An 88,785-nucleotide genomic window follows, 5' to 3' on the forward strand; every position below is an offset into this window, starting at 1 on the left:
CTACGACACCGACACCACCAACCCCGGGCTTTGGAACGGCCCCTACCGCGTCACTGCCGTGCAGCCCGGCGCTGGCGTCACGCTGGAGCGCAACGAGGCCTGGGCTGGCCCCGCCCCCACCTTCCGCCGGATCAATATCCGCGTGGTCGAGAACTCGGCGGCGCTGGAAGCGCAACTCCTCGCCGGCCAGATCGACATGGTCGCGGGCGAGCTCGGCTTCTCCCTCGACCAGGCTATCGCGCTGGAGCGCCGCGCCCGAAATCGCTTCCGCTTCAGCTACCGCCCCGGCCTTGTCTGGGAGCACCTGGACCTTCGCCTCGACAACCCCGTCCTTGCCGACATCCGGGTCCGCCAGGCCCTCATGCTCGCGATCGACCGTCCGAAGATCACCGCCAGCCTCTTCGACAACCGCCAGCCCGTCGCCGCCACCGCCATCCACCCCGACGACCCCATGCTGGACCGCTCGCTCGCCCCCTGGCCTTTCGACCCCGCCCGTGCTTCCGCCCTGCTGGAGGAAGCCGGCTGGCGCCCGGGTCCGGACGGGATCCGCCGCAATGCGGAGGGCGCCCGCCTCGCCATCGATCTCCAGACCACCGCCGGCAACCGCTCCCGCGAGACCGTGCTGCAGGTCATCCAGGGCATGTGGCGCGCGGCGGGGGTGGAGGCGCGCATCGCCAACCAGCCGCCCCGCGTCCTCTTCGGCGAAACCCTCTCCCAGCGCCGCTTCCAGGGGGCCGTCCTCTATGCCTGGATCAGCAGCCCCGAGAACGTGCCTCGCACCACCCTGCACTCCGACGAGATCCCGACCGCCGAGCGCAACTGGTCCGGCCAGAACTACCCGGGCTACCGCAACCCCGAGATGGACGCGCTCCTCGAAGCCCTGCCGCAGGAGCTGGACGCCGCGAAGCGCCGCCCCCTCTGGGCGCGCCTGCAAGCCATGACCCACCGCGATCTGCCCGCGATCCCCCTCTGGCACCGGGCGGAGCCGCATGTCCGGCCGCAATGGCTCGATGGCGTGCGCCCGACCGGCAACATGTCGCCCTCCTCGCTCTGGGTCACGGACTGGCGGGTGCGCTGAGATGCTGCGGATGATCGCGGGCAGGCTGCCGCAGATCGCCATTACCCTCGCGCTGCTCTCGCTCGTCGCCTATCTCGCGATCGGCGCCATGCCCGGCGACCCGATCTCGCTCGCCATGATGGCCGACCCGCGCCTCGGCCCGGCCGATGTCGCGCGGATGCGCGCGCTGCACGGCCTCGACCAACCCCTCCTTGCCCGCTGGTGGGCATGGGCCACGGGCGTGCTGCGCGGCGAGTTCGGCTATTCCCGCCTCTTCGCCCGCCCCGCCGCCGAGGTGCTGTGGCCCGCCCTCCGCGGCAGCCTCGTCCTGCTCGGCGCCGCCCTCGCGCTGGCCGCCTCGCTCGGCGTCGCCGCCGGGATGCTCGCGGCCCTGCGCCCCCGCTGGCGCGGCGCGGTGAATGCCGTGGCCCTTCTCTCCCAGGCGCTGCCGGCCTTCTGGCTCGGCATCCTTCTCATCATCCTCTTCGCCGTTACCCTCGGCTGGCTCCCGGCCGGCGGCTCGCCGGAAGGGGGCGGCTTCGCGGAAGCCGCGCGCTTCCTCATCCTCCCCGTCGCCACCCTCGCCATCGCCCACCTCGCCGCCTATGCCCGCCACACGGCGGCGAGCATGGCGGAGGTGCTGCAATCCCCCTGGATCACCGCCGCCCGCGCCCGCGGCAACCCGGAGTCCCGCATCGCGATCCGCCACGCGCTGCCCAACGCCGCGGTGCCGCTCCTCTCGATCCTGGCGCTGGATGCCGGCTCCCTCGTCTCCGGCGCCCTCATCACGGAAACCGTCTTCGCCCGCCCCGGCATGGGCAAGCTGTTGACGGACGCGGTCATGGGCAACGACAACAACCTCGCGCTCCTTGCCCTCATGCTCGTCGCCGCCACCACGCTGCTGGCGACGCTCGCGGCGGATCTCGCCCAGCGCGCGCTGGACCCCAGGCTGGCCGGTCGCGACTGATGCCAAATGCCCTGACGAATATGCGCCTTCGGCAGCGGGCAGACCTCGCTAGCGAATGCTTCGGCCGCGCCGCGCCCCCGGCGGTCATCAGCTCCCCGCTGATGACGTGCCGGCAGCTACGCAGACCGACCCCGCACCATCACCATGACGGTGCAGGTCGGCACGATCGACCTTAGGAAATGATCTTCCCCGCGCGGAGGGAAGCAAAGAAGGTGCGAAACATCTCCTCGGTTTCGACGCACTCGGCCAAGCCCGCCTTCCGCGCCTTGATCGTGCTCGACACGTTGTCGTACCCGCTGTTGAAGCTGAAATCGGCGAAGTTCCACGAGACCACCCTCTCATAGGGGGTGTTGAGCAGGCCATGTTTCGCGACGATCCCGCTCCACAGCTCGGCCCTCTCCGTCATGAGGGACGAGAGTGGCATCAGCACCGGATCGGCGGTTTCCATGTCGAACATGCGAGCGATGCGCGGCCACCTATGCTGCCAACGGAACTGGTCGCCGTTCGTGATGTTGAAGATGTCGTCGCGCGCGGCCAGGGTGACACTTGCCCAGACGCTCGCCTCCGGCCGCAGGTCTGCGGAAGTGACCTGGGAATGGGCGCGATAAGCCTTGAGCGGGCCCGAAAAGCCCAGTGGGAGGCGGAGTTCCCCGGAGATGGCTGCGTAGACGGCGATCACCACGCCAAAATTCATCGGACTGCCGGTGGCGTAGCCGATGGTCGCCTCCGGGCGCAGCGCCGTGTGGCTCAGAGCCGGCGACGAGAACCACGTTCTTCCGGCTCACTCGGGTCCCCTTTCCTTCAGTGCTCCCGGCGCGATGCTCATCGACCCGCCGGCTTTGCCCAGGCGTGTGATCATCGGTGCGCGTGAGGTAGTGAGAACCGGCGGCAGCGTCTCAGGTTCTTCCCGCCGGGGCGGACGTTCCGCTATGAGCCAGTCCCGGCCGCCCGGGAGCGGTCAGCCAACGTGGCGACTGGTATGAGAACCTCATGACCCGCCTGCGCCTCGGCCTCGCCATCCTGGCCCTGCTTGCCGCCGCCGCCCTTGCCGCCCCCTGGGTGGCGGACCTGCTCGGCCTGGACCCGGAGGTGCCGGACCTCCTCGCCCGCCAGGCCGGCCCCTCGGCCGCCCACCCGCTGGGCACGGACGAGCTCGGCCGGGACATCCTTGTCCGCCTCCTCATCGGCGCCCGCGTCTCCCTCGCGGTGGGGCTCGCCGCGGCCCTCGCCTCCACCGCCATCGGCCTCGCCGCCGGGCTCCTCGCGGCCTGGCGCGGCGGCTGGGTGGACGCCGCTCTCATGCGGCTGGCCGACGGGCTGCTGGCACTCCCCGCCCTGCCGCTTCTCGTGCTGCTGGCGGCGATGGACCCCGCGACGGTCGGCCTGCCGCGCGGCGGGGCGCTGGCCGATATCCTGCGCATCGTCCTTATCCTCGCGGTCTTCGGCTGGGTGGGCGTCGCCCGCCTCTCCCGCGCGGCCGCCCTCTCCGTCCTGTCGCGCGACCATGTCCGCGCCGCCCGTGCGCTGGGCGTCGGCGAGGCCCGCCTTCTCCGCCGCCACGTCGCCCCGGCCCTGGCCGCCCCCCTCACCGTCGCGGGCTCGCTCGCCGTCGCCGGAGCCATCCTGGCGGAGAGCACGCTCTCCTTCCTCGGCCTCGGCATCCAGCCGCCCGCCGCCTCCTGGGGAAACATGCTGGCCAACGCCCAGGACCTCGTCTTCAGCGCACCGATGGCCGCGCTCTGGCCCGGCCTCGCGATCGCCCTCGCGGTGGCCAGCGCCATGCTCGTCGCGGATGGCCTCCGCGAAGGGCGCCGCTGATGGGGCCGCCTCAGCCCTCGTGCCGCGGCCCCTCGTGCTCGCGCGGCTTCTGCACCGGCTGCTCGCCGGCAGAGCGGCGGTTGAGCGCCGCCCGCACCCGGTCCGCGAGGTCCGCGCGGCGATAAGGCTTGCCCAGCACGTCCATGGAGGGCGCGCGCGGCCCCTCCAGCACCAGGTCCTCGTTGTAGCCGGTGGTCAGCAGCACCCCGATACCGGGCCGCTGCTCGCGCGCCCTTTCCGCCAGGACAATCCCGTTCATGCCGCCGGGCATGAGGATGTCCGAGAACAGGAGGTCCACCGAGGCGCCCTCCGCCCCGTCCAGGATCTCCAACGCCTCCTCGGGCCCGCGGGCGACGAGCACGCGGTAACCGAGCATCAGCAGGTGCTCCCGCGCGAGCGCCAGCACGTCGTCGTTGTCCTCGACCACGAGGATCGTCTCGGCCGAGCCGCGCTGCTTCTCCTTCGGCGCCGGCTCCGCCACGGCATCCGGGTGCGGCCCCACCGGCTCGGCCGCCATCTCACTCGCCGGGAACAGCATGCGGATCGTCGTGCCCTGCCCGGGCTCGCTCTCGATCTCCAGCCGCCCCAGGGACTGCTGCACGAAGCCCTGCACCATTGCGAGGCCCAGCCCCGTGCCCTTGCTCGGCCCCTTGGTGGTGAAGAAGGGCTCCGTCGCCCGCTCCACGACATAGGCGGGCATGCCCGTGCCCTCGTCCCTGATGGAGAGTGCAACGTAGCGCCCGCCGCCGACGCCATCCGTCTCCCGCGTTACAGCGGAGGTCTCCACCGTCACGGTCCCGCCCTCGGGCATCGCGTCGCGCGCGTTGATGACGACGTTGAGCAGCGCCATCTCGAGATGCACAGGATCGATCATCACTGAGGGAAGACGGCGGCGGAGGCTGAAATGCAGATCCGCGCGGCTGCCGACTGTCGTCTCCAGCATCTCGCCGAAGTCGTTGATCAGGGACGAGAGGTCGATCGGCCTGGGTTCCAGCCGCGTCTTGCGCGCGAAGGCGAGGAGCTGGCGCGTCAGCTTCGCCCCGCGCTCCGTCGCGTCGCTCGCACGGTCCACATAGCGCAGCAGCGCCTTGTCGGCGATCTTGCCGCGCAGGAACTCGAGATTGCCCGAGACGATCAGGAGAAGGTTGTTGAAGTCGTGCGCGAGGCCGGCGGTCAGCTGCCCGATCGCCTCCATCTTCTGCGCCTGGCGATAGGCCTGCTCCGAGGTTCGCCGCCGCGTCACGTCGAGCTGCGAGGCGAAGAAGTAGAGCAGCCGACCGTCTTTCTCGAAGACGGGCGCAATGAAGACCCCGTTCCAGAAAGGCGTGCCGTCCCGCTTGTAATTGAGCAGCTCCACCGAGGCCGCACGGTGCTCGTGGATCGCCGTCCTCAGCTCCGCGACCTTCTCGCGATCGGTCTGCGCGCCCTGCAGGAAGCGGCAGTTGCGCCCGACGATCTCCTCCTGCCGATAGCCCGTCAGGTCCTGGAAGGCGCGGTTAGCGAAGACGATGGGATTGTCCGGCAGGTTCGGGTCCGTGAGGATCATCGGCATGCGCGTCATCTCGACGGCCGCGAAGAAGACGTCGCCGCGGTCGTCGAGCCCCGGCTCGGTAACCGTCGCCTCCTGCCAGTGATGGATGGCGACGTTGCCGGTGGGCGAGTAGGAGCCGGGGTCGTGCTCGCCCGCCGCGGGAACGCCCCGGCTCTGCTGGTCACCCTGCCCCTGCACGTCCGTCGCGTCCGGCCTTCCAGTCTCGTCCGCGCCGCTCAAGTCGTCCTCTCTCACGCGCATCCCCGGATCCATTGACGCGGCGTTTCTGGCCGACGGGCGAGAGATTGGGAACATCCAGAAATGCACCAGGGGTCCACTAGCGGCTTTGTGGGCGGCCGGGCGTTCCGATCCCGTTGAACTGCTCTGCCCTGCGCAACGCCGATCTGTTCCGGTCGCTCCGTTAAGCAGCCGGCAAGATTTCGAGCACAAGTTCCGTCTCAAAATTAATACTCGCTGGACGGAATCACCTCCTGATGAGACATGCCGCGCTGCCGGCCGCACCAGCCCTGAAGCGAGGAAGCCGGCTCCGATGAGCGCCGCCCCCAAACCGAAGGGCCCGGCCCAGGGGCACCGAGACTCGCCGCGGCGCCTCGCACGGAGCGGCCCTAGCGGCTATCCTCATTGGGGCCCGAGTTATGCCTATCGCGGCGCGGTCATCCACACGGACCGGCGCGAGACCTACTACCTCTTCGAGTTGGAGGGTTTTCCTCATGGCGGCTGGACCGGCCTCGGCAGCCTCTGGGCCGTCACGCGCCTGGTCGATTGCTGGCTCGACGAGGGCCGCCTGCCGCCGCATTACCGGCAGCGCGGCCCCGGCCCGGCTCAGCTTCCGACCGTGCCGCCGTCCTTGCGGATGATCGCGATGATCGAGGGGCGCGGCGGCATCCCCTCGGCGTAATCCGGCCAGCGGGTGGAGGGCTTGTCGTAAGTGCTCCCCCGTTCCTCCCCAGGATGCTGGATCGCCAGGAACACCGTGCGGTCCCCAGGACCGATCAGGGGCCCGCAGACCTCCGCCCCGGTTGGCGCCGCGTAGAACCGCCGCGTCAGCGCCCGCCCCTCGCCCTCGGTGTCGGCGGCGTAGAGCCCGTCCGCCACGTCCGCGGCCGCGGGCGCGCCATCGGTCGCGATCCAGATCCGCCCCTTGCTGTCGAAGGCGCAGTTGTCCGGGCAGGAGAGCCAGCCCGAATCCGCCCCCACCGCCCGATGGTAGGAGGCGCCGGGATCGGAGCCTGGCCGCCCCGCCATCAGGAAGGTCTCCCAGCGCGCGGTCGGCGCCGCATGGTCCACCCCGCCCCGCGCCCGCGGCGGCACGATCTCGATGACGTGGCCGTGGATGTTGTTCGCGCGCGGGTTCGCCTTGTCGGTCCGCGTGGCCGTGCGGCTGCCGTTATTCGTCAGCATGACATAGACGCGCCCGTTCACCGGGTTCGCCTGCACGTCCTCCGGCCGGTCCATTGGCGTCGCGCCCAGCAGGTCGGCGGCGCGCCGCGCCTCGATCACCACGTCGCCCTGGCTGTGGAAGCCGTTCGCCTCGGTCAGCGGCCCCTCGCCATGCACCAGCGGCAGCCAGGTCACCGTGCCGTCGTCCCCGAAGCGCGCGACGGAGAGCGTGCCCTCGTCCAGCAGGTCGCGGTTGCGGGCGGGGTCCTCGCGGTCGAAGGGCCTGGCCGTGACGAAGCGGTAGACGTAGTCGAAGCGCTCGTCGTCACCCATGTAGATCACGACGCGCCCGTCGGCCGAGACGGCGTGGGTGCAGCCCTCGTGTTTGAAGCGGCCGAGCGCGGTGCGCTTCACCGGGATGCTCTCGGGGTCGTAGGGGTCGAACTCAACCACCCAGCCGAAGCGGTTGGGCTCGTTCGGCTCGCTCGCCACGTCGAAGCGCGGCACGTGGCGGCCCCAGGGGAACTGCGCATCCCGCACCAGCCCGTATCGCTTGTAGGAAGCGGCCTGCGCGCCCGTCTCAACGCCGGGCCCGCCGAAGTAGTAGTTGAAGTTCTCCTCGGCGATCAGCACCGTGCCCCAGGGCGTGTTGCCGCCGGCGCAGTTGTTCAGCGTGCCCCGCACCAGCGCCCCCGTCGGATCGGCGGAGGTGCGAAGCCGCTCGTGCCCTGCCGCCGGGCCGCTCACCCGGATCGGCGTCTCCGCCGTGATCCGGCGGTTCAGCGCACTGCCAGCGACCGGCGCCCAACGCTCACCCTCGCGCCGGATCTCCACGACGCTCGCGCCATGCGCCATCATCTCGGTAGCAACCTGCGCGGCCGAGGTGCCCAGCCGCGCCGCGCGGGCATCGCCCAGCCCCGCGAACATCAGCTCCGGGTTCGTGTACTCGTGGTTGACGACGAGCAGCCCGTGCTCGCCCTCACCACCCTTCGGCAGGGGGAAGAAGTCGAGATAGTCGTTGTTGTAGCCGAACTGCATCGCCTGGGCCGCGGCCGTCTGGTTGGCGGGGTCGAAGGCCGGCGCGCCGGGCAGCACCGGATCGCCCCAGCGGATCACCACCTGCACCTCGTGCCCCTCGGCCACGGCCTCCCCCGGGCCGGTGCCGTGCGGCAGCCCGCGAAAGCCAAGCGTGGAGGCCCCCGCCCCCCGCACCCCGGCATTCACGCCCTGGGCCCAGCTCTGTGCCGCAACCCCCGCGAAGGTCGCGCCGATCAACCCGCGCAGGGCCGCGCGCCGCGCCAGCCGCCGGCCGAGCACCTGCCGGATCGGGTCCACCGGTACCGGATTGCTCCCGATATCCTCGATGTCCCGCGGCATCGCCGCGTCGCACGGCATCGCCGCGCCGACCGCCGACCGCCCGTCCGAACCCTGCATCGCACCGCCCCCGTCTCGATGGCGGCCGCTTAGTCCCCGCGGGGCACCACCGAGTGTCGGTTCGGTGAAGCTTTCATGACGGCACAGCGCATCTCGGTGCCCCGTCAATCCCCCACCCTGCCCGGCCGCAGCCGGCTGAGGGTGATCAGGGTGGTGCGCGGCGGCGTGTTCCCGTCGAAGGCGGGCCAAGTGGTGCCCGGCCGGTCCCAGGAGGCACCAGGCTCCGCGCCAGGGGTGCGCACAATGGCGAAAATCGCCGTTCCGCCCGGAGCGGGCGTGGCCCCGCCGATCGCGGCCCCGCGCGGCGCGGCGTAGAGCACGCCCGGCAGGCCGCGCTCAGGCCCCGCGGCCTCCACCCCCACCAGCAGGTCCGGCGTCGGCCCAAGCCGCCCGCCGCGGTCTGTCCCGATCCAGACCCGCCCGGCGCCGTCGGTCGCCACGGTGTCCGGGTGCTCCAGTGCCGGGCGGCGCGGCACCCGCGCAGGACCTCCGCGCAGCAAAACCGAGACCTGGGCGCTCTCCGCCCCGTGGTCGCGCCCGTCCGGCACGATCTGCACCACCCGGCCCGGAGCGGGAGGCGAAACGCCGGGCTGGCCGCGGCAGGCGAGGAACAGCGAGCCGTCGCCCCGGTCCAGGTCGAGGCCGGAGGGATAATCGAGCCCTGTCGCCCCCAGCCGTGCCGCAATCGCCACCGTGTCGGTCAACGCCACCGGCCCACGCGGCAGGGCGATCCAATGCAGCCGCTCACCCTCCACCCGCGCCGCCGCTAGGGTGCCGTTGTCGAGCGCGTCCTGTGCCCGCGCGGAACCGATGGAGGTGAAGCGGAAGAGGAAGCCGTCCGCCCGCCGGTCCGTCATGTAGACCACCGCGCGGCCGTCCGCGGTCATGGCGCTCGCCACGTCGCCATGCGCGAAGCGGCCGAGAGCCGTGCGCTTCACCGGCACGGCGGCCGGCTCCGTCCCGTCGAGTTCAGCCACCCAGCCGAAGCCGCGGGCATCGGTGAAGCGCGCATCGACGCCGCGCAGCCGCGTGGACCAGCCGGTCGGGTCGCCCTCCGCCAGGAGAAGGCTGCCCCAGGGTGTCCAGCACCCGCCGGAGACGTTGAGCAGCCCTCGCACCGTTTCGCCGATGCTCTCGGCCGCGGGGCCCGACACGCGGCAGAGGGTGTTGGCCGTAAGCCGGCGGGACTGGTAACCCCCATCCGAGACGATCCAGCGCTCGCCCTGCCGCTCGACATTGAGCAGCGAGGCACCCTGCATCGCGGCCGCCACCTTCGGCTGGTCCACCCCGCCGGGGAAGGCCATGGCCGGGTCCACCGTCGGGTGCGCGACGGCCAGGATGCCCCGCGGCACGCCATCCCCGCCCACGGGCGGTACGAAAAGGCCAAGGACAAGCCCATCCCAGCCGAACTGGGTCTCCGCCGCCTCCGCCGTCGGGGTACGTGGATGCCAGGGCTTGGCATCGAAGGTCACGCGGTCGCCCCAGCGGACGAGGACATCGCGGGCGTAGCCGGGCACCACCGTATCGGCCGGAAGGGTGGGAGGCGCGGCGAGCGGCAGGTTCACCGCCTCCGCCCGGCCCGGCCCGAGCGCGCTCAGCGAGAGCACTGCGCCCGCCCGCAAGAGGCCGCGCCGAGCCGGATATTTCGCTCTGCAAGTCATGTCGGCACAAATCGTTGAGTCGGTTGCCCTCCACCAAGCAGCGCCACCACCTGTGGCGGCCGGTGCACGGACACCTCCGGGAGGGAGCCCTGCCAGGCCTCCACCTGCACGAGGCAGGACTGCGCGGCGCAACCCTGCCCGAGCGAGGAGGTGCCGGTATCCTGGGTCAGCACGTTCGGGTTGCCGTGCGCGCAGATGGCCCCCGCCTCTGTCTCCACCGGATCCCACCAGGCCCCTGTGGACATGGTCACCACCCCCGGCCGCAGGCCCTCCTCCAGCACGAGGCCGGCAAGCGCCGCGCCGCGGTCGTTGAACACGCGTACCACCTGCCCCGCCGCGAGCCCGCGCGCGGCGGCGTCCGCGGGGTGCATCCGGATCGGTTCCCGCCCCCGTAGCTTGCCCGCCCGCGCGGCACGGGCGGGATCGAGCTGCCCGTGCAGCCGTGTCGCCGGCTGGCTGGAGAGAAGGTGCAGCGGAAAGCGGGAGAGGTCGCCGCCCAGCCATTCCCGCGGCGCCTTCCAAACGGCATGGCCCGGCACCTCCGGATCGCCGAAGCCCGCGATGGTCTCCGAGTAGAGCTCCACCTTTCCGGAGGGCGTGGCCAACGGCGCCGCCGCCGGGTCGGCGGCGAAATCGGCGAAGCCGACAAAGTCCCGCTCGGGCGGGCTGAACTCGATATGCCCCTCCGCCCAGAAGCGGTCGAACTCCGGCACTGCCGCCCCCATGGCCGCACAGGCCCGGCGGAAGCGGTCGTAGAGGTGCCGCAGCCAGGCGCCCTCGTCCCGCCCCTCCGTGAAGGCGGCGCGATAGCCCAGCGCCTCCGCGATATCGGCGAAGGCGTCGTGGTCGTTCCGCGCCTCTCCCTGCGGCGGCACCGCCCGGTGCATCGCCCGCAGGAAGCGGTCGCGCGACGAACTCGCGATATCGTTCCGCTCCAGCGTCGTCGTCGCCGGCAGCACGATATCCGCGTGGCGCGCGATCGAGGTCCACCAGGGCTCCGAGACCACGATTGTCTCGGGACGGGAGAAGGCGCGGGCCAACCGGTTGAGGTCCTGGTGGTGATGGAAGGGATTGCCCCCCGACCAGAACACCGCGCGGATATCCGGCAGGAGAATATCGCGCCCGTTGTAGCGCAGCACCTCCCCCGGCCGCTCCAGCAGCTCCGTCACCCGTGCCACGGGGATCGAGACGCCCACGGGGTTGCGCGCGGCGGGTAGGTTCACTGTCGGCAGTTCCCGCCGCGACGTGCCCATGCCGTTGATGCTGCCATAGCCGAAGGCGATCCCCTGGCCGGGCTTGCCGATCCCGCCGAGCACGCTTGCCAGCCCCACCAGCGCCCACCAGGGCTGCTCGCCGTGCTCGGCGCGCTGGATGGACCAGGTGGCGGTCAGCATCGTCGGCACCCGCGCCGCCTCCAGTGCCAGGGCACGGATCATCGTCGCCGGCACGTCGCAGAGGGCCTCGGCCCATTCCGGCGTCTTCGGAACCCCGTCCGCTTCGCCCATCACATAGGCCCGCAGCCGGTTCCAGCCGGTGGTGCAGCGGGAGAGGAAGTCCCGGTCCTCCATCCCGGCCTCGACGATGGCATGGATCATCGCCAGCACCATCGCCGTGTCGCCACCCGGACGGATCGGCACCCAATCGGCCTTCAGGAAGTCTGCGGTGTCACCACGCAGCGGGCTGATGTTGACGAAGCGCAGCCCCGCCTCCGCCGCCCGGCGCATCTGCGGCACGTATTCGTGCGCCCCGCCGCCGCCCGCGGTCACCAGCCCGTTTTTCAGCGGCAGGCCGCCGAAGCACAGCATCAGCCGCGCGTTGCCGATGATGCTGCGCCAGTCGGTCGCCGGGCCCGTGACGGGGTCGTTGGTGCCCAACACATGCGGCATCAGCGTCATGCCCGCACCATAGGAGTAGTTCGTCACCTGGGACGTGAAGCCGCCGCCCAGCCCCAGGAAGCGGTGCAGCTGGCTGCGCGCGTGGTGAAATCGCCCCGCCGAGGCCCAGCCATAGGAGCCGCCGAGGATCGAGGCGTCCCCGTGCTCGGCCCGCACCCGCGCCACCTCCTCCGCCACCAGCCGCGTTGCCCGGTCCCAGGAAACGGGCACGAAGCGGTCCCGACCGCGCGGGGAGCCCCGCCGTGCCCCGCGCAGCCAGCCCTCCCGCACATAGGGCCGGTCGATCCGGCACTCGGCATGAACCAGGTCCGGCATCCCCTCGACAAGGGGATTCGGCCAGGGATCGCGGGCGAAAGGGCGCGCGCCGGTGACGCGGCCCTCCTCCACCACGGCGTCGAAATAGCCCCAGTGGGCGGCGTGCGGGACAGTAACTGACATGGCCGGGAAGCATCGACCTTAGAACCGCGGCAATCAACCGCACCCGCCCGGCAGCCCGAAACCGTGCCCTGCTGGGGGGCGTTCTGTTCCGCGACGCATAATGGCCGCCCGGCCGCGGACCAACGACCCGTACAGCGCCCCCTTCCCTCCTCCGCCTCGTTCCCGCGCCCGCCGCGCGCATCGCCGCGCCCCCACCCCAGGAGATCCGACGGATGGACCAGACAAACGACAGCGCGCCCTCGCGCCGCCAGATGATGGGCGGCGTGACCGCCGGCGCCGCCATGGCAGTCGCCTCCAACGCCCTTGCCCAAGGGACCACACAGGGCGCCCAGCCCACCTCGCCCCTGCCGCTCGCGGTGCCGCGCGACCCGCGCGACGAGTACCCCCGTCCGCCCTTCGCGCGGCAGACCCAGGCGGCGCCGGGACTTGCCGGACAGATGAACCCCCGCCCCGACCACGGGGAGACGAGCTACCGCGGCACCGGCCGCCTCGCCGGCCGCAAGGCCCTCATCACCGGCGGCGATTCCGGCATCGGCCGCGCCGCCGCGATTGCCTATGCCCGGGAGGGCGCGGACGTCGCCATCGGCTACCTGCCCCAGGAGCAGTCCGACGCGGACGAGGTACTGGAGATCATCCGCCAGGCCGGCCGCAAGGCCGTCGCCCTTCCCGGCGACATCCGTGACGAGGCCTTCTGCAACCAGATGGTCGAGACCGCGGTGCGCGAGATGGGCGGCCTCGACATCCTCGTGAACAATGCCGGCAAGCAGCAGGCGCAGAAGTCGATCACCGACATCACGACCGAGCAGTTCGACGCGACCTTCAAGACGAATGTTTACGCGCCCTTCTGGATCACCCGCGCCGCGGTGCCGCACCTCAAGCCCGGCGCCGCTATCATCATCACCGCCTCCGAGCAGGCCTACGATCCCTCGGCGATCCTCTTCGACTACGCCCAGACGAAGGCCTGCGGCGTCAGCTTCGCCAAGTCGCTGTCAAAGCAGCTTGCCGAGAAGGGCATCCGCGTGAACGCCGTGGCGCCTGGCCCCTACTGGACCGCACTCCAGCCCTCCGGCGGCGCCCTACCCGAGGCGCTGGAGCAGTTCGGCGCCAAGACCTCTCTCGGCCGCCCGGGCCAGCCGGTTGAAATAGCGCCGGTCTACGTCCTGCTCGCCAGCCAGGAGTCGAGCTTTACCACCGGGCAGGTCTTCGGCGCGTCGGGCGGCGGCGGGTTTCCCTGATTTCGTCTTGCTGCCCTGGAGAGGGCCCCGCCCTCTCCAGACCTCTCCCGCCAAGGGCCTGAGGCCCTTGGATCCCCATCTGACTGAAGTAGATGCGGTGATCAGGAGTCGGTTCTTTCGTCATTTCCTTCCCGCACATGCAGTCGCTTCAGTTCCATGATCCGAGGCGCACCGGTCGTTAGATCGTTCGCATCGGAAGAAAAAAGATGATGGCGAGGGCTTCGGGGAAGGAAGAATTCTCTCTTTCTCTCCCCGGAGTCACCGACGCTGCTGGATCAGACCCATTGCCCAGCCCCAGGCTTGGGCCCTGCTCTTCCGGGCGCTAGAACCCGCCGGACCGCCTGAACCCAGGCGTGACCAACCACCGGGCGAGAAGTCGCATGGCGTCGCGTGACGAAACCGGGGCTTTCGGGCCCGTCCCTCAGCGCCCAGTCCTTTCGGCCCATCCGCGCCTGCGGCCTGGCGATAGGGATCAGGTGCCCCCCGTCGTGCCGCCGCTTCCGCCGGGGATCCTGCCCGAGAACCGGATCAGCGAGTACGACGACGCCCCCGGCTTGGGCGCCCTGAACCGCGGGCCGCCGCGGGCTTGGTGGTGGAACGCCTCCTTACCACTGGCGGTCGCCGCCGCTATTGCGCCCGCCGTCACCGTGCTGCAGTTCCGTGCCATGGCGCCGCTGGCGGTGATCGCCATGCTGCTGGCGGTTCTCGCGCATCGGCGGGAGCGCGGACGGTGGCCCTGGCCGCGCGCGTTCGCGGTGCCGGTGCTCATCCTGCTCGCGGCCTTCGGGGCCGTTTCCGTCCTCTGGTCGCCCGAGCCGCGCTGGGCGCTCGCCGCCGCCGGCAGTCTTGCGGGCCTGGCACTGCTGGGCGGCGCCTCGGCCGTGGTGGTGGAGGACGAGACGCTGTCCGGCCGTCGCGCCCTCGGCTGGTGCATCCTCGGGGGCCTCGCCTTCGGCCTTTTGCTCGGTGCCTACGACAATGCCACCGGCCAGTCCGTTCGTGCGGCCGTCCGGGGCCTTTCCGAGACGCGGCCCGGGCTTGAATTCGGCCTCAAGCCCGCAGCCTCCTTCATGGCGCTGCTGCTGCCGCTCGTCCTGAAGGCGCGCTTGCCGGAGGCGCTGCGCTGGGTGCTTCTCGCGCTCGGCGCCATCCTCGTCTTCCTCATGCCGGGCGAGACCGCGAAGATCGCGGGCCTCGCCGGGCTCGCCGCGGCGGCGCTCGTGCGCGTCGGCGGGCGAGGGGCGTCGAACCTGATCGCGCTCGTCCTCGCGGGCAGCCTGCTTGCCACGCCCGTCCTCCTGCCGCTCACGCTGCGGCCGGACATCGCGGCGGAGATGCCGCGCTCCGCCCTGCACCGCATGCTGATCTGGGATTTTGGCCTTGAGCGCGCGGCCGAGCACCCGTTTCTCGGCTGGGGCATGGAGGCGAGCCGCAACCTGCCGGGCGGGCGCGACAATCCCTCGGACGCCTCGATCGCGCGGCTGGGCGTGAGCCCGACCGGCGCCAATTCCTGGCTGCGCGAGCCGGGCATCGAGCGCATGTCGCTCCACCCACACAATGGTGGCCTTCAACTTTGGTTGGAGCTTGGCGCGGTAGGGTTGGTACTGGGTTCGCTCGCGACCCTTGCCCTGGGCTGGGGCGCTACGCCGATGGCGGCAGGCGTGCTCGCCTCGGCAGCAGTAAGCTTCCTTGCGTCCTTTGGGGTCTGGCAGGGCTGGTGGCTCGCGAGCCTTGCCTTCGCCGGCGCCCTCGCGGCGGGGCTCTCGGTGCGGCGGGGCCAGGAACGCTGAAAGGCGTATTCTTGTAGAGAGGGTTCAAGGAGAGGAAGAAGGGGTTCTTCCTCTCCCTGGGGCTGCCGGTGACGCCAGCGCGGGAAGAAGCCCGTGGCTAAACCCCGCGCCCACGCCCCATGAAGTTCATCAGCAGCATGATCACGAACAGAACGATGAAGACGTAGAACAGGATCTTCGCAATCCCGACCGCAGCGCCGGCGATGCCGCCGAAGCCGAGCACGCCCGCAATCAACGCGACGACGAGAGCGATGATCGCCCAGCGCAGCAAACCACCTTCAGCCATGTTACCCTCGCTCATGATTGTGACGAGGATCAAACAAGGCCGAGGCTTGTAAGTTTCGGCGGTGCCCCATCACGCCGCTGTTTCGTGAATTGGTCAGTCCTGCAGGATGCGCCGCGCGCCCTCGGCCAGCACGCGCATTCCCAGCGCCAGGTCCTCCTCTGAGGTGTCCTCCGTCCAGTGATGGCTGATGCCGTTGATGGAGGGCACAAAGAGCATCGCTGCCGGCATCACGCGCGCGAGGTACTGCGCGTCATGCCCCGCGCCCGACGGCATTCGCTGCCATCGCTTCGGCGCCAGGGCTTCGGCCGCGCCCGCCAGCGCGTCCTGCAGCGCCGGGTCGCAGACGGCGGGGGTGGAGAGCGACATCGCCTCCAGCACCGCGGGGCAGCGCTCCCGCCGGTTGCTCTCGGCCACGCAGCGGCGCAGCACCACCTCCAGTCGCCGCAGCACCTCGATGTCCACGTCGCGGTACTGGAACAGGATCTCCGCGCCGCCGGGGATAATCGAGGGCGCGCCGGGCGAGAGAGCGATGCGGCCCGCCGTCCAGACCGTGCGCTCGGCGCAGTGGCGCGGGAACTCCTCGTCGATCATCGCGAGCAGCCGGACGGCCGTGAGACCGGCGTCGCGCCGCTCCGCCATCGTCGTCGTGCCCGCGTGGTTCTGCTGCCCCGCGATGGTGATCCGCCACTGCCAGATGGCGACGATCCCCGTCACGACCCCGACGCCGAGCCCCTGCGTCTCGAGCTGCCGCCCCTGCTCGATATGCATCTCGAGGAAGGCCTTATAGCGGTCCCGCTCCACCTGCAGGCGCGGTCGTCCTTCCAGCCCCACCTCGCGCAGCGCCTCGCGCAGGGGTTTGTCGTGGTAGCGGTTGGCCAGGCGGTCGATCTCCGCCTCCTCCAGGAGGCCGGTGAAGGAACGGCTGCCGATGAAGCTGCCGTAATGCCCCTCCTCGTCCGCGAAAACCGCGACGTCGACGGGCAGCCCGGCGCGAGCCAGGTGCAGCGCGGCCACGCAGCCGAGCGCGCCGTCCAGCCAGCCCGCCTCGTTCTGGCTCTCCAGGTGGCTGCCGGCCAGCAGATGCGGCCCGGGCTTCGGGCTGCGGCCGAGGATATTGCCGATCCCGTCGATCTCGGCCTCCAGTCCCTCCTCCCGCAGGCGGGAGACGAACCAGTGACGCGCCTCCATGTCCTGGGGGGAGAAGGTCGGGCGGTGCACGCCGGTCTTGAACGCGCCGAAGCGCCGCAGCGCGTGCAGGTCCGCCAGGAACCGGTCCGTATCCACCACCATGCGCCGAATCCCCGCTCTTGCCGCGGGTGGCACATTAGGCCGGTTCGGCCGCCCGTGAAATTGCCTGGAGGCGCCCTGCTTCAGGCCAGCGAGCCGCCGGGCGAGCGCCGCCGCGGCCTCGCGCACCTCTGGGTTCTCCCAGTAGCCCGCATCGATGGCCAGCCGCAGCGTATCGTGCCCCGCGCCGCCGATGAGGATGTCCGGCGTCGTCTCGCGGTCTGCGAAGGCGTGGATCAGGAGGTCGTCCGCGTCCCCATCGAGGATGATGCCCGCCCCCGCTCCGCCGTTCAGCGTGTTGTTCCCCTCCCCGCCGGCCAACTCGTCGGCACCAACGCCGCCGACCAGATTGAGCCCCACCGGCCCTGCGTGGTCCGGACCAGCCGGCGCGCCCTTTCCCGGATCGGAGGGAGCCGCGGGATCGCTCTTGCCCGGACCGGAAGGCGTGGCCGGATCGCTTTTGTGGGAATTGGGAGGTGTCGCGGGGTCGGGCGGCACGACGGTGCTCCTGGGCGTGGCCGCCTCCGTCGTGCCCGGCACGACTACGCCGCCGCCCAGCTTGTGCCCTCCACGAAATTCCGCATAGCCGCCAGCGCCACTCCACCATCCGGCACGCTGGTCCCCCAAGGCAGAATCGCCTGGAGCGCCGCCTTGTGGAGGCTGCTCACCGCATCGGCGGCAGTATCAGCGGAGCAGGTGACCTCGGGCCGCTCCACAGACCGTTTAGCGTTCGCAAAGGATCCTTTCTTGAGACCCCGGACCGAGGGTTACAAGGAGAGACTCCATTAACTATTTTGACCGCCCGTGATCCGCTGCGCCAGCCCGCACCCCATTGCTTGTCCTGGGCGGAAGGGCTAACCGCCCCCGCCCCCTGAACGGCCCTCTCCCCTGTCCCTGAACACGCCCCCCGCCCCGCCGCGCCCGCTGGCCACCGCCGACTTCGCCTTCGACCTGCCGGAGGCGCTGATCGCCCAGTCCCCGGCCCGCCCGCGCGACTCCGCCCGCCTGCTCCGTGTGGGCGACCACGCAGAGGATCGGGCCGTGCGCGACCTGCCAGGCCTGCTGAACCCCGGCGACCTCATGGTCGTGAACGACACCCGCGTGATTCCGGCACGCCTTCGCGCCAGGCGCGGCGAGGCCCGCCTTGAGATCATGCTCAACCGCGCGGAGGCCGACGGCACCTGGCACGCCCTGGTCCGCAACGCGCGCAAGCTGCGGCCGGGTGACGTGCTGGCCATCGAGGGTGCGCCCGAGTTGGCGCCGCGCGTGGTCGAGCCGCCCGAAGGTGGTGCCGTCCGCCTCGATTTCGGGCCCGACCAGGCGGCGCTGGCCGCCGCACTAGAGCGCGCGGGCGAAATCCCCCTGCCCCCCTACATCGCCCGCCCCGAGGGCCCCCGCCCGGAGGACCGCGAGGACTACCAGCCGATCTTCGCCCGCACCCCCGGCGCCGTCGCCGCCCCCACTGCCAGCCTGCACTTCACGCCCGAACTCCTCGCGGCGCTGGAGGCGCGTGGCGTCGCCCGCACCACCCTCACCCTGCATGTCGGCGCCGGGACCTTCCTGCCGCTGCGGGGCGATAACCCGCGTGCCCAGCACCTGCACGCCGAATGGGGCGAGGTGACGGAGGACGCCGCCCGGGCCATCAACGAGACCCGCGCCCGCGGCGGCCGCGTGGTCGCCATCGGCACCACCGCGCTCCGCCTGCTGGAGACCGCGGCGCGGGAGGACGGTACTGTCGCCCCTTTCCGCGGCCTCACCGACATCTTTCTCCTCCCCGGACACCGTTTCCGCGGCGCCGACCTCCTCCTCACCAACTTCCACCTGCCGCGGAGCACGCTTTTCATGCTCGTTTGCGCCTTCGGCGGAACCGAGCGGATGAAGCGGGCCTATGCCCACGCCATCGCCGCCGGCTACCGCTTCTACTCCTACGGCGATGCCTGCCTCATTGCCCACGACGAGGTGGAGGCAGCGGCGTGAACGGTCCCCTGAACTTCACGCTGCAGGGCCGCGACGGCGGCGCCCGCGCCGGCACCCTGCACACCGCGCACGGCGACGTTCCCACTCCCGTCTTCATGCCCGTCGGCACCGCCGGCACGGTGAAGGCGATGACGGCGGATGCGGTGCGCTCGACCGGCGCGCGCATGGTGCTCGGCAACACCTACCACCTCATGCTCCGCCCCGGCGCCGAGCGCGTCGGCCGTCTCGGCGGGCTGCACAGGCTGATGGACTGGCACGGTCCGATCCTGACGGATTCCGGCGGCTTCCAGGTCATGTCGCTCGCCGGCCTCCGGAAGATGGATGCCGACGGCGTCACCTTCCAATCCCACATCGACGGCAGCAAGCACCGCCTGACGCCGGAGCGCAGCATTGAGATCCAGCACCTGCTGGATGCCGACGTCACCATGTGCTTCGACGAATGCACCCCCTTCCCCGCCACGCATGAGCAGGCGGCGAAGAGCATGCGCCTCTCGATGAAATGGGCCGCCCGCTCCCGCGAGGCCTTCCGCCCGCGCGACGGCTACGGCCTGTTTGGCATCCAGCAGGGAAGCACCTTCGAGGACCTGCGCGCCGAGAGCGCGAAGGCCCTGACCAGTATCGGCTTCGAGGGCTACGCCATCGGCGGCCTCGCGGTCGGCGAGGGGCAGGCGGAGATGTTCCGCACCCTCGATTTCTCCGTGCCCATGCTGCCGCAGGAGAAGCCGCGCTACCTCATGGGCGTCGGCACGCCCGCCGACATCATCGGCGCCGTCGCCCGCGGCGTGGACATGTTCGACTGCGTGATCCCCACGCGCTCCGGCCGCACGGGGCGCGCCTATACCAGCCGCGGCGTGCTCAACATGCGCAACGCCCGCCACGCCGACGATGCATCCACGCTGGACCCGGAATGCGATTGCGTGGCCTGCACGCGGCATTCCCGCGCCTATATCCAGCACCTCATCAGGGCCGAGGAGATGCTCGGCCCGATGCTGCTGACCTGGCACAACATCCGCTACTACCAGACCCTCACCGCGCGGCTTCGCGCCGCCATCCTCGAGGGCCGCTTCAAGGCCGAGGCCGCCGCCATTGCGGCGAAATGGGAAACCCCCGCTCCGGCCGAGCCGCCGTCGAAGGAGGAGACGACCTCATGAACAGCGACGTTTCCGGTCTGACGCAGCTCGGCCAGTTCACCGCCCAGCCGAACAGCCCTGAGGAAGCGGTGCTGGAGCGCGTGCCCAACCCGCACAAGGGCACGCACTACGTCGCCCGCTTCACCGCGCCCGAATTCACCTCCCTCTGCCCCATCACGGCGCAGCCCGACTTCGCGCACCTGGTCATCGACTACATCCCCGGCGATTGGCTGGTGGAGAGCAAGAGCCTCAAGCTCTATCTCACATCCTTCCGCAACCACGGCGCCTTCCACGAGGCCTGCACGGTCGATATCGCCAAACGCCTCGTCGATCTGCTGGGGCCGGTATGGCTCCGCATCGGCGGCTACTGGTACCCGCGCGGCGGCATCCCGATCGACGTCTTCTGGCAGACCGGCAGCCCGCCCGCCGGCGCCTGGATCCCCGACCAGGGCGTGCCGCCCTATCGCGGCCGCGGATGAGTGCGGACGCGCGCAGCCTGATCCGCGACGAGGCCCTCCGCCTGGGCTTCGACGCGGTGGGCTTCGCGCGTGCCGAGCTCGGCCCCGAGGTGCGCGACCGCCTCGCGGACTTCCTCGCCGCCGGCATGCACGGCGAGATGGGCTGGATGGAGGGCCGCGCCGAGCAACGCGCCCACCCACAGGCCCTCTGGCCCGAAGCCCTCTCGGTCGTCTCCCTCGGCCTCTCCTACGCCCCCGCCGACGACCCGCTCGCCGCGCTCTCCATGCCCGGCCGCGGCGCGATCAGCGTCTATGCCCGCCACCGCGACTACCATGACCTCGTGAAATCCCGCCTGAAGGCGCTGGCCCGCTGGATGGTCGCGCGCTTCGACGCGCCCGGCGTCAAGGTCTTCGTCGATACCGCCCCCGTTTCCGAGAAGCCCCTCGCCCAGCAGGCCGGCCTTGGCTGGCAAGGCAAGCACACGAATCTCGTCTCCCGCGCGCACGGCTCCTGGCTTTTCCTCGGCGAGGTCTACACGACGCTCACCCTCGAGCCCGACGCGCCGCACGCCGACCGCTGCGGCAGCTGCACCCGCTGCCAGACCGCCTGCCCGACCGACGCCTTTCCCGCGCCCTACCGCCTCGATGCGCGCCGCTGCGTCTCCTACCTCACCATCGAGCACCGCGGCCCGATCCCCGAGGACCTCCGCCCCCGTCTCGGCAACCGCATCTACGGCTGCGACGACTGCTTGGCCGTCTGCCCCTGGAACCGCTTCGCAAGGCCGACCACCATCCCCGGCCTCATCGCGCGCGAGGACCTCACCGCCCCGCGTCTCGCGGAACTCGCGGCGCTGGACGATGCCGCCTTCCGCGCGCGCTTCTCCGGCTCGCCTATCAAGCGCGTCGGCCGCGGGCGCTTCGTGCGGAACGTGCTGAACGCGATCGGCAACTCGGCCGACCCGTCGCTCCTGCCCCTCGTGCAATCTCTGGTAGGGGACGAGGATCCCGTCGTCGCCGACAGCGCCCGCTGGGCGGCCGCCCGCCTCGGCTCAGCGGCGCCGAAGGGGACTCAGGTCAGCTCCACCGCGTAGCGGTGCGCGCGGGTGTCGAGCCGCGTCACCCGCATCTCCACCGGCCGCCGCGCGGCGTCGAAGGTCACGCGGTCGATCACCAGCAGCGGCGCGCCCACGGGAAGGCCGAGCACCGCCGCGTCCTCCTCCGTCGCGGCCGCCGCAGAGAGCACCTCCTCGGAGCGGACCACGGTGATGCCGTGCGCGCTCTGGTAGTGCACGTAGATCTCCGTCCCCAGCTGCTCCGGCGCCAGCGGCAGGCTGAGGCCCATGAACAGCGCGGCCGGCAGGGTGATCCGCTCGACGATCCGCGGGGTTCCGTCCAGCCGCCGGCTGCGGTCCACCCGGTGCACCTCGGCGCCCGGCTCCAGCTGCAGCCGCGCCGCTTCCTCCGGGGTCGCCGGCCCGGTGGTCACCCGCGTGATGAGCGACTCAGGCTCTGCCGCCCGTCCATCGAGCGTGCGCACACGGAAGAACTGCCCGAGCGCTGCCCGGCTCGTGTGCCGCGCCACATAGGTGCCGCGCCCCTGCCGACGCTCGATCAGGTGCCGCCGCTCCAGCCCCGCCAGTGCCCGCCGCAGCGTGCCCGGGGAGACGCCCAGTTCATGCGCCAGCTCCGGCTCGGCCGGCAGCGCCTGGCCCGAGGTCCAGGTGCCGGAGACGATCCGCTCGTTCAGGATGGCTTCGACCTGGGCATAGAGGGGGCGCGCGTCCGGCCGGCGCAGGTCGCTCACGTGACGTTTCCACAATTCATGGCTGGCTCCATCCTATCACCCCCACCCGCGCGCAGGCGAGGGCGCGGCCGGAGGGGCGAAAACCCGCGCCAGAATGGGCGGTAACGGCCGTGGTGCGGGGGCATCTCCCAACCGAATCGGTCCTTCATTGGTCTTGTGTCTTATAGAGGACCGTGGCACACGTCTCTCGCCGCCGTCGAAGACGGGCCGGGTTTAGGGTAGGAAACAAACGGGGACGACGCGGAGTCCGCCAGTTTGGCACCGGTCAGGCGACTGCCTCCGGACGCCCGGCGACCCGCGTCGTCACCCACAAGTCCCCTTCCACATCTCCCATCCGCTGACACCCCGTGCCGCTCGCACGCCCTTCTGCGCGACCAGACGCTTTTAGTGTATTTGCAAGAGGAAGTCGGCTCCTTGGCGTCCTCATCCAAGTAATCGTGGGCGCACGAATACTGTCGCCTGACAAGAAGGCAAGATGTTCCGTGCCGATGCTGGCGGCCCCGGAACGATGACCTCCGCTGGACTGGGGCCGCGCGACCGCCCAACTCGGCACGAAATCGAAACCGCTTGCACGCTTACTCGCTTTTCTGTTACCGCGTTCGCCATGACGTCCGCGCCCCCTCCGTCGGCTTCCCCCGGCCGGCAGGTCAACGCGGCGTTCCCGTGCGCGATGCCGCGGAGCGCCCCTCCGACCCAAGCCGAAAGCCCGAGCCGACGACGCCAGGAGGGCGCCCGGTTCGCGCTCGCCTCGCTCCTCGTCCTCGGCTTTGGCACTCTTGCGGCCAGCTGCGCCTCGGCGGAGGACACGGCTGACCGGACGGCCGAGGCCGCCGCGCCCGCCCTTGCGGCCCAGGCGGGTTCTTCCCCCGCCGTTCCCGGCAGCCAGCCCGGCGCCCGTCCCAAGGCCCCCTCTCGCCGCCTCCCGCCCGGTATCACCCTCGCCTCGATGGCGCCCCCGGCCGCCGGCCGCGAGTTCAACAGCCCCCGCGCCGCCTGTCTCAATGCCGCCCGGCAGTCGGAAGCCGCGCACAACATCCCCCCGGGCCTCATGGTCGCGGTCGCCCTGGCTGAATCCGGCCTGCACGCCTTCGCCATGAACATCGGCGGCCGCAGCCACTTCCCCTCCAGCACCGAGGAGGCCCGGCGCCTCTACAACGCGGCCGGGGCGGGGCAGCAGCTCATGGCCGGCTGCGTGCAGGTGAATGCCCGCGTCCACGCCGCCGGCTCCGACTGGCCCCTCGACCCTTGGCGCGCCGCCGACTGGGGCGCTGCCTATCTCCGCTCCCACTATGAGAAGTCCGGCAGCTGGGCCGAGGCGCTGCGGCGCTGGAACGGCGGGGGCGCCGCCGGCAACCGCCTCGCCTGCCGCGTGCAGGCGAAGCTCGCCGTCACGAACCCCGGCAGCACCCTTCTCTCCGGCATCTCCTGCGGCTCCGACCAGCGGGAGCGGCGCAACGGCCAAGCGCTGCTGGAGATCGCCGAGTCCGCGGACTAGCCGGGCGGTCCCGTTGGACACCACGGGGGCGGCCGCCTTGCCGCCACCTCCAACCGCGGCCATCTGCTCATCCATGCCCCACCCGGAAAGCTGGATGACGGTCACCCCGCTCGGCCTCTACTGCGAGCCCGGGGATTTCTTCATCGACCCCTCCCGGCCCGTCGAGCGCGCCGTGATCAGCCACGGCCATGCCGACCACGCCCGCCCCGGCCACAAGGCCGTGCTCGCCACGCCGGACACCCTCGCCATCATGCGCGCCCGCTTCGGAGAGGACCGGGCCGGCGATGTGCAGGAACCGCTGCGCTACGGGGAAAGCGTCACCCGCAACGGGGTCCGCATCACCCTCCTTCCCGCCGGCCACGTCCTCGGCTCGGCGCAGATCGTCCTTGAGTGGAAGGGCAGCCGGATCGTCGTCTCCGGCGACTACAAGCGCGCGCGCGACCCCACCTGCGCGCCCTTCGAGCCGATGGAGTGCGACGTCTTCGTCACCGAGGCCACCTTCGCCCTCCCCGTTTTCCATCACCCGCCCGCCGAGCACGAGATCCGCCGGCTGCTGGACAGCGTCGCCCTCTTCCCCGAGCGGGCCCATGTCGTCGGCGCCTATGCGCTGGGCAAGACGCAGCGGATCATCGCCCTGCTGCGGGAGGCTGGCTGGGACCGGCCCGTCTATCTTCACGGCGCGGTAGAGAAGCTCTGCACCCTCTACGAATCGCTTGGCGTTCCGCTTGGCGACCTGCGCCCGGTGCCCAAGGGCCTCAAGCGCGGCCATCCGCCGATCCTGGCGGGCGAGATCGTCATCGCGCCACCTTCGGCTGAATCCACGCCCTGGGCGCGACGCCTGGCCGACCCCGTCACCGCCGCCGCCTCGGGCTGGATGACGGTGCGGCAGCGCGCGAAGCTCCGCGGGGTCGAGCTTCCCCTCATCGTCTCCGACCACGCCGACTGGGACGAGCTGCTGGCCACGATCGAGGAGGTCCGCGCCCCCGAGGTCTGGGTCACCCATGGCCGCGACGACGCCCTCATCCACGCCCTGTCGCTCCGCGGCGTCCGCGGCCGTGCCCTGCACCTTGTCGGCCGCGAGGACGAGGAGGACGAGGGCGCCCCGGAGGCGCCCGCCGGCACCGAGGAACCGGCCGGAGCCGCCCATTGAGCGTCCAGGCCTTCGCCGACCTTCTCGAACGGCTCGTCTTCACCCCTGGTCGCAACGCGAAGATCGCCCTCATGCGCCGCTGGTTCGCCGAGCAGCCCGACCCCGACCGCGGCGTCGGGCTCGCGGCGCTGACGGGCGAACTGGCCTTCACCGCTGCCAAGCCCATGGTGATCCGGGAACTCGTGGAGAGCCGGGTGGACAAGGTCCTCCTTGCCCTCTCCCATGACTATGTCGGCGACCTCGCCGAGACGGTTGCCCTCATCTGGCCTCAGCGGGAGGGGGTGAACGCCCCTCCGCCCAGTCTTTCCGAGGTGGTCGAGGGCCTCGAGCTCGCCTCCCGCGCCGAGGTCCCGGCGCTGATGGAGGGATGGCTCGACACGCTCGATGCCGGCGGCCGCCTGGCGCTGATCAAGCTCGTCACCGGCGGGCTTCGCGTCGGCGCCTCCGCCCGGCTGGCTAAAACGGCGCTCGCCGAATGGTCCGGGCAGGAGATCGGCGAGATCGAGGAGGTCTGGCACGGCGTCGCGCCCCCCTACATCCCCCTGTTCCGCTGGCTGGAGGGACAGGGGCCCCGCCCCGATGCCGCCGGCGCGCCCGTCTTCCGCCCGCTCATGCTCGCCCACCCGCTGGAGGCACCCGCCGACATCGCGGCCGTGGAGGCCAACCCCGGCGACTGGCGCGCCGAGTGGAAGTGGGACGGCATCCGCGTTCAGCTCACCGCCGGCCCCGGCGGCCGTCGCATGTGGTCCCGCACCGGCGAGGACATCTCCGGCGCCTTCCCCGAAATCGCCGAGGCCATGGAGTTCCACGCCGTCCTTGATGGCGAGCTGCTGGTGATCAGAGATGGAACGGTCGCGCCCTTCTCCGACCTCCAGCAGCGGCTGAACCGCAAGGTGATCGGCCCGAAGCTCATGCGCGACCACCCCGTGGCCGTCCGCCTCTACGACCTGCTGCTGGACGGCGAGGAGGACCTGCGCGCCCTGCCCTTCGACGCCCGTCGCGCACGCCTTGAAGCCTGGTACGCCCGTCACGCCCCCGCCCGGATGGACGTGTCCGAGATGATCTCCTTCACCGGCCTCGACCATCTCTCCGGCCTGCGCGACACCGCCCGCGCCGCCTCCATCGAAGGGCTGATGCTCAAGCGCGCGGACAGCCCCTACCTCCCCGGCCGGGTGAAGGGCCTCTGGTGGAAGTGGAAGCGCGCGCCGCTCACCGTGGACGCGGTGCTGATGTATGCCCAGCGCGGCCACGGCAAGCGCAGCAGCTACTATTCCGACTATACCTTCGGCCTCTGGCGGAGGAACGAGGACGGCACGCGGGAGCTGGTGCCCGTCGGCAAGGCCTATTCCGGCTTCACCGATCAGGAGCTGGTGATGCTCGACCGCTGGGTCCGTAACCACACCACCGGCCGCTTCGGCCCGGTGCGGGAAGTGGAGAAGGCCTTCGTGCTGGAGGTGATCTTCGACGCCGCCCAGCTCTCCACTCGCCACCGCTCGGGCGTCGCCATGCGCTTCCCCCGCATTGCCCGCCTGCGCCCCGACAAGCCGGCGGAGGAGGCGGACGCGCTGGAGACGCTGATGGAGATGGTGGAGAACCGCCCGACCTGCGCTTGAGGACTGGCCAAGCCTTGCGTGGGTCGAACTCGAACCGTGACAGTTTCAGCCCGCCTCGGTAAACAATTGATCAGCGCGTCACGACGCGCCGAACTGTCCCACGCGGATAGGTGGGCAACGCATGCCGGAAAGGGAGAGGCCGGAGCCGTGACGCACCAGATCCTCCCGCTCCCCGAGATGGGGTCTGAGACTTCCGCCGGCCCGGTCCTGGCCCGCCGGCGCCGCGCTTTCCGCTGGGCGAGCTTTGCCGGGCTCAGCGTCCAGGCAAGGCTCCTGCTAATTATCGCGGCCTGCCTCCTGCCCACCTTGGCCCTTCAGGCGGTGGTCGGCTGGAAGCAACTCGCCGAGCGCCGCGCGCAGCTCGGCAACCTCGCCCGGCACCAGGCGGAACTGCTGGCTGGCACCGTGGACAACGTTGCCAACGGCGCGCGCATCCTCCTTGGCGCCGCCGCAGAGCTGGACCAGGTCCGGAGCGCGGGCCCGGATTGCGGTCCGCGTCTGGCGAGCCTGCGCCGGCACGCGCCGGGTTTCGCCTTTATCGCCCTGGCCGATCACTCAGGTGGCGTCATCTGCGCCTCCGACCCCACCCTCTACGGCGAGCGGGCCCCGGGTTGGGTCCCGGAATGGGGCCAGGGTGCCGCGCCGCCGCAGCGCTTCACCGCCGGGCGCTTCACCCGCACCCCCCTGCGCCCGGGCGGTGTGCTGCCCTTCCACTTCCCCCTCCCCGCCTCCGCCGGGCAGGAGGCCCGCACCCTCGTTGCGGCGCTCGACCTCAACTGGCTCTCGGACCAGCTCCGCGCCCTGAAGCGGGACGGCTCACCCTTCCTCGCCGGTGGGGTCCTCACGGTGGCCGACGCGCAGGGAGTCATCCTCGCCCGCGACATCCGCCATGCCGAGTTCGTCGGCCGCAGCTTCCCGCCCGAGGCATTGACCCTCACGCAGGCGACCGAGCCGGGAATCCTGCGGATTCGAAGCATCGACGGGGTCTTGCGTCTCATCGGCTACACGCCGCCCATCCCTGCGAACCACAATCTCTCCGCCGTCGTCGGCTTCTCGGAGCAGGAGTTGATGGCAGACCTCGAGCGCGCGTTGCTGCGCGGGGCGCTGCTGATGGTCGGCCTCAGCGCCGTCGTCTTTATTCTTACCCTTCTCGCCGCCCGCCGCTTCATTGCCCGCCCCGCGCGCGCCCTTCTCGCGACGGCTGAGGAGTGGCGGGGCGGCAACCTCGCGGCCCGGGCCCCCGATTGTGGCCCGGGCTCCGAGTTCGGCCATCTTGCGGCCGCCTGGAACGGCATGGCCGCGGCCCTGCGCCAGCGCGAGGACGAGCTGCGCGAGCATGCGGAGGCGCTGGAGCGCCGGGTCGCCGACCGCACGCGGGAACTGGTGGAGGCCAACGACCGCCTCTCGGCCGAGGTGGCCGAGCGCCAGCAGACCCAGGCCGCCCTGCTCCAGGCGCAGAAGGTGCAGGCCGTGGGGCAGCTCGCGGGCGGCATCGCGCACGACTTCAACAACGTGCTCCAGGCCGTGCTCGGCGGCATCTGCCTCGTCCGCCGCCGCGCGGGCGACCCCGAGGCAGTGGGGCGCCTCGCCGCTATGGTGGAGGAGGCGGCGCGGCGCGGCGAATCCGTCACCCGCCGCCTGCTCGCCTTCTCCCGCCGTGAGGAGCTACGTGCCGATGCGCTGGAGGTCGGCGCGCTGCTCGAGGGGCTGCACGAGGTGCTGGCGGCCACGCTCGGCGCGCGCATCCGCGTGTGGGTGGATGTGGCGCCCAACCTGCCACCCGTCTTCGCCGATCGCGGGCAGCTCGAGACCGTGCTCGTCAACCTCGCCACCAATGCCCGCGATGCGATGCCCCGTGGCGGCACCCTCACCCTCTCGGCCCGGCCTTCCGACACGGTGGCGCCGGAGGAGGACCTGCCCGCCTGCCTTCCCGCGGGGGACTATGTGCGCCTGACCGTCGCCGATACGGGCGAGGGCATGGCGCCAGAGGTGCTCGCCCGTGCCTCGGAGCCCTTCTTCACCACCAAGCCGCTCGGCCAGGGCACCGGGCTCGGCCTCGCCATGGCCCGCAGCTTCGCCAAGGGCTCGGCCGGTGCGCTGGCCATCAAGAGCGCGCCCCGGCAGGGCACGCGCATCTCGCTCTGGCTGCCGGTGGCGCGCCCCGCTCGGGCGAAGGAAGCGGCAGGTCCGCTCGCGGCGCCCCTGGCCACGGGCGGCGAGACCCAGCCGCGCCCCTGGGCCGATGCGCCCGCGCCTGACGCCGCAGCGCGGGCCGGCTCCGCCGGGAAGCCCCGCGTGCTCCTGGCCGACGACGAGCCGATCGTGCGCAACGTGCTGGTGACGCAGCTGGAGGACGCCGGCTACGCCGTGACCGCGGCGCCGGACGGCAGGCTCGCCCTCGCCCAGCTCACCGCGGCTGGCCCCTTCGACATCCTCGTCACCGATCTCGCCATGCCGGGCCTGGACGGCGTCGCCGTCATCCGCGAGGCCCAGCGGCGCCAGCCGGGCCTGCCCGCCATCCTGCTGACCGGCTACGCGGGCGATGCCGCCTCCCTGGCCCTCGGCACCGGCTTCACCCTGATGCGCAAGCCCATCGCCGGCATCGCGCTGGCGGACCAGATCGCGGCGCTGCTGGGAAGGGCGGGCGGCGGGGTCAGCCCGGCGCGGTGAAGCCCAGCTAAAGGCAGGAACACGTCCGGGCGAGCGCGAGTGGCGGAGCAACCCTCCGTCAAGTTTTGTCATGGAGAATCCGCGCTTTCGGAATGGAACAGGGACGACTGCCCTCCATGACACGCCGCGCCACCCACGGGTCCATCAGGACCAGACTGCATCTCTGCACCCTCGTCGCCGCGCTCGGCCTGATGGGCCTGGCCGCGTACGAGGTGGCCAGCCGGACGGCGGAGCTGGAGGAGAACCGCATCGCCATGCTGCACGCCGTGGTCGACACGGCTGTCGCGAGCGCCGGCCGGTTCGAGGCGGAGGAGCGCGCCGGGCGTCTGGACCGCGCTGCCGCCCAGGCCGCCGCCGCCGCCGCCATCCGCGCCATGCGCTACGAGGGGCAGGAATACCTCTGGATCAACGACACCCAGGTCCGCACGCGGGTCGTCATGCACCCCTTCCGCCCGGACCTGGAGGGACAGGACGTCTCGGAGGTACGGGATCCGAATGGCCTGCCGCTCTTCGTTGCCTTTGCCGAGAAGGTGCGCGCGGCCGGCGCGGGAACGGTCGGCTACCTCTGGCCACGCCCCGGCGCGGATAAGCCGGTCGAGAAGCTCTCCTATGTCGCGGGCTTCGCGCCCTGGGGCTGGGTGATCGGCACCGGGGTCTATGTGGACGACCTTCGCGCGGCACAGGCAAGCGTGGTGCTGCACGGTGCGCTGGTGGCCGGCGTCTCGGCATTGCTGGTCGTGCTGATGATCAGCCTTGTCGGGCGCAGCATCACCCGTCCGCTGGCCAGGATCGCGGCGGCCACCACGGCCATGTCGGGCGGTGACCTCGGCACACCCGTGGGCGATACCGACCGACGGGACGAGTTTGGCCATCTTGCCCGCGCTCTCGAGACCTTCCGCGAGGGCGGGCTGCGGACGCGGCGCCTGGAGGATGAGGCGCGGGCCGAGCGCGCGGTGCGCGACCGCCGCCAGGTGGCGATCGAGCGACAGACGCAAGACTTCGGCGCCTCGGTCTCCGGCGTGCTGGCGAGCCTCGCGCGCTCGGCCGACGAGATGCGCGGAGCGGCTTCGGAAATGTCAGGGGTGGTGCTGCGCACGCGCGAGGGCGCGGCCGGCACCGCGGCGGAGGCGGAGGAATCCTCGCGCAACCTCTCGGCCGTCGCCACCGCGACGGAGGAGCTGAGCGCGAGCGTGTCGGAGATCGCGCGGCAGATGGCCCGCAGCACGCAGTCCGCGCAGGCGGCGGTGCAACGCGCGGGGGAGACGGACTCCGCCGTACGCGGCTTGAGCGAGGCGGCCGCGCAAATCGGCGAGGTCCTGCACCTCATCGCGGATATCGCCGGGCAGACGAACCTGCTGGCGTTGAACGCCACCATCGAGGCGGCGCGGGCGGGCGAGGCCGGCCGGGGCTTCGCCGTCGTCGCCTCGGAGGTGAAGCAGTTGGCTGCCCAGACCGCCGAGGCGACGGGGCGGATCGGTGAACAGGTGCGCGGCATCCAGTCCGCGACCGAGGAGGCGGTGGTCGCGGTGCGTGACGTGGGCGCGGCGATCGGGGAGGTCGAAGCCATCGCGACCGCCATCGCGGCCGCCGTGGAGGAGCAGGGCGCGGCCACGCGCGAGATCGCGGCGAACGTGCAGACCGTGGCTCAAGCGACCGCTTCCGCCACCTCCTCCTTGCGAGGGGTGGCCGATGTGGCCGAAGGGGCCCAGGGAACCAGCAGCACGGTTCTTTCCGCCGCGGACAACCTCGCCCAGGTGGCCACCGACTTGCGCGGCGAGGTGGACAGCTTCCTGCGTGCGATGGTGGCGGAGAGCGAGGGGACGGACCGCCGCCGTTACGAGCGGGTGCCCGGCGGGGACGTGCCCCTTCGCCTCCTCGCCCTCGGCCTTCCTGGCGGCGAGACGCGGGTGGCGCTGAGGGATATTGGCCAGGGCGGCGCTGCCGTCGCCTGCGCGTGGGAAGCATTGCCCGGCACGTCGGTCGAGCTTGCTGCGGGGGCGGAGGAACGCATCCCCGGCCGGGTGGTGCGGGCGGACGGCGCCTGCATCGCCATCGCCTTCCGGCAGGACGAGCGAAGCATCGGCCTGGTGGACGTGCTGCTCGCGCGGCTTCCGAAGGAACGACAGGCGGCCTGACGAACTCCGCCGAGGCAGCAGGTGTCAATGCGCGTGCCGTAACCCTGCTTCCGACCGGGCAGCGTCAGGACGCCCTTGACCTTCCCATCATGGGAACCCCCATCTCGAAAGCGATGGAGGATCCTCCGATGAGCCTTGCCGAAGCCACGCGCCTGAGCCTTCCCGTCGAGGGCATGACCTGCGCCTCCTGCGTGTCGCGGGTGGAGCGGGCGCTATCGGCCGTGCCGGGCGTGACGGCGGCGGCGGTGAACCTCGCCACCCATCGCGCGATGGTGGAGGGCGAGGCGCTGGACCTCGCGGCGCTGCGCCGGGCGGTGGCGCGGGCCGGGTATGAGTCGCCCGGGGAAGTCACCGAGATCTCTGTGGAGGGCATGAGCTGCGCCTCCTGCACCGGGCGGGTGGAGCGGGCGCTGGCGGCGGTGCCGGGGGTAGAGGGCGCCTCGGTCAACCTCGCCACCCATCGCGCGACCGTCCGCCACGCACCGGGCGCGGTGGAGCGCGAGACGCTGGAGGCCGCGATCGCGCGGGCCGGCTACACGGCGCTGCCTGAGCACGACCCTGAGCACGACCCTGGGCACCACCATGGGCACGCCGCGGCTAGCGAGGCCGATCCCCATGCCGGGCCGCCCGGCGCGGGGGAGGAAGCGGGGCTGAGGCGGGACACGCTGGTTGCGATGGTGTTGGCCGCGCCGCTGTTCCTCGTCGAGATGGGCGGGCATCTCGTGCCGGCCCTCCATCACGCGGTGGAGGGGCAGGCCTGGCGCCTCGTGCAACTCGTGCTCGCCACGGCGGTGATGTTCGGGCCGGGCTGGCGCTTCCACCGCACGGGCTGGCCGGCGCTCCTGCGGGGCGGGCCGGACATGAACAGCCTCGTCGCGATCGGCACGCTCGCGGCCTGGGGCTATTCCGTGGTGGTCACGCTGGCGCCGGGGCTGCTGCCCGAGGGGCAGCGCGGGGTCTATTTTGAGGCCTCCGCGGTGATCGTGGCGCTGGTGCTGCTCGGGCGCTGGCTCGAGGCGCGATCGCGCGGGCGGGCTTCCTCCGCCATCCGGCGGCTGCTGGACCTCAGGCCGGCGACGGCGCGGGTGGAGCGTGAGGGGCGCGAGGCGGAAGTGCCGGCGAGGAGCCTGCGCGTCGGGGAGGTGATGCGCCTGCGCCCGGGCGAGCGGGTGCCGACCGACGCGGTGGTGCTCGAGGGCGAGAGCCACGTCGACGAGTCGATGGTGACCGGCGAGTCCCTGCCGGTCCGTCGCGGGCCGGGCGATGCGGTGGTCGGCGGCACGGTGAACGGCCGCGGCGCGCTGCGCCTGCAGGCGACCGCCGTGGGATCCGCGACCGTGCTCGCCCGAATCACGCGGCTGGTGGAGGAGGCGCAGGGCGGCAAGCTGCCCGTGCAGGCGATGGCTGACCGCGTGACGCGCTGGTTCGTGCCGGCGGTGATCCTCGTCGCGGCCCTGACTTTCGTCGGCTGGATGGTGGCGGGGGCCGGGACGGCGGGGGCGCTGGTGGCGGCGGTTTCGGTGCTCATCATCGCCTGCCCCTGCGCCATGGGGCTGGCGACGCCGGTGGCCGTCATGGTCGGCACCGGCCGCGCGGCGGCGCTCGGCGTGCTGTTCCGGCGCGGCGCGGCCCTGCAGGCGCTGCGCGACGTGACGGTGGTGGCGCTGGATAAAACGGGCACGCTGACCGAGGGCCGGCCGGTGCTGACCGACCTGATCCCCGCGCCTGGCTTCGACCGGGAGGCGGTGCTGCGGCTGGTGGCGGCGGCCGAGGCCGGCAGCGAGCACCCGCTGGCCGAGGCGCTGCGCGAGGCCGCGGGCGAGGTGTCCCTGCCGCGGGCCGAGGGCTTCGAGGCCGTGCCGGGCATGGGCCTTCGCGCGGTGGTCGAGGGGAAGCGCGTGGAGGTGGGAGCGGCGCGCTTCATGACCTCGCTCGGTCTCGATGTCTCGCCTTTCGCCGGGGCGGCGGCGGCGCTGGCGGCCCAGGGGCGCTCGCCGGTTTTCGCCGCGGTGGACGGAAGGGTTGCAGCGGTGCTGGCGATGGCCGACCGGCTGCGCGACACGGCGGCGCCCGCGCTCCTCTCGCTCAAGGGCATGGGGCTGCGGCTGGCGATGGTGACGGGCGATAGCCGCCGGACGGCAGAGGCAGTCGCGCGTCCCCTGCCTCTCGATATCGTGGAGGCGGAGCTGCGGCCGGAGGGCAAGGTGGAGGCGGTGCAGCGGCTGCGTGGCGAGGGGCGAGTTGCCTTCGTGGGCGACGGCGTGAACGACGGCCCGGCGCTGGCGGCGGCCGATGTGGGCATCGCGATCGGCACGGGCACGGATGTGGCGATCGAGACGGCTGAGGTGGTGCTAATGTCGGGCGACCCGCGGGGCGTCGCGACCGCGATCGGGCTCAGCCGGGCGACGATGCGGAACATCCGGCAGAATCTCTTCTGGGCCTTCGCCTACAATGTCGTGCTGATCCCCGTGGCGGTGGCAGGGCTGCTCTCGCCCGAGCTGGCGGCGGCGGCGATGGGGCTTTCGAGCGTCTTCGTCGTCGGCAATGCGCTGCGGCTGCGGAGGTTCGCGCCGTGAGAATCGGGGAGGCCGCGAGCGCCTCGGGCGTCTCGGCGAAGATGATCCGGCACTACGAGGCGGTGGGGCTGCTGCCCGCCGCCTCGCGCCGTGCTTCGGGATACCGCGACTACGGGGAGGCGGAGGTGCACGCGCTGCGCTTCATCCGCCGCGCGCGGGAGCTCGGTTTCTCGCTGCACGAGATCGCGGCGCTTCTCGCGCTCTGGGGCGACCGGGCGCGGGCGAGCGCCGAGGTGAAGCGGCTCGCGCTCGCGCATGTGGAGGCGCTGGAGAGAAAGGCGCGCGACCTCTCGGCCATGGCGGCGACGCTGCGACACCTCGCTTCGACCTGCCACGGGGATGGACGGCCGGAATGCCCCATCCTCGAGGATTTGGCTGGCGAGCCGCCAAAGAAGCCGAACGCTCTCGGAAACGTGATCTAACCGTAAGTATCCAGCCCGTAACCCCTGGGGAATGCTCGGCCGGAACAGTCGCGATTCCGCGGCCGCTGGATCGGGAGATTAGGATCAGATGACGAAGTTGCATGCGATGCTCGGCGCGGCCGCGATCGGCCTGCTTTCCGCCTGCGCGCAGACGACGCCGCCTCCGACGCCGACGACCGAGCCGATGCGTGGCGCTGCCCTCCCCGTCGGGCGCGCGGTGCCCGGTGGGCCGGCGACCCCGGGGATCGGGACCGAGCCGATGCGCGGCGCTACCCTCCCGACGGGCCCCTCGACGCCGGCCTATGGCAGCGGCGTCTCCATCGGCACCGAGCCGATGCGCGGTGGTTCCCTACCGACCGGGACCGATCAGCGCCGCTAGGCGCCGCCTAAGGAATTGGCGAAGCTGCGGGGGCCCTCAGGCCCCCGCTTTTCGTTTCAGGCTTTCACGGCCCAGCCGCGCTCGCCTCAGATATCCTCGAAGCGCTCCACATAGCGCAGCCCCGCCTTCTCCAGCGCCGGGCGCATGTCGTAGAGGTCGAGGCCGAGCACACCGGAGGCAAGCTTCGAGCGCTTGGCTTCCTCGTTCGCCTGACGCTTCTCGGCGGCGGCAAGGGTGGAAGCAATGTCGGCAGCCGGAACAACGACCACGCCGTCGTCGTCCGCCACGACCACGTCGCCCGGACGCACGGAGACGCCCGCGCAGACGACGGGGATGTTCACCGCACCGAGCGTGGCCTTGACTGTCCCGCGCGCGGAGATCGCGCGGGACCAGACAGGGAAACCCATCTCCCGCAGCACGGCCACGTCGCGCACGCCGGCATCGATGACGAGGCCGCGCACGCCGCGCGCCTTCAGCGAGGTGGCGAGAAGGTCGCCGAACATGCCGTCCGTGTTGTCGGTGGTGCAGGCGACGACGAGGATGTCGCCGGGCTCGCACTGCTCGACGGCCACATGGATCATCCAGTTGTCGCCGGGCTGAGCGAGCACCGTGACGGCGGAACCAGCGGCCGATGCCCCCGGCCAGGCCGGGCGCATGTAGGTCTTCATCAGGTTGGGCGCGCGGCCGCTCGCCTCGTGCGTGGTGGAGACGCCGAGCGGGGCGAAGCGGTCGATCGTCGCGAGATCGGCGCGCGGGTTGTGGCGGACGACGACCGGGGTCATGCCAGCACCTCGACGGCATCGGGGAAGATCGTCTGATAGGCCTCGCCGTACTTCATGGCCTTGCCGGAGTTGCGGCCGCCCTGCATGCCGCGGTTCAGCGCCACGCGCTCGTAGTAGTCCCAGAGGTGGCGTTGGGCGGGCAGCTGCTCGAAGGCCTTCCACTTCTGGTCCCACACCTCGGTAATGTTGAGGATGCGGTTGGGCTTGAAGTCGCACTGTTCGGGCTGGTGCGGCTCGAACTGGAAGACCTGCGGGGCGGTGTAGGTGACGCCGCCGGGGCCGGGCTTGTGGCCAGCGGCCTGGGCGGTGATGCGCGCCTCCTGCGCGACCTTGGAGGCGTAGGGGTGATCCACGTTGTAGGGGTCGTTCACCGCGTGGGTGAGGACGAAGGAGGGGTTCACCTCGCGGTAGATGTCGATCAGGCGGTCCATCATCGCGTCGGTGATGCGCAGCGGGTAGTCGCCAGCGTCGAAGAACTCGATCTCGGCGCCGAGGATGGAGGCGGCCGCTTCCGCCTCGGCCTTGCGGCCCTCCTTGCACTTCTCCAGAGTCATGCCCGGCTGCTTCCAGGCGCCCTGGCTCTCGCCGCGCTCGCCGAAGGACATGCAGACGATCTTCACGCGGTAGCCCATCTTCGCGTGCAGCGCGATGGCGCCGCCGGCGCGCCAGACGAAGTCGCCGGGATGGGCGGTGACGACGAGGCCGCTCTTCTGGGTTCCGGACATCGCGGTGCTCCTCAGTTCGCCCAGTAGAGGGTGTTCGGGTTGTCGATTAGGATCCTGCGGCGGTGCGTCTCGTCGGGTGCCGCGAGGCCGAGGAGGTCCACGAGGTCGCCGTCGTTCGGCATGTCGCCTGCAATGTTCGGGTGCGGGAAGTCGGTGCCCCAGAGCGTGCGGTCGGGCGCCACTTCGATCAGCTTCTGGGCGAAGGGCACGGCGTCGTGGAAGGGCGCGCCCTGGGAGGTCACGCGCTCCGGCCCGCAGACCTTCACCCAGGCGAGCGGGTTGCGCATGAGATCGAGCAGGCGGCGGAAGGGCTCCTGGTCGAGGCCGTTCTTGGCCTGCACGCGACCCATGTGGTCGATCACAAAGGGTACCTTGATGCGGGAGATGCGCGGCGCGTGCTCTACGATGTCGCCGGCGTCGAGGTGGAGGACGACGTGCCAGCCGAGCGGCTGGATGCGGTCGAGCACGCGATCGAACACGTCCAGGTCCGGCGTGCCGCCGAGGTGCTTGACGAAGTTGAAGCGCACGCCGCGCACGCCGCCCTCGTTCAGTTCCTCCAGCGCGTGGTCGGTGACGGTGCCGTCCACGATGGCGACGCCGCGATAGGCGCCGTTGCTCGAGGCGATGGCGTCAATCATCGCAGTGTTGTCGGTGCCGTGGCAGCTCGCCTGCACGATCACCGCGCGGTCGATGCCGAGAACCTTGTGCACGCGGCGAAGGTCCTCCACCGGCGCGTCGGGCGGCGTGTAGGAACGATCGGGAGCGTAGGGGAACTTATCGGCCGGGCCGAAGACGTGGCAGTGGGCGTCGCAGGAGCCCTCCGGCAGCTTCAGCTTCGGCGTCCTGGTGTTCGGATCGGGGGGCTGGCAGGTCTTCATGCTCGTCTCACTGCTTCTCAATGCCGGCGCGCTCGATCACCGCGCGCCACTTCTCGGCCTCGCTGGAAAGAAGCTGGCCGAGCTGAGCAGGGCTGTCGCCCTTCGCCTCGACGCCGGCCTCGAGCAGCTTGCTGCGCACGGCGGGATCGGCCAGGGCCGCGTTCAACTCCTTGTTCAGGCGCTCGACCACGGGCGCGGGCGTGCGGGCGGGCGCGACGACGGCGTTCCAGGAGGTGACGTCGAAGCCGGCGAGGCCGGCCTCCTGCAGGGTGGGCACATCCGGCAGGTTGGCCGCGCGGGCCGAGGAGGTGACGGCGATGGCGCGGAGCGAGCCGTCCTTAATCTGCCCCATGAGCGGGGCGACGATCTCGAAGGCGGCCGTCACGTCGTCGCGCAGCAGGCTGGTGAGCAGCGCGGGCGTGCCGGAGAAGGGCACGGTGGTCGCGTCGACCCCGGCGGTGGTCTTGAACAGCTCGGCCGCCAGGTTCTGCGTGCTGCCGACGCTGATGGTGCCGATATTCGTGTTCCGCGGGTCGCGCTTCAGGGCCGCAATCAGGTCCTGCGCGGTGCGGATGGGCGAGTTCGGCGCCACGAGGATGGCGATGGCAAAGGTGCCCATCAGGCCGACCGGTGCGAAGTCCTTGATCGGGTCGAAGGGCAGGTTGCGGAAGAGAGATTTGCTGATGGCGTGGGCGTTGGTGGCCACCATCAGCGTCGCGCCATCGGCAGGGGCGGTGAGCAGGGTCTGGCCGGCGACGATGCCGCCCGCGCCGGGGCGGTTCTCGATGACGACGGGCTGCTTGATACGCTCGGACAGCGCCGCGCCCACGGTGCGGGCCGTGAGGTCGGCCACGCCGCCCGCCGCATTGGGGACGATCAGGCGGATGGGCTTGTCGGGCAGCGATTGGGCGCGGGCGGCGCCAGGCATGGCGCCGGCCAGGGCCACGGCGCCGCCCAGACGCAGGGCGTCGCGGCGGGAAATGGACATGTGCGTTCCTTTCTTGCGGGGGCCGTGCTCTTGCGGCCGCTTCTCTTAGCGAATGATTACTCGGCCGCCTGCTTGTGGTGCATGGCGGCCGTCAGGCCATCGAGGAGCGCGTCGAGGTCGGTGGTGGCGAGTTGCTCCGGGCCCATCTCCCGCCCGCGCGCGGCCGCCCAGTCCTGGCGCTCGGCGATGGGGGCGCTGAGCAGCGGCGCGACGCCGGCCTCCTCCACCGTGCGGGCGACTTCCCGCATCTCCTCCGCCCGGCGCTTGCCGTGGATGAGGGCGCGGCTCATGACGTAGCGGGCAAGGTTGCGCCAGTTCTCGTGCGGCAGGGTGTCGGAGAGGGAGCGGAGCACGTCCTCCTCCACACCGTAGTGGCGGGCGGCGAGCATGCACTCGGTGGTCAGCGCCTCCAGCCCCTTCACCATGACGCTGCGGCACATCTTCACCGCGGAGGCGCGGCCGATCTCCGGCGAGTAGATTTTCAGGTCCATGCCGTAAGGCGCCATGAGGTCCATGAAGCCCTGCGCATCCGGCCCGCCCAGCAGGATGGGGGAGCGCAGGCCCTTGGGTGGCACGCTGGCCATCACCGCGGCCTCGACGTAGCGGCCGCCATGCGTGGCCACCGCGCGGCCGTTGGCCTGCTTCGTGGAAGGGGAGACGGAGTTCACGTCCACCACGAAGGGCGCGCGCGAGAGACCGCCCGCGAGGGACTCGGCGGCCGCAAGGGCGGAGCCGGCGGTGACGCAGACGAAAACGACGTCTGCGCCCGCCGCCGCCTCGGCGGCGCTGGCGTGGACGGTGGCGCCGAAGGCCCGGGCGCGCTCGCGCGCGGCGTCCGCCACGTCGAAGGCGTTGATGGCGCTGGCGCCGCCCGCGCGCAGGTCGCGGGCGAAGATGCCGCCGACCTCACCGAAGCCGATGATCGCGAAGCTGGTCATGGATCTCTTTCCTTATTCCACGCCGGCGGGCAGGCCGGCCCAGACATCGTCCAGCGTGAGCGGACGAGGGAGCATGTCCTGCGCCGTCATGTAGTCGAGCGCGAGCTGGATGATGGGGTTCAGGGCCGCGCGGGTGGCGGGCGGTGCGCCGCGCTCGCCCGGCCGCACTGGGGCGGCTGAGGCGCGGACCATGCGGAGGAGTTCCTGCACGAGTTCCGGGTGCATCTCGGCCAGGTCCTGGCTGACGGTCAGGAGGTGGTTCGCGGGCACGAAGCCGTGGCGTCCCCAGAAGGCCTCCGCGGCGGCCTTGGGGTCGGGGAAGACGGTGCGGAGGTTGGGGTCGTCCGGCACGTCGTTGCCGACGATCACCGCGTCGAGCGCACCGTCCCGGAGCATGGCCATCATGTCGGCGCCCTTGGGCGCGCGCTCCGCCCAGGGCGGGTCGGCGATGCCCTGGACATGGGCTTCCTCGAAGGTGATCCAGCGGCTAGCGGAGGGGGGCGGGCCGCCGTGCTCGGCGATGATCCCGCGCAGCCACATGCCGGTGGTCTGGCTATAGGCGCGGACCCCGATGCGACGGCCGGCGAGGTCGGCGGGGCCCTGAATGCTGCTGCCGGCGAGGCAGAGCATGGCGGATTCCTGGAAGCGGGCCGCGAGCACCACGGGCAGCAGCACGAGGGGGCGGCCGACGGCGCGCGCCTGGAGGAAGGTGGCGATTGCCATCTCCGAGACGTCGAAGCGCCCCTCCCGCACCATCGGCGCGAAGGCGCGGCTGATGACGGGGATATCGGCGAGGTCGAGGCGGAGGAGGTCGGAGGCGACCGCGCCCTCCTTCAGGGCGCGGGTGCGGGGATAGGTGCCGATGGCGGCGCGGAGAGTGGTGGGAACCATGGGATCAGGCTTGCCCCGTGCCGGAAAGCCCGCTTGCGCCGGTTGCCGCCATGCCCTGTTCCTCCGTTGCCGGTTCGGCCTCTGCTCGGGCCTGATCCTATAGAACGCCAGGACATATACCTACCGCGCGAGGCGCGCCGCCGTCCTATCGCTTTCCAGGGGCGAAGTATCAGCGAGAGTTATAGCGGCCAGTCCACGCTCACCGATCTCGGCGATATGGGCGCGCAGGCAGGCGATGAAAGCGAGGCCGCCCGGCGGCATGGGCCGGTCGTGCGGCAGGATGAGGCCGGCGGGGCGCGGCGGGGCGGGGGCCGGCAGGGGCACCACGCGCAGCGTGCCGCGCAGGAGGTCGCCGGCCATCATCAGGCGGGGCATGAGGGCGATCAGGTCGGTCGCGTGCAGCATCTCCCGGATGAAGCCGTAGGAGCTGGAGCGGAGCGAGGTGGCCGGGGCGAGGTCGAGGAGCGCGACGAGCCCCTCGATCTCCTGGCCGACACGCTGGCTGACAGTGGGAAGGATCAGCTCGTAGCGGCGCAGCGCCTCCGGCGTGATCTCGGGCAGGTCGAGCACGGGGTGACCGGCGCGCACGAGGACGGAGATCGGCTCCTCCCAGAGCGGCTCGCGCGGGAAGCCGTCGGGCACGGCGGGCTCGTAGAGGCGGCCGACGATGAGGTCGATCTCGCCGGCCGCGAGCTTGGGGAGAAGTTCCTCCGTCCGCCCCTGCTCCAGCCGGACGCGGATGCCCGGGTGCTCGGTGGTCAGGCGGGTGAGCGCGCCGGGAAGAACGCCCGTCGCGGCCACGGGAAGGGTTCCGATGGCCACAGTGCCGCCCCCGGGCTCAGAGAGGCGGTCCAACTCCTCGTCCAGCCGGCGCAGCTCGGCCAGGATCCGGCGGGCAGAGGTGGCGAGGAGGGTGCCGGCCTCCGTGGCGCGCACGCCGCGCGGCAAGCGGTCGAAAAGGCGCTGGCCGGTGATCTCCTCCAGGTCCTGCAGGGTGCGCGTGAGGGCGGGCTGGCTGATGCCGAGGGTGGCGGAGGCGCGCAGCAGGCTGCGCTGCACGGCGATGGCCTCCACCGCCCGGAGGTGGTGGAGCTTGAGGCGCTGGTCGAGGTAGCGCCGGAGGGTCACACGCCCGCCGCTTCGAGCGAGGCGCGGACGGCCTCCTCCACCCGCAGGGCTGCGTCGAGAGCGGCGCGGCCGGCAGCGCCGTCGGCCTCCACCGGGGCGCCGTCGAGGCAGGCGGCGGCGAAGGAGGCGTGCTCGGCTTCCAGGCTGTCGCTCTCGGCCCAGGTGGCGGTGAGGAGGCCGTGGCCGGGGATCTGCTCCAGCGGCGCCCCCTCCCCCTTCCTCACCCAGGCCATCTCCCGCTTCAGGTGGTCGAGGTTGAGGTAGCCGGCATCACCGAAGAGGCGCAGGCGCCGCTCCATGTGCAGCGAGACGCGGCTGGCGGTGATGGTGGCGGCGGCGCCGTTGCCGAAGCGGAGGCGGGCATTGGCGATGTCGATGGTGGGGGAGAGGACGCGGGTGCCGACCGCGTCCACGCCCACAAGCGGGCTGCCGGCCAGCGCCAGGGCGAGATCGAGGTCATGGATCATCAGGTCCAACACCACCGAGACGTCGAGGCTGCGGGGGCGGAAGGGAGCGATGCGGATCGCCTCCATATAGAGAGGACGGCCGACGCGGGCGGCGAGTGCGCCTTCGGCCCGCAGCGCGCGCATGCCGCCGGAGAAGCGCTCGAGCTGGCCGACCTGGAGCACCACGCCCTTGGCCTTCGCCAGGGCGATGAGGTCGTCGGCCTGCTCCAGCGTGGCGGCGATGGGTTTCTCCACCAGCACGTGGCGGCCGGCGGAGAGGGCGGCGTGAGCCAGCCCGTGGTGGAAGGCGGTGGGGGCGGCAACGATCACGGCCTGGGCGGCCTCTATCACCTGATCAGCGGAAAGGGCCGGGCAGCCGGCCTCAGCGGCGACGGCGGCGGCGCGGGCGGGGTCGGCGTCGTGCAGGCCGACGAATTCCAGGCGCGGCGCCTTCGAGGCCTTCAGCGCGTGAAAGCGGCCGAAATGACCGGCGCCAAGAATGCCCAGACGAAGACGCATGTTCAGGTTCCCTCGAACTGCGCCAGCCTGTAGCAGGGACTGTCCCGGGTTGCATCGGGGGCGGGCGGGAAGCATCTTCCGGCCCAATTTTCGTGGCATAGTGCCAGTTCTTACACACGGTTCGACGGGGGGCCGCAAAGGCCATGCTGTATTTCGCGCGGTGGAAGGTCGCCGCGATCCTGGGCGTCATCGTCCTGGGGCTGATCCTTTGCGTGCCGAACCTCGTGCCCCGCTCGGTGCTGCCGGCCTGGGCGGCCCGGCAGATCTCGCTTGGCCTCGACCTGCGCGGCGGCTCCTACCTCCTCTTGGAGGTGGACATGAACGCGGTGGTGCGGGAACGGGTGGAGAGCCTGCTGGACGCGACCCGGACGCGGCTCCGCACCGCCAATATCGGCTACGCCAACCTGGCGGGCGACCCGAACAACCGGCGGATGAGCTTCCGCGTGCGTGACCCCGCCCAGGCCGAGGCCGCGGCGGCGGCGGTCCGGGAACTGGCGAACCCGGTGCCCGTGCGCGGCTCCGCGACGGCGACCGAGCCGGACATCGCGGTGACGACGGCCCCGGACGGGACCGTGACGGCCACCCTCTCCGACGCGGCGCTGGTTGCGCGCGGAAGCGGGGCGGTGGAGCAGTCGCTCGAGATCGTGCGGCGGCGCATCGACGAGACCGGCGTTTCCGAGGCGCTGATCGCGCGCCAGGGGCAAAACCGCATCCTCGTGCAGCTTCCCGGCGTCGAGGATCCGAACCGGATCAAGGACCTGCTGGGCCGCACCGCCCGCATGACCTTCCACCTGCTGGACGAGAACGCGAATCCCGCGGCCGGCGCCCCGCCGCCGGGGGTGCAGTTCCTCCAGGGCGAGGAGCGCGGCGGGCAGGCCCCCAGCCGCTACGCCGTGCGGCGCCGGGTGGAGGTGGACGGAGCCAACCTCTCCGACGCGCGGGCCGGGCAGGACAGCCGGAACAACGAGTGGGTCGTGAACTTCACCTTCGATTCCGTCGGCACCCGCCGCTTCGCGGAGGTGACCCGCCAGAACGTGGGCCGGCCCTTCGCCATCGTGCTGGACGACAAGGTGATCACCGCGCCGGTGATCCGCGAGCCCATCACGGGCGGGCGCGGACAGATCAGCGGCAGCTTCAACGCGCGCACCGCCAACGACGTGGCCGTGCTGCTGCGCGCCGGCGCCCTGCCCGCCCCGCTGACGGTGGTGGAGGAGCGGACGGTCGGGCCGGAGCTGGGAGCGGACGCCATTCGGGCGGGCATGCTCTCGCTCGCGGCGGGCGCACTCTTCGTGTTCCTCTACATGGGCTTGGCCTATGGGCTGCTCGGCTGGTTCGCGAACATCGCCCTTCTGATCAACATCCTTCTGATGATTGCGGCGCTTTCCCTGCTGCAGGCGACGCTGACGCTGCCAGGTATCGCGGGCATCGTGCTGACGCTGGGCACGGCGCTGGACGCGAACATCCTCATCAACGAGCGCATCCGCGAGGAGACGCGCGCCGGGCGGACGCCGATCCAGGCGCTGGAGGCAGGGTTCACCAAGGCCTCCGGCACCATTATGGACAGCAACCTGACGAATCTCATCGCCATGGCCTGCCTCTACGCCTTCGGCTCCGGGCCGGTGAAGGGCTTCGCCGTGACGGTAGCGATCGGCACGGTGGTGCAGATGTGGACGGCGACCACCCTCGTCCGCCTGATCGTCTCCTGGTGGTACCGCGCGACCCGTCCGCGCGTGCTGCCGGTCTGAGAGGGGATAGAACCATGCTCGGCTTTCTTCGCCGCCCCCTCTTCCGGCTCGTGCCGGACGACACGCGGATTCAGTTCATGCGGGGGCGGATCGCGGGGCTCGTCGTCTCCGCGGTCCTCTCCACCGCCTCGGTGGTGCTGGCCATCTATCCCGGGCTCGAGAAGGGCATCGACTTCAAGGGCGGCATTGTGATGGAGGCCCGCACGCCGGGCCCTGCCGATCTCGGGCAGCTTCGCGGCGCCGTCACGGGGCTGGGCCTCGGCGATGTCGGGACGCAGGAGTTCGGCGACGCCTCCACCGTCCTCATCCGCCTGCCCGTGCAGGGGGAGGAGGCGGCGACGCAGCAGGCGGTTTCCCGCGTGCGCGGCGCGCTGGAGGCGGCGGCCCCCGGCACGCGCATCCTGCGGACGGAGGCGGTGGGCAACCGCGTCTCGGACGAGTTGTTCCAGGGCGGGCTGATCGCGCTGGCGATCTCGCTCGGCGCGATGCTCGTCTACATCTGGTTCCGCTTCGAATGGCAGTTCGCGGTGGGGGCCATTGTGACGCTCATCCTCGACACGACGAAGGTGGTGGGCTTCCTCGCCGTCACGCGGATCGAGTTCAACCTGACGACCATCGCGGCGATCCTGACGATCATCGGCTTCTCGGCCAACGACAAGGTCGTGGTCTATGACCGGATGCGGGAGAACCTCCGCAAGTTCAAGACGATGCCGCTGCGCGAGCTGATCGACCGCTCGATCAACGAGACGCTGAACCGCACCCTCGGCACCTCCATGACGCTGTTCCTCTCGGCGCTGCCGCTGGCGCTGTTCGGGGGGGAGACGCTGGCAGGCTTCGCCTGGGTGATGCTCTTCGGCATCGTCGTCTCTGCCTCCTCCTCGATCTTCATCGCGGCGCCGATCCTGCTCTTCCTGGGCGAGAACCGGCTGCGGCGCGGAACCGAGGCGGTGGCGAAGGCGGCCCCGGCCCGGCCCGCGCGCGCGGCGGGCGGGACTGTCGCGGAGCCGCGGGGGTGATCCGCCGCCGCTCGATCCTCGGGGGGGCGGCCCTGCTCGCGGTGCCCGGCGCGGCGCGAGCGCAACTCCCCACGCCCTATGTCGCGCCCGGCGGGCGGTCCCGCAGCATGACGCTGCTGGTGGGGGCGGAGGGGGGAAGCGGCGCGGACCTCTGGGTGCGCGGCTTCGCGCCCTTTCTGGAGCGGCACATCAAGGAGGTGCAGGTCTCCGTCGTGAACCGCCCCGGGGAGGGTGGGCTGGCGGCGCTGCGGGAACTCACGGGCTCGCCGACGAACGGTTCCGTCCTCGCCTATGCGCCGACACCTTTCCTCGTCGCCCGGATGGTAGAGCGGCGGGCGACCGGCATACTCGACAAGCTGCGGCTGATGGGCGCGGTGACGGAGGAGCCGGTGGCGCTGGTTGCGGCGCCCGGCACGGAGCTTTCCACGCTGCGCTCTCCGGGGAGCAACCGGCCGCTTGGCCTGCCGCCGCCGGTCAGCGCGGGCTCGATCATGGCGGTGGAGCTGGCGCAGTTCCTGCCGATGGAGCAGTTGCACTTCCCCTCCGCCTCGGCCGCGCGGCAGGCGGCGGCGTCGGGGAACGTGGCGGCGGCGCTGGTGAACGTGCCGGACGCCGTGGTGGCGGCGCGGGAGGGGCGGCTGGCCGTGCTCGCCATCGCCGCTGCCGCGCGGCACCCGCAATTGCCGGACGTGCCGACGCTGCGCGAGGAGGGGATCGCGCTGGACGCGGCGCTGCGCCGGGGCATCGCCGTGCCCGCGGGCATCGAGGAGCGGCCGGCGGCGCATATCGCCCGCGCGCTGCGGGCGGCCGCGGCGGACCCGGAATTCCTGGCGCAGGCGGAGTGGCGGGCAGTGCTGCCGCGCTTCCGGGACGAGGCGGAATGGGGTGCGATCGTCCGGCAGGACCTGGTGGAGTTGCGGACGCGCTGGGAAACCGCTCCCTGGCAGGTGGTCGGCGGCTGAGATCCTGGTTTAAACGTGTTGAGGCCGCCGGCCCCGTCCGCGCCAGGGAAAACGTCAGAGGGACCGGTCGGTGAGCGCGCGATGATACCCCGAGCCCCTGACGGCGAGATCCTCGCGGTGCAACTGAGCCCGCCGCTGCTTCAGCTCGTGCAAGCGGGCCTGCGGCGGATCGGCGCCGCGCCCGCTTGCGTGGTCGTGGCAAAAGAGGCGCTTCGCCGCATGATCGGGCCTGGGCAGCCGCCGTTGGGACTGCTCCTCGAGACTCCGCCGGACCTGCTGGGCGGGGAGGCACTGCGCGTGCTGGCGGAGGATCCTTTCGGCGAGACCCGTGTCCTTCTCCTCGGCGTAGGGGGGCTGAACGAGGAGGCAGACATCATGGCTGCCCTGCGCCACCTGACTGGCCGACGGGAGCCTGGCGAGGCGGCGGAGGTGGCGGCGCTGCGCCTTGGCCTCGCGCGGGGCGAGGTGGCCATGCGCTACCAGCCAATCGTGCGGCTGTCGGACCGCGCGCCCGTCGGCGTGGAAGGGCTGGTGCGCTGGCTGCGTCCGGACGGGCACGATGGAGCAACGCCGCTTGGGCCGGATTCCTTCATCCCGATGGCTGAGCGCGGCGGTCTCTCGGTGCCCGTCGCCCGCGCCGTGGGGCAGATGGCGGCGGAGGAGATGCATGCGCTGCGCCCGGCGCTCCGCCTGCCCGTCTCGATCAACCTGCCGCTGGGGGTACTGGTGCGCCGCGATACCGTGCCCTGGCTGGCGCGCGTGCTGCGGAAGGACGGAATGCGGCCGGAAGCGCTGACCATCGAGCTGACCGAGACGACGCCGGTGCGGGACCTGATCGCCCTGCACCGCGCCGTGGTGCGGCTGCGGGAGGCGGGGCACGCGGTCTGGATCGACGACATGACGCTCGACCGGCGGGACGTGCTGCTGGACCTGCCCTTCTCCGGCCTGAAGCTGGACCGGCAGCTGGTGGCAGCGATGCCGTCGAGCCATCGGGCTCGCTCCGAAGTGGACCGGCTGATGAGCATGGCCCGGGCCCGCGGGATGCTGGTGACAGCGGAGGGGGTAGCCGACCAGGCGCTCTGGCGGTTGCTGAAGGCTTTCGGAGTGGACCACGCCCAGGGCTTCGCCATCGGCCGGCCCCTGCCGGCGGGGGCGCTGCCGGCCTGGGCTTCCGTCTGGCGCGCGGCGGCGCGGCGGGGCTAGCGGGCGACCCCGAGGAGTTGTCGTCCTCCCCGGGGCCGCCCCTGCGCGGCTCAGCGCATGGCCGCGATGTCGATCACCTCGTCCGCACCGCGCACGGGGCCGAGCGCGGTGGAGCTGCCGTTCTCGAGATTGACCGTGTGGAGAACGCCGCTCGCGAGAAGATAGGCGGTGTTCGTCGATCCCTCCGCGAGGATGTCGAGGGCGGCGGTGCCGGGCACGCCGTTGCCGATGCGGCCGCGCACCTGCTGCACCCCGTCGTTCGGCGGCGCCTGGAGGTTGAGCTGGCCGAGGACGCTGTCGATGGTCAGGAGCATCGTGGCGGTCGCACCCGCCATGCTGTTGGTGTAGGCGCCAGCGGTGACGCGCGGCACGGTCTCCGCGAGCGGCGTGCCGGGCCCGTACTTCAGCTGGCCATCGCGGACCACGGCGCCGGTCTCGACATTGACGCGGAAGTTGGTGCCGTTGGCGCCCATGAGGCGCAGGCGGTCGGCGACGGGGTTGAAGTCCACCACCGCCCGTCCGCCGGATTCGAAGGCCTCGGAGAGCTGGCTGACCTTTGTGGCAGCGCCGGTCGTCGGGTCGATGGTAACGATCGCGCCCCTGTCGGTGACGCCGTAGAGCTTGCCGTCGGCCGGGCGCACGTCGATGCCGAGAAGGGCGCCATCCGCCCCGCGCACGCGGACCGGGCTGGAGGCGCGGCGCGCTTCGGCGTCGATGCGGACCAGGCTGCCCTCGGCGGTGAGGCCGATGAGGGTGGCCGCACCGGCTTCGGCCGTGGCAAGGCCAAGGAAGGCGGCACCGGCGAGAGCGAGGCGGCGGAGGCTGTGCGTCATGGATCGCTCCTTGAGTTGAGGCGAGGTGTCCGGCCTCGCCTCCGCCTTACGGAGCGTTCATGCGGCTGGACGCAGCCGCAACGATCACAGGGGCGCGAGGCCCATCAGGTGCCGGTCGCGGGGGCGAGGCGGCCGATGAAGAGAATCGGGCCGGTCGGACGGCCGGTGGGCGAGCCGCCCGGGGGTTCAAGGGTAATCTCGATGAGCATGCCCGGCTCGGGGCGCACGATGCCGGGGGCAATGCGGGTTTGGCCGCTCCCAGGGATCAGGCCGAGGGAGGTGGGTGCGGTGGCGCCGGGCGGCAGGGCCCAGAGCTGCTGGACGCGGCCGGCTTCCACGGGGCGCGGGTTGAGGCTGGCGAGACGCAGGCCGCCGCCCTCGGCCTCCACGAGCCAAGCGGGCTGGTCGCGGCTGGTGAGGAGGACAGTCATCATCCGCGGCGGATCCGCGGGGCGGAGGAAGAGGATGGCGGCGAGGCCCGCGGCAACCGCGGTGGCGCCGATGGACCAGGTCTTCCAGAAGCGGTCCGGCCGGGCCGGCGCGGCGCCACCCACAACCGCGCGCAGCGGCACGACCTGCGCGGGGGCGCGCTTGGCGACGGAGGCCTCGATGCGGTTCCAGAGGTCGTCGGGCGGGGCAGCGGGAGGGGCGAGGCCGGCGAGCGGGGCAAGGCGGGCCTCCCAGCGAGCGACCGCCTCGCGCAGCGCGGCGTCCACAGGAAGGGCGCGGTTCACCTCGGCGGCCTCCCGCGCGTCGAGGGTGCCGAGGACGTGCTCGGCGGCCAGGGCGTCGAGGGCTTCGGGATCGGAGGGGATCACGCGAGGCATCCCTTCAGCCGCGCGAGGCCGCGGCGGATCCAGGCCTTCACCGTACCGAGCGGCAGGTCCAGCCGGGCCGCGATCTGGGCGTGGGAGAGGCCGTGGACGAAGGCGAGGAGAATGCCCTGGCGGTTGCGTGACTCGAGCGCGTTAAGGCATTCGCGGAGGCGGTCGGCCTCTTGCGTCTCCAGCAGGCGATCCAGCGCCTCGGGCGCCACGGCGGCGTCGCCAAGGGCAGGGTCGTCGGTCGGTGTCTCGCGGCCGCGGGCGCGGGCGAGATCGAGGGCGGCGTGGCGGACGATGGCGGTGAGCCAGGCGCCGGCCTCGCCGCGCGCGGGGTCGAACTGGGCGGCGCGGGCGGCGATCTTCAGGACGGCGTCGTGCAGCGCGTCGGCCGCCGCGTCGCGGTCGCGCAGGATGGCCATGGCCACGCCGAAGAGGCGCGAGGCCTGCGCGTCGTAGAGGCGGCGCAGGGCGCCGGCCTCACCATCGGCGACGCCGCGGATCATGCCGGCAGCGTCGAGCGTCATGCTGGTGTCAGGCATAGGCCTCACGGTAGAGGGCGACGATCTCCGGGGCATCGGGGACGCGGGGATTGTTGGCGGGGCTGCCGGAGGCGATGGCCTGGGCGGCCATGGTTTCCAGCAGCCCATCCCAGCGGGCGGGGTCGATGCCGTGGGCGGCGGGGGTGGGGACGGAAAGGTCGCGATTCAGCGCTTCCAGCTCATCCACCAAGCGGGCGGCGGCGGTCTCGTCCCCCTCCCCTTCTCCGGCGACGCCCATGATACGCGCGGCCTCGGCGTAGCGCGGCAGGGCGGATTGCAGGCCGAAGCGGGTGACGGCGGGCAGGAGCATGGCGTTGGACAGGCCGTGCGGCACGTGGAAATGGGCGCCGATAGGGCGGGACATGCCGTGCACGAGGGCGACGGAGGCGTTGGAGAAGGCGAGGCCGGCGAGCATGGCGCCGCGCATCATCGCCTCCCGTGCCTCCTCGTCGCGCGGGCCGTTGCCGCCGCGCTGCGCATCGGCATAGGCGCGGCGGAGGTTGGGCGCGATGAGGCGCATGGCAAGGCGCGCATAGTCATCGCTGAAGGCGTTGGCGCGGCGGCTGACGAAGGCCTCCAACGCGTGGGTGAGGCTGTCCACGCCCGTATCGGCGACCGTGCGGGCGGGGACGGTCCAGGTCAGCTCGTGGTCCACGATGGCGGCGAGCGGGAGGGCACCGAGGCCCGCGATGAGCATCTTCTCGTCGCGCTCGGTGTCGGTGATGACGGTGAAGCGCGTCGCCTCGCTGCCGGTGCCGGCGGTGGTGGGGATGCAGATGACGGGCACGGCGCCGCTATTGGCCTGGGCGGGCGCCTTGTAGGCGCGGATATGCGTGCCCTCCGGCGCCGCGGCGAGGATGGCGACCGCCTTGGCCGTGTCCATCGGGCTGCCGCCGCCGAAGCCGATGAGGCAATCGTAGTCGCCCGCCTTGAAGGCCGCGACGCCCGCCTCGACCACGGTGTCGGTGGGATCGGGGACGGTCTCGCTGAAGACGGCCGGGGCGAGGCCGGCGGCGCGGAGGGGAGCGAGGCAGCGCTCCACCGTGCCTGATGACGCCATCCAGGGGTCGGTGACGACGAGGGGGCGGGAGAGGCCGAGCTGAGCCAGGACCTCCGCCACCCTGGAGACAGAGCCGCCGCCCGAGAGGATCAGGCGCGGGGCGACGAGCGTGACGAGCATGGGCGGACGTTCCCCTTGTTTGGGGCGCATCATGCGGTCGCCGCGCGGCTCCGTAAACGGCGGGTCAGGTGGTTGGCGGGTTCGGCGCCTCGCCGGGCTGCCAGATGGCGTCGAGAAGCCTGGCGTGGCTGGACAGACCAGGAACGGGGCCAGGTTCCTCGCCGAGCGACAGCCGGCCCCGGACGGTGACGGGGCGCATGGGGTGGTCGATATCAACGCCCGCGGCCCGAAGATGGACGACCACGATGTCGTCCGGCCAGCTGAGCGAGGGCGCGCAGAAGGGGCAGTCGGGCATCGGACCCTGGGAGAGCACGAAGTAGTCGGCTTCCGGCAGCATGGGCGGCGTCATGTAGCCGCACATCTCCACGATCTCGCCGGCCTGCGCCGCGGCGGCGCCAATCTCGATGCCGAGAAGGCCGCTGAGGGCGAAGAGATCCTCCCAGGCGACGGGTTCGGCGGGGGCGGCGTCCCAATCGCCCCTGGAGGCGGCGCCGAGCACGCCGTGCGCGCGGAGCGGCTGGCGCGGCGTGCGGGTGAGGAGGAAGTCCACCGCCCGCTCAGGCCTCGTGCAGGATGCGGCCGTCCACCATCGTCAGCCGGCTGCGGAGATCGCGGATCCGGTCCTCGGGCACGGTGAGGTAATCATCGGAGAGCACGACGAGGTCGGCGAGCTTGCCGGGCTCGATGGAGCCGGCGCGGTCGTCCATGAAGTCCACGTCCGCGCTGCCCATAGTGTAGAGGCGGAGCGCCTGCTGGCGAGAGACGGCCATTTCCGGCCCGAGGGGTTCGGTGATGCGGCCGCGGATCTCCACCTTGCGGGTGACGAGCCACCAGAGCGCGACATAGGGGTTCCAGTGCGCGACGGGCGCATCGGTGCCGGCGCCAGCGGGGATGCCGCGGTCGAGCACGGCCTTGGTAGGCGTGCACCAGGCGGCGCGCTCCTGGCCCCAGTAGCGCAGCATGTTGTTGGCCAGGCGCACGGACTGGTCCTGCACGGTGACACGAATGCCAAGCTTTTTCATACGATCGAGCGAGGCCGGCTTGGACAGCATGATGTGCATCGCGGCCCAGCGGAGGTCGGCGATGGGATGATCCTGCGCGACCTTCTCCCAGAGGTCGAGCACGTGGTCCGTGGTGGCGTCGCCGACCATGTGGACCTGGAACTGCCAGCCGCGGCTGGCGGCGAGGCGGAACATCTCCAGCGCCTCCGCGTCGCCGCCGGCGGGACCGAGCAGCTTGCCGCGAAAGGCAGGATCGGTCTGCTCGCCCTCGACGATCTGGTAGGGGTCGTAGGTCCAGGCGCCCTCCACGCCGCCGTCGTAGAGATACTTGAAGCCGCCGACGCGGAGCCAGTCGTCGCCAAAGTTGGGGGCCATGACGGCGGAGCGGGCGCGCACGTCGGCCAGCCCCGTCGCCCGCTGCATGATGCGGACGCGGTGCTTCATGCCGCCCATGCGCCAGAGGTCCATATAGGCGCCGATCTCCTCGGGCGTCGCGCCCGGCTCGGTGGAGGCGGTGACGCCGAGGCCGGTGAGCACGGTGCTGAAGCGCGCCAGGCCTTCGGTGAGCTTTTCCCGCGACATGACGGGTAGGAGGCGGCGGACGAGGTTCATCGCCGGGCCTTCGATGAGGAAGCCGGTGGGCTCGCCCCCATCGCCGCGCACGATCACGCCGCCGCGCGGGTCTTGCGTGTCGCGCGTGATGTTGGCGAGCTTGAGGGCGGCCGAGTTGACGACGGCGACGTGGCCGCCGCGCGGGATGTAGACGGGGTGGTCGGGCGAGATGCGGTCCAGCTCCTGCCGGGTCGGCATCCGCCCTTCGGCGATCTGGCCCTCGTGCCAGCCGGAAGAGGCGATCACCCACTCGCCCGGTGGCGTGATGGCCACGCGCTCGGCCAGGGCGCGGAGCACGGCGTCGAGATTGCGCGCGTCCTCGAGCGCGACGTTGAAGATGTCCCGCGCGGCGCCGAGCGTGTGCAGGTGGCTGTCGCGCAGGCCGGGGATGACCGTCGCGCCCCGCAGGTCGATGACGCGGGTGCGGGCATTGGCGAGCGCCATGACGGCCGCATCGCTTCCGACCGCGAGGATGCGGTTGCCGGCAACGGCGACGGCCTGGGCAGTATCGAAGCCGGCGTTGACCGTCAGCACCTGCGCGTTGCGGAGGATGATATCGGCGGGGACGATCGGATCGGCCGCCCGGCCCTCACCTGGAAGGAAGGTGAGGCCGACGGTCGCCAGGGCGCTGGAAACCAGTTGCCGGCGCTTCTGGGCGAACCAACCCTCGCGCGTTTCCCGATCCCGCATCGCCATTTCTCCGGCCGCAACGCCGGACAGCATGGGCGCGGCGCGGGATGGTCGCAAGCGCCAAGGGCCGAGGCGAGCTTCGCCCGGTGTCAGGCCGCGTTACGCGCCGCGCGGGCCGCCGCATAGGCCGCGAGGCGGCGCGCGGCGATGGGTGGCACACCGGCGCCGGCCTCGGCGTCGAAGCGGGGCAGGTCCTCGGCGAAGTGGCAGGCGCTGGTGTGACCGGGGGCGATCTCGCGCAACGGCGGGTCCTGTTCGCGGCAGACAGGCTGGGCGTGCGGGCAGCGCGTGTGGAAGCGGCACCCCGGCGGGATGGCGAGCGGGCTGGGCAGGTCGCCGGCCAATGGGCGCACGCCGCCCCGACGGGCAGGGTCGGGGCGCGGGATGGCGGCCAGCAGGGCGCGCGTATAGGGGTGGCGCGGATCGGAGAAGAGGGCGTGCTTCGGCGCCACCTCCACGATGCGGCCGAGATACATGACGGCCACCCGGTCGGCCACGTGCTTCACCACCGCGAGGTCGTGCGCGATGAAGAGGTAGGAGAGGCCCAGGCGCTGCTGCAGGTCGCGCAGCAGGTTCACGACCTGCGCCTGAATGGAGACGTCCAGCGCGGAGACGGGCTCGTCGCAGACCACCACCTCGGGCTCCACCGCGAGCGCGCGCGCGATGCCGATGCGCTGGCGCTGGCCGCCCGAGAACTCGTGCGGGTAGCGGTTGGCGTGGAAGGGACGGAGACCGGTGAGGCGCAGCAATTCCTCGACGCGCGCGCGGCGGGAGGCGGCGTTGCCGATGTTGTGGACGGCCATGGGTTCCGCGATCGCGTCCGCGACGCTCAGTCGCGGGTTCAGGCTGGCATAGGGGTCCTGGAAGACGATTTGGAGGCGCCGGCGCAGGGCACGCAGCTTCGCGCCCGTGACCTTCGTCACGTCCTCGCCTCGGAAATGGACCCTGCCGGCGGAGGGCTCGATCAGGCGCATGACGAGGCGGGCGGTGGTGGACTTGCCGCAGCCGCTTTCGCCGACCAGCGCCAGGGTCTCTCCCCGGTGAAGGGAGAAGGAGACGCCGTCCACCGCGCGCACCGCGCCGACCTGGCGGGCGATGATCAGGCCCTTCTTCACGGGGTAGTGCTTGGCGATGCCGTCCGCCTGGAGCAGAGGAGCCTCGCTCATGCCGCTACGTCCACGGCGTTCTCCACGGGAGCGCGGATGCAGGCGGCGCGATGGCCGGGCGAGAGTTCGCGCAAGGGCGGGTCGTTCTCCGTGCAGGCGCGGATGGCGAAGGGGCAGCGAGGGTGGAATCGGCACCCCTTCGGGAAGGCGAAGGGCGGTGGCACGCTGCCGTCGATGGAGAGGAGGCGCTCGCGATCCTCCTCGATGCGTGGGATGCTGCCGAGGAGGCCGATCGTGTAGGGGTGCTGCGGGTCGTTGAAGATGTCGGCCGCCGTGCCGCGCTCGACCACGCGGCCGGCATACATGACGGCAACCTCGTCCGCCATTTCAGCGACCACGCCAAGGTCGTGGGTGATGAGGATGATGGACATGCCCGTCTCCCCCTGCAGGTCGCGCAGCAGGTCGAGGATCTGGGCCTGGACGGTGACGTCGAGTGCGGTGGTGGGCTCGTCCGCGATCAGCAGTCGGGGGCGGCAGGCGAGCGCCATCGCGATCATCACGCGCTGGCGCATGCCGCCCGAGAGCTGGTGCGGGTATTCGGCGAAGCGACGGTCCGGCGAGGGGATGCGGACGCGGCGCAGCGCCTCGATGGCGCGGGTCTTCAGCTCGGCGTCGCTCGCCTTGCTGTCGTGGGCACGCATGGCCTCGGTGATCTGGTCGCCGATGCTGTGCACCGGGTTCAGCGAGGTCATGGGCTCTTGGAAGATCATCGCGATCTCGTTGCCGCGGACGGCGCGCATCTCGGCGGACGAAAGGGCAGCGAGATCGCGGTTCTCCAGCACGACCCGGCCCTGGGCGAGGCGGCCCGGGGTCGGCACCAGGCGCATGATGGAGAGGGACAGCATGGACTTGCCGCATCCGCTCTCCCCCACGATGCCAAGGGTGCGGCCATGGGGGACGTTGAGCGTGACGCCATCCACGGCCGCGATCTCGCCGGAGCCGCTGGGAAAGGTGGTGCGGAGATCCTCGACGCGGAGGAGGGTGTCGCCCGTCATACCCAGTTGAAGCTCGGCGGGCTGATGTTCTCCACCGGGCGGTGCGCCCAGTCCTGCGAAGGGGCACGGTCGAGGATGCGCTTCTGGGCGTCGTGCAGGTGGGCGGCCGCCTGCTCGTAATCCATCGTCAGCACCATGCCGTCCTTCACGACGAGCTGGCCATCCACGTAGACGTCGCGCAGCGCGCGGTCGCCCGCGGCGTAGACGAGGCTGCGGAGCGGATCGCGGCCGGGGCGCATCTGAGGGTGCGCGGCGTTCACCAGCACGATGTCGGCGCGGCAGCCGGCGGAGAGGCGGCCGATATCCTCGCGGCCGAGGGCCTTGGCGCCACCGATGGTACCGGCGTCGAAGATCTCGGTGGTGGTGACGGCGCGCGGGTCGGTGGCCTGGGTGCGGGCGAGATAGCCGACGAGGCGCATCTCATCGAGCATGTTGTGCGGGTAGGTGTCGGTGCCGAGGCCCATGTTCACGCCGCGGCGCTTGTAGCGGCCGAAGTTTTTCATGGTGATGCCGCGCCGCGCAAAAACGGTCGGGCAGTGGGCGACGGTGGTGCCAGTTTCCGCGAGGCGGCCGAGATCGGTGTCGGTGTGCCAGCGCGTCGAGGGGTGTTCGTCGAGGAAGATGCCGTGGCCGATGATGGCGCGGTCGTTCAGCAGGCCCATGCTGTCGAGCCAGCCGATGGGCGTCATGCCGTGGCGGCGGGTGATCTCGTGGAACTCCACGACGGACTGCGCGGCGTGGATCTGCCAGGAGAGGCCGCGGGCCTTGGCCTCCTGGCTGCTCTCGCGCAGCAGGCCGGGGGCGCAGGTGTCGATCTGGGCGGGGACGACCATGCCGAAGAGCCGGCCGCTCTCGTGCTGCTCGGCGCGGTCGATGAGCTGGAGGGCCTCGGCCATGGCCTTTTCGCCGGCGGCCTCGTCCCACTCGTATTCCACGACGTGGCCGTTCTTCGTGAACCAGCGCGCGGACTTGAACATCGGCGCGACGCAGACGCGCATGCCGGATTCCGCCAGCAGGTCGAGCCAGCCGGGATGCGCCATGGAGAGGTCGGCGACCGTGGTGACGCCGGAGAGGAGGAGTTCGCTGAGCGCCACGCGCACGCAGGAGGGCACTGCCTCCTCGTCCGCGCGGAAGATCGGCATGAACTCGTAGAGCGAGGAATTGTAGAGGCCGGGGGAACCGATCTCATCCAGCAGACCCTTGTTCATCGGCTCGCTGGAGGGGTGGGAGTGGATGTTGACGAGGCCGGGCATGACCATGAGGCCGGCGCCCTTGATCTCCTCCTCCGCCGGGCCGGTGTAGCCTCGGCCAACGAAGGTGATGGTGCCGCCGTCGAAGGCGACGTCGCTGTCCTGCATGTAGACGTGACGACCCGCGGAGGCGTCCCAGGCGACGACGACGTCGGCGTTGCGGATGACGGTGGTCATGGTTCTTCCCCGGGTGTTTGGGTGGGCGGCCGCGACCGGCGGCCACCCGGCAGGTTTAGCGCGTGAGGCGGATGTCGAGGCCCTTGTAGAGGCCGACGCCGTAGATGCCGTGCGGGCGGACGCCCTCGGTCCGCTGCGAGGCGGCGACCCAGAGCTGCTCGCGCGCGATGGGCACCCAGACATTGGCGGCGGTGATGCGGCGCTGCGCCTCGGCAATTGCCTTCATGCGCTCCTCCTCGGCAAGGCCGGTCTTGGCGATGCGGAGAAGGCGATCGGTCTCCGGGTCGTTCCAGTTCATCCGGTTCGGCGTCGGGCGATTGCTGCTGTCGAAGTAGAGCGAGAAGCCGTCCGTCGCGGAAATGTAGGGGTAGGACATCATGAAGGCGTCGAATTCCTGCGTCGCCAGCTTGCCCCAGCCCACGGTCGCGTCCCAGAGCTGCACGCGCATGTCGATGCCGATGCGGCGCAGGTCGGCCTGCATCGCTTCGGACATGCGGCGCCATTCGGTCGTCTGCAGGCTGTAGAGGAGGAAGGAGGCGCGCTCGCCGTTCTTCACGCGGACGCCGTCAGGGCCGGGCACCCAGCCGGCGGCGTCGAGCACGCGCTTCGCGTCCTCGGGATCGAAGCGCGGCACCATCTTCGCGGCCTCGGCATCGTAGCCGACGGTGCGCGGGTTCAGGTAGCCATCGGCCGGGTCGGCGGCGCCAAAGAAGGTGGCCTGCACGACCGCGTTGCGGTTGGTGCCCAGGTTGATGGCGCGGCGGATGGCTGGGTCGCTCACCACGGGCTTGTCCACCTTGAAGCCCATGAAGAAGTCCCAGAAGTAGTTCTCCTGGCGGGCAAGCTTCACGGTCGGCACGTTCCGCAGCCCGGCGAGGGCGAATTGCGGGATGTACTGCGTGACGTCGCCCTGGCCGGACTGGAGCGCGGCGAGGCGGGTGTTGGCCTCGGGGATGATGCGCCAGATCACGCGGTCAACCTGCGGCGCCGGGTTGTTGTAGAGCGGCGGTCCCCAGCGGTAGTTCGGGTGGCGCGTCAGCACGAAGTCCTGGCGCGGCGACCAGGAGCCCCAGCAGTAGGGACCGGTGCCGTTGAAGCCCTGCACGCCGAAATTGGGGCCGAGCTTCTCCACCGTCGCCTGGTCCACCACGGAGGCGAAGAAGAGGGTGAGCTGATAGAGCAGCTCACCGTAGGGTTCCTTCAGCTTGTACTCGACGGTGTAGTCGTCGGTGGCCACAACATCGTCCACCGGGCCCGCGCGCCAGCGGACGGGGGAGCGGGTCGCGGGGTCGATCCAGCGCTTGATGGTGTAGACCACGTCGCGCGCGGTGAAGGGCTTGCCGTCGCAGAAGGTGACGTCGCGGCGAAGCTTGAAGGTGTAGGTCTTGCCGTCCTCGGACACGGTCCAGGATTCGGCGAGGCCGGGGCGCACCGTGCGCTGGTCCCAGTCGAGGGAGACGAGCGTGTCGCTCATCATGTAGATGACCTCGCCGGCGCCGCGGGCGGTGGAGCGGGGCGGGTCGTAGTTGTCGGCGTCGATCTCGCGGAGCACCACGAGGGTGTTGCGCGGCGCGGCCTGGGCGAGGGCGTCGGCGGCGGGAGCCGCGACGCCCAGGGCCAGTAAGCCCGCGTATAGCCACTTCTTCATCGTCAATCCCTCTCTCGTTGCTAGGTGCGGAGCCGGGGGTCGAGCGCGTCGCGCAGCGCATCTCCCAGCACGTTGAAGGCGAGCACCACCGCGAAGATGGCGACGCAGGGGATCACCGCGATGTGCGGCGCGAAGAACAGGAAGTTGCGGCCGTCGCTCGCCATGGCGCCGAGTTCCGCGATCGGCGGCTGCGCGCCGAGGCCGAGGAAGGAGAGCGCGGAGCCCAGTAGGATCACCTGGCCGAAGCGGAGCGTCGCGAAGACGAAGATGGAGGAGAGGCAGTTGGGCGCGACGTGGCGGAGGATGATGCGGGCATCCGACATGCCGGTCGCGCGCGCCGCCTCGATGTAGTCGAGGCCCATCACCGCCAGCGCGGAGCCGCGGACGATGCGGGCCATGAGCGGGATCGTCGCGACGGAGAGGGCCAGCACCACGGCCTGAATGCCCGGGCCGAAGATGGCCGCGAGCGCTAGGCCGAAGAGGATGGCGGGGAAGGAGAGCATGACGTCCATCAGCCGCATCAGCAGCCCGTCGATCCGGCGGTAATAGGCAGCGGCGAAGCCAACCAGCGCACCGAGGATGCCGCCGATGGCGACCGAGGCGAGGCCCATCAACAGAGTGACGCGAAGCCCGTAGAGGACGCGGGTGACCATATTCCGGCCCTGCGCGTCCGCGCCCAACGGCAGGCCCGGCGAGCCCGGCACCTGCATGGCGAGCGAGAGGTCGTTATCGAAGGGATCGGTGGGCGAGAGGACGGGCGCGAGGAGCGCGGCGCCGATCACCAGCACGACTAGCACGAGGGCGAAGGCGGCGGCCGGCTCGCGCAGCAGCCGCGCGAGGGTACCGGGCCGCTTGGGCGGCGCGGCTTCTTGCTGAACCAGGGGTTCGATCGCGGCGCTCATCAGGCGCGCATCCGGGGGTCGAGGGCGGCGTAGAGCACGTCCACCACGAGGTTGATGAGGATGAAGCCGAGCGAAAGGACGATGATGGTACCCTGCGCCATCGGGAAATCCGCAGAGAGGATGGCGCCGACCGCCAGCCGCCCGACACCGGGCCAAGAGAAGACGGTTTCCGTGACCACCGCGCCGCCCAGCAGGAAGCCGATCTGCAACCCGATGAGGGTGACGACGGGGATCATCGCGTTGCGCAGCGCGTGGCGGGTGACGACGCGGAACTCGCCGAGACCCTTCGCGCGGGCGGTGCGGACATGCTCCACGCCGAGCACGTCGAGCACGGCGGTGCGGGTCATGCGCGCGACGGGCCCGATGAAGGTGCCGCCAAGGGTGAGCGCCGGCAGGATGATCCCCATTAGCCCCTCCTCCGTCCAGAGCGGGCCGGCGCGGCCGGTGAAGGGAAGGAGCTGGAGCTTGAAGCCGACATACCAGATGAGGACGAGCCCGAGGAAGAAGACGGGGATGGATCCGCCCGCCACCGCGAAGGCGGTGATGAGGCGATCGACCAGCTTGCCGCGGCGATAGGCGCCGATGGTGCCGAGCGCGATACCGATGGGGATCGACCAGATGAGGCTGGCGAACATCAGCTCCAGCGTCGGGCCGACGGTGTTGCCGAGCTCCTGCAGCACGGGAACGTTGTTGATGATGGAGACGCCGAGATCCCCGTGCAGCAGGCGCCAGAGATAGAGCCCGAACTGGGTGTAGAGCGGCTTGTCGAGGCCCATGTCGGCGCGGATGGCGGCCACGACGTCGGGCGTCGCGGAGGGGCCGGCGCGAACCAGGGCGGGATCGTTCGGGACCACCTGCATCAGCAGGAAGCCCACAAGCACCACCCCGAAGAGAACGGGAATGGCCATAAGAAGCCGCTGGACGGCGTGGCGGCCCATGGGGTCAGGCCGTGGCCAGGGCGCGAAGGGCGCCGTGGCGGTCGAAGATCGGGGTGCCGCCGCGGAGCGTGAGGTCGGCCTCCGTGGTCAGGACCTCCTCTGGATCGATGGCGAAGATGTCACGCGACAGGACGGCGACATCGGCGAGCATGCCGGGTTCCAGCGTGCCGCGGCGGTCCTCGGCGAATTGCGAGTAGGCGCCGCACCAGGTGTAGCAATGCACGGCCTGCTCGGCCGTCAGTGCCTCGGACGCGCCGAGAACAGTGCCCTTGTTCGTCTTGCGAGTGAGCATGGTGAAGAGGTTGATGAAGGGATCGACCGTGCAGACGGGGCTGTCGGAGGAGGCGGCGGGATTGTGGCCCTCCTCCAGCCAGGTACGCATGGGATAGGAAACCTCGGTGCGTTCGAGGCCGAGGTTCTTCACGTAGAGGTCGCCGAACTCGTAGAGGAAAACGGGCTGAGGCACAGGAAGGATCCCGTTGGCCTTCATCCGCGCGCGCTGGTCGGCGTTGAGGAAGCCACAGTGCTCGATGCGGTGGCGGCGGCCGGCGAGGGGCGCGTCGCCCTCCCCTGCCCTCTCCATGCCGACCAGCACCTGCTCGATCGCGGCATCGCCGATGGCGTGGATGTCGAGTTGCCAGCCCTGGCGGTGATAGAGGGCGAGCAGGCGGTGCATCGTCTCGTCCGGGAACATGAACATCCCCGTCCCACCGCCCGCGCTCTCCAGGTAGGGGTCGAAGAAGGCGGCAGTCAGGCCACCGGCGGAGCCGTCGCCGAAGACCTTCACGGCGCCCCAGGCGAGCATGTCGTCCGTGTGGTCGGGGCGCAGGCCCTCGTTCCAGGCGCTTTCCGCGATGCCCTCGGGATTGCCGGCCAGCACCTGCCACATGCGCTGCACCAGCCGCCCCTCGGCAAGGGTGCGGCGGTAGGCGGCGATCTCGTTCAGCCCCGCGGTCATGCCGACATTCATGTCGGAGGCGGTTGCGAAGCCGCGGGAGGCGAGGTCCCGGCCGGCGGCCTCGATGGCCGCGACCATGTGCTCCTCGGAGGGGAGCGGGGCGGAGTCGAGCACCAGCCGGCGGGCGCGCTCGAGGAAGAGGCCGGTGAGGGCGCCGTTGCGGCGCTCGATGGAGCCGCCCTCGGGGTCCGGCGTGTTGTGGCCAACGCCGGCGGCGCGAAGGGCGGCGGTGTTGGCGACGCCCATATGGCCGCAGGTTCGGGTGATGAAGACAGGGTTGTCCGGCGAGACGCGGTCCAGCTCCTCGGCCGTCGGGTGGCGGCCGATGTCGAGGGCGCCGTGGTCGTAGCCGCGGCCGAGGACCCACTCGCCCTTTTTCGCCCCCTTCACGCCCTCCCCGATGCGGCGCAGCACCTCATCGAATGTCCGCACCTCCTCCGCGCGAAGGTTCACCTGGGAGAGGCCGAGGCCGTAGGGCAGCAGGTGCATGTGGGCCTCGTTGAAGGCCGGGATGGCGACCCTGCCCCCGAGATCCAGCCGCCGCGTGCCGGGCGGGGCGGCGGCCTCCACCTCCTCCGCCGTGCCGACGGCGGCGACGCGGCCGCCGCTGATCAGCAGGGCTTCCGCGAAGCCGTTCGCGAGGCCGCGGAAGATGCGGCCGCCAGCAATAAGGAGAGGCTCGCTCAAGAACGGTAGTCCGTGCCCTGGCCCTCGATCATCGTCAGGGCGGATTCCCAGGCGAACTGCGCATGGGTGAGGGTATGCGGGCCGTTGAACTGGGCGGCGGTCTTCAGGCGCACCTCCTCGGGCGGGAAGACCAGTTCGCTGCCGCCCGCGAGCGCCGCGACCTGCGCTTGGCAGGCGCGCTCCAGGTAGTAGATCTGATTCCAAGCCTCCGGGATGGTGCGGCCGCCGACGAGCAACCCGTGGTTGAGCAGGATCATCGCCTTGTTGCTGGGGCCGAGGTCCGCGATCAGCCGGTCGCGCTCATCGAGGTCAAGCGCGATGCCCTCATAGCCGTGGTAGGAGAGGTGCCCGTAGAACTTCAGCGCGTGCTGGCTGATCGGCAGCAGCCCGTGCTTCTGGCAGGACACCGCGATACCCGCCGCCGTATGGGTGTGCACGACGCAGGTGAGGTCCTCCCGCGCCATGTGGATGGCGGAGTGGATGGTGAAGCCGGCGGCGTTCACGCGGCGCGAGGCGGGCTCGTCATCCAGAACGTTGCCATCGAGATCGACCTTCACGAGGTCGCTCGCGCGCATGTTCTCGAAGAGCACGCCGTAGCGGTTGATGAGGAAGTGGTGCTCCGGCCCCGGGATGCGGGCGGAGATGTGGGTGTAGATGAAGTCCGTCATCCGGTGGAGCGCCACCAGACGGTAGAGCGCCGCGAGGTCGCAGCGGACGGACCACTCCTCGGGCGACATGCCAGCGGGCATCCGGCTCTCTGCTTGGATCACGACGTTCATGGCGGGGACCCTCCGTGCGGGGCGGGAGGTTCCGCCGGGCGCCATGGGGCGTCAACCCGCATTTGGCTGCTTCCAGGCCCCTCCCCGGCGGCGACGGGCCGGTGTTTGCCGCACCGGGGCGCAGGCTGCCGCCGTCTTGGGCGGGGGCAGGTACGGATCAGGTGCGGCGAAGTGCCAGGCGCTCGGGCGGCGGGCCGGGGGGCACGGCGGCGAAGGCGGCCCGTGTCTCCTCCGGCCATCGGCTCACGCGGCGCAGTGAGAGGTCCACGCAGAGGAAGAGCAGCTCGCAGCGGGCGCTCTCGAACCCCTCCTCGGCGTGGAACAGGCGGTGGCGGATGAGGAGGCGCTTCTCGTCATGCGCCAGCACCTCGCTCTCGGCGGCCAGCGGGTCGTCGAGGCGCACCTCGCGGCGGTAGGCCACCCAGTTCTCGGCGGCAAAGGTGCCGAGGCCGCGCGCGACGAAGGGCTCGCCCAGGCCGAGGGTGGGCCAGAGCGCGTCGGTCGCCAGGTCGAAGACGCTAACATAGGGCGCGACGTTCATGTGGCCGTAGTGGTCCACCCATTCCGGGCGGACCCGCACGAGGACGGGGCGCGTCACGCGGGCTTGCGGATGATCCATTTTGGGTTCTCGACCTTCATCTCCAGCCCGTGCTTCGCGGCGAACTCGTCCGCGGCCTGCTTCACGCCGGGCCAGGGATAGTCGTCGCCGATGAGGATGCCGCCGCGCTTGAGCAGTGCCCAATAGTTCTCGATGTCGCGCCGCACGGGGTCGTACTCGTGCGCGGCGTCGATATGGACGAGGTCGGGGTGCAGGCGGAGGCGGGCGAGGATGACGGCGGCGTTGTCGCTCGTCTGCGCCAGCGGCACCACGCGCTCGGCATGGCCGCTGAGGACCATGTTCGAGAGGAACTGCCAGTAGAGCGACGGCCAGCCATGGACAAGGCCGATGCTCTCCAAGATCCGGTCCGGCCGGTCACGGTTCCAGTGCTCGTGGCTGCCGAGGAAGGTGTCGATGGAGATGAGCGCGGAGTCGGGCCGCACCCGCCGCATCGCCTCGGCGAGGAAGGCGGTGGACTGGCCCTTCCAGACGCCGATATCGAGCGCAAGGCGGGGCTTCGCCTCCTCCACCGCGGCGACGAGGGCCGGGTGCAGGCCGTTCCAACCCTGCAGGTCGAGCGGGCGCGTGGGCTGGAAGCCGGCGTAGATGTCGGCGCCGTGGATGGTCCGCATCACCTCCGCGGCGGCGGGGGTGAGCGGCGGCGCGGCCTGGGCGGGAGCGCTCAATGGATTTCGTCGGCGCGCGAGAGGGCCTCGCGCAGCGCGGCCACGCTGAACTCGCGGGAGGCGCAGAGGTCGAGGATCACCCGCTCGCGCCGCGAGAGCAGCTCGATGGCCGAGGGGATCTTCGTGACGGCGTCGTGCGGGATCACCACGGCGCCGTGGCGGTCGGCATGCACGACGGCGTCGTGGTGGCAGGCCATGCCGTGAATTGTCACCTCCTGCCCGTACTGCACGATGTGCACATAGGCGTGGGAAGGGTTCACCGAGCCGGCGACGAGCTGGAAGCCCTGGGCGAGCATGTCGAGGTCGCGGATGGAGCCGTTGGTGACGCAGCCCTGGGCGCCGATGGCCTTGTGGATGTTCGTGTTCACCTCACCCCAGAAGGCGCCGGTGCCGGGGGTGTCGTCGAGGTCCTGAAGGATGACGACGGTCGGCATCGCGGCCTCGGCCACATATTCGTACCAGCCGATGCGGGCGGCACGGTCCACCTCGGCCGCGCGGCCGGAGGGGGCGGCGGCACGGATGGTGCCGGTGCGGGCGAGGCCGCAGATCGGCGGCAGGGTCGTGCTGGCCGGGACCAGCTGGCGCAGCGTGAAGCCGTGGCCGCGCCGGTGCGGGGCCACCATCTCCAGCGCGTTGCAGATCGTGGGGGTGTCCCAGGCCCGCAGCGCCTCAAGGTCGGCGGCGGTGAAGGGGTATTCGGGCATCGGCGTCTCCGGGTCCTCCCCCGGGCGCCTTGCCGGCGGCGGGGAGGGCAGCATCGCCGGGCGGGGGCGGAAGGGCAAATCCGGGCCGGCCGCGGCCGTGCAACGTTGCGCCACCGCTTGTGACGACGAGCACCGGAGAGGTAGCCTCCGCCCTCATGGACATCGCACCCCAGGCCCCGTCGCCCGGCGATCAGGCGGGGGATCGCGCTATCCCGCTGGTCGACGAGGCGCGCCCGGCCGCGGCGGGCGGGCCGAGGCCGACCGGTGCCGCGCCGCCCGGGCGGATCCGCGCCTTCGCGGGGCGTATCGGCACGCGCGCGGCGATGATCGCTCTGCTGATGCTGGCCGTTGTCGGGCTGCTGACCGGCAGCGCCCTTCTGCTGAGCGAGCGGCAGATCGCCATCATCGAGCGCATGGGCGGCCAGGACCAGCAGGCGGACGCGGCGGTGGACCGCTTCGGCGCCCAGATCGCCGACTTCTCCTCGGGCATGGCGAGCGTGCTGGCCGGCGTGCTGCAGCCGGTACCGGCGGCGGGAAGGATGGTGCGCAGCGGCAACCTCATCCGCGAATCCTACGCCGAGATCGAACGGCGCCTCGGCCCTGCGATCGACCCCGTGGTGCTCGGCGGCGCGCGCGACATGGCCGAGCGGCTGGTGCCGCTGACTGAAAGCGTCCGGACCGCCTTCGCGGGCAACCGGCGCGCCGAGTTCGGTGCCCTGCAGGAGGAATGGCTGGACGCGCTCTCGGCGTTCAACGGGCTCATGTACGCGGCGCGGCGGGTGGTGCAGGAGCGGAATGCGCGGACGCTGGCCGAGGCCCATGACGTGAGCGCCCAGGCGCGCAACGTCATCCTCGGCGCGGGCGCGGCGGGGGTGGTGGTCTGCGCCCTGATCCTCTTCGTGCTGATGCGGTTGATCGCGCGGCCGGTCGGGCGGATCGCGCGGGCGATGGACCGGCTCTCCTCCGGCCAGCTCGATACCCCGGTGCCGGACTCGGACCGGACGGACCAGGTGGGCGAGATGTCTCGGGCGGTGCTCGTGTTCAAGGACAGCCTCCTCGCCGCGCGGGCGCTGACCGAGCAGGCGCTGGAGAACGCCCGGCGCACCGCGGTCGCCACCGCCCAGGCCTCGGACGCCATCGGGCAGGTGAGCGACGGGGCGATGACGCAGCTCTCGGAGCTGCGGCAGACGGGCGAAGCGCTGGCGCAGACGACGGAGGGGATCGCCGACGTGTCGCGCTCCACCGCGCTGGCGCGCGACCAGTCGGCGCGGGCGAAGGCGGTGGTGGCGGAGAACCTGGCCAAGGTGAACGGCCTGATCGGCCTCGTGGACGCGGTGGGCGAGGACACGGAGCGGGTGACGCGGATCGCGGCCACCATCGCCAAGGTCGCGACCCAGACGAACATCCTCGCCATCAACGCCGCGATCGAGGCTGCACGGGCGGGGGAGCACGGGCGGGGGCTTTCCGTCGTGGCAGAGGAGGTGCGGGCGCTGGCGGCCTCCACCGAGAACCTCGCCCAGGAGATCGCGGACGTGGTGCTCGTGGCCGGCCGGCGGGCGCGGGAGGGCAGCGGCACCGCCGCCGCCGTGGGCGAGGCGATGGACGGGCTGGAGCACCTCGTGGCCGAGGGCGCGCGCCTCTCCGGCGCGATCGCGGTCGCGATGGAGCAGCAGCAGGCGACCATCGCGGGCCTGGGCGAGCGGGTGGCCACGCTGACCCGCATCGGCCAGTCCAACGCGACAGCGGCCGAGGAGATCACGGTGACGATGATCGATCTCTCCCGTCTGGCGAGCGACACGCGCCGGGTGGTGGAAAGCCTCGCGATCGGCAGGGGGCGCGGGACTTGAGCGAGGTGGCGGTTGCGCCCGATCCCGGGCTTGTCGACCCGGGGAGCGTCTCGATCCTCGTCGTGGAGGACTCCTCCTTCAACCGGCTGGTGCTGCGAAAGCGGTTGGCGGAGCTCGGCTATTCCCGCGTGACGGAGGCGACGGACGGGATGGAGGGCTTGGCCGCCATCGAGGCCGGGACTTTCGACATCGTGCTGCTGGACCTCGAAATGCCGCGCCTGGACGGCATCGGCGTGCTGGAGCGGCTGCACGCGGCGCGCGGAGCGGCGCCGCCGGTGATCGTCATCTCCGCGCTGACGGAGATGGAGGGGATCGTCCGCTGCATCGAGTTGGGGGCCGAGGACTACCTGCCGAAATCCTTCGACCCGCCCCTTCTGCGCGCACGGCTCGGCGCGGTGTTGGAGAAGAAGCGGCTGCGCGATCTCGCCGACCAGCGGCTGGCGGCGTTGGAGGCGGAGCTGGAGAGCGCGCGGGCCGCGCAGCTCGACCTCGTGCCGCAGGACTTCGCGGGGATCGCGCCCGCCGGCCTGTCGCTGCACGCGGCGATGATCCCGGCGCGGCAGGTGGGCGGCGACCTCTACGACGCGCTCAGGCTCGGCCCCTCCCTGCTGCTGGCCTGCGTGGCCGATGTCTCGGGCAAGGGCGCGCCGGCGGGGCTGACCATGGCGCGGACGACGGGGCTGATCCGCTCCACCGCGGCGCTGCTCTCGGAGGAGGGCGCGGCGCCGGACCCGGCGGCGATCCTCACGCGGGCGAATAACGACCTGGCCCGGGAGAACGAGAGCCAGACCTTCGTGACGGTGGTGGTGGCGGTGCTGGATGCCGCAGATGGCACGGGGCGGATCGCGCTGGCCGGGCACGAATCGCCGCTTCTCCTGCGCGACGGGCAGGTGCGGGTGCTGGAGGGCCTGTCCCGCCAGCCGCCGCTGGGGACGATGGAGGGCTTCCCCTATCGCTCCGACCCGCTGGTACTGGCGGCCGGGGAGGCGCTGTTCCTCTTTTCCGACGGCGTTACCGAGGCGGAGGACGGGGCGGAGCGCTTCTTCGGGCGGGAAGGACTGGCGGGAGCGCTGCGGCCGGTGGCCGGCGCCGTCCCGCGGGCGTTGGTGGAGGCGGTGCTCGAGGCGGTCTCGGGCTTCGCGGGCGGCGCGCCTCAGGCCGACGACATCACCGTCCTGGCGGTGCGGCGGTCATAGGGCTCCGGCGCGCGGAAGACGACCGAAAGGCCCTCCACCGTGGCGGCGGGGCGGCCGTTAATGAGGATGGTGCCGTCGGCGGTGAGAACCTGGGCGCGGCGGCCGATCCGGCGGAGGTCCAGGCGGTACTCGACGCGGCCGGGCACGCCGACCGGCACGGGGAGGCGGCGCATCTCCCCCATCTCAAGGGTCTCGGCCTCGCCGTCGAAGCCCAGCCAGACGCCGTAGTGAACGAGCAGCCGGCAGAGAACCTCGGGATCGAGGGCGGCGTCGCTGCTCTCGGCCTCCCCACCGACGGCCCGGACGAGGCCGAGGCCGTGGCGGCCGTCGCGCACGCCCACGCCGACCACGGCGCCCGGCCCCTGCCAGAGCGGGTTGGGCGCCAGGGAGCAGGAAACCGAAACGCGCCCACCCGCCGCGAGGACCGTGGCGGAAGCGGCATTGTCGTTCGCATGCGCGGAGAGGGGGTCGCGCCAAGCGAGAAGGGGAGATCGGCCGGACATGTGAAGCTGCCCTTGAGTGAACTTTCAATCGGAACAGATCACATAATCGCGAGCAGTGGGAATCACATTTGGGGCTTCGCAACTTTTTCCTAGCCGCGTGGCGGACTCGCCATGGTGGTCAGCCCTCCCCGGCCAGCCCATCGGGTTCGAGCAGCAGCACCGGATCACCATTTCCGAGGATGCCGACGCCGCCGACGCCCGGCAGGCGGGCGATCGCGGGGTGCAGCGGGCGGAGGAGGATGTCGGCGCGGCGCTCCACCCGATCCACGCCGAGGGCCAGCGCGCCGCCCGCCGCGCGCACCACCACCACCGCCCCCGTGGCCGCACCGGGCAGGCCGAGCAGCGGGGCCAGGGGCAGGACGGCCTGGCCGTCGCCCTCCTCTTGCAGCACCGAGTCGACCCTTGCCGCCGGCAGGGCATAGGGCTGGCCGCCGACGGTGACGAGCAGGACGGAGAGGGTGGCGGCGGTGAGCGGCAGGCGGAGGGTAAAGCTCGTGCCGCGGCCGGGGGTGCTCGCGACCTCCAGCGTGCCGCCGGCGCGGCGGGCGGCGTCCTGCACCACGTCCAACCCGACGCCGCGGCCAGAGGTCTCGGTCACGGTCGTGGCGGTGGAGAAGCCGGGGCGGAAGAGTAGCGCCTCGACGGCGGCGGGGGAGAGATCCGGGGCCTCGGCCGGCGCCACTAGGCCGCGCTCCACCGCGCGGGCGAGGACGCGGTCGTGATGAATGCCGCAGCCGTCATCCGAGACTCGGACGCGGATGCCACCCGTCCGGCGCGCGGCGGAGATGCGCAGCAGGGCCCGGGCAGGCTTGCCGTAGGCGCGGCGCTCCTGCGGGGGCTCGATCCCGTGATCCACGGCGTTACGGACGAGGTGGAGGAGCGGATCGGCGAGAAGTTCCACGAGGGAGCGGTCGATGGCGACATCTTCTCCCTCCAGCACCACCTCGACCTCCTTGCCGGCGGGCTGGGCAACGGCGCGAGCGACGCGGGGCAGGCGCGCGAAGAGAGTGCCGATGGGAACGACGCGGAGTTCCATCACCGCCTCGTCCAATCGGCGCAGGGAGAAGGACAGGCGGCCCTCCGCCTCTTCCAGCGCGTCCTCGAAGCGGCGGAGATGGTCGGCCAGCTCGGTCAACTCCCGTCCGGCGGCGCCTTCCAGCCGGCCGGCCAGCACGCCGAGCCGGGCGATGGCGGCGCGGGGCGCGCTCTCGCGCAGAGCCTCGGCGAGGGAGAGGGAGGCGGCGCGGACCTCGGATTCAAGGGAGATGAGGCCGTCGATCGTCTCCTGCCGGACGCGCATGGTGCCGCCGGAGGCGGTGGCCGGGGCGTGGGAGGCCTCCTCCTCGGCGGCCGAGAGTGAGAGGAGGACGCGGCGGGAGGGGTCGGCCGCCGTTGCGGCACGCGAGAGAGCCTCGAGTTCCGCGCCGCTGGCGAGGAGGAGTTCGAGCAGGGGCGGGCTGGCGCCGGGCAGCGTGCGGCTGCCGAGGATATCGGCCTCCGGACGCAGCGCGTCGGCGATCGCGGCCTCCAGCGCCTCCCCCTGTCCCATCGCGAGGCGCGCGACATAGAGGCGGGCCCCCGCTTCGAGAGCGGCGGCGGCGCGGGCGCGGGCGGTCTCGCTGAGGAGGGGGAGAAACCCTTCTGGGATGCGGGGATCGGCCACCGTGGAGCCGGCAAGCGGCGCGGGGCCCTTTCCGGCCTCGCGTATTGCCTCCGCCAGGGCCGGGCCGCGGGTGGCGAGGAGGGCGGCTGCATCGGGGTCGGCCGCACGGTCGGCGAGGTCCTCGAGCGCGAGAAGGGTGCGCTCCAGGCGCTCCTGGCCGAGGGCACAGGCGGCGGCGGCAGCTTCCCGCGCCGCCGCGGCAAGGGCGGAGTGCCCGTCGGGCGGATCGGCCAGGGCAGCCGCCCGGATGGAAAGGCCGGCGGTGTCGATCAGCGCCGCCTCCGGGGGTACGGCGGGCGGGATCGCCTCGGCCCCGGCCGCTTCCTCGGCGCGCGCACCGAGAAGAGCGAGGCGGCGGCGGAGGCGGCCGAGAGCGGGAAGCGCGGCGGGGGTGCCCGCGGCTTCAGCCAGGTGGCCCAGGGTTTCCGCAAGGGCAGGGAGGCGGATCAGGCGGGCGCCGGCGGCGAGGTCCGCGGCCTCGGCGCGCGCGCCGGGGTCCGCGGTTGCCGCCAGGGCGGCGAGGGCCGGAGCGGCAGCCGCGCAGCGGGAAGCGAAGGCGCCAAGGAGAGGGTCGGAAAGGACCGGCGGCGCGGCGGCCTGGCTGGGGGGAGACGTGGAGGTAGCTTCGCCGAGGCCGGCGAGGCGGCGGAGGAGCGCGGGGTCGGCCGGCGCGTCGGCATGGGTCTCCAGCACCCGCGCCCGGAGGCCGCGGAGCGAATCGACCGCCGTCATCAGCCCCTCCGCTACCTGGCCGGCGACGACGAGGCGGCCGGCGCGGGCGAGGCCGAGCAGATCCTCGCAGCCATGCGCGGTATCACGCATGCCGCCAGCGCCGAGGACGGAGGCCATGCCCTTGAGGCTGTGGAAGGCGCGGAAGAGGGTGTTTACCCCCTCCCCCGCCAAGCCCGGGGTAGAGAGGAGGCGCTCGATCGTGTCGAGATGCTCCTCCGTCTCGGCGGCGAATCCCTCCCAGAGGGCGGCGTCGTCGATCATGGCGCCAACCCGACGGCGCGGCGGGCGGCGCGGCGGATGGCCTCGCCCTGGCGCTCGCCGAGGTCGGGCGAGAAGGCGCCGGAGGGCTTGCCGACGACGGCGCTGGCGCCTAGCCGCCGCGCCTCCACCGCCACCTCACCACCAGGCACCGCGGCGGAGGAGACGACGACCATGGCGCCGCCGCCGCGCAGCGCCCATTCCCGCAACACGGCCAAGCCATCGAGCACGGGCATCTCGATATCGAGCAGGGTGAGGTCGGGCGCGTGCTCGGCCAGGCGGGTGAGCGCCTCGCCGCCATCTGCGGCCTCGGCCACCACCGTGAAGGCGGGATCGGCGGAGAGCGCCTCCCGCAGGAGGCGGCGCATCATCGCGCTGTCGTCCACCACGAGGATGCGGACGGGCGCGGGTCCCGGCGAGGCGAAGGGCAAGTCGTGGCCGGCGGCGGCGACCGCGCGGGCATGGGCGGCAAGGGCGGCGGCCGTCGCCGGGGCATCGAAGGGCTTGGGCAGAGGGTCGAGGGCGCGCAGGGCAGCGGTGAGGGAGGCGATCCCGGCGCCGGCGGACATGCCGCGCAGGGCATCGAGCGCCCGGCGGCGGTCGCGCTCCTCCGGCGCGGCGGCGAGGCTCGCCGTCGCGGCCTCCCATTCGGGAAGGAGCAGGGCGAGGAGCTCGGGGTCGAGGGCGCCGCTCACGCGATGCTTCCCAGGATACGGCCCGCGGCGCGCGGGGTGGTCAGGGCGTGCAGGCGGGCACCGAGGGCGGCAGGGGTGCCGGTGCCGGTGGCGAGGCCGGCCTCGATCACGGCGCCGGGCATTCCCGCGACAACGCAGCTTTCGAGGCTCTGGGCGAGCACGGCCATGCCGCGCTCGCGCAGCGCCGCCGCCCCCGCGGCGCCGTCCCGCCCCATGCCCGTGAGGACGATACCGATTCCCCCGCGCGCGACGAGGGCGGCGGAGCGGAAGAGGGTGTCAGCGGAAGGATGCACCACCCCCTCCCCCTTTCCGAGGCGCAGCACGAGGCCGCCGCCGGCGGCGCGGGCGAGGTGCCCGTCGGTGCCGCCGGGGATCACGGCCACTGTTCCCGCCGCGAGTGGCATGCCGTGGGTACCGAGCGCCACCGGCAGCCTGCTGCGTGCAGCAAGGTGGCGAGCGAGGTCAGGGCCGAGGTCGGGGGGCATGTGCTGGGCGATGACGACCGGCACCGCGAGGGGACCGGCAGCGGCCAGCAGCGCCTCCAACGCCTCAGGACCGCCGGTGGAAGCGGCGAGGACGACGACATCGGCGGTACCCGGCAAGTTGCCGGCCGCCTCGGCGGCAATGGGCGCGCGGAGCGGCGGGGCGGCGCGCGCGACGGCCGGTCGCTGCCCCGCCCAGTAGCGGAGCCGGCCGCGCAGGTCGCGGTCGATCTGGGCGAGGTCAAGGCTGCCGAGGGAGGAGCCCTTCCACAGCACGTCCGCCGCCCCGGCGCCGAGGGCGGCGAGAGCGTTGGCCGAACCGTCCCGGGTGTGGTGACTGACCATCACCACCGCCGGCGGGTCCGGCAGGGCGACGAGCCGGCGGGTGGCCTCGATGCCGTCCAGGCCGGGCATCTCGAGGTCCATCGTCACGACATCCGGGCGGAGGTGGCCGGCGAGCTCGAGGGCGGCGGCCGCCTCGCTGGCCTCGCCCACCACCTTCAGGTCGCCCTCCGCCTCGATGATGCGGCGCAGTGCCATCCGCATGAAGGCGGAATCGTCCACGACGAGGACGCGGATCATGCGGCGCGGCCCCTGGCGAGCGCCTCCGTCAGCGCACGGGCGCGCAGCAGGGGCGTGGGCTTGTCGTCGAGGTGCAGAACGGCGACGACCAGCCCCTCCCCGGCCACGGGGGCGATGTCGGCCTCCGGCACGGCGCGCAGACCGGCCACCGCGGAGACGGCGAGGGCCGCGGGGCTGGGGCCGGCCAGACGAAGCAGTGGCAGCGGCTGCCCGCGCCCGAGGACCGGCCCTTGGCCAAGCCGCGCACCGGCATCGAGCACGGGCAGCACGTCGCCGCGATGCGCCACGATGCCGGCCACGGGCTCGCCGCCACCGTTCCGCGGAACCTGCGGGGGAAGAACGGCGGCCACCTCCTCCAGCGGAAGGGCGAAGCCGGCGGCGCCGGCGCTGGCCAGGAGGACGTGGCGGCGCGGCACCTCCCGCGCGGGTTCGGGCACGCGCGCGAGGGGGGCGGCCGCGAGAAGCGCGGGGCGCGCGAGGGCCGCCGGCAACGCGGGCGCGGCGGTCATGGGGGTGGCGCCCCGGCAGGGCAGGCCGGTTTGCCGGCCGGCGGAGAGCATCACGGCGAGGAGCGGCGCCTCCCCCGCGTCGCCGCCGAAGGGTCGAGGGTCGAGGACAAGGACCGGGCCGACGGGGGTCCAGGCGAGGCCGAGCGCCTCGGGTGGCGCATCGGGCGCCGGGTGGAGCAGCGGCATGGGCAGCAGGCGGGAAAGGGCACCGAAGGGCAAGTCGAGCGCGGCGGGGACCGGCCCCGGCAGAGAGAGACGGAAGCCCCCGCGCGCGGGGGCTTCCGCCGGCACGGTGGGGCCGGGTGCCTCTTCCGGCTGGGAGAGGCGCAGCCGCGCGGGCGGGTAGGCGGACGCGGGAGCCAAGGGGGCGCCGGGCGGGGGCTCGGCCAGGGCGTCCCCGCCGAGGAGCAGGGCGCCCTCGGCCTCTGGTACCAGTACCCAGGCGGCAGCCGGTCGAGCGGCGCCGGGCAAGACCCAGGCCGGCACCGCACTCGTGCCGAGCAGCCCGACAAGCAGCCCGCCGCCGCCGCCAGGGACAGGGCGGAGAATGGGGGCGTCCATGGCGGAGGCACCCTCCGGCAGCCGAAAGACTCGGCCTCCGGCCCGCAGCCCCGCGGGGATCGTGTTCCCCGGCCTCATTTCCGGCGCCAGGTGCCGGGCGCACCGGCCTCGGGTCTGAGGGGCAACTCGGGCCCAGGGGCGTCGGTGGGGCCGAGCAGCAGCAGGCCGCCGGGCAGCAGGTGGTCGACGAGGCCGCGCAGCACCTCGGCCCGTGCCTGGGGAAGGAGGTAGATGAGCACATTGCGGCAGAGGATGGCGCCGAAGAGGCCCAGATCCTCCGGCAGGTCGAGGAGATTGGCACGGCGGAAGCGGGGCGCCGGGGCCAGCGGCTCGATCCAGTCGCCGCAGGGCCGGAAGCAGGAGCGGTAAGCGGGCGGCACCTCGCGCATCGGATCCGGCGGCCCCGTGCCGAAGCGCCCCGCGGCGGCGGCGGCAAGGGCGGGGCGGCAAAGGTCGATCCCGACGATCTCCGCCGGCAGCCCCGCCACGGCCGCGAGGACCGCGAGCGTCCAGGCCTCCTCCCCCGTCGCGCAGCCGGCTGAGAGAAGGCGGGGCGCACCGGGCAGCGAGGGCAACCGGTCGGCGAGCGCGGTGATCTGCGAGGCGGCGCGGAAGAGGCGGGTCTCCTGCACCGTTACGGCATCGAGCAGCGCGGCCCAGGCGGGCGAATCGAGGAGGGAGAGGGGGGCGTCCGCGGGGGGCGGGGCCAAGGCGGCGAGAAGCGGCACTGCGCCTTCCAGTCGCCGGCGCAGCACGGGGGATGGCGCGAGCCCGGCGAGCCGCGCCAGCACCCGCTCCGCCGCCTCCGGCGGGAGGCCGCGCGCGGGGGCGCCTGACGCTGCCTGCGGCTGCGCCTCGGCGGCGCCCGGCGGCATGGCCCCCGGCCTCGGGAGAGGTGGTCAGCCGCCCGCGAGCGCTGCGGCGCGCGTCGGGTGGGAGGGGATGATCTTGTCGAAGCCGGAAATCTCGAAGACCTCCTGCACGGCGGGCTGCAGGCCGCAGACAGAGAAGGGGACGCCCTTGGTCCGGGCCTGCTTCGCTGCCTTCAGCAGCACGCGCAGCCCGGCGGAGGAGACGTAGCGGACCCCCGACATGTCCGCCACCACGCCGCCGCCCTCGAGCAGGGCGACGAGCTTCTCCTCGGTCGCCGGGGCGGTCGCGGTATCGAGGCGGCCGTCGAGGGCCGCGACGGTCAGGGCGCCTTCCTTGTGCTCGGTGATCTGCATGGCGCTGGGGCTTCCCTGTCGGACCGGCGGCCGGATGCGGCGGCGGTCGGGTGACGAATGCGCGGCGATTGTGGCGCCTGGGCTCAGCCGGCGTCCAGAAGGGCCGTGACGCGGTTGAGGCCCCCGCGGCGCTCGTAGCTGACGCTCCGCGCGAGGGTGCGGAGGAAATGCACGCCGAGGCCGCCGAGGTCGCGCTCCTCCACCCCGGATGCGAGGTCGGGGGCGGCGGCGGAGAGGGGGTCGAAGGCGGGACCGTCGTCCTCGACCAGGAGGTTCAGGGCCGGGCCCTCGCGACGGACCTCCACAAGCAGGCGGGTAGCGCCGGTAGCGTGCATGGCGACATTCGCGGCCAACTCCTCCGCTACGAGAACGAGGTGCTGGGCATTGCGGGGCGAGAGGGCGTTGGCCTCGGCGAAGGCCTCCAACTGGTCAAGCAGGGCGGGGACTGCTTCCACCGCGGGCGGCATCTCGTGTCGCATCGCCGCGATGTCCGACTCCGGCCCCTGCACGCCTGTCCACCCCCCTGCCGCGGCGGGCAGCCTAAAGCGGCGGCCGGGAGGGGAACAGGGGGAGGCCCGGCCTATTCGACGTCGAGCGCGTAGCCGGCGCTGCGGACGGTGCGGATCACATCCCCCTCCGCGTCGCCATTCACGGCCTTGCGGAGGCGGCGGATATGCACGTCCACCGTGCGCAGCTCGACATGGATGTCGCGGCCCCAGACAGCATCCAGCAGTTGCTCGCGCGAGAAGACGCGACCGGGATGTTGGAGAAAGAATTCCAGCAGGCGGTACTCGGTGGGGCCGAGATGGAGGTTGCGGCCGGCACGCGTCACGCGGTGGGCGTCCTGGTCCATGGAGATATCCTGCCAGGTCAGGGCGCCCTTGGTCGCCGGCCCCGAGGCCCGGCGCATGAGGGCGCGGATTCGGGCCAGCAGCGCCTCGATCGTGAAAGGCTTGCCGATGTGGTCGTCCGCACCTGTGTCGAGCGCCCGGACGGCGTCGGCCTCCTCGGTGCGAGCGGTGACCATGATGATCGGCAGGTCGCGCGTCTCGGGGCGGCGGCGGAGCTGGCGGCAGACCTCGAGGCCGGACATGGCCGGCAGCATCCAGTCGAGCAACATGAGGTCGGGCTTGGCCTCGGCAACGCGGATCAGCGCCTCGGGCCCGTCGGTCGCCTCCTCCACCCGGAAGCCCTGCTTCTCGAGGTTGTAGCGCAGCAGGGTGAGGAGCGGCGCCTCGTCCTCCACCACGAGGATGGTCGGGCGCTGGTGCTCGGGGAGCGACGCCGATCTCATCCCCAACTTCTCAGGCCCCCGGTGTCGGTGGCAGGTCGGCGGAGATGTCCGCCTTCGGGCGGTCCTCCGGCAGCACGGCGCCGCGCACGGCGTAGTGCACGGTCTCCGCGATGTTCGTCGCGTGGTCGCCGATGCGCTCGAAGTTCTTTGCGATGAAGAGCATGTGGGTGGCCGCGGTGATGTTGCGCGGGTCCTCCATCATGTGGGTCAGCATCTCGCGGAAGATGCCGGTGTAGATGTCGTCCACCGGGGCGTCGGCAGCCCAGACGCGCTCGGCCAGCTCTGCGTCCTCGCGCAGGAAGGCGTCGATGCTGTCCTTCAGGTTGCGCTGGACCATCTGCGCCATCCACTGGAAGCCGTTGACGCCGCCGAGGAAGGGCTGGCCGGAGACGATGATGGCGCGCTTGGCGACGTTGCGGGCGTAGTCGCCGATGCGCTCGATGTCCTGGCTGATCTTCAACGCCGCGATGATGAAGCGGAGGTCGCCGGCCATGGGCTGGCGCAGCGCGAGGAGGCGCACGCAGAAGGCGTCCACCTCCCGCTCCAGCGCGTCGATCGGGGCGTCGCGGCCGACCACCTCGCCGGCAAGTTCGGAGTCGCGGCGGACGAGCGCATAGGCGCTGTCGGCCACCTGGCGCTCAGCGAGGCCGCCCATGCGGGCGATCAGCTCGCGAAGGCGACGGAGGTCTTCTTCATAGGACTTCACGGTGCGATCCGCCTGTCGGTCCGGGTGTTGGTCCATGGCTCGCTCCCCTGCCCTAGCCGAAGCGGCCAGTGATGTATTCCTGGGTGCGCTTCTGGCGCGGCGCGGTGAAGAGGTCGGCGGCGGGCGCCACCTCCACCAGTTCGCCCAGGTAGAAGAAGGCCACCTGGTCGGCGCAGCGGGCGGCCTGCTGCATGTTGTGCGTGACGATGGCGATGGTGAAGTCGCGCTTCAGCTCGTCGATCAGCTCCTCGATTTTGAGGGTGCTGATAGGGTCGAGCGCGCTGGTCGGCTCGTCGAAGAGGATGACCTCCGGCCGCACCGCGATGGTGCGGGCGATGCAGAGGCGCTGCTGCTGGCCGCCCGAGAGGCCCATGGCGGAGCTGTTCAGCCGGTCCTTCACCTCGGGCCAGAGGGCGGCACGGGTGAGCGCCCATTCCACGCGCTCAGCCATCTCGGCGCGGTTGAGGTTCTCGTGGAGGCGGATGCCGAAGGCGATGTTCTCGGCGATCGTCATCGGGAAGGGCGTGGGCTTCTGGAAAACCATGCCGATGCGGGCTCGAAGCGCGTTCAGGTCGAGGGCGGGGTCGATGATGTTCTCGCCGTCCATCATCACCTGCCCCTCGGCGCGCTGGCCGGGATAGAGACTGTACATGCGGTTCAGGATCCGCAGCAGGGTGGACTTGCCGCAGCCCGAGGGGCCGATCATGCCGGTGACCTGGCGGTCCGGCAGATCGAGGGAGATGCCCTTCAGCGCCTTGTTCGTGCCGTAGAAGAAGTCGAGGTCACGGATGGCGATGCGGGCGGGGTTCATGCCCGCGTTCGAGCGCACGGCCATCCCGCCGAAGCTGCCGGAGGAGGACTGCACGGCCGCCTGGGCCGTGGCGCCAGCCTTCTGCGCGGCAAGGCCGGTCTGGGCGGCATTCGCCGGCATCGGGCTCAGGGTGCCGGCGTTGGGGGCGGCGCTGCCGGTGGTCTGGTTCATGGGCTTTCCTATCCGCGGGCGCGCAGCACGGCGCGGGCGACGATGTTCAGGCCGAGCACGCCGAGGGTGATCACCAGTGCGCCGGTCCAGGCGAGCGTGATCCAGTCCTCGTAGGGCGAGCCAGCGTAGGAATAGATCGTGATCGGCAGGCTCGACATCGGCTGGGAGAGGTTCACCGACCAGTTGAGGTTACCGAGCGAGGTGAAGAGCAGCGGCGCCGTCTCGCCGGCGATGCGGGCGACGGCCAGCAGCACGCCCGTGAGAATGCCCGAGACCGCGGCCCGCCAGCATACGAGGACGATCATCTTCCACTTAGGCGCGCCGAGGCCGATCACCGCCTCGCGCAGCGTATTGGGCAGGAGGCGCAGCATGTCCTCCGTCGTGCGGACGACGACGGGGATGACAATAATGGCCAGCGCCACCACTCCCGCCCAGCCGGAGAAGCCGCCGAAGGGCAGGACGAGGAACTGGTAGACGAAGAGGCCGATGAGGATCGAGGGCGCGGAGAGCAGCACGTCCGAGACGAAGCGGACGACGTTCCCAAGACGCGAGTTGCCCGCGTATTCCGCGAGATAGGTACCGACCAGCAGGCCGACGGGCGTGCCGACGAGGGTGCCGAGCGCGACCTGGATGAGGCTGCCGACGATCGGGTTGAGCAGCCCGCCGCCCGACCCCGGTGGCTTCGTCACGTCGGTGAAGACGCGAAAGGAGAGGCCGCTGGCGCCCTTCCAAAGCAGGGTGGCGAGGATCGATACGAGGAAGAGCAGGCCGAGCAGGGTGGCGAGGGTGCAGAGGAAGCGGATCGTCGCGTCCATCCGCGCCCGCCTGCGGCCGAGGGCGGCGGAGGCGCGGAGGTCCTTGGCGCGGCCCGGGACCGAGGAAGCGGTGGTGGCGGACATTGGGCTCAGCTCCCCGTGCGGGCGCGGAGCAGCCAGCGCGAGAGCGCGAGCACCCCGAAGGAGATGACGAAGAGGATGAAGCCGAGGGCGAGGAGGGAGGCGAGCTTGAGGCTGCCCGCCGCGCTCTCCCCGAACTCCAGCGCCACGAGGGAGGCGATGGTGTTGCCCGGCCCAAAGACGGAAGTAGCGATACGGTTGGCGTTGCCGATGACGAAGGTGACCGCCATCGTCTCGCCGAGCGCGCGGCCAAGGCCGAGCATGATGCCGCCAACGACCGACACGCGGGTATAGGGCAGCACCACGCGCCGCATCACCTCCCACCGGGTGGCGCCGAGGCCGTAGGCGCTCTCCTTGTAGACGCCGGGGACCTGGAGGAAGACGTCGCGCATCGTGGCGGCGATGAAGGGCAGCACCATGATCGCGAGGATCAGGGCTGCGGTGAAGAGGCCCGTGCCGAAGGGTGGCCCCTGAAAGAGATCGCCGACCAGGGGCAACTCGCCGAGCGTGTCGATGATGGCAGGCTGCACGGTGCCGGCCATCAGCGGCACGATGAGGAAGAAGCCCCACATGCCGAAGATGATCGAGGGCACGGCGGCGAGCAGCTCGATGGCGGTGCCGACCGGCCCGCGCATCCAGGCGGGCGCCAGTTCAGTGAGGAAGAAGGCGATGCCGAAGGCGAGCGGCACCGCGAGGATGAGGGCGAGGATCGCGGTGAGCAGCGTGCCGTAGATCGACACGCCCGCGCCGTAGATGTCGCTGACCGGGTCCCACTCCGTGGAGGTCAGGAAAGCGGCGCCGAAGGCCCGGAAGGCCGGCAGGCCACCGAGGAACAGCTCGACGATGATGGCGCCGAGCAGCACGAGAACGAGCACCGCGGCGGCCCGGCACAGGCCGGCGAAGATCGCGTCGCCCATGCCCACGCCCCGCTTGGTCGCGGGGCGGGGTGGGGCGGCGGCTGCGGCATCGGCGATGACGACCTGGGCCACGCGGGGCTCCTTCTCCGGGTTGGCCAATCAGCCCGCCGGCCAGGCCGCCTGGCCGTTCACCTTTACCTCACCCCAGGCGGTGCGAACGGCATTCTGCACGTTCTCCGGCAGGGGGATGTACTCGAGGCTGCGGGCGAGTTCGCCGCCATTCTTATAGGCCCAGTCGAAGAAGCGCAGCACCGCGCGGGTGCGGGCGATGTCCGTCGGGTTGGTCGGCAGCAGGATGAAGGTGGGAGAGACGATCGGCCAGGAATTGGCGCCCTGCTGGTCCACGAGGCTGGCGGCGAAGCCCGGCACGGTCCAGTCCGCGTTCGAGGCCGCGGCCTGGAAGGTCTCCATCGTCGGCTTCACGTACTGGCCGGCCTTGTTGCGGAGCTGCGCGGTCGCGAGCTTGTTCGTGCTGGCATAGGCGTTCTCGACATAGCCGATGCCACCGCGGGTGTTGCGGACCGTGCCCGCCACGCCCTCGTTGCCGCGGGCACCCGCGCCCGTGCCCCAGCGCACCGAGGTGCCGGCGCCGACCTTCGACTTCCACTCGGCGGAGACGGCCGCGAGGTAGGAGGTGAAGACGAAGCTCGTGCCCGAGGCATCGGCCCGGTAGACCGGGGCGATCGCCAGGTTCGGCAGGGTGACGCCGGCATTCAGCTCGACGATCCGAGGATCGTTCCACTTGCTGACCTTACCGAGATAGATGTCGGCCAGCAGCTCGCCGGTGAGGCGAAGCTGGTCCTCGGCAACGCCTGGGATGTTCACGATGGGAACTACCGCGCCCATGACCGAGGGGAACTGCATGAGGTTGCCCTCGGTGAGCTGCTGCTGTGTCAGCGGGGCGTCGGAGGCGCCGAAGTCAACGGTGCGGTTGCGGATCTGGTTGATGCCCGCGCCCGAGCCCACGGATTGGTAGTTCAGCTCGATTCCGGCCGCCTTCGCCCCCTCGCCCCAGCGCTGGTAGACGGGGTTCGGGAAGGAGGCGCCGGCGCCCGTCACCTGGGCAGGGGCCTGGGCCAGGGCGGGCAGGAAGCGCCCGGCGGCAAGGGTGGCGAGGCTGGCGAGAGCGATGCGACGCTGGATCACCGTGTGATCTCCGAAGGTTCCGTGCCTGCCCCAGGGGTGGGGGCTGGCGGGCGCCTTCTAGGCACCACCGGCGACGCCTGCGTTGCACTTATATGACAGCTAGATGACACCCCCTGGCGGCAGAGCCGTCTGCAACGAAAAAGGCGCCTTCACGTGGAAGACGCCTTTCTCCTCTCATACCCGACGGCAACCGGGCCGCGATTCAGGCCCGGCGGTTGCCCCAGAGCTTCGGCCAGAGGGCAGCGAGTGCGATGCCCGCCACCGCCACCAGCGGCGCCGCCTGGGTGGTGAAGCCGGCAACGGCGGATTGCGCCGCACCCTGCAAAGCCACGTTGCGCACGGCCTGCGCTTCCATCTCCTCCCGCGGGGTGGCCTTGCGGGAGGCGAGGAGGACAAGAATGCCGGCGACCACGAGATCGAGCACCAGCACCACCACCGCGGAGACGATCGGCCCGAAATAGAGCAGCGCGGTGTGGAACAGAAGGACGTGCAGCATGGCGAAGGCCGCAAGGCCCATCACGCCGGCGCCGACATAGAAGCCGACCCGGGTGGCGGTGGCGCTTGCCTTCGCCTTCAGGCGCCGGCCTTCCGCCTGCGCCGCCATGCCGACCAGGCTGAAGGTCCGCATCGCGCCCCGCCCCTTCAGCGGCCGAGGATGCGGGCGAGGATGTAGCCGACGCCGGCGGCGATCAGCAGGGACTGGCCCGGGCGCTCGCGCACGCGGTCGGTCACGGCCTCGTACTGCACGCGGGTGGCGTCGGTCGCGCGGGCGGCATAGCCCTCGGCGGCGTCCATCGCCTGGGACATGTACTTCTGGCGGTCGGCGAGGAGTTCCTCGACCTGCTTGCGGAGTGCCGCAAGCTGCTCGCCCACGCTGCCGACCGCGTCGTTCACGGCGGCGGAAGCCTGGTCGAAGGTCTTACCGGCGTCGGTGTTCTCGCTCATCGATACTCTCCTCGGGACATGGTTTGGTCGGGGGGCAACGCGCCCCCGGGGGCGGGGTTGCGCGGCTGTCAGGGGATGGTTGCTTACTCGGAATGTTGAGTTGGGCGCGCGGCGAGGCCAGCCCCTCTCCTCCCTCTCAGCCCGACATCGTGCGCGGGGGATGGTTGTCGCGAATGGGGAAGCGGACCGTCCAGCAGGTGCCCCCGCCCTCCTCCGGCGACCGGCGCCCTCCGGTGAGTGGGCCACCGAGCTGCTTGGCGAAGCCCTCCATGAGCTGGATGCCGAGGCCGCGGGGACGTTCCTTGCGGTCGGGAATCCCGATGCCGTCGTCGCCGATGACCAGCGTGACCATGCCCCCCTCCTCCGACAGGCTAAGGCGGATGGTGCCGCGCATGTCGTCCGGAAAGGCGTGCTCCACCGCGTTGCCCACGGCCTCCGTCACCAGGAGGGAGAGGGAGACCGCCTGGTCGGTGGAGATGGCGATATCCGCGACCTCCAGCCGCAGCGCGAGGCGCTCGCCCGGCGATTCGTTATGCGAGGAGAACTGCTGGTTCGTCAGTTCGGTCAGGAAGGGGACGAGCGAGACCGTCTCGAAGGAGTGCTGCATGTAGAGGTGGCGATGCAGCGTCGCCAGCGCGCGCACGCGGTTGCGGGCAGCGAGGAACTCGGCCGTTGCCGCGGGGTCTCCAATCCGGCCGGCCTGAAGGTTGAGCAGCGAGGAGACGATCTGGAGGTTGTTCTTTACGCGGTGGTGGATCTCGCCCATCAGGGCGTCGCGCTGCTCGAGGGCCGCGCGCAGGTCGGCCTCGCGCCGGGCCAGGGCGGCGGCGGCCTCGCTGAAGGCCTGCTCCACTGCCCGCACCTCCCGCGGCTCCGTGCCCGCGGGGCTGACACGGAACGCGGCGCCCGGCCGCCAGCCGCGCACGCGGACCGAAAGCAGGCGCAACGGACGCACCATGGCGAGGTCCGCGCCCACGACGATGGCGGCGAGACAGGCGACGAGGAAGGTCGCCAATTCCATAATGCGTTGGATGAGGACGGTGCGCGCCGCTTCCCGCACCACACCGACGGGCTGCCCGACAATGAGGCGGAGACCTGGGTTCAGGCGGGCGCTGGCATAGGCGAAGTTGCCATGCGGGCCGTTCACCACCTGCCCCCCGTCATCCAACCGTTCCAGCATCGAAGGATCGAGGACCGGGCCCCCGGGGCCGCCGGGGGCCAGGATGCGGCCGTCGCGGTCCACCAGCCAAACGAGGCCGCCGCCCTCCCGCCCGCCACCCGCGGAGAGGGGCGAGAAGTCGCGGAGCGCGACCGTGCCCGCAACAGCCCAGCTGCCGCCCGGGTTAACGACGGGGCTCGGCGCGGGATTGCCGATAGGCTGGCCGCCCACGATGGAACCCGCGCCGGGCACTACCACCGGCAGCACAGGCAGACGCGAGCTGCCGCCGGGCAGGAAGCCGCCATAGACCGGGCTGCCAGCCTCAAAAGCCTCGTTCACTAGGGCCGCAAAATCGACGCCCGCTGGAATGGAGCCGCAGAGCGGGAGCGAGCCAGGAACGATGAGCGCGATCTCTCCGACATCGCCGGGATGGAGGTCGATCACACGGCGAAGGGCGGGGTTGCAAACCTTGGGCTCGTCGGTGGAGCGCGGATCCTCGCGCACGAGAGCGGCGAGGAGCGACTCGGCGGCACCGAGGGCCGCGCCGTAGCGCACCGCCATCAGCGTGCGGAAGCTCTCCACCGCACGCCGCCCCTCGGCAAGGGCGGCGCGGTGGTCCTGCAGAGCATTGGTGATGGCGATGGAGGCGACAGGAATGCCCGCCACCATCAGCAGCACGATCATTCGGCCACGGATTCCGCCGAGCACTGCTTCAAGCCAACGGCGGAACCAACCGGCGGGAAGGTTGCGGGCACCCCCGGTTGGAAAATACCCCCCGACAGGGCCTGCCGCACCCTGAGGTGCGGCGGATCGGGTGAAGTCAGGACCCGCGGCAGCGCCGGACGGGGACGTGTCGTCCGGCACCTGTCTCAGCTCTGCCCGCGATCCTGCTCGATGAGACGCAGCAACTCTTCCGGGATGGGCTCGCGCATCACGTCGTCGAACAGCTGATGGAGGCCGCGCTGCAGCCAGATGTCGAACGCAGCCTCGGGCGCGGCCTGGCCGCGACCGTTCGTGCCGGACTGCACGGGCTTCGACACAGCGCCCCCCGTTTTCGACTCTGGCTTACCCTCGTCCATCCTCAGACAGGGGACGCGTGCCCCACTCCGTTCTCGTCGCGCGCAGTATGACGGCGGGCGGCGCGAGTGGAAGAGGCAGACTTGCGAGCGGCAGAACGGGACTCAACCTGGGTCTCCACGCCGCGCTCCTCACCGGTGAGCCAGCGCTGGAGGGTCTGGCGGGCCCGGAAGACGCGGCACTTGGCGGTGCCGACGGCGCAATCCATGGCAGCGGCCACTTCCTCGTAGGACAAGCCCTGCACGGTCACCATCACCAGGGCGGTGCGCTGCTCGGCGGGCAGACGGCCGAGATGGCCGCGCAGTTCGCGCATCACCAGGCTGTCCTCCTGCGCGCCGGGGCGGGCGAAGGCGCTGCTCGGCACGTCGTCGATGTCCGTCGTCTCGCGCTTGCGGCGCACGTCGGAGATGAAGCGGTTCCGAAGGATGCGAAACATCCAGGCGCCGAAGTTGGTGCCGGGCATGAAGCTGTCCTTCGCGGCGAGCGCGGAGGTCACGGCAGCCTGGACGAGGTCATCAGCGTCGGAGCGGTTGCGAGTCAGCGCGAGGGCCTGAACCCGGAGCCGGGGCAGCGTGGTGACGAGCAGCTTGTGGAAGTCGGCAACGGTATGCGTGGCGCGGGCGGGCTGCTGGGTCATCGTGGTCTCGGCGGCGGTGTTCGTCATGGTGACTGTCCCTCGTCTCGATCTTCGCCGGACCAATGCGTGTCCCTGGAAATAGGTTACCAAATCCTTGTTCACGAAAACGGGGGCTTTGTTTTCAAGCCTCTGGCCCCGCTCCTTCCTCTTCCGGGCTGCCGTACTGGGCTGCCAGCGCCTTCCTGGCGCGGGAGAGCCGGGTTTTGAGCGTGCCGACCTGCACGCCCGCGACCCGGGCCGCGTCCTCGCCGGAGAAGCCGAGGGCGCCGACGAGCACCAGCGCCTCCTGCTGGTCGCGCGGGAGATGGGACATGGCGCGGGCGAGACCCATCACCTCCATGCGGTGCTCCTGCCCGGCCGGCGCGCCTTCCTCCACCGGCACGCGATCAAGGGCGCGCTTCTGCGCGGCGGCGCGGCGGCGGTTCTCGAACCAGGCATTGCGCAGGATGGAGAAGGTCCAGGCCCGCAGGCTAGTGCCGAGCTGCCATTGCCCCTCGTTACGAAGTGCGCGCAGCAATGTGTCTTGCACGAGATCGTCTGCTGCTGCCGGATCACGGGCGAGGAAGCGTGCGAAGGCCCGAAGATCGGGAAGCAGGCGGATGAGGGCAGGGCGGAACTCTTCGCCCACTGGGTCGTCCTGTTTCGTCATGAACCCGTTCAAAAGGGTGGCTTTGCGCAGGAATGGTCATCGTGCATGGACGCGGCGGCCAATGGACCCATCTATGGACTCGCCGGCCCGCCATTCGGGTGGCCCGGACGGGCTCTCGGAGGACTATCACGGATGAATGCGGTCTCGCAGGGGGAGTTGCTTCGCACCCTGCCCTTCGCACGGCGCTACGCGCGCGCCCTGACGGGCGGACAGGCACGCGGTGACGCGCTGGTGGCGCAGGCGCTGCGCGCCGGCCTGCCCTCCGACGTGCCGGTCGAGATCGCCCTCTTTGCCGGGGTGAGCCGGCTTGTTCCGGACAGCACCGGCGAGCACATCACCGCGAAGCAGCGCCAGCTGCTGCTGCTCACATCGCTGGAGGACCTGTCGCTCACGGATGCGGCGCGGGTGATCGACACGCCGCTGCCCGAAGCACGGCGGCTGCTCGATTCGGCGCGCGAGGCGCTGCGGGCGGTCGCGGCCACGGACATCATGGTGATCGAGGACGAACCGATCATCGCGATGGACATCCGCCAGCTGGTGGAGGCCTGCGGGCACAACGTGGTGGGTATCGCCAGCGGAGAGACGGAAGCGGTGGCCATGGCGCGGGACCTGAAGCCCGGCCTGATCCTGGCCGACGTGAACCTCGGCCCCGGTGGCGACGGGATCTCGGCCGTGCAGCGCATCCTGCAGGAGCAGGACACGCCGGTGATTTTCGTGACCGCCTATCCCGAGCGCCTGCTGACGGCGGACCGGCTGGAGCCGGCCTTCATCATCAGCAAGCCCTTCGAGCCGATGGCGCTGGCCATCGCAACCTACCAGGCGGTATCGGGTGGCGTTCCGCTGACCTGAGAACCCCTCCCGCACGAGACCGAAGGCCCGGCCGGGCAACTGGCCGGGCCTTGCGCTCGTTTCCATCGGTGGCCCGCACTGCATGGGTTGGAGCCCGCGAGGCGCGGGCGGTGGGAACAGGGAGGCATCGATGGACTGGGACCGTTTTGCCGGCGACTGGTCGGGCATGGGCGGCAGAATCCGCCAGCAATGGGGAAAGCTGACCGAGGAAGACATCAGCAAGGCCGGCGGGGACCGGGACATGCTGCTGGAGCGGATCCGCGAGCGCTACGGCGTCGGGCCCGATGAGGCGGAGCGGCAACTCGCCGATTGGGCCTCTTCGCGCGAGGCGGGGGATGCGAACCAGTCGGTGTCGACGAGCGGTGCGACCAAGGGGCAGAACGGAACGGTGTAGCGCGACGGCAACGGACCGTGGCCGCGCGGCAACCCCCGCCAGAGCTTCAACGTTGAGGCATCGCATCGCTCTCAAGGACATCGACCATGCTCTACTGGACCGTCATCTTCCTTATCATCGCGCTTGTCGCCGGCGTTCTCGGCTTCGGCGGCGTCGCCTCAGCAGCCAGCGGCATCGCGAAGATCCTTTTTGTCATCTTCATTATCCTGTTCCTTGTCTCCCTCGTCGCGGGACGCGGCTGGATCTGACACGGCGTCATGAACCGGCGCAGGGCATGCGTGACCGGCCTCGCGATACTTCTCGCGGGGCCGGTTGCTTTTCAGGGTTCCGTTTTGGCCCAGGGAACAATTGAGGGGACAGGTCGCCTCTGGTTCGACCCGACGCAGCTTCCCTCCTTCACGGGGGTAATCGACCGCTACCTGATCAACCCCGATGGAAAGACCGACCGGCTGCTGTTCCGCGAGGGACCGCAGGTGATCTTTCCGGAGAATGTCGCGGACGAGATGATGGCCGCGGTGTCGCCGGGCCACAGCATCGTCGTCTACGGGATTCGCGCGCGGCGGGCGCCGGCGATCACGATGCTGGCCTGGGCGAAGGACGGCTCCTCGGCACCTCATTTCGTGGAGCGGCCCACCTGGACCTTCCCGGCCTTCCACGCGGCGGATACCCGGCTGGAGGTCTCCGGCACAGTGCGGGCACCGCTGCTGACCGCACAGGGCGATTCGATCGGGGCGATCCTCGACGGCGGAGCCGTGATCCGAGTGCCGCCGGGCGTTGCGGCGGCGCTGGGCGACCGCATCTCCGTGGGCAAGACGGTGGCGGCGTCGGGTCGCGGTGCAGAGGTGCAGGACCGGGGAAAAGCGCTGGATGCCGACCGGATCGGGGAGGCTCCGGACAAGCTGGAGCCGCTGCCAGCGCCCGTGGACAAGCCGCAATGAGAGACATCCAGTGAGAAGAAACCGGCGGCCGATCAGGAGATGACGGTGTCGGGCGTGACGGGCGGGGACGGGCAGGACAGGGCGTGAGCGAGACGACAAGAGACGAGACGGCGGCCCATGCGGCAGCCGGGACAGCGCAGATCCAGACAGGGCCGGTCATGGCCTTCCTCCGCTTGGCCGGTGGTTATTTTCTGCGGGAGAAGGGTGCGCGATCCCTTGGGGCGGGGCTGCTGGCGCTAACGCTGTTGCAGATCCTCATCCAGATCCGCTTCAATCTCTGGAACCGCGATTTCTTCAACGCGCTGGAGAACCGCGACCGCGACGCCTTCCTCTGGCAGATGGTTCTCTTCCTCGGCCTGGCCGGGGCATCCATGATCACGGCGGTCTACCAGCTTTACGTGAAGCAGCTCGTGCAGCTGCGCTGGCGGGAGTGGCTAACGAAGCGGCTGCTCGATCTCTGGATGACGAATGCGCGCCACTACCAGCTCGAGCGCGCAGGGGAGAGCAACAACCCGGACCAGCGCATCGCGGAGGACGCGCGGCTGAGCGTGGACCTGGCGGTGGATTTCGCGACAGGCCTGTTCAACTCCGCCATCATGCTCTGCGCCTTCATCGGCATTCTCTGGACGATCTCGGGCGCGCTGAACCTGACAATCGGCGGGCGGGAAATCACCATTCCTGGCTACATGGTCTGGGCGGCGCTCATCTACGCGACGATCGGCTCGGTGCTCACCTTCTTCGTGGGGCGACCCATGGTGCGCCTGAACACGGAGCGGATGGCGAAGGAGGCGGATTTCCGCTTCTCCCTGGTGCGTGCCCGCGAGAGCAGCGAGGGTATCGCGCTGATCGGCGGCGAGTCCGACGAGCGGCGCGGGCTTGTGCAGACCTTCGTGCATGTCGCGACCTCGGTGCGCAACCTCATGCGCAGTCAGCGCAACCTCATGTGGCTGACGAGCGCCTATGGGATGTTGACCTCCGTCTTCCCGACAGTGGTGGCGGCGCCATCCTACTTCTCCGGCGCGATCACGCTGGGTGGGCTGATGCAGATCGGCTCCGCCTTCGGCTCCGTGCAGGCTTCGCTGAACTGGTTTGTGGACAACTTTCCGCGGCTCGCAGAGTGGCGCTCGAGCGTGGAGCGGCTGCTGAGCTTCCGCGAATCCCTGCGCGTGATCGAGGAGATGGTGGCTGAGCCGGACCAGCCGACGATCGTGCGCGTGGAGGAGCCGGAGGGCGAGGAGGAACGCGTGGCCTTCCGCGACGTGCAGGTGGCCTTCTCCAACGGCTCTGTCGTGATTGCTGAGGCGACGGCGAAAATTCGTGCCGGCGAGCGCGTGCTGGTGAAGGGTGAGTCCGGCACCGGCAAGAGCACGCTGTTCCGCGCCTTCGCGGGTATCTGGCCATGGGGCAGCGGCGAAATCTTTATGCCACCCCGCGACGCCACGATGTTTATGCCGCAGCGTCCCTACCTGCCGCTTGGCACGTTGCGGGGCGCGCTGTCCTACCCGAAGCCACCGGAAACGGTGACGAATGAGGTGGCGGCCGCGGCGCTGGCGCGCGTTGGCCTTTCGCACCTGGAGGAGAAGCTGGACGAGGACGGGCGCTGGGACCAGATGCTGTCACTGGGCGAGCAGCAGCGGCTGGGCTTCGCACGGCTGCTCATCCAGAAGCCCCGCTGGATCTTCATGGACGAGGCGACGGCTGCGCTCGACGAGGAGAACCAGGACGCGATGATGCGGCTGGTAGTGGACGAGCTGCCGGACAGTGCGTTGATCTCGATCGGGCATCGCCCGGGCCTGGAAGCCTTCCACGAGCGCACTCTCCACCTGCAGCGCGGTCCAGAAGGTGCGAGGTTGGCAATGCGGACGCCGGCGCGCGTGCTGAAGACGCGCAAGATCAAGATCCGGAATCCTTTCCGTCGGCGGGCGCGCGTCACAGTGTAAGGCGG

Annotated in this window: 82 protein-coding genes (1 of these 82 only partly in view); 29 read left to right on the forward strand and 53 right to left on the reverse strand. The window is 71.4% G+C overall.

Annotated elements, in window-relative coordinates:
- Together D9599_RS12460 and D9599_RS12465 are read left to right on the forward strand one after the other, a co-directional pair.
- On the forward strand, nucleotides 1–1,078 hold the 3' portion of the coding sequence (locus D9599_RS12460) for a peptide ABC transporter substrate-binding protein (protein WP_232480429.1). Its footprint begins 608 nt before the window's first position; the window shows 1,078 of its 1,686 coding nt (coding positions 609–1,686); its start codon lies off the left edge, out of view; the stop codon is at nucleotides 1,076–1,078.
- Between the two features lies 1 nt (nucleotide 1,079).
- Nucleotides 1,080–2,024: an ABC transporter permease gene (locus D9599_RS12465; protein WP_198381557.1), complete on the forward strand. Its 945-nt coding sequence runs from the start codon at nucleotides 1,080–1,082 to the stop codon at nucleotides 2,022–2,024.
- Between the two features lie 172 nt (nucleotides 2,025–2,196).
- Here D9599_RS12465 and D9599_RS12470 read toward each other — a convergent pair whose 3' ends face one another.
- Complete coding sequence (locus D9599_RS12470) at nucleotides 2,197–2,706, reverse strand: hypothetical protein (RefSeq protein WP_198381558.1); 510 nt, start codon at nucleotides 2,704–2,706, stop codon at nucleotides 2,197–2,199.
- Nucleotides 2,707–3,014: 308 nt separating this feature from the next.
- On the opposite strand from D9599_RS12470, the gene D9599_RS12475 reads away from it, so the two are divergent.
- The gene (locus tag D9599_RS12475) at nucleotides 3,015–3,842 is read left to right on the forward strand and encodes an ABC transporter permease (RefSeq protein WP_198381559.1); all 828 of its coding nucleotides are present in this window, start codon (nucleotides 3,015–3,017) and stop codon (nucleotides 3,840–3,842) included.
- 10 nt (nucleotides 3,843–3,852) lie between these two features.
- Here the strand turns inward: D9599_RS12475 and D9599_RS12480 are convergent, their stop codons facing one another.
- The gene (locus tag D9599_RS12480; RefSeq protein ID WP_198381560.1) at nucleotides 3,853–5,634 is read right to left on the reverse strand and encodes a histidine kinase famiy protein; all 1,782 of its coding nucleotides are present in this window, start codon (nucleotides 5,632–5,634) and stop codon (nucleotides 3,853–3,855) included.
- A gap of 289 nt (nucleotides 5,635–5,923) precedes the next feature.
- On the opposite strand from D9599_RS12480, the gene D9599_RS12485 reads away from it, so the two are divergent.
- Complete coding sequence (locus D9599_RS12485) at nucleotides 5,924–6,292, forward strand: hypothetical protein (protein ID WP_198381561.1); 369 nt, start codon at nucleotides 5,924–5,926, stop codon at nucleotides 6,290–6,292.
- On the opposite strand, the gene D9599_RS12490 is transcribed toward D9599_RS12485, so the two are convergent.
- The 3 genes from D9599_RS12490 to D9599_RS12500 form a co-directional block, all read right to left on the reverse strand.
- Nucleotides 6,217–8,208: a PhoX family phosphatase gene (locus D9599_RS12490; protein ID WP_232480430.1), complete on the reverse strand. Its 1,992-nt coding sequence runs from the start codon at nucleotides 8,206–8,208 to the stop codon at nucleotides 6,217–6,219. The two genes, D9599_RS12485 and D9599_RS12490, sit on opposite strands and share 76 nt — an antisense overlap.
- Nucleotides 8,209–8,312: 104 nt before the next feature.
- Complete coding sequence (locus tag D9599_RS12495; RefSeq protein ID WP_198381562.1) at nucleotides 8,313–9,815, reverse strand: PhoX family phosphatase; 1,503 nt, start codon at nucleotides 9,813–9,815, stop codon at nucleotides 8,313–8,315.
- Between the two features lie 50 nt (nucleotides 9,816–9,865).
- Nucleotides 9,866–12,202 (reverse strand): molybdopterin-dependent oxidoreductase, encoded by a 2,337-nt coding sequence (locus D9599_RS12500; RefSeq protein ID WP_198381563.1) that lies wholly within the window; start codon nucleotides 12,200–12,202, stop codon nucleotides 9,866–9,868.
- A 212-nt stretch (nucleotides 12,203–12,414) separates the two neighbouring features.
- Between D9599_RS12500 and D9599_RS12505 the strand changes: the two genes are divergently transcribed.
- Nucleotides 12,415–13,437, forward strand: a complete 1,023-nt coding sequence (locus D9599_RS12505) for an SDR family oxidoreductase (protein ID WP_198381564.1) — start codon at nucleotides 12,415–12,417, stop codon at nucleotides 13,435–13,437.
- A gap of 488 nt (nucleotides 13,438–13,925) precedes the next feature.
- The gene (locus D9599_RS32270; protein ID WP_198381565.1) at nucleotides 13,926–15,227 is read left to right on the forward strand and encodes an O-antigen ligase; all 1,302 of its coding nucleotides are present in this window, start codon (nucleotides 13,926–13,928) and stop codon (nucleotides 15,225–15,227) included.
- A 97-nt stretch (nucleotides 15,228–15,324) separates the two neighbouring features.
- Here the strand turns inward: D9599_RS32270 and D9599_RS12515 are convergent, their stop codons facing one another.
- Nucleotides 15,325–15,498 (reverse strand): DUF1328 domain-containing protein, encoded by a 174-nt coding sequence (locus tag D9599_RS12515; protein WP_198381633.1) that lies wholly within the window; start codon nucleotides 15,496–15,498, stop codon nucleotides 15,325–15,327.
- A gap of 108 nt (nucleotides 15,499–15,606) precedes the next feature.
- The gene (locus D9599_RS12520) at nucleotides 15,607–17,427 is read right to left on the reverse strand and encodes a hydantoinase/carbamoylase family amidase (RefSeq protein ID WP_198381566.1); all 1,821 of its coding nucleotides are present in this window, start codon (nucleotides 17,425–17,427) and stop codon (nucleotides 15,607–15,609) included.
- 297 nt (nucleotides 17,428–17,724) lie between these two features.
- On the opposite strand from D9599_RS12520, the gene queA reads away from it, so the two are divergent.
- From queA to queG, 4 genes are read left to right on the forward strand one after another with little or no spacing between them, the layout of a single operon-like run.
- Nucleotides 17,725–18,777, forward strand: coding sequence for a tRNA preQ1(34) S-adenosylmethionine ribosyltransferase-isomerase QueA (gene queA / locus D9599_RS12525; protein ID WP_232480449.1), 1,053 nt, complete (start codon nucleotides 17,725–17,727; stop codon nucleotides 18,775–18,777).
- Complete coding sequence (gene tgt, locus D9599_RS12530) at nucleotides 18,774–19,928, forward strand: tRNA guanosine(34) transglycosylase Tgt (RefSeq protein ID WP_198381567.1); 1,155 nt, start codon at nucleotides 18,774–18,776, stop codon at nucleotides 19,926–19,928. The genes queA and tgt overlap by 4 nt, the downstream gene beginning before the upstream one ends.
- Nucleotides 19,925–20,386, forward strand: a complete 462-nt coding sequence (queF, locus tag D9599_RS12535; protein ID WP_198381568.1) for a preQ(1) synthase — start codon at nucleotides 19,925–19,927, stop codon at nucleotides 20,384–20,386. Before tgt ends, queF begins: the two co-directional genes overlap by 4 nt.
- Complete coding sequence (gene queG / locus D9599_RS12540) at nucleotides 20,383–21,456, forward strand: tRNA epoxyqueuosine(34) reductase QueG (RefSeq protein ID WP_198381569.1); 1,074 nt, start codon at nucleotides 20,383–20,385, stop codon at nucleotides 21,454–21,456. Before queF ends, queG begins: the two co-directional genes overlap by 4 nt.
- Here the strand turns inward: queG and D9599_RS12545 are convergent.
- On the reverse strand, nucleotides 21,435–22,169 hold the full coding sequence (locus D9599_RS12545) for a GntR family transcriptional regulator (protein ID WP_198381570.1): 735 nt from the start codon (nucleotides 22,167–22,169) through the stop codon (nucleotides 21,435–21,437). The genes queG and D9599_RS12545 overlap by 22 nt on opposite strands.
- A 670-nt stretch (nucleotides 22,170–22,839) precedes the next feature.
- Here D9599_RS12545 and D9599_RS12550 point away from each other — a divergent pair.
- The 8 genes from D9599_RS12550 to D9599_RS12585 all read left to right on the forward strand — a co-directional run bounded on the left by D9599_RS12550 (nucleotide 22,840) and on the right by D9599_RS12585 (nucleotide 34,609).
- Nucleotides 22,840–23,664: a transglycosylase SLT domain-containing protein gene (locus D9599_RS12550; protein WP_232480431.1), complete on the forward strand. Its 825-nt coding sequence runs from the start codon at nucleotides 22,840–22,842 to the stop codon at nucleotides 23,662–23,664.
- Between the two features lie 94 nt (nucleotides 23,665–23,758).
- Nucleotides 23,759–24,814 carry a ligase-associated DNA damage response exonuclease gene (locus tag D9599_RS12555; RefSeq protein ID WP_232480432.1) on the forward strand — a complete coding sequence of 352 codons (1,056 nt, stop codon included), beginning with the start codon at nucleotides 23,759–23,761 and terminating at the stop codon, nucleotides 24,812–24,814.
- Complete coding sequence (locus D9599_RS12560; protein WP_198381572.1) at nucleotides 24,811–26,427, forward strand: cisplatin damage response ATP-dependent DNA ligase; 1,617 nt, start codon at nucleotides 24,811–24,813, stop codon at nucleotides 26,425–26,427. Before D9599_RS12555 ends, D9599_RS12560 begins: the two co-directional genes overlap by 4 nt.
- Before the next feature lie 147 nt (nucleotides 26,428–26,574).
- Nucleotides 26,575–29,097 (forward strand): ATP-binding protein, encoded by a 2,523-nt coding sequence (locus D9599_RS32275; RefSeq protein WP_198381573.1) that lies wholly within the window; start codon nucleotides 26,575–26,577, stop codon nucleotides 29,095–29,097.
- A 116-nt stretch (nucleotides 29,098–29,213) separates the two neighbouring features.
- Complete coding sequence (locus tag D9599_RS12570) at nucleotides 29,214–31,232, forward strand: cache domain-containing protein (RefSeq protein WP_198381574.1); 2,019 nt, start codon at nucleotides 29,214–29,216, stop codon at nucleotides 31,230–31,232.
- Between the two features lie 128 nt (nucleotides 31,233–31,360).
- A complete protein-coding gene (locus tag D9599_RS12575) occupies nucleotides 31,361–33,808 on the forward strand; it encodes a heavy metal translocating P-type ATPase (protein ID WP_198381575.1) in 2,448 nt (815 codons plus the stop codon).
- Entirely contained in the window at nucleotides 33,805–34,230 is a 426-nt protein-coding gene (cueR, locus tag D9599_RS12580) for a Cu(I)-responsive transcriptional regulator (RefSeq protein ID WP_198381576.1), read from the forward strand. Before D9599_RS12575 ends, cueR begins: the two co-directional genes overlap by 4 nt.
- Before the next feature lie 88 nt (nucleotides 34,231–34,318).
- Entirely contained in the window at nucleotides 34,319–34,609 is a 291-nt protein-coding gene (locus tag D9599_RS12585) for a hypothetical protein (protein WP_198381577.1), read from the forward strand.
- A gap of 86 nt (nucleotides 34,610–34,695) precedes the next feature.
- On the opposite strand, the gene D9599_RS12590 is transcribed toward D9599_RS12585, so the two are convergent.
- The 8 genes from D9599_RS12590 to D9599_RS12625 all read right to left on the reverse strand — a co-directional run bounded on the left by D9599_RS12590 (nucleotide 34,696) and on the right by D9599_RS12625 (nucleotide 41,904).
- Nucleotides 34,696–35,391, reverse strand: coding sequence for a 4-carboxy-4-hydroxy-2-oxoadipate aldolase/oxaloacetate decarboxylase (locus D9599_RS12590; RefSeq protein WP_198381578.1), 696 nt, complete (start codon nucleotides 35,389–35,391; stop codon nucleotides 34,696–34,698).
- Nucleotides 35,388–36,116, reverse strand: a complete 729-nt coding sequence (locus D9599_RS12595) for a PIG-L deacetylase family protein (RefSeq protein ID WP_043834829.1) — start codon at nucleotides 36,114–36,116, stop codon at nucleotides 35,388–35,390. The genes D9599_RS12590 and D9599_RS12595 overlap by 4 nt, the downstream gene beginning before the upstream one ends.
- A gap of 11 nt (nucleotides 36,117–36,127) precedes the next feature.
- Complete coding sequence (locus tag D9599_RS12600) at nucleotides 36,128–36,994, reverse strand: amidohydrolase (protein WP_198381579.1); 867 nt, start codon at nucleotides 36,992–36,994, stop codon at nucleotides 36,128–36,130.
- A gap of 7 nt (nucleotides 36,995–37,001) precedes the next feature.
- Nucleotides 37,002–37,982 (reverse strand): tripartite tricarboxylate transporter substrate binding protein, encoded by a 981-nt coding sequence (locus D9599_RS12605; RefSeq protein ID WP_232480433.1) that lies wholly within the window; start codon nucleotides 37,980–37,982, stop codon nucleotides 37,002–37,004.
- 56 nt (nucleotides 37,983–38,038) lie between these two features.
- Nucleotides 38,039–38,920, reverse strand: coding sequence for an NAD(P)-dependent oxidoreductase (locus D9599_RS12610; RefSeq protein ID WP_198381580.1), 882 nt, complete (start codon nucleotides 38,918–38,920; stop codon nucleotides 38,039–38,041).
- Nucleotides 38,921–38,932: 12 nt separating this feature from the next.
- Nucleotides 38,933–39,811: an ABC transporter substrate-binding protein gene (locus D9599_RS12615; RefSeq protein ID WP_198381581.1), complete on the reverse strand. Its 879-nt coding sequence runs from the start codon at nucleotides 39,809–39,811 to the stop codon at nucleotides 38,933–38,935.
- 120 nt (nucleotides 39,812–39,931) lie between these two features.
- A complete protein-coding gene (locus tag D9599_RS12620) occupies nucleotides 39,932–40,939 on the reverse strand; it encodes a LysR family transcriptional regulator (RefSeq protein WP_198381582.1) in 1,008 nt (335 codons plus the stop codon).
- Nucleotides 40,936–41,904: a Gfo/Idh/MocA family protein gene (locus D9599_RS12625; protein WP_198381583.1), complete on the reverse strand. Its 969-nt coding sequence runs from the start codon at nucleotides 41,902–41,904 to the stop codon at nucleotides 40,936–40,938. The genes D9599_RS12620 and D9599_RS12625 overlap by 4 nt, the downstream gene beginning before the upstream one ends.
- Nucleotides 41,905–42,047: 143 nt before the next feature.
- Between D9599_RS12625 and secD the strand changes: the two genes are divergently transcribed.
- The 4 genes from secD to D9599_RS12645 all read left to right on the forward strand — a co-directional run bounded on the left by secD (nucleotide 42,048) and on the right by D9599_RS12645 (nucleotide 46,830).
- Nucleotides 42,048–43,649 carry a protein translocase subunit SecD gene (secD, locus tag D9599_RS12630; protein WP_198381584.1) on the forward strand — a complete coding sequence of 534 codons (1,602 nt, stop codon included), beginning with the start codon at nucleotides 42,048–42,050 and terminating at the stop codon, nucleotides 43,647–43,649.
- Between the two features lie 14 nt (nucleotides 43,650–43,663).
- Nucleotides 43,664–44,665: a protein translocase subunit SecF gene (gene secF / locus D9599_RS12635; RefSeq protein WP_198381585.1), complete on the forward strand. Its 1,002-nt coding sequence runs from the start codon at nucleotides 43,664–43,666 to the stop codon at nucleotides 44,663–44,665.
- Nucleotides 44,662–45,627: a tripartite tricarboxylate transporter substrate-binding protein gene (locus tag D9599_RS12640; protein WP_198381586.1), complete on the forward strand. Its 966-nt coding sequence runs from the start codon at nucleotides 44,662–44,664 to the stop codon at nucleotides 45,625–45,627. The genes secF and D9599_RS12640 overlap by 4 nt, the downstream gene beginning before the upstream one ends.
- Before the next feature lie 81 nt (nucleotides 45,628–45,708).
- Nucleotides 45,709–46,830: an EAL domain-containing protein gene (locus D9599_RS12645; protein WP_198381587.1), complete on the forward strand. Its 1,122-nt coding sequence runs from the start codon at nucleotides 45,709–45,711 to the stop codon at nucleotides 46,828–46,830.
- A 50-nt stretch (nucleotides 46,831–46,880) separates the two neighbouring features.
- Here D9599_RS12645 and D9599_RS12650 read toward each other — a convergent pair whose 3' ends face one another.
- The 17 genes from D9599_RS12650 to D9599_RS12730 form a co-directional block, all read right to left on the reverse strand.
- Nucleotides 46,881–47,663 (reverse strand): DUF4394 domain-containing protein, encoded by a 783-nt coding sequence (locus D9599_RS12650; protein WP_198381588.1) that lies wholly within the window; start codon nucleotides 47,661–47,663, stop codon nucleotides 46,881–46,883.
- 104 nt (nucleotides 47,664–47,767) lie between these two features.
- Nucleotides 47,768–48,481 carry an anti-sigma factor domain-containing protein gene (locus tag D9599_RS12655; RefSeq protein WP_198381589.1) on the reverse strand — a complete coding sequence of 238 codons (714 nt, stop codon included), beginning with the start codon at nucleotides 48,479–48,481 and terminating at the stop codon, nucleotides 47,768–47,770.
- Nucleotides 48,478–49,026: a sigma-70 family RNA polymerase sigma factor gene (locus D9599_RS12660; protein WP_198381590.1), complete on the reverse strand. Its 549-nt coding sequence runs from the start codon at nucleotides 49,024–49,026 to the stop codon at nucleotides 48,478–48,480. The genes D9599_RS12655 and D9599_RS12660 overlap by 4 nt, the downstream gene beginning before the upstream one ends.
- Nucleotides 49,019–50,206 (reverse strand): iron-containing alcohol dehydrogenase, encoded by a 1,188-nt coding sequence (locus D9599_RS12665; RefSeq protein WP_198381591.1) that lies wholly within the window; start codon nucleotides 50,204–50,206, stop codon nucleotides 49,019–49,021. The genes D9599_RS12660 and D9599_RS12665 overlap by 8 nt, the downstream gene beginning before the upstream one ends.
- 64 nt (nucleotides 50,207–50,270) lie before the next feature.
- A complete protein-coding gene (locus tag D9599_RS12670) occupies nucleotides 50,271–50,756 on the reverse strand; it encodes a hypothetical protein (RefSeq protein ID WP_198381592.1) in 486 nt (161 codons plus the stop codon).
- A gap of 7 nt (nucleotides 50,757–50,763) precedes the next feature.
- The gene (locus D9599_RS12675; protein ID WP_198381593.1) at nucleotides 50,764–52,509 is read right to left on the reverse strand and encodes an amidohydrolase; all 1,746 of its coding nucleotides are present in this window, start codon (nucleotides 52,507–52,509) and stop codon (nucleotides 50,764–50,766) included.
- Nucleotides 52,510–52,598: 89 nt separating this feature from the next.
- The gene (locus D9599_RS12680) at nucleotides 52,599–53,675 is read right to left on the reverse strand and encodes an ABC transporter ATP-binding protein (RefSeq protein ID WP_198381594.1); all 1,077 of its coding nucleotides are present in this window, start codon (nucleotides 53,673–53,675) and stop codon (nucleotides 52,599–52,601) included.
- Nucleotides 53,672–54,670, reverse strand: a complete 999-nt coding sequence (locus D9599_RS12685) for an ABC transporter ATP-binding protein (RefSeq protein WP_198381595.1) — start codon at nucleotides 54,668–54,670, stop codon at nucleotides 53,672–53,674. The genes D9599_RS12680 and D9599_RS12685 overlap by 4 nt, the downstream gene beginning before the upstream one ends.
- Nucleotides 54,667–56,097 (reverse strand): amidohydrolase family protein, encoded by a 1,431-nt coding sequence (locus tag D9599_RS12690; RefSeq protein WP_198381596.1) that lies wholly within the window; start codon nucleotides 56,095–56,097, stop codon nucleotides 54,667–54,669. The genes D9599_RS12685 and D9599_RS12690 overlap by 4 nt, the downstream gene beginning before the upstream one ends.
- 55 nt (nucleotides 56,098–56,152) lie before the next feature.
- The gene (locus D9599_RS12695) at nucleotides 56,153–57,745 is read right to left on the reverse strand and encodes an ABC transporter substrate-binding protein (protein ID WP_198381597.1); all 1,593 of its coding nucleotides are present in this window, start codon (nucleotides 57,743–57,745) and stop codon (nucleotides 56,153–56,155) included.
- 20 nt (nucleotides 57,746–57,765) lie between these two features.
- Nucleotides 57,766–58,647, reverse strand: a complete 882-nt coding sequence (locus D9599_RS12700; protein ID WP_043834786.1) for an ABC transporter permease — start codon at nucleotides 58,645–58,647, stop codon at nucleotides 57,766–57,768.
- Complete coding sequence (locus D9599_RS12705) at nucleotides 58,647–59,585, reverse strand: ABC transporter permease (protein ID WP_198381598.1); 939 nt, start codon at nucleotides 59,583–59,585, stop codon at nucleotides 58,647–58,649. Before D9599_RS12705 ends, D9599_RS12700 begins: the two co-directional genes overlap by 1 nt.
- A gap of 4 nt (nucleotides 59,586–59,589) precedes the next feature.
- Nucleotides 59,590–61,230 carry an amidohydrolase gene (locus D9599_RS12710; RefSeq protein ID WP_198381599.1) on the reverse strand — a complete coding sequence of 547 codons (1,641 nt, stop codon included), beginning with the start codon at nucleotides 61,228–61,230 and terminating at the stop codon, nucleotides 59,590–59,592.
- On the reverse strand, nucleotides 61,227–62,009 hold the full coding sequence (locus D9599_RS12715; RefSeq protein ID WP_232480435.1) for a class II aldolase/adducin family protein: 783 nt from the start codon (nucleotides 62,007–62,009) through the stop codon (nucleotides 61,227–61,229). Before D9599_RS12715 ends, D9599_RS12710 begins: the two co-directional genes overlap by 4 nt.
- 157 nt (nucleotides 62,010–62,166) lie before the next feature.
- Complete coding sequence (locus tag D9599_RS12720; RefSeq protein WP_198381600.1) at nucleotides 62,167–62,628, reverse strand: thioesterase family protein; 462 nt, start codon at nucleotides 62,626–62,628, stop codon at nucleotides 62,167–62,169.
- Nucleotides 62,604–63,293, reverse strand: a complete 690-nt coding sequence (locus tag D9599_RS12725; RefSeq protein WP_198381601.1) for a class I SAM-dependent methyltransferase — start codon at nucleotides 63,291–63,293, stop codon at nucleotides 62,604–62,606. The genes D9599_RS12720 and D9599_RS12725 overlap by 25 nt, the downstream gene beginning before the upstream one ends.
- Nucleotides 63,290–63,997 carry an RraA family protein gene (locus D9599_RS12730; protein WP_198381602.1) on the reverse strand — a complete coding sequence of 236 codons (708 nt, stop codon included), beginning with the start codon at nucleotides 63,995–63,997 and terminating at the stop codon, nucleotides 63,290–63,292. The genes D9599_RS12725 and D9599_RS12730 overlap by 4 nt, the downstream gene beginning before the upstream one ends.
- A gap of 155 nt (nucleotides 63,998–64,152) precedes the next feature.
- On the opposite strand from D9599_RS12730, the gene D9599_RS12735 reads away from it, so the two are divergent.
- On the forward strand, nucleotides 64,153–65,844 hold the full coding sequence (locus tag D9599_RS12735; protein WP_198381603.1) for a methyl-accepting chemotaxis protein: 1,692 nt from the start codon (nucleotides 64,153–64,155) through the stop codon (nucleotides 65,842–65,844).
- A 5-nt stretch (nucleotides 65,845–65,849) separates the two neighbouring features.
- Complete coding sequence (locus tag D9599_RS12740; protein WP_198381638.1) at nucleotides 65,850–67,040, forward strand: SpoIIE family protein phosphatase; 1,191 nt, start codon at nucleotides 65,850–65,852, stop codon at nucleotides 67,038–67,040.
- Here D9599_RS12740 and D9599_RS12745 read toward each other — a convergent pair.
- From D9599_RS12745 to D9599_RS12840, 20 genes are all read right to left on the reverse strand, one after another.
- Complete coding sequence (locus D9599_RS12745; protein WP_198381604.1) at nucleotides 66,998–67,543, reverse strand: hypothetical protein; 546 nt, start codon at nucleotides 67,541–67,543, stop codon at nucleotides 66,998–67,000. The genes D9599_RS12740 and D9599_RS12745 overlap by 43 nt on opposite strands.
- A gap of 118 nt (nucleotides 67,544–67,661) precedes the next feature.
- Nucleotides 67,662–70,199 (reverse strand): ATP-binding protein, encoded by a 2,538-nt coding sequence (locus D9599_RS12750; RefSeq protein ID WP_198381605.1) that lies wholly within the window; start codon nucleotides 70,197–70,199, stop codon nucleotides 67,662–67,664.
- On the reverse strand, nucleotides 70,196–70,891 hold the full coding sequence (locus D9599_RS31950; protein WP_198381606.1) for a response regulator: 696 nt from the start codon (nucleotides 70,889–70,891) through the stop codon (nucleotides 70,196–70,198). Before D9599_RS31950 ends, D9599_RS12750 begins: the two co-directional genes overlap by 4 nt.
- Complete coding sequence (locus tag D9599_RS12760; RefSeq protein WP_198381607.1) at nucleotides 70,888–71,955, reverse strand: chemotaxis protein CheB; 1,068 nt, start codon at nucleotides 71,953–71,955, stop codon at nucleotides 70,888–70,890. The genes D9599_RS31950 and D9599_RS12760 overlap by 4 nt, the downstream gene beginning before the upstream one ends.
- Nucleotides 71,952–73,025, reverse strand: a complete 1,074-nt coding sequence (locus tag D9599_RS12765; RefSeq protein WP_198381608.1) for a chemotaxis protein CheW — start codon at nucleotides 73,023–73,025, stop codon at nucleotides 71,952–71,954. Before D9599_RS12765 ends, D9599_RS12760 begins: the two co-directional genes overlap by 4 nt.
- 74 nt (nucleotides 73,026–73,099) lie before the next feature.
- Nucleotides 73,100–73,900 carry a CheR family methyltransferase gene (locus D9599_RS12770; protein WP_198381609.1) on the reverse strand — a complete coding sequence of 267 codons (801 nt, stop codon included), beginning with the start codon at nucleotides 73,898–73,900 and terminating at the stop codon, nucleotides 73,100–73,102.
- A gap of 24 nt (nucleotides 73,901–73,924) precedes the next feature.
- Nucleotides 73,925–74,251: an STAS domain-containing protein gene (locus D9599_RS12775; RefSeq protein WP_043834772.1), complete on the reverse strand. Its 327-nt coding sequence runs from the start codon at nucleotides 74,249–74,251 to the stop codon at nucleotides 73,925–73,927.
- A gap of 83 nt (nucleotides 74,252–74,334) precedes the next feature.
- The gene (locus D9599_RS12780; protein ID WP_198381610.1) at nucleotides 74,335–74,760 is read right to left on the reverse strand and encodes an ATP-binding protein; all 426 of its coding nucleotides are present in this window, start codon (nucleotides 74,758–74,760) and stop codon (nucleotides 74,335–74,337) included.
- A gap of 71 nt (nucleotides 74,761–74,831) precedes the next feature.
- A complete protein-coding gene (gene phoB, locus D9599_RS12785; protein ID WP_043834770.1) occupies nucleotides 74,832–75,545 on the reverse strand; it encodes a phosphate regulon transcriptional regulator PhoB in 714 nt (237 codons plus the stop codon).
- 10 nt (nucleotides 75,546–75,555) lie between these two features.
- The gene (gene phoU / locus D9599_RS12790; protein ID WP_198381611.1) at nucleotides 75,556–76,287 is read right to left on the reverse strand and encodes a phosphate signaling complex protein PhoU; all 732 of its coding nucleotides are present in this window, start codon (nucleotides 76,285–76,287) and stop codon (nucleotides 75,556–75,558) included.
- Between the two features lie 16 nt (nucleotides 76,288–76,303).
- Entirely contained in the window at nucleotides 76,304–77,086 is a 783-nt protein-coding gene (pstB, locus tag D9599_RS12795; protein ID WP_198381639.1) for a phosphate ABC transporter ATP-binding protein PstB, read from the reverse strand.
- A 155-nt stretch (nucleotides 77,087–77,241) separates the two neighbouring features.
- On the reverse strand, nucleotides 77,242–78,132 hold the full coding sequence (gene pstA, locus D9599_RS12800; protein WP_198381612.1) for a phosphate ABC transporter permease PstA: 891 nt from the start codon (nucleotides 78,130–78,132) through the stop codon (nucleotides 77,242–77,244).
- A gap of 5 nt (nucleotides 78,133–78,137) precedes the next feature.
- A complete protein-coding gene (gene pstC, locus D9599_RS12805) occupies nucleotides 78,138–79,046 on the reverse strand; it encodes a phosphate ABC transporter permease subunit PstC (protein WP_198381640.1) in 909 nt (302 codons plus the stop codon).
- Between the two features lie 99 nt (nucleotides 79,047–79,145).
- The gene (gene pstS, locus D9599_RS12810; protein ID WP_198381613.1) at nucleotides 79,146–80,192 is read right to left on the reverse strand and encodes a phosphate ABC transporter substrate-binding protein PstS; all 1,047 of its coding nucleotides are present in this window, start codon (nucleotides 80,190–80,192) and stop codon (nucleotides 79,146–79,148) included.
- Between the two features lie 202 nt (nucleotides 80,193–80,394).
- A complete protein-coding gene (locus D9599_RS12815; protein ID WP_198381614.1) occupies nucleotides 80,395–80,820 on the reverse strand; it encodes a hypothetical protein in 426 nt (141 codons plus the stop codon).
- A 14-nt stretch (nucleotides 80,821–80,834) separates the two neighbouring features.
- Entirely contained in the window at nucleotides 80,835–81,137 is a 303-nt protein-coding gene (locus D9599_RS12820; RefSeq protein WP_043834761.1) for a YqjD family protein, read from the reverse strand.
- A gap of 136 nt (nucleotides 81,138–81,273) precedes the next feature.
- Nucleotides 81,274–82,980: a sensor histidine kinase gene (locus D9599_RS12825; RefSeq protein ID WP_198381615.1), complete on the reverse strand. Its 1,707-nt coding sequence runs from the start codon at nucleotides 82,978–82,980 to the stop codon at nucleotides 81,274–81,276.
- 185 nt (nucleotides 82,981–83,165) lie between these two features.
- Nucleotides 83,166–83,324, reverse strand: a complete 159-nt coding sequence (locus D9599_RS12830; RefSeq protein WP_375373048.1) for a NepR family anti-sigma factor — start codon at nucleotides 83,322–83,324, stop codon at nucleotides 83,166–83,168.
- A gap of 53 nt (nucleotides 83,325–83,377) precedes the next feature.
- Entirely contained in the window at nucleotides 83,378–84,010 is a 633-nt protein-coding gene (locus D9599_RS12835; RefSeq protein WP_232480459.1) for a sigma-70 family RNA polymerase sigma factor, read from the reverse strand.
- 121 nt (nucleotides 84,011–84,131) lie between these two features.
- Complete coding sequence (locus D9599_RS12840) at nucleotides 84,132–84,659, reverse strand: sigma-70 family RNA polymerase sigma factor (RefSeq protein ID WP_198381618.1); 528 nt, start codon at nucleotides 84,657–84,659, stop codon at nucleotides 84,132–84,134.
- Between the two features lie 132 nt (nucleotides 84,660–84,791).
- Here D9599_RS12840 and D9599_RS12845 point away from each other — a divergent pair, with 132 nt between their 5' ends.
- From D9599_RS12845 to D9599_RS12865, 5 genes are all read left to right on the forward strand, one after another.
- The gene (locus D9599_RS12845; RefSeq protein ID WP_198381619.1) at nucleotides 84,792–85,508 is read left to right on the forward strand and encodes a response regulator; all 717 of its coding nucleotides are present in this window, start codon (nucleotides 84,792–84,794) and stop codon (nucleotides 85,506–85,508) included.
- Between the two features lie 130 nt (nucleotides 85,509–85,638).
- Nucleotides 85,639–85,902 carry a hypothetical protein gene (locus D9599_RS12850; protein ID WP_198381620.1) on the forward strand — a complete coding sequence of 88 codons (264 nt, stop codon included), beginning with the start codon at nucleotides 85,639–85,641 and terminating at the stop codon, nucleotides 85,900–85,902.
- Nucleotides 85,903–85,988: 86 nt separating this feature from the next.
- On the forward strand, nucleotides 85,989–86,150 hold the full coding sequence (locus D9599_RS12855) for a DUF1328 domain-containing protein (protein WP_043834752.1): 162 nt from the start codon (nucleotides 85,989–85,991) through the stop codon (nucleotides 86,148–86,150).
- A gap of 30 nt (nucleotides 86,151–86,180) precedes the next feature.
- A complete protein-coding gene (locus tag D9599_RS12860) occupies nucleotides 86,181–86,840 on the forward strand; it encodes a hypothetical protein (protein ID WP_198381621.1) in 660 nt (219 codons plus the stop codon).
- 83 nt (nucleotides 86,841–86,923) lie between these two features.
- Nucleotides 86,924–88,780, forward strand: a complete 1,857-nt coding sequence (locus tag D9599_RS12865) for an ABC transporter ATP-binding protein/permease (RefSeq protein ID WP_198381622.1) — start codon at nucleotides 86,924–86,926, stop codon at nucleotides 88,778–88,780.
- Nucleotides 88,781–88,785: the final 5 nt, after the last annotated feature.

The organism is Roseomonas sp. KE2513 (genome assembly GCF_016107305.1).
Classification (GTDB): Bacteria; Pseudomonadota; Alphaproteobacteria; order Acetobacterales; family Acetobacteraceae; genus Roseomonas.

Excerpts from the sequence above, each read along its gene's own strand:
- D9599_RS12465 (WP_198381557.1), top strand. The coding sequence starts at position 1,080 with ATGCTGCGGATGATCGCGGGCAGGCTGCCGCAGATCGCCATTACCCTC.
- D9599_RS12475 (WP_198381559.1), top strand. The coding sequence starts at position 3,015 with ATGACCCGCCTGCGCCTCGGCCTCGCCATCCTGGCCCTGCTTGCCGCC.
- D9599_RS12480 (WP_198381560.1), bottom strand. The coding sequence starts at position 5,634 with ATGCGCGTGAGAGAGGACGACTTGAGCGGCGCGGACGAGACTGGAAGG.
- D9599_RS12485 (WP_198381561.1), top strand. The coding sequence starts at position 5,924 with ATGAGCGCCGCCCCCAAACCGAAGGGCCCGGCCCAGGGGCACCGAGAC.
- D9599_RS12490 (WP_232480430.1), bottom strand. The coding sequence starts at position 8,208 with ATGCAGGGTTCGGACGGGCGGTCGGCGGTCGGCGCGGCGATGCCGTGC.
- D9599_RS12500 (WP_198381563.1), bottom strand. The coding sequence starts at position 12,202 with ATGTCAGTTACTGTCCCGCACGCCGCCCACTGGGGCTATTTCGACGCC.
- D9599_RS12505 (WP_198381564.1), top strand. The coding sequence starts at position 12,415 with ATGGACCAGACAAACGACAGCGCGCCCTCGCGCCGCCAGATGATGGGC.
- queF (WP_198381568.1), top strand. The coding sequence starts at position 19,925 with ATGAACAGCGACGTTTCCGGTCTGACGCAGCTCGGCCAGTTCACCGCC.
- queG (WP_198381569.1), top strand. The coding sequence starts at position 20,383 with ATGAGTGCGGACGCGCGCAGCCTGATCCGCGACGAGGCCCTCCGCCTG.
- D9599_RS12550 (WP_232480431.1), top strand. The coding sequence starts at position 22,840 with ATGCCGCGGAGCGCCCCTCCGACCCAAGCCGAAAGCCCGAGCCGACGA.
- D9599_RS12555 (WP_232480432.1), top strand. The coding sequence starts at position 23,759 with ATGACGGTCACCCCGCTCGGCCTCTACTGCGAGCCCGGGGATTTCTTC.
- D9599_RS12570 (WP_198381574.1), top strand. The coding sequence starts at position 29,214 with ATGACACGCCGCGCCACCCACGGGTCCATCAGGACCAGACTGCATCTC.
- D9599_RS12575 (WP_198381575.1), top strand. The coding sequence starts at position 31,361 with ATGAGCCTTGCCGAAGCCACGCGCCTGAGCCTTCCCGTCGAGGGCATG.
- D9599_RS12585 (WP_198381577.1), top strand. The coding sequence starts at position 34,319 with ATGACGAAGTTGCATGCGATGCTCGGCGCGGCCGCGATCGGCCTGCTT.
- D9599_RS12590 (WP_198381578.1), bottom strand. The coding sequence starts at position 35,391 with ATGACCCCGGTCGTCGTCCGCCACAACCCGCGCGCCGATCTCGCGACG.
- D9599_RS12595 (WP_043834829.1), bottom strand. The coding sequence starts at position 36,116 with ATGTCCGGAACCCAGAAGAGCGGCCTCGTCGTCACCGCCCATCCCGGC.
- D9599_RS12600 (WP_198381579.1), bottom strand. The coding sequence starts at position 36,994 with ATGAAGACCTGCCAGCCCCCCGATCCGAACACCAGGACGCCGAAGCTG.
- D9599_RS12605 (WP_232480433.1), bottom strand. The coding sequence starts at position 37,982 with ATGTCCATTTCCCGCCGCGACGCCCTGCGTCTGGGCGGCGCCGTGGCC.
- D9599_RS12610 (WP_198381580.1), bottom strand. The coding sequence starts at position 38,920 with ATGACCAGCTTCGCGATCATCGGCTTCGGTGAGGTCGGCGGCATCTTC.
- D9599_RS12615 (WP_198381581.1), bottom strand. The coding sequence starts at position 39,811 with ATGGTTCCCACCACTCTCCGCGCCGCCATCGGCACCTATCCCCGCACC.
- D9599_RS12625 (WP_198381583.1), bottom strand. The coding sequence starts at position 41,904 with ATGCGTCTTCGTCTGGGCATTCTTGGCGCCGGTCATTTCGGCCGCTTT.
- secD (WP_198381584.1), top strand. The coding sequence starts at position 42,048 with ATGCTGTATTTCGCGCGGTGGAAGGTCGCCGCGATCCTGGGCGTCATC.
- secF (WP_198381585.1), top strand. The coding sequence starts at position 43,664 with ATGCTCGGCTTTCTTCGCCGCCCCCTCTTCCGGCTCGTGCCGGACGAC.
- D9599_RS12645 (WP_198381587.1), top strand. The coding sequence starts at position 45,709 with ATGATACCCCGAGCCCCTGACGGCGAGATCCTCGCGGTGCAACTGAGC.
- D9599_RS12650 (WP_198381588.1), bottom strand. The coding sequence starts at position 47,663 with ATGACGCACAGCCTCCGCCGCCTCGCTCTCGCCGGTGCCGCCTTCCTT.
- D9599_RS12660 (WP_198381590.1), bottom strand. The coding sequence starts at position 49,026 with ATGCCTGACACCAGCATGACGCTCGACGCTGCCGGCATGATCCGCGGC.
- D9599_RS12665 (WP_198381591.1), bottom strand. The coding sequence starts at position 50,206 with ATGCTCGTCACGCTCGTCGCCCCGCGCCTGATCCTCTCGGGCGGCGGC.
- D9599_RS12675 (WP_198381593.1), bottom strand. The coding sequence starts at position 52,509 with ATGCGGGATCGGGAAACGCGCGAGGGTTGGTTCGCCCAGAAGCGCCGG.
- D9599_RS12680 (WP_198381594.1), bottom strand. The coding sequence starts at position 53,675 with ATGAGCGAGGCTCCTCTGCTCCAGGCGGACGGCATCGCCAAGCACTAC.
- D9599_RS12685 (WP_198381595.1), bottom strand. The coding sequence starts at position 54,670 with ATGACGGGCGACACCCTCCTCCGCGTCGAGGATCTCCGCACCACCTTT.
- D9599_RS12690 (WP_198381596.1), bottom strand. The coding sequence starts at position 56,097 with ATGACCACCGTCATCCGCAACGCCGACGTCGTCGTCGCCTGGGACGCC.
- D9599_RS12695 (WP_198381597.1), bottom strand. The coding sequence starts at position 57,745 with ATGAAGAAGTGGCTATACGCGGGCTTACTGGCCCTGGGCGTCGCGGCT.
- D9599_RS12700 (WP_043834786.1), bottom strand. The coding sequence starts at position 58,647 with ATGAGCGCCGCGATCGAACCCCTGGTTCAGCAAGAAGCCGCGCCGCCC.
- D9599_RS12705 (WP_198381598.1), bottom strand. The coding sequence starts at position 59,585 with ATGGGCCGCCACGCCGTCCAGCGGCTTCTTATGGCCATTCCCGTTCTC.
- D9599_RS12715 (WP_232480435.1), bottom strand. The coding sequence starts at position 62,009 with ATGAACGTCGTGATCCAAGCAGAGAGCCGGATGCCCGCTGGCATGTCG.
- D9599_RS12720 (WP_198381600.1), bottom strand. The coding sequence starts at position 62,628 with ATGGATCATCCGCAAGCCCGCGTGACGCGCCCCGTCCTCGTGCGGGTC.
- D9599_RS12730 (WP_198381602.1), bottom strand. The coding sequence starts at position 63,997 with ATGCCCGAATACCCCTTCACCGCCGCCGACCTTGAGGCGCTGCGGGCC.
- D9599_RS12735 (WP_198381603.1), top strand. The coding sequence starts at position 64,153 with ATGGACATCGCACCCCAGGCCCCGTCGCCCGGCGATCAGGCGGGGGAT.
- D9599_RS12745 (WP_198381604.1), bottom strand. The coding sequence starts at position 67,543 with ATGTCCGGCCGATCTCCCCTTCTCGCTTGGCGCGACCCCCTCTCCGCG.
- D9599_RS12750 (WP_198381605.1), bottom strand. The coding sequence starts at position 70,199 with ATGATCGACGACGCCGCCCTCTGGGAGGGATTCGCCGCCGAGACGGAG.
- D9599_RS12760 (WP_198381607.1), bottom strand. The coding sequence starts at position 71,955 with ATGATCCGCGTCCTCGTCGTGGACGATTCCGCCTTCATGCGGATGGCA.
- D9599_RS12765 (WP_198381608.1), bottom strand. The coding sequence starts at position 73,025 with ATGGACGCCCCCATTCTCCGCCCTGTCCCTGGCGGCGGCGGCGGGCTG.
- D9599_RS12770 (WP_198381609.1), bottom strand. The coding sequence starts at position 73,900 with ATGCCGCCGGGCGCCGCCGAGGCGCAGCCGCAGGCAGCGTCAGGCGCC.
- D9599_RS12775 (WP_043834772.1), bottom strand. The coding sequence starts at position 74,251 with ATGCAGATCACCGAGCACAAGGAAGGCGCCCTGACCGTCGCGGCCCTC.
- phoB (WP_043834770.1), bottom strand. The coding sequence starts at position 75,545 with ATGAGATCGGCGTCGCTCCCCGAGCACCAGCGCCCGACCATCCTCGTG.
- phoU (WP_198381611.1), bottom strand. The coding sequence starts at position 76,287 with ATGGACCAACACCCGGACCGACAGGCGGATCGCACCGTGAAGTCCTAT.
- pstB (WP_198381639.1), bottom strand. The coding sequence starts at position 77,086 with ATGGCCGTGCGCTCGAACGCGGGCATGAACCCCGCCCGCATCGCCATC.
- pstA (WP_198381612.1), bottom strand. The coding sequence starts at position 78,132 with ATGTCCGCCACCACCGCTTCCTCGGTCCCGGGCCGCGCCAAGGACCTC.
- pstC (WP_198381640.1), bottom strand. The coding sequence starts at position 79,046 with ATGGGCGACGCGATCTTCGCCGGCCTGTGCCGGGCCGCCGCGGTGCTC.
- D9599_RS12815 (WP_198381614.1), bottom strand. The coding sequence starts at position 80,820 with ATGCGGACCTTCAGCCTGGTCGGCATGGCGGCGCAGGCGGAAGGCCGG.
- D9599_RS12820 (WP_043834761.1), bottom strand. The coding sequence starts at position 81,137 with ATGAGCGAGAACACCGACGCCGGTAAGACCTTCGACCAGGCTTCCGCC.
- D9599_RS12825 (WP_198381615.1), bottom strand. The coding sequence starts at position 82,980 with ATGATCGTGCTGCTGATGGTGGCGGGCATTCCTGTCGCCTCCATCGCC.
- D9599_RS12835 (WP_232480459.1), bottom strand. The coding sequence starts at position 84,010 with ATGACCCAGCAGCCCGCCCGCGCCACGCATACCGTTGCCGACTTCCAC.
- D9599_RS12840 (WP_198381618.1), bottom strand. The coding sequence starts at position 84,659 with ATGACGAAACAGGACGACCCAGTGGGCGAAGAGTTCCGCCCTGCCCTC.
- D9599_RS12845 (WP_198381619.1), top strand. The coding sequence starts at position 84,792 with ATGAATGCGGTCTCGCAGGGGGAGTTGCTTCGCACCCTGCCCTTCGCA.
- D9599_RS12850 (WP_198381620.1), top strand. The coding sequence starts at position 85,639 with ATGGACTGGGACCGTTTTGCCGGCGACTGGTCGGGCATGGGCGGCAGA.
- D9599_RS12855 (WP_043834752.1), top strand. The coding sequence starts at position 85,989 with ATGCTCTACTGGACCGTCATCTTCCTTATCATCGCGCTTGTCGCCGGC.